We start from the raw sequence: 82952 nt of genomic DNA, 5'->3' as shown, positions 1-82952 counted from the left end.
CCTGGCGCGCACCGCCAACGTACCGCTGCTGCTGGTCAGCTTCGACTATGGCAAGAAAGAACTACGCCTGGTCAATACGCTCATGCCGAGCGGCGACGTCGAGTGCGACATGGAAGCGATCCGCGCGGTCTACAAGGACGTGCAAGCCTTGCATCCCGAAGACGCCGCGCCGATCAAACTGAGCCCGCGCGACAGCGAAGAGCCGCGCCGCGAGCAAGCCTGATGCGGATCATCCGCTAGCTTCCCTAAAACTTCACCCCCAGCGCCAGCGACGCCGTATCCCGGTCGGCAGCCGGATGATACTGCCCGCCCCACGATGGGTTGTACCCGAACTCCGCCAGGTAGCGCTGGCGGTACTCGAACCGCAGGGCCAGCGCCACCGACTTGCGGCCTTCATTGAGCAAGAAGTCGCCCGACCACCCTTTCACGTCGTGCACGAACAGCAGGCTCGCGCTGCTGGTCAACTCCGGCAGCAGCGCCGGCAGCCGCGCATCGAGCCGCACCCGATAGCCCCACGAGCGCGGCGTGTTGTAGCCGCGCAGGCTGCACTGGCGCGCCGCGTTGCCGGTGGTGACGTTGCAGATGCCACCCACCGGCCCCACGCCGAAGATGTCGGCGCGCCCGTAGCGCAACAGCGCCGGATCGGGCAGGTCGCGCACATGCTTGCCCACCGCCTCCACCGTCGCCGCCAGCGGCACGCCGCCCATGGTCCATTCGTGGCGCGCGCCGACCTGCGCCTGCCACATCGCATACACGTCGTAGCCATGGAAGATGCCGCCCGCCGGCACCGCGTCGGCGCGCGCGCGCAGCAGCGCCGGCGCGCTGGCGTTCAGGAACGGCGGCAGCACGTCGCCCGGCGCCAGCATGAACGGCGTCTCGGGCCGGTACGACAGTTCGCCGTACAGCGTGGTCGGTCCGCGCTTGCGCGACAGGCTCAAGGCGCTGATGCGCAAGCCCTCGACGTATTCGGTGAAGTAGGCCATGTTGCGCCCGTCCGGGTCGCCGGGGACCAGCGCCGGCCCGCCGATCCGGGTGCTGCGCCGTAGCGACGGTAGTGCGGAGCGGGCGTTATAGCGCGCGTGGTACAGGCCGAGGTCGAGGTCGAGCGCCTTCATGCGCCAGGTGGCGCCGAAACCGAATTCTTGGGCTTCCGGTTTCGGTGTCGGCAAGCGCTTCTGATAGGCTTGCAACCCGATGCGGGCGCGGTCGCTGACCTGCGGCTGGCCGCTCATCACCCGGTCGCAGCCCTCGGCCAGATAGTCGCTCATCGACCACAGCGTGCCGCACAGGTCGATCGCTGTGGGCCGAAAGGCGCTCTGGTAATAGGCTTCGAACGCCAGCCCCGGCATCGCCTCGAGGCGGCCGAACAGCATCGGCCGCGGCACCACCGTCTCCTGCGGCACCGCGCCCGCGCGCCGCAGGCCCGGCAGGTCGCGCGGATTGAGCGCTTCCAGCCCGCCCTGGTTCAGGGTGCGCCCGCCCCAGTCGAGCGACTGGTGGCCGAGGCGCGCCAGCACCGGCACGTCGCCGACGCGCCAGGTACGGCCGACCCAGGCCTCGGACAGCGCCACGCCGTCGAAGCGCGCGCGGCGCGACGCGCCGGCATCGCTCAGCGGCGCGTCCGGCGCGTAGCCGTTGATCACATTGCCCCAGGGCCGGTCGTCATTCGCCAGGCCGACGTCGCGCCAGGCCTTGACCCGCAGCGCTGCCGACCATGGCCCCTCGCTGGCGCTCAGTTCGAACAATCCCTTCACGGCGCGCGAAGCCGCGTCCCAGCGCGCATAATTGGTGTTGGCGTCGTCGGCATTGCCGCCGCTGCCGAAACCGGACAGACCGATGGCGGACGCGTTGATGCCGGTGAGCAGATCGGGATCGCGGTCCTGGACCCGGATCACTTCGCCGTAGGTGATGCGCCCGCCGAACTTGACGTCGGCGCCCGAGGCGGCGCCCGCCCAGCCGATCAGCAGCACGGCAGTACCAGCGCCGGCGCGGCGCAGCAAGGTGGGACGGGTGCGGAGATGCGACGTCATGGTCTACCTCGTCTCGATCGGCCCCGGTGCGGATGCCGGCATTGTCTTGTAAATGCCGTGCCGAAAGATCGTAGTAGTCCTGTAACCCTTCGTCAATACAAAGGGGGTATTCCAGGCAAGCTTATGCCGCCGGCATAGTCGTCGCCGGTGCAGTCGCGGCCGGCGTGCCCGCCGCTGCCGATCCGGCCAGCTGGTCCCAGGCCATCGCCGCGCTCAGGAACACCTGGCCGCTCAGCGCCGGCAGCAGATCGCTGTCGCGCAGCCGGTCCATCACCGGCCCCTTCACTTCAGCCAAGTGCAGCACGACACCGCGCTGGCGCAGCGACGCGTTCAGTTCGCCCAGCCCGAACAGGGCCGAGGTGTCGATCGCGTTCACGGCCGACAGCACCAGCACCAGGTGGCGCGTGCCGGCATGTTCCAGCAATTCCTCGTCGATGCGCCCGTTTACCGCTTCCACATTGCCGAAGAACAGTCCGGCGTCGACCCGCATCATCAACAGGCCCGGCGTAGTCTCGGCCGAATAGCGGTCGATGTTGCGGAAGTGTTCGGTGCCGTGGATGCGTCCCAGCACCGCGATGTGCGGCCGGCTGGCGCGCCAGATCAGCGCCCCCATCGACAGCGCCACCCCGACCACCACGCCCGCCTCGACGCCCAGCACCAGCACCCCGCCGGCAGTCGCCAAGAGTGCGGCCGCATCGGCGCGGTCGTAGCGCCAGGCGGTGCGCAGGGTGGACAGGTCGAGCATGCCGAGCACGGCGACGATGATGGTCGCGGCCAGCGTCGGCAGCGGCAGCAAGGCCAGCCAGCCGGTCGGCGCCACCAGCGCCAGCGCCAGCAGACCGGCGGTGATGATGCTGGCCAGCTGGGTGTTGGCGCCGGCCGCGAAGTTCACCGCCGAGCGCGAAATGCTGCCGGTGACCGGGAAGCCGCCCGAGAGCGCACTGCCGATATTCGCCGCGCCCAGCCCCACCAGTTCGCTGTTGCTGACCAGCTTCTCGCCGCCGCGCTTGAGCGCCAGCGCCTGCGCGCCCGACATGCTGATCAAAAAGACCATGAAGCCGATCAGCAGCGCCGGCTGCAGCAGCGCCTGCCAGTGCGCATCGGAGGTGGCCAGGTTCAGGCCCGGCAGGCCGGACGGCACCGCGCCGGTGATCGCCACGCCCTGCCCGGCCAGATCGAGCCACGGCACCAGCGCGGTGGCGCCCAGCACCACGAACATCGGTGCCAGCTTGGCGCCGATATCGGCCGCCACCGGTTTCACCCGTAGCGCGCGCAGCAGCGGCGCCAGCCAGTGGCGCGCCGCCACCAGCAGCGCCAGCGAACCGAGTCCCAGCAGCGCGCTGGGCAGGTGCGGCGCATCCACAGGGCCGCCGATCAGGGGGCGCAGCTGGCCCCAGGCGATCACGATCGCCGAGCCGATGGTGAAGCCGCTCATCACCGGGCGCGAAAAGAAGTTGGCAAGGAAGCCGATGCGCAGCAGGCCGCAGGCCAGCAGCACCACGCCCGACAGCAACGCCAGTTGGGCCGCCAGCACGCCGTACAGGGCGTTGCTCGGCGCAGCCAGCGGTGCCAGGCTGGAAGCGGTCATCAGCGAGATGATCGCCATCGGCCCCACCGACTGGGTCGAGCTGGTGCCGAACAGCGCGTACAGCAGCGGCGGGACGATGCTGGCGTAGATGCCGGCCACCGGCGGCAGGCCGGCCACCAGGGCATAGGCCATGCCCTGCGGGATCATCATCATCGCGACCACGATGCCGGCGCTGATGTCGCCCGGCAGCGCGGCACGGCGGTACTGCCGCAACCACTGAAGCATCGGTAAGTCTGGCTCGATTGCCGGATTGGAAAGGCCGCTAGCGTAGCATATTTACCGCGCCGTGCTGCTGTGCCGGTCGGGGCCGGCCAGGATTACTGCATCGCCAGCTCGACGCAATTGCGCCCGGCGCGCTTGGCGCGCGCCAGCGCCGCGTGCACCCGCACCGCCAGCGAATCGCCGCTTTCCGATTCGCCCAGCTGGGCCACGCCGAGGCTGATGGTGACGTGATCGCACCCGGGAATCTCGACCTGCTCGATCGCCGCGCGCAGCTTCTCGGCCATCTTTAGGCCATCGACCGCGCTGGTATGCGGCGCGATCACCTGGAATTCCTCGCCGCCCGAGCGGATCAACACATCGCTCGAACGCAGCAGCGCGCGCGCCGTGTCGGCCACGGTGCGCAGCGCCATGTCGCCCACCGGGTGGCCATAGGTGTCGTTGACCACGCTGAAGCGGTCGATGTCGAACGCGATCAGCGCCAGCGGCAGGCGGTAGCGGCGTGCGCGCTTGATCTCGGCTTCCAGCAGCTGCTCGCCGTGACGGCGGTTGGCGACATCGGTCAGCGCGTCGACCGTTGCCAGGTGCGTCACGCGCGCCAGCAGGGCTTCGTTCTCGCGCGCCGCCTCGGCCATGCGCAGGCCGACGCCGGCCAGCCGGGCCAGCTGCTCCAGCGCGCTCAGTTGCGCATGCGAGAACGGGCGTGCATGGTCGAACAACAGCGACAGCGAACCGCGCGGCCCGCCCGGCCCCTCACCCGGGATCGGCACGCCCAGCACGCTGCGCACGCCGAAGGCGTCGAGGCGCTCGGCCAGCTCCGGCTCGCCCGCCTTGCCGGGAGCGTCGAGCAGCGTGAATTCGTCGGTCGTGGCGGCCAGCAGGCCGGGGAAAGCATGGCGCAGCGGCGACTGTAGCAGGCGCGCACCGGGTTTGAGCAGTGCACCCAGGCGCAGGCCCGGCAGGCCGTGTTCGGCTTCCAGATACAGGTCGCCGTCGCGATGCTGGAACAGCGCCGCATGCACCACGCCGGGCCAGCCGGCCAGCGCCGTGCACAGGCGCTCGGCGAAACGCTCGGCGTCGTCGGCGTCGAGCAGCGCTTCCTGGGCGGCGCCGTGCAGCGCCAGCAGACCGCGCATCTCTTCTTCGCCCGGGGTCGGCGCAGTACGTGGCGCAAAACCGGCGCGCAGGCGGGTGTCGAGCAGGGAGCGCAGCTGCTGCTCGCGCAGCGGGCCAATCGCGTAATCGATGGGACCGAAGCCCATCAATGCCTGCAGCCAGCCGGCATTGGTGAACGGGCACAGCACCAGCACCGGCGCCTGCACCGCGGCGCGCGCCGCCACCAGTGCACCCAGCGGTGCCAGGTCGAGGCCGATCTCGCAGCGCTCCAGGTCCAGGATCAGGAGGTCGGCCGATTCGCGTTCGAGCAGGCCGGCCGCCTGCTCGGCGCCGGCGGCCACGCGCAGCTGGGCGAACAGGCCGCCGCAGGCATGCTGGAAGTCGGCGCGGCGCTGGCCGACCGGATTGACGAACAGACCGGTGGCATGTTCGCGCGAGCCGCCCTCTTGATGCATCCTGGAATCTCCTGTTTTTCCTCCTGCGCAGTGTGCCATAAAACCGTGTTCCGGGTCGGCCAAGGGCGAAGTCCGCCGCTGTGTGTGGAAGCGCACCGTCGTCACGGCGCGTGCGTCCAATACTCTCCAGATCGGATGAACGTTTATGGGAGAAGCAGCATGACTCAGCAGGACGAATCGGCAAACAGCGTGGCAAACAAGCAGAAGGCAATCCAGAGCCAGCAAGACCAGGCGGACGCCTCCAAGCAAGACCAGCAAGGCGGCGAAGACCAGGCCGTGCAAACCGGCGTCAAGCAGCCGGAAACCCCGATGCCCGCCCAGCATCTGGCCAAGCCAGGCATCGAAGCCCAGATGGAACTGAAACCCAAATTCATGGCCGAGAAGTACAAGGGCAGCGGCAAGCTGGAAGGCATGAGTGCCATCGTCACCGGCGCCGACTCCGGCATCGGCCGCGCGGTGGCAGTGCTGTTCGCGCGCGAAGGCGCCGACGTGGCGGTGCTGTACCTGAACGAACACGAGGACGCCGAAGAAACCAAACGCTGCATCGAAGCCGAAGGCCGCCGCTGCATCACCATCTCGGGCGACGTCAAGGATGCCGCCTTCTGCAACGACGCGGTGGCGAAAGTGGTCGCCGAATTCGGCAAGCTGGACGTGCTGGTGAATAACGCCGCCTTCCAGGAACACGCCGACTCGCTGCTCGACATCACCGACGAGCGCCTCGACGAAACCTTCCGCACCAATATCTACGGCTACTTCCACATGGCGCGCGCCGCCCTGCCGCACCTGAAGCAAGGCTCGTCGATCATCAACACCGGCTCGGTCACCGGCCTGAAAGGCTCGAAAAAGCTGCTCGACTATTCGAGCACCAAGGGCGCGATCCACGCCTTCACCATGTCGCTGGCCTCGAGCGTGATCGAGCAAGGCATCCGCGTCAACGCCGTGGCACCGGGCCCGGTCTGGACACCGCTCAACCCGGCCGACCAGACCCCGGAACAGCTCAAGGAATTCGGCGCCAGCACCGACTTCAAGCGCCCGGCGCAGCCGGAAGAGCTGTCGCCGGCCTACGTGTTCCTGGCGTCGCCAGTGTGCTCGGGCTACATCACGGGCATCATCCTGCCGATCACGGGTTCGGTGGGCTGAGGCAAAACCAAAGCATCTGAAAGACGACGAGAGAGAGGAGACGCCATGGCGCGCAGCATGTGGAAAGGGGCGATCAGCTTCGGGCTGGTCCATATTCCGGTCGATATGTATCCCGCAGTCGAGAGCAAGGGGCTCGACCTCACCATGCTCGACCGGCGCGACTTCTCGCCCGTCGGCTTCAAACGCTACAACAAGAGCAACGGCAAGGAAGTGTCATGGGACGACATCGTCAAGGGTTACGAGTACGAGAGCGGCGAGTACGTGGTGCTGTCGGACGAAGATCTGCGCCGCGCCAACCCGGAAGCCACCCAGACCATCGACATCCAGGCTTTCGTGCAGGCCGAGGAAGTGCCGCTGATCTACTACGACCAGCCCTATTACCTCGCCCCCGGCAAGGGCGGTGCCAAGGTGTACGCGCTGCTGCGCGAGACGCTGCGCGAAGCCGGCAAGATCGGCATCGCGCGCGTCGTCATCCGCGTCAAGCAGCACCTGGCGGCGCTGGTGTGCGTGGGCGATACCATCGTCCTGAATACCCTGCGCTTCCCGGACGAGATGCGCGATCCGGATGAACTGAAGATCCCCTCGCCCAATTCCAAGACCGCCGCCGTCACCGTCAAGGAACTCAAGATGGCGATGGCTCTGGTCGAAGGCATGAGCGAGGACTGGGAGCCGGGGCAGTACCACGACACCTATCGCGAGGACGTGCTGGCGATGGTCAAGAAGAAGATCAAGGCGCGCCAGACCAAGACCATCACCGAGCCGGAACCGGAGAAGGAAAAACGCACCACCGGCAAGGTCATCGACCTGGTGGCGCTGCTGCAGGCCAGCCTTGGCAAGAAGCCGGCCAAGGCGGCGCTGGCGGCGATGGCGGAAGACGATGATGATGACGACGATGATCCGCCGCCACGCAAGTCGAAGAAGCCGTCGGAGGACGATGACGACGATGATAATGACGACGTCCAGGTGCCGCGCGGACGCAAGGCACCGGCACGTGCGCCGAGCCGGCTGAATGCCAGCGCCAAGTCGACCCGCGCCACGGCCTCGAAGTCGGCAGCGAAGCCTGCGGCCAAGGTAGCTGCCAAGCCGGCGGCGAAGAAGACCGCCACCAAGGCGGTTGCCGCCAAAAAGGCGCCGGCACAGCGCAAGAAAGCGGCGTGAGGATGGCGGAATTCATCGACTTCCTCCAGTGGCCGGCCATGCTGGTCACCCTGTTCGCGGCGTACCTGATCGGCTCGAAACGCGCCAAGCGGCGCGTGTTCGGGTTCACGATGTTCATACTCAGCAATATCCTGTGGATCATCTGGGGCTGGCACGACGGCGCCTGGGCACTGATCACCTTACAGCTGGCGCTGATGGCGATGAACATCCGTGGCATCTTCAAGAACGAGCACGCGAGCGAGGCCTAGCACGGTTCCGATTTTTCCGATTGTAAAATCGTGCTATTACAGTTTTTACTGATTTAAAATATCTATCAAAATCTATTGAATCCATAAAATCAATTAACTTTTCCTTTACCGAGTTGCTACGTAGAATCTCTTTCATTGAAGTTTCACACGCAATGAAGGAGATTCAGATGACCAACCCTCGCCTGACCACCGCTTCTGGTATCCCGGTCGCCGACAACCAGAATTCGCTCAGCGCCGGCCCGCGCGGCCCGCTGCTGCTGCAAGACTTCCACCTGATCGAGAAGCTGCAGCACTTCAACCGCGAGCGCATCCCTGAGCGCGTGGTCCACGCCAAGGGCTCGGGCGCCTACGGCATCTTCACCGTGACGCATGACCTGCGTGCCTTCACCAAGGCCAAGCTGTTTGACGAAGTCGGCAAGAAGACCCCGGTGTTCCTGCGCTTCTCGACCGTGGGCGGCGAAAAAGGCAGCGCCGACACCGAACGCGATCCGCGCGGTTTCGCCCTGCGCTTCTATACCGAAGAAGGCAACTGGGACCTGGTCGGCAACAACACGCCGGTGTTCTTCATCAAGGACCCGATCAACTTCCCGGACTTCATCCACACCCAGAAGCGCGATCCGCAGACCAACCTGAAGTCGGCCAACATGATGTTCGACTTCTGGAGCAACGCGCCGGAAAGCCTGCACCAGGTGACGATCCTGTTCTCGGACCGCGGCACTCCGGACGGCTACCGCCACATGGACGGCTTCGGCAGCCATACCTATAGCCTGATCAACGAAAAAGGCGAGCGTTACTATGTGAAGTGGCACTTCAAGACGCGCCAGGGCATCAAGAACCTGAGTGCGGCGGAAGCGACCCGCATCGCGGGCACCGACCCGGACCACGCCCAGCGCGACCTGTTCAATGCGATTGCCGCCAACGACTTCCCGCAGTGGGACGTGCAGGTGCAGATCGCCAGCGCCCAGCAACTGGCGGACTGGAGCCAGCGCACCGGCTGGAACCCGTTCGATCTGACCAAGGTCTGGCCGCACGGCGACTTCCCCAAGCTGCCGGTGGGCGTGCTGGAACTGAACCGCAATCCGGACAACTACCACGCCGAAGTCGAGCAGGCCGCCTTCTCGCCGGCCAATGTGGTGCCGGGCATGGGCTACTCGCCGGACAAGATGCTGCAAGGCCGCCTGTTCGCCTACCACGATGCCCAGCTGTACCGCGTCGGTACCAACCACCAGCACCTGCCGGTGAACGCCCCGCGCTGCCCGTTCCACAACCAGCAGCGTGACGGTTCGATGGCGATCGCCAACGGCGGCTCGGCGCGTAACTACTACACGCTGAACTCGGTCGGCGCCGGCGCTACCGGCATGGGCCATGGCGAAGGCGAGCTGGGGCTGGAAGGCAATGCCGGCCGCTTCGACTACCGCGGCGCCGAAGACGACTACACCCAGGCCGGCAATCTGTTCCGCCTGATGGACGAGCAGGCGCGTCAGAATCTGTTCGACAACCTGGCCGGGCCGCTCAGCCAGTGCGACCTGGATATCGTCGAGCGCCAGCTGCGTCACTTCGACAAGGCCGATCCGGCGTATGGCCGCGGCGTGCGCGCTTCGCTCAAGGCGTTGGGTCGCAACATCGATTAAGCATCACCCTCGAAGGTTCTCCACCTTTCCCTTTGCCGTCACCCCGGACCGCCAGTTCCGGTGTGGCGGCTTTTTTGTTTGCAACGCCAGATCGTCATGGCTCGAAGCCGATCGCTTTCATCGCCTTGGTGAGCGTCTTGGCGGCTTTCGCATAGCCCTCCCACGGCGCATTGCCTTCATCCAGCCGCGTGTGCACATTGGTGACGTTCCACTGCGTGCTCGATTTCAGGCCCTGCAGCTCTTCCCAGCGCAACGGCACCGAGATGCCCAGACCCGGCCGCACCCGCGCCGACCAGGCGCAGACGGTGGTCGCGCCCTGGCCGTTGCGCAGGTAGTCGATGAAGATCTTGCCGACCCGGTTCTTGGGGCCGCTCTTGAAGGCGAAGCGCTCGGGCAGCGTGGTGGCCATGTGGCGCACCACCGCTTGCGAGAAGGCTTTGATGGTATCCCAGTCGTAGCCATCCTTGATCGGCACCACCACGTGCAGGCCCTTGCCGCCGCTGGTCTTCAGGAAGGCCGGCAGCCCGAGCTCTGCGAGAAAGGCGCGCATCAAGAGCGCCGCTTCCTGCACCATCGGCCACTCGACGCCTTCGCCCGGGTCGAGGTCGAACACCATGCGGTTCGGCTTCTCGTAGGCGCCACCTAGGGCGTTCTGGGTGTGGAACTCGACCACGTTCCACTGCGACGCCGACAGGATGCCTTCGATACTGGCGATCTCCAGCATCGGCGGGTGATCCGGGTCGAGCGCCTGGTCCATATTGCGCACGCCCGGCATCTTGCCGACGTCGGCGTGCTTCTGGAAGAACAGCTCCTTGCCCACGCCTTCCGGCGCGCGCACCAGCGATACCGGGCGGCCCTTCAGGTGTTCCATCATCAGCTCGCCGACCAGCGCGTAGTAGCGGATCAGTTCAAGCTTGGTAGTGCCGGTTTCCTGATCGATGACGCGGTCGCCGTTGGTGACTTTCATCGTGGCCGGCATGCGGCTCGGCGCGTCTTCGGGTTCCTGTTTGGCTGCCGGTTTCACCTTCACCGCAGACTTCTTCGACGGCTTGGCTTTTTCTTCCACGACTTCATCAACATGGCGCGGACGTTCGCGCGTGATGCCCTTGGCCGGCTTGTCCTCGCGCAGGCCTTGGAACACCGGGTGGCGCACGGCGCCGGCGCTGGTCCATTCCGAGAAGCTGACTTCGGCCACCAGCACCGGTTTCACCCAGTGATGCTGGCGGCCCGGCACGGCGCGCGGCGGGAACGGGCTGTCATCGCTCCTGATCGCTTCCAGCCGCTCCTTGATCGCCGTGAGCGAGGAATGGTTGAAGCCCGAGCCGACGTTGCCGGCGTAACGCAGCACGCCCTCGTCGTCGTAGGTGCCCAGCAGCAGCGAGCCGATGCCGGTGCGCGAACCCTTGGGATCGGTGAAGCCGCCGATCACGAATTCCTGGCGCAGGCCGCATTTGAGCTTGATCCATTCGGGCGAGCGGCGCGACACGTAACGCGAGTCGCGGCGCTTTCCGATCACGCCTTCCAGGCCGATCTTGCAGGCGGCGACGACCAGTTCGTCCGGCTTGGTGCCGAATTCGCTGGAAAAGCGGATGCGGTCGGATTTCGATTTTGACTTGGTCCTGGCTTTCTCCAGCACCTGTTCGAGCAGCGTGCGGCGGTCGACCAGCGGCATCTCGCGCAGGTCGTGACCGTCGAAGTACGGCACGTCGAACAGGAAGAACACGATGTCTTCCGAGCGGGTTTCGTCGAAGGCCAGCTGCAGGCGGCCGAAGTCGGGCTTGCCGGTTTCATCGTGGACCACGATCTCGCCGTCGTACCAGCCGTCCGGCAGCTTGAGGCGCTCGAGTTCGCGCTTGAGCGACAGCAGGCGCTCGGTCCAGTCGTTGGCGTTGCGCGTGATCAGGCGCACCTCGCCGTTCTCGATGCGCGCCAGCATGCGGTAGCCGTCGAACTTGACTTCGAATACCCAGTTCTCGGGGGCGGGCGGCGGCGCGTCCACCAGGGTGGCGAGTTCGGGCGAGAATTTCTGGGGCAGCGCGACCTTTTCCATGACAGCCTCGGCTGCTTTCGCAGCCGGCTTCCTGGCGGCGCTCTTTTTTGCGGCCGGCTTTGCTGCCGCTTTCCTGGCCGGCGCCTTCTTCGCAGCGCCGCGCTTCGGTGCCTCCTCTTCTTCCTCCTCGCGCAACGCCTCGACCTTGCGCTCGGCCGGCGCCGGCATCGGCAGGCTCTTGACGCTGTCCGGCATCTCGTCGATCACCGAGAATTCTTCCGACGAGCGCGCGTATTCGTCCTTCTCCTTGATCAGCAGCCACGCTTCCTGCTTTTCGCCGCGCCCCTTCATGCGCACCAGCGCCCAGCGTCCGCGCATCTTGTGACCGTGGATCTCGAACTTGATGCTGCCCTTGGCAAAACCGGCGTGCGGATCTTCCAGCGGGGTCCAGGTACCCTTGTCCCAGATGATGACCTTGCCCGCGCCGTACTGCTTGGCGGGAATCGTGCCTTCAAAATCCGAGTAGGAAATCGGATGGTCCTCGACGTGCACCGCCATGCGCTTGTCGCGCGGATCGTAGCTCGGGCCTTTCGGCACCGCCCAGCTTTTCATGGTGCCGTCCAGTTCCAGGCGGAAGTCGTAGTGCAGGCGCGTGGCCCAGTGCTTCTGGATGACAAAGGTCAGCGCATCGAGGCCGGGGTCGCCGCCTTCGGCAGGCTCGCTGGTGATGGCGAAATTGCGTTTCGATTTATAGAGTTTGAGCGCGTCTGGCATGGCGGCACCTGTTCGTGACTCGACGGTTCTTGATCCGAGCCTTCAGCGTATTCCTGCAGCGGTCGCCGGACTGTACGGCAGCGAACGCAAAGTGTGGTCGAAAACGCAAATGTAAGCGGATGTAAAGCCCGTCAACTGGGCGCAAAGCGCTCGCGTTATCAGTCCAGTAACCCGGCAATAACCGGCTTACCGAAACACTCTGAGCAACATCCTGTTTAACCAAAGTGAAGGAATGAAACCATGAGCAAAATCGTCGCCACCCTGATCGCCGGCCTGTTCGCTACTTCCGTGTTCGCCCAGACCCCAGCCGCCACCAGCACCACGGCGACCACCACCGAAGCCAAAGCCGATGCCAAGGCAGCCAAGGACGTGGCCAAGGCCGACGCCAAGCACGCCAAGGAAGTCGCGAAAGCCGACGCCAAGGTAGACAAGGCGAATGCCGAAGCCAAGGAAGACGTCGCCGAAGCGAAGGCCGACGCCGCCGAGAAGAAAGCCAAGGCCGACCGCAAGCACGCCGAGAAGAAAGCCGACGCCAAGACCGACAAGGCGGAAGCGAAGGCCGACCACACCGCCAAGACCAACTGATCCCCGACCGCTCAGGGCCACCATCTTTCATAACAGCCGGCTCGAGCCCCATCATAAAATACGGGAGCACTCCGAAGGCGCTTGCGCGCCTGCGGGGTGCTCCCGCACCTTCACACCAGTGTTCTACAATGTCCCTTTGCCAGCCGCAAAAGGACACCATGCACCGAATCGTCTTCCTCGACCGCGACAGCCTGCCGACGCGCGTGCGCGCCCCTGTCTTCGAACACGTCTGGCAAGAGCATGACGCGACCCAGGCGCACGAGGTGGTCGAACGCCTGGCCGGCGCCACGATCGCAATCACCAACAAGGTGCCGTTGCGCGCCGCCGCGCTCGAACAACTGCCCGACCTGAAGCTGGTCGCCGTCGCCGCCACAGGAACCGACAACGTCGACCTGGCCGCCTGCCGCGCGCGCGGCATCGCAGTGGCGAACATCCGCGACTATTCGCTGGTATCGGTGCCCGAGCACAGCCTGGCCCTGATGCTGGCGCTGCGCCGCAACCTGCGCGCCTATGCCGACGACGTCGAGGCCGGGCAATGGGAAACCTCGAGCCGCTTCTGCCTGCTGGGCCACCCGATCGGCGACCTGGCCGGCAGCCGGCTCGGCATCGTCGGCTACGGTGCGCTGGGCCGCAAGGTGGCCGCGCTCGGACGGGCTTTCGGCATGCAGGTCAGCGTTACCGCGCGTTCACGCATCGACGATGGCGATGTCACGCAGCTGCCTCTGGACGAACTGCTGCAGCAGTGCGACGTGGTCAGCCTGCACCTGCCGCTGACCGATGAAACACGCAACATGATCGGCGCGCGCGAGCTGGCGCTGATGAAGCCGGGCGCGCTGTTGATCAACACCGCGCGCGGCGGCCTGGTCGACGAGGCGGCGCTGGCCGACGTGCTGGCCACTGGCCGCATCGGCGCCGGCTTCGACGTCCTGAGCAAGGAGCCGCCCTCGCCCGACAATCCGCTGCTGCGCCTGCGCCTGCCGAACTTCATCCTGACGCCACACGTGGCCTGGGCCAGCGCCGGCGCGATGCAGACCCTGGCCGATATGCTGGTCGATAACATCGAAGCCTGGGCCGCCGGCACGCCGCGCAATCTGGTCTGACTCGCTCAGCTCGATTGCGTATGCGGCGCCACCAGCGGTAACTCCAGCACGAAGGCGGTCCCGCTGCCCGGTGCGCTCTCGACCCGGATCGTCCCGCCCAGCAGCGTGGTGACGATGTTCCAGGCGATGTTCAACCCGAGTCCAGTGCCGCCCTGCCCCATGCGGGTGGTGTAGAACGGATCGAAGATGCGCCCCAGGTGCTCGCCTTCGATGCCGCGTCCGTCGTCGCGGAACGTCAAACGCACCTGGGCATCGACGCGGGTCGCCTGCAGCACCATGGTGCCGCCCGGCGCCTCGAAGGCATGCAGCATGGCGTTGTTGACGAAGTTGATGATAACCTGGCCCAGCGGACCCGGATAGCCATCCATCACGATACCTGCCGGGACCTCCAGCACCAGCTGGTGGCCGCCGCGGCGCACCATGTTCATCATGGTGGCCGCGATTTCGTGGCAGGCCTGGGCCAGGTCGAAGCGTCGCCGCTGGTCGCTGGCCTGGTCGACCGACACCTGGCGGAAGCTGCTCACCAGTTCGGCCGCGTTGTGCAGGCTGCGCACGATCAGTTCGGACGCTTCGAGCGAGGCGCCGATATACGCTTCCAGGTCTGATCGCTTGAGTTGCGCGGCATTGAAGCGCTGGGCCAGCGCGCTGCTGCGCTCTTGCAGCGTGCTGGCCATCAGCAGGCTGTTGCCGATCGGTGTATTCAGTTCGTGCGCTACGCCTGCCACCAATGAGCCGAGCGAGGCCAGTTTTTCGTGCGCCGCCAGCTGGGCCTGGGTTTCCTTGAGCTGGTGGTAGGCGTCGGCATTGTCGATCGCGACTCCTACATAGGCCGCCAGCGTGCCCAGCATGTCCAGGTGCACCTGGTGGTAGGCGTGCCGCGCCATGCTCTGCACCGTCACCGCGCCCAGCACGCGCTCGCCGACCGTCACCGGTACGCACAGCAGCGAGGCTGGACGCAGATGCGGGTCGAGACCCGGCGGCGCTGCCAGCGTCACGAGGTCGGCCCGCGAGCCGGCGCCCGGCAGTTCGGCGGCGAGTTCGGCGCCGACGTCGCCCAGCAATATCTCGCGCCCCTCCAGCGCGCAGCTGACCAACAGATGCGGCGCGCCGTCCAGCGCCAGTTCGCCCGGCGCGGCGCGGCGCCGCTGCGCCATCACGAACGGTACGTCGAGCACGCCGCGGCCCGGCCGCAGCAGCGCCACCGCGAACACCGGCGCGTCCATCAGTTCGCCCACGTGCTGGTATAGCGTGACCATGATCGCCTCGTTGTCCAGGTTGGCGGTCAGCACCCGCCCCATGTCGGACAGCAGCGCGATGTCGCGGTGGGCGCGTTCGACCGATTCCTTCTGGCGCTCGGCGTCCTCTTTCTGCAGGCGCAGCTCGGCGGTGCGGGTGCCGACCTCGCGCTCGAGCATGTCGGTCTGCTGCACCAGTGCGTTCACGCGCAGGCGATACACCAGGTAGGACAGCGCCAGTACGGTGGCCACCAGCAGCGTGCGGAACCACCAGGTCTTCCAGAACGGCGGCGTGATCGTGATCGCCAGCGTGGCCGGCTCCGGATTCCACAGCCCGTCCTTGTTGCTGGCCCGCACCCGGAACACGTAGCGGCCCGGATCGAGGTTGGTGTAGGTGGCGAAGCGGCGCCCCGCGGTGGCGTCGACCCAGCCCTGGTCGAAGCCGTCCAGGCGGTAGGCGTAGCGGTTGCCGCGCGGGTCGGCGAAGTGCAGCGCCGCGAATTCGAGCGTGAACACGGCGTCGCGGTGCGACAGTGTCACCTCTTTGCGCGCCGGCAGGTCGTGCACGCCGAGCGAGCGGTTCAGCACCAGCAGGTCGGTGATCGCCACCGTCGGCGGGAACGGGTTGTCGCGCACCTCGGACGGCTGGAACGAGGTCATGCCGTTCATGCCGCCGAAATGCAGGCGGCCGTCCGGGCCGCGCCAGCCCGAGCCGACGAAATACGAGCCGTCGATCAGGCCGTCCTTGGCGGTGTAGCTCTTGGTCTGGCCGCTGGCCGGATCGATGCGCGTGATGCCGGCCGTGGTGCTGGCCCACAGGTTGCCGTCGCCGTCTTCCAGCACCACCCCGACCGGCGGCGCCGGCTGGTCGCCCGAGAACGGGAAGAACCGGAAACGCGCGCCCGCGTCGTCGCGCTCCATGCGGTGCAGGCCGCCGGCGGTGCCGACCCATAGTGCGCCGTTCGCCGATTCGAGCAGGTTGTACACGCGGCTGTGGCGCAGGCTGCGCGGGTCGGCCGGGTCGTGGCGGTAGTGGGTGAACACGTTGGCGCGGCGGTCGAACCGCTCCAGGCCCGACTGGGTGCCGATCCAGATCGCGCCGTGGCGGTCTTCCAGCAGCGTCAATCCGTAGTTGTCGCCCAGGCTGGTCGGGTCGTCCGGATCGTTGCGCCAGCTGCGCGTGGTGTGCGCGCCCGGCCCCAGCGCCGACAGGCCGCCGCGGGTGACGATCCACAGCGTGCTGTCGCGCCCCATGCGCAGCGCCTGCACGTAGCTGGCCGCGCCGCCGGGACCGAGCGGCACCCGTCCCGAGCGCCCGCGCGCGTCGCGCCACCGCAGGCCGGTGGGCGTGCCGATCCACAGCCGCCCGCCGCCCAGCGCGAGCGCGGTCACCACCTCGCCCGGCAACGCTGGATCGCGGACGCGCTCCAGTTGGCGCGTCACCGGGTCGAGGCGCAACAGGCCGTCGCCGGTGGTGCCGATCCAGATGTGGCCATCCGGGTCGCCCTGCACCGCGCGCACCTTGGCCCGGCCCAGGCCGTCGGCGGTGCCGTAGCGCGCGAAGCCGCCGCTGGCAAGGTCGGTGCGGCTGACACCGCCGAAATAGGTGCCGGCCCACAGCGTGCCGGTGCGGTCGACCAGCACCGACATCACCTGGTTGTCCGACAGGCTGTGCTGGTCGTACTGCGAATGGCGGTAGCTGACGAACTGGCCGCTGGCCGGGTCGCGCCATTTGAGGCCGCCGGTGTCGGTGCCGACCCACAGCTGGGAACCGCTGTCGTGGTACAGACGCTCGATGCGCAGGTCGGCCATGCGCTGCGCCGGCGTCAATGCCACCGGTTGCGGCGCGCCGTCGTCCAGGCGCCAGGCTTCGAGTCCGGCCGCGGTACCGATCCACAGCGTCTCGCGCGGGCCCATCGACAGCGACAGCACGTGATTCCGGGCTGGGTCGCGCCCGCCGCGCGCCGGCGGCGCGATGTCGAAATGGGTGAAGCGCGCGCCGTCGGGCGCCAGGCGGTCCACGCCGGACGGGGTGCCGATCCACAGCGCGCCCTGGCCGTCGAGCGCGATCGCATTGACGTGGTCGTCGCGCAGGCTGGCGGCGTCGCCCGGGTCGTGGCGCAAGGTCCGGTGGCGGCCGCTGGCCGGATCGAAGCGCACCAGGCCGTCGTTGGTGGCGAGCCACAGGTCGCCGTCGGGCGCCGGCAGGATCGCCTCCACCGCACGCAGCGGACTGCGGCCCGGCTGCGCCAGCGGATGGCGCTGGAAGCGGCCGCTGACCGGATCGAAACGCGCCAGCCCGCCCTTGGTACCGAACCACAGCACGCCCTGGGCGTCCTGGTACGAGGCCGAGACGTAATTGTCCGGCAGGCTGCCGGGATCGTTGGGATCGTTGTGGAACACTGTCATGCGGTAACCGTCGAAGCGGTGCAGGCCGGCCTGGGTGCCGAACCAGATGAAGCCCTGGCGGTCCTGCAGGATGCTCAGCACCGACTGCTGCGCCAGGCCGTTCTCGCTGGTGATGCGCTCGAAGCGCAGGCTGCGCTGGGCGGCGGCGGCGTCGGTCATCGAGGTGGCGGCCAGCGCGGCAGCGGCGAGTGCCGCCAGACAGATGGCGCGCATCAAGCGGTGCGGGCCGCCGTGCGCGGCCCAGGTCAAGCCCAGCATATTCTTCCGTTCGACAAGATCCAGCGGCTAATCTACCAGAGGATGTGTTGCCGCGAAATAATTTGAGACTTCCGGAAACAACAAGCCGCTGCTATAATGCGTGCATCGGGCGGCTGTAGCTCAGCTGGATAGAGTACTTGGCTACGAACCAAGGGGTCGTGGGTTCGATTCCTGCCAGCCGCACCAAGAATGCAAGGGACCAGATCGGAAGATCTGGTCCCTTTTTTCGTTGCGCCGACAGGTTTTGCAGAGGTTGTTCCGGGGTGCGTTCGGGGCCGCATGCACGAAATGGCAATGAGGCTTTGCCAAGACGCCAAGCTGCCGCTATAATGCCTGCATTGGGCGGCTGTAGCTCAGCTGGATAGAGTACTTGGCTACGAACCAAGGGGTCGTGGGTTCGATTCCTGCCAGCCGCACCAACCTTCTTCAGATAAGGGCACTTCGCAAGAAGTGCCCTTATTGCTTAGTGCGCCCGGTTTTCAGCGCGCGCCACCTGCCAGCAAACGCCATGACCGACAGCCCAGTCTTTCATCCGCAACCCGACGAGCACGGTCAACCCGTGCACCTCCGGCATCCTTCGACTCCTAGCGACATCGCCGCCTGGCACGATCCGGTACGGCGCGCCACGGTCACCCCGCTCGGCGCCCTGCCCGGCGAACTGAATGGCATCGCGTTCGCGCCCTGGCTCGACACACCATTGACTTCTGCCGGCTGGAACGAGGTCGATGGCCAGGCCGATATTGTCGAGCCGGCGTTCCTGGTGCCGCCCGGCAAGGCGGCCGCGGCCGGCGTGGTGATCGAGGAAGCCGGCGGGCGGATATGGGCGGTGTCGCCGTCGAACCGGTTCGGCGGTTATGACGCCACCTTCCCGAAGGGCCGGGTCGATCCCGGCGTCGCCCTGCAGGCCAATGCCATCCGCGAAGCGTTCGAAGAATCCGGGTTGCGGGTGGAGATCGTGGCCTTCCTGGCCGACAGCGCGCGTACTCAGACCTTCACCCGGTACTACCTGGCGCGCCGCATCGGCGGCAACCCGGCGCTGATGGGTTGGGAGAGCCAGGCCGTGCACCTGGCGCCGCTCGAGGGCTTGGCGGAACTGCTGTGCAATCCCAACGACCAGGCCGTGATCGCGGCGCTGATGAAGGTGCGATCGTTGAAAAAGTAAATGACCGTTTGCCAAGGCGGACGGGCGCCGCTATAATGCGTGCCTCGGGCGGCTGTAGCTCAGCTGGATAGAGTACTTGGCTACGAACCAAGGGGTCGTGGGTTCGATTCCTGCCAGCCGCACCAACTGTTTCAAAGAGAATGGCTCAGAAGAAATTCTGAGCCATTTTTCTTTTGTGGAACCGGGATGCTTCCCGCAACTTAGCAGGTTAGGCGCATGGTACCGTCTCCAGTATGCAGATCAATGCCTATCCAGCATCGGTAGTGCGAGTTAGCAGGATTTTCCAACCGCGCCGTGTACGAACAGTAGACTCCCTTTTTCTGTCGTACGCGGTTGCCTGCCGTGTCATTGCATACTTCCTTGACATCAGGCCCGATCTGGTCGAATACCAGCTTGGCGTCCTCATCCCTGAACACAATTGTCAGTGCGCTGTCGTTCTTGGTAGGAAGCTCCGAATAGGCAGTGCCGCCAGAGTGAATCTTGTAGCTCGCCTGCACCGCATTCCACGCGTTTAACTCAGGACGTTTTTTATCGGCTTCACCAGCGCCAGCCAATTGGGATGCGACGACAAGAATCAACAAAGTAAATTTGCGCATACTTATCCGATCAGAGCTACGTGGAAATGGTTGTCATGCGCGAGCGCTGGCCTGACAAATGGGATGCTGGCATCGTTGAAATAAATTAGCTTCACTGGAGAGAACGTGCGGAACAGCTCGATCAATCTGGCGGTCGCATCTCTGTCATACTGCCTGTCCGTCCATACGACAGGAAGTTCCAGCCCATCTTTACGCATGGGCCGAACATCCACCTGAAGCCCGTCGAGATGCGAGTCGTGGTCGGTGTCGTCAAAGCGATCGGCACGGCTGATATTCCCGATCCCAACACGGCGCCGGTCGATACTTTGCCACTCCAGTGCCACTCGGAGAATGGCCTGCATCATGATCGGATGGGGATATTGGTAACCGCCCCGATCCGGCTTCCTATCCATCATCCCGTAGTTGTAATAGCCCGACTCGTTTGGCGCACGTGGAAGCATGAAAAAGCCGCGCTTGTCCTGGATCGGCCGTAGCGGATCATCCTGTTGATTGGCCATGATGCTGGTCCATCATGCGCACGACTTGTTGCAGCCCAGATCCCAGCCGCCGGCGGTATTCCCACCCATGCCGCCGCCGATCTTCTGCTGTGAGTACTTCCACTTGACCTTGGTGAAATGCAGCGCGACGTGGTCGCGCAGGATGTTGCCCTCGCCCACCATCTGCTCCATGCTGCCGACCAGCACATTCTCCAGCTCGACCTCGTAGTACCGCACCCGCTTGCCGTCACCGTCCGCACGCATGAATTCAAGCTTCGCTTTCGGAATCGTCTTGCCGTTCGAGCAGTGCTGCATCAGCAGCGGCGACGCCAGGTCGGCGAACTTGGCCAGCGACAGCGTACGGTATTCGCTGCGGCCCGTGGTGCGCCCGCCGGTGGCGGAGCCAGGCGTGCCGACCGGTTGCGTCACGCCCCACTGCGCCTGGCTGACTTCGATCCAGCCGGCGTGGGTCGAATCGCTCGACTCGCCCTTGATGCCGTCGATCTGCAGATAGACGTCGATTGCCATGTTCCGTACTCCAAATGGTTGATATGTCGACCATTCTTTGTCCATGCCGGCTCAGCAGTTTGGGAATGCACAATGGCTCAAGCTGACAATGCGCAAGCATCTGGCACCATTGAATTGTGGAACTGGATTGACAGCAATAAACGTGGCCTGTGGCCGGTGATTCAGACGCTATTTGCCATTTCGGCACATGCTGCTATAATGCGTGCCTCGGGCGGCTGTAGCTCAGCTGGATAGAGTACTTGGCTACGAACCAAGGGGTCGTGGGTTCGATTCCTGCCAGCCGCACCAAAGTTTCAAAGAGAATGGCTCAGAAGAAATTCTGAGCCATTTTTCTTTTCCGGGTTCTATTGCCATCGATAGGCAACGACGCTTGGACGGATCGCGTACTATCACGCTGACCAAACCCGCCCCTTTATCCCGTTCAATTAAATGCGCTTGACCCGGTAGCGGGCACGTCGAAATCCCGCGCCATCAATTTATGTAGGATCAGACCTACACCACATTCGCAACTCAGCGGACTTTTTCTGCACTTCACTTTATCGCCCCGCTCTCTCCTATGAAGCGCGTGATTCCGATTGCATCGCACTGCAATTCGTTGTCACCCATCATGCGTTGGCTTTTTTGCACATCAAACGCCGTGCCGCTTTCATATGCTTGGCCGTTTGCTAGCATGAAGTTCCCGATCTCGAAACCCAGGCTGCAGGACGCGGCTGATTTCTTTGCGAGGAACAACATGAAAAAATCTTTGATCGCAGCAATCGTGTTGGCATCGGCTTCATTCGGCTCTACCGGCGTCATGGCGCAGGACATCAGCAGCGCGCCGCAGGCGATCGACTGGACCGACTTCACCGCCTATTTCGGTGACGCCTTCGCCGAAGGCAATTCCGGCGCAACCTTTGCCGACCGCTTCACCTTCACCGTCGACAGCACCATCGGCCTGAACCTCGACGCCATCATCGGCTCGGCCAGCCGCAGCGCCGACGTCGGGCTCGACATCACCGGCCTGTCGCTGTACGACGCCGACGAAACCCTGATCACCGCCGGCACCTTGCTGGAAGACGGCGCGCGCGATGTCTGGTCGCTGGCCAGCGACAATCTGGACGCGGGCGACTACTACCTGCAGGTCAGCGGTTCGGTGGTGTCGGATACCGCCGGCAGCTTCGGCGGCGCGGTAATGCTGGCGCCGGTGCCGGAGCCGGAAACCTACGGCATGCTGCTCGGCGGCCTGGGTGTGCTGGGGTGGCTGGCGCGGCGCCGCAAGTCCGGCGTGCAATGAGTCGCTGCGTGTGAGCGGCCGGGACGCAAGCCGACGGCTTGCGTCCATCCCATCTTGATCAGGTACGCAGCTTCTTGATGATGCTGCGGTTGCCCAGGATTTCCTCGATCTGCTCGAAGCGTACCGGTTTGACCATGTGATGGTCGAAGCCGGCCTCGAACGCCAGCTGGCGGTCTTTCTCCTGTCCCCATCCGGTCACCGCGATCAGCACCGTCATGGCGCCGGTCGGCAGCTTGCGGATGCCGCGCGCCAGGTCGTAGCCCGACATGTGCGGCAGCCCGATGTCGAGGAAGGCGTAGTCCGGGCAGAAACGCGTGGCCGCCGCCAGTGCGTCCGGCCCGTTGTGCGTGATCACCACGCTGTGGCCCATGGCCGTGAGCAGCGCGCCGATGCTGTTGACGAAGTCGACGTTGTCGTCGGCCAGCAGGATGCGGTAGCTTTCGGTGCTGATGAAGGCGGCCGGGGTCGGCTTGGTGGGCGGTTCCGGCTCGACCACGATCGGCAGGCGCACCACGAAGCGGCTGCCGTGTCCCAGGCCTTCGCTGTGGGCGGCGATGGTGCCGCCATGCAGCTCGACCAGTTTGCGCGCCAGCGACAGGCCGACGCCCAGGCCGGCATTGCTGCGCTCGAGCGTGGAATCGACCTGCACGAACATCTCGAACACCGAGTCGAGCATGTCGGGCGCGATGCCGATGCCGGTATCGGCCACTTCCAGGATCAGGGTCTTGTCCTCGACCGCCCCCTTGAGCAGAACACGGCCGCCGCGGTTGGTGTACTTGGCCGCGTTGTTGAGCAGGTTCGACAGGATCTGCGCCAGGCGCGTGGCGTCGCCGTGCAGGAACACCGGGCGGTCGGGCAGCTCCAGCACCAGCTCGTGGCCGTGCAGCTCGATGTACGAACGCACCACTTCCAGCGCGTCGTTGACCACCGCCTTCAGTTCCACGCGCCCCATCTTGATCGTGAACTTGCCGGTATTGATGCGCGAGACGTCCAGCAGGTCGTCCACCAGGCGCACCATCTGGCGCAGCTGGCGCTCCATGATGTCGGTGGCGCGCTGGGTGGCCTGGGCGTCGCCGCTACGGATGCGCAGGATGTCCAGGCCGGTGCGGATCGGCGCCAGCGGGTTGCGCAGCTCGTGCGCCAGCGTGGCCAGGAATTCGTCCTTGCGGCGGTCGCCAGTGATCAGGGCCTGCTCGGCGCGCTGGCGCACGCCCATTTCATGTTCCAGCGTGCGGTTGGCGGTCTGCAGCGCCTCCGAACGGCGGCCGATCTCGGCCAGCATGTCGTTGAACGCTTCGATCAGCACCCCGATCTCGGCCTTTTCCTTGCCCGGCACGCGCAGGCTGAAGTCGCGCCGCAGCACCACCTGGCGCGCCACCGCGGTGATCGCTTCCAGCGGCCGCGTGATCGAGGCCTGCAGGCGCGAGGCCACCAGCGCCGCGATCACCAGCGCGCCGAGCAGCACCCCGCCCAGGATCGCGCCATAGCTCAGCGCGCGATCGAACAGGTCGTAGCGCGAACGCAGGTAGATGGTGCCGACCCGCTCGCCGCTCTCCACGATGTCGCGGTACAGCGAGACCTGACCGCGCTCGATGCGGTAGCCGGGCGCTTGCGGCCGCAGCGGCAGATCGGGCGTGGCGCCCGGGCGCACGTAGCTGGCGAAGCGCTCGCCGCCGGCGCCGTAGATAGCCGCGGCGACGATCTGCGGCCGCACCCGCAGCAGTGCCAGGCTGCGCGTGGCGCTGGCGGTGTCGTTGAACGAGACCGCCGGCGCGGTCACGCCGGCCACGATGTCGGCCTGGGTGGTGAGGTCGTCGATCCAGTAGCGCTGGAAAGTGCGCAAGTCGAGCAGCAGCATGGCTATGCCGGCGGACAGCAGCGCCACCACGGTGGTCGCCACCGCCATGAGGATCAGCTTGCTGCGCACCGAGCCGGTATCGTGCATTGGCATCAGGTGGCTCCTTTCTGCACCCGGTTCGCGACCACCAGCAGGCGCGAACTGAGTTTCACATTCTTCTTTTCCGCCGCATCGAGCGAGACGTCGAAACGTACCCGCTCGTCGACGATGGTGAAATTGATGACGCCGCCCGCCACGAGGCCGTCGTCGCATTCGGTGACCGTCAGCAGCGCCGGCGTGGCGCGCAGCAGGCGCGCGCTGCGTGCCTCGTCGACGCCCGCCACGAACAGCAGGTGGGCCGGCTGCGCCAGGTCCTGTTCGCGCAGTGCGCGCACCGTGATCGGCCGGCCGTTGACGTTGCGCCCAGCGACGATGCGGGTGAGTTCGGCCGCGATGTCGTCGGCGCCGACCACGCCAATCACTAGCGGCGCAGCGGGGCTATCGAAGGACGCCGCCGGAAATTCGGCGTAGCCCAGGAATTTGTACAGGAACGCCGCCTTGACGCGGCGTTCCAGCGCGGCACCCGCGGCATTAGCAGCCTCGGTGGCCTGGGCACCGGCGCCCGGAGCCGCAGCTTCGACACCGGACGCAGCCGCCTCGGCGCCGACCGGGACGGTGGCGAGCGGCGCCGCGAACGCGGGCCAGGCCGCGGCCAGCAGCGGCAGTGCGCTCAGGCGCCGCGTCGCCCGGCGCACGGCCTGCTGCACGGAATGCAGTACGCAGCGCTGCTCTGGACGGTCGAATCGAATCGGTGTCATGGCAATCATCAAACGGCTGTCACCGTCCTCGACACCGGGCGCGACCCGTAACCTGGACCGGGCTCGCCCGCGCGCGCAAATGCGGTGTGCCGGGAGGGGCCAGCCGCGCGAATTGTGCAAATTGATGAAACAAAATATGACATAGTTGCCATCCTAGAACATTTTCTCTCACGCACCAAGTGCGCGCACGCCACAACCGCCACTTGACAAACCGCTGGGATATTTATTATCGCAATGACCGTCATTTGAAATATAAATTGGACTGATTTGACGCAATGCAGCATCATTCACCTGTCTCCTCTATTCTCCTCCTAGGAAATAGATTCAGCCCGCTTCCGACGAAGCGGGCTTTTTTTTTGCCCTCATTTTCTCCTTGCGGCAAAGTACGTGCGCGCGCTACGCTTTCTCCGACATTACACTGCCCGCCGCCGCTCCGGCGCAGCGAACGGCTGGGCTGTCGCGCACGGTTGACAAAGCAGCCACGCCCGGTTTGGTGTAGGATGCCGCCCATATTTTCGTTTATACAACAAACTGTCCTCATGCCCGACATCGACACATCGCCCCGGAGTACCGCGTCCTACGACTGGTCCGCGACCACCCTGGGCGATGCCGCCCGCTGGCCCCTGCCCCTGCGCCTGACGAGCGACCTGCTGCTCAATTCGCCGCTGCCGACGCTGCTGGTCTGGGGCCAGGAAACCGTGCTGGTGTTCAATGAGGCCTACGCCGCGCTGGCCGGACCGGGCTACGGCCGGGTTCCCGGCGGCTCGGTGCCACCGGTGCTGCCGCCACCGCTGGCCGCTGCCGGCGAAGCGCTGGCGCGTGCCTGGCGCGGCGAGGCGCAGGTGGTGACCGATGCCTCGCTGGCGTTCCGCCATCCGGGCGAAACCCGCGAACACCGCTTCGACCTGCGCCTGTCGCCGGTGCGCGACGAAACCGGTACGGTGCGCGGCGTGCTGCTGGCACTGGCGCCGGCCACCGCGGCGCCGGCCCAGGAAGACGTCGGCGACGCCAGCCTGCAGATCCTGGTGGTGGAAGACAATATCGATTCGCAGTACCTGGTGTGCGAGATGCTCAAGGCCTTCGGCCACGAAGCCGACGGCGTGGCCCATCCGGACGACGCGCTGGCCCTGCTCGCCAGCCGCCGCTACGACGTGCTGTTCTCGGACGTCAGCCTGCCCGGCATGTCCGGCGTCGAGCTGGCCCAACGCGCGGTGAACGACAACCCGGCGCTGCGCGTGATCTTCGCGTCCGGCTATGGCGACACCCTGTTGCGCCACCTGACCTTCCCTTATCTGTCGCTGCAGAAGCCGTACGAGCTCGACCAGCTGCAGGATGCGCTCGCCAAGGTGGCGCGCCAGCCGGCGGCCTGAGGCGGCCAGCGGGCGCCGGTGGTGAAATGCAAGTGTGCGGGTCGGCCCTGCTCGGCTGGTCTACAATGCAAGACATCCTGCCCGCAAGGCAGCCTGCCCAGTTTGGGCGTACCCCGGGCGCCCCTGAACCGCGCCGAATGCATCGATGAAGACTCCTATTGACCCGATCCACAGCGTCCGCGCCCCGGTCCGCCAGTCCGGCGTGCACGGCGTGGCGTGCGCCGGCGCAGGGAGTCGCGCATGAGCGCCATCGGCGATAGCGGCAACAGCAGCAACGACAGCAACGGCGGCTGCAGCCAGGACCTGGTCGCGGCCCAGGAAGCGCTGCGCCAGGCCAACGAGCGCATGGAAAACATGCTCGAAAGCCTCACCGACGGCTTTTGCGCGGTGGACCGCGACTGGCGCATCACCTACATCAACGGACGCGCCCTGCAGATGGTCAAGCCGCTCAACAAGAGCCGCGGCGGCCTGGTCGGACGCAAGCTGTGGGATGAATTCGAAGACCTGCACGGCACCTCGGTGGCCGAGGATTGCCGCCGCGCGATGCACGAGCGCGTCACCGTCAACCGCGAATTCTTCTACAAGCGCCTGCAATGCTGGCTCGAGATGCGGGTCTACCCGTCCCCCGACGGCCTGACCCTGTACTTCCAGGACATCACTCCGCGCAAGCACGACCAGCAGGCCCTGATCGACAACAACACCCGCCTGCAGCTGGCGCTGGCCGCCGGCCGCCTGGGCGACTGGCGCTGGGATGCGCACAGCGACCGCGTGGTATTCGGCCCGCGCGCCGCCGAGATCGTCGGCCTGCCGGCAGAAACCCCGCTCGCCTGGCCGCAGCTGCGCGCGCGCCTGACCCGGGCCGACCGGGTGCGGGTGCGGCGCGAAGTGCTGGCCGCGTACGCACGCGGCAGCGACGTCGACCTCGAATGCAGATTGCTGCCCACGCTGGACAGCCCGGCGCGCTGTGTGGCACTGGTCGGGCGCCTGGAGCACGCGCCCGCCGGCGGCGGAGGCGGCGTATTAGGCATGACCGGCATGGCGCAGGACATCACCACCCGGCGCGAAGCCGACGACCACCTGCGCCAGAGCGAGGAAGAACTGCGCGCGCTGGCCAATACCATTTCGCAGCTGGCCTGGATGGCCGATCCCGACGGCGCCATCACCTGGTTCAACGAGCGCTGGTACGAATACACCGGCAGCACGCCGGCGCAGACCACCGGCTGGGGCTGGAAAAAGATGTACGACCCCGAGGTGCTGCCGGCGGTGCTCGAGCACTGGGACGAATCGATCCGCACCGGCACCCCGTTCGAGATGGAATTCCCGATCCGCGGCGCCGACGGCAACTACCGCTGGTTCCTCACGCGTGTGGAGGCTGTCCATGACCGCGACGGCAACGTGGTGCGCTGGTTCGGCACCAACACCGACGTCGACCAGGTCAAGCGCGCTGAGCAGGCATTGCGCGAAGAATCGCACGTGCTCGAACTACTGAACAGCACCGGCACCATCCTGGCCTCGACGCGCGACCTGCACTCGCTGATGCAGGCCGCCACCGATGCCGCCGCCGGCGTCTCGGGCGCGCGTTACGCCGCCTTCTATCACGTCGGCCAGGCCGGCGATGGCGTGCTGTTCTCGCTGACCACCCATACCGGCGCCACCTCGAGCGAATTCCGCAGCATCGGCGAGCCCGACGCCGGCACCATGTTCGGTCCGGGCCTGGCGGCCGGCGGCCTGGTGCGCCTTGGCGACCTGCGGCGCGATCCGCGCTACGCCGACGGCGGCCCGCGCTTCGATGCGCCGGGCGGCCATCCGCCGCTGCGCAGCTACATGGCGGTGCCGGTGGTGGCGCGCTCGGGCGAACTGCTCGGCACCATGTTCTTCGGCCATCCGGAAGCCGATGTATTCACCCTGCGCAGCGAGCGCATCGTTAGCGGCATCGCGGCCCAGGCCGCGATCGCCCTCGACAATATCCGCCTGGTGGAAGCGGCCAGCCGCGCCGCCGAAGAACGCAAGGTGCTGCTCGAAAACGAGCGCGAAGCGCGCGCCGAAGCCGAGCGCACCAGCCAGATGAAGGACGAATTCCTGGCCACCCTGTCGCACGAGCTGCGCACGCCGCTCTCCGCCATCCTGGGCTGGTCGCAGGTGCTGCGGCGCGGCAGCCGCGACGGCGCCGACCTGCAGCGGGGCCTCACCACCATCGAGCGCAACGCGCGCGCCCAGGCGCAGCTGATCGAAGACTTGCTCGACATGAGCCGCATCACTTCGGGCAAGGTGCTGCTCGACATGCAGACCGTCGATCCGGCCTCGTTCATCGACGCTGCGATCGAGACCGTGCGCCCGGCGGCCGACGCCAAGGGCATCCACATCGAACGCCATTACGGCGCCACCGGCGGGCCGCTGGTGGCGGGCGATCCGGGCCGACTGCAGCAGGTGGTCTGGAACCTGCTGACCAATGCCATCAAGTTCAGCCCGCGCGAAGGCCGGGTCGACATCGAGGTGGCGCAGCGCGGCGAGCAGGTCGCGATCACGGTGCGCGACAACGGCACTGGCATAGGCCCTGAATTCATCACCCATGTGTTCGAGCGCTTCCGCCAGGCCGACGCTTCGATGACGCGCCGCCACGGCGGCCTCGGCCTTGGCCTGTCGATCGTCAAGCACCTGGTCGAGCAGCACGGCGGCACGGTGCGCGCCGAGAGCGCTGGCGAAGGCCTCGGCGCCAGCTTCACGGTCGAGCTGCCGCTGGCCAAGGCCGCGCCGCGCGCATCCAGCCCGGGCATGAGCGCGGCGCGCGCCGCGATGATCCGCAGCGATGCGCCGGCCGCGGGCCCTGATCCGCTGACCGGCGAACTGCCGTTCACGCCGCCGGGCGCCGAGCCGGCGCCGGAAGTCGTGGTGCGCGACCTGACCGGGATGTCGGTACTGGTGGTGGACGACGACCGCGACGCCCGCGAACTGATCGCACGCATCCTGGCCGACTGCCACGCCAGCGTGCGCCTGGCGGCCGATGCGCGCGACGCCTACGCCCAGCTGCGCGCAGTACCGCCCGACCTGTTGATCAGCGACCTCGGCATGCCCGAAGTCGACGGACTGGAACTGCTGTCCTGGGTACGCGCCCTGCCGCGCGACGCCGGCGCCCTGGTGCCGGCGATCGCACTGACCGCGTTTGCCCGTCCCGAGGACCGGCTCAAGGCGCTGGAAGCCGGTTTTACCACGCACGTATCGAAGCCGGTCGAGCAGAGTGAACTGATGGCGGCGATCGGGATGGTGGTGGGACCGTCGGCGCCGATGCTGGCCGGGCGCCGGGCATAGGGGGTGTTCCGAAATCGTCGCTGTTCCTACCCATGCACGCGGCGCTGTCCTACAAGAAATTTTGTGGTGTTTGCTAGACTGATTAGAGTAGTGGAGTAGGTAGTCAAGCCAGATTCTGTGCAGAAAGGAATCCGCTCCAATAGCGTAGAAGAGACAAGCATGCCGAGCAGACAAGACATTTTGAACGCGAAGATCCTGGTGGTCGACGACTCGCCCGACAATATCGAACTCATGGAGGAGATATTGCGCGAGGAAGGCTACACCTGCGTCAGCTCCACGATGCTGCCGGAACAGGTTTGTCCGCTGCATCGCGAGCACAACTACGACATCATCCTGCTCGACCTGCAGATGCCTGGGCTGAACGGCTTCCAGGTGATGAAGGGCTTGAAGGAGATCGAGCAAGGCGGCTACCTGCCGGTGCTGGCCCTGACCGCCCAGCCGAGCTTCAAGATCGCCGCCCTCGAAGCCGGTGCGCGCGACTTCATCAGCAAGCCGTTCGACCTGCTCGAAGTGCACAAGCGCATCCACAACATGCTGGAAGTGCGCCTGCTGTACAAGGAACTGGCGCAGTACTCGAAGGCGCAGCAGGAGTTGGCATTGCACGACGCCCTCACCGGCCTGCCCAACCGGCGCCTGCTGGAAGACCGCATCGAGACCGCGCTGCAGCACGCCAACCGCACCCATGCCAAGGCCGCGATCATGTATCTCGACCTGGACGGCTTCAAGGCGATCAACGACACCTACGGCCACGCCTACGGCGACGAGATCCTGAAGATGGTGTCGCAGCGCCTCTTGGCCAGCTCGCGCAAGGAAGATACCGTGGCGCGACTGGGCGGCGACGAATTCATGGTGGTGCTGGGCGACATCCACAGCCTGGCCGATGCCCAGGGACCGGCCTCGAAACTGGTCGAAGCGCTGTCGGAACCGTTCTTCATCAACGACCTGACGCTGCGCCTGTCGACCTCGATCGGCATCAGCATCTATCCGGACGATGCGGAATCGGTCGACTCGCTGATCAACATCGCGGACTACGCGCTGTACGAAGCCAAGCGCGCCGGCAAGAACCGCTTCTGCTCGCCGGCAGCGAACCGCCAGGCGGCGGCCAAGACCTCGGCCGCGCCAGCGCAGAATCCGACGCCGGTGGCGGCGGGTTCGGGCGAACTGGTGCCGCACCGCTGATCGTACTCGCTGACCGGTCGTTTCGGCCGGCAGGCCACAAAACGTCATTCCCGCCGAGTGTCCCACTCGGCGGGAATGACGTTTTGGTGCTGACAAAAGAATACGGTTCAGATGCTGCTTCGCATCACACCAGCTTCGAAGATGCTGAACGGTGTCAGCCAACGCAAACGGGCCACGAGGCTTGCACCCCGTGACCCGTTCTCGTTGCAGCGCCGCTTTCGCGGCGCCAGAACTTCAGCGCTTCTCGCCGGTCGGGAACTGCCCTGCAACACCGGTGCTCACCCCAGCGCCAGCGCCGGCACCGCCTGCCTGCTCGCTATTGGCTTCCATCGCCGACGCATGCTGGTGATCGCGTCCGGCATCGACCATGTCCGGCGCCACTTCGATGCGCGTGATGCCGGCGTCGACCGAGATCGGATCGCTGGCCGGGAAGGTCATCTCGACGGCGTCGTCGAGCAGAGTTTCTTCCGCCTTTTCCTTGCTGGTGATGCCTTCGCAACCGGCCAGGGCCTTGATCGCGATCGCGTAGTTGACGACCTGCAGGCTGGCCAGTTCGCCGATGGTGTTCACGCCCAGCGTGTCGGCCAGCGCCGTGGCCTGCTGCTCGCCGATGCCGCGCAGCGCGGACAGCGGTGCATTGACCAGCTCGCCAAAAGTCTTGCCGTGGAATTGCTCATTTACGATGGTATCGATATTCATATTATGTCCTTTCTCGTGGCGCCCCCGTCCTCCATCGAACCGGTTCGATTCCACTATCCCACAAGGGCGTAAGGACGTATGTGCGGCAGCGAACATCTTCCCCACGCGCACGATTGATTTATTTGCCTAATTGCATCATTCAAGCATGCTATGATCGCGGACTCAGCAGGTATTTACTCGGGCATAACTGGAAGTAGTCTGGTATTCTTCTCTAAGAGCAATAAACGCAATGTTGACGGAAACATCAGGAACCATCGTGGCCAACGATAAACCCAAGATTTTGGTCGTCAACGACGACCCCGCCAGCCTGCTAGCCCTGACCAGCCTGCTCGATGGGCGCGCCGCCGAGGGCAACTACACGGTGCTGTCGGCCCGCTCCGGTCAGGAAGCGCTGCGCCAGGTGCTGCTGCACGACTTCGCCGTGATCCTGCTCGACGTGAACATGCCCGGCATGGACGGTTTCGAGACCGCCGAGGCGATCCACCAGCGCGCACGCTCGGCCGACATCCCGATCATCTTCGTCACCGCCTTCCTGGCCGACGAGATCGACCGCCTGAAGGCCTACCAGCGCGGCGCCGCCGACTTCCTGTTCACGCCGGTCATTCCGCAGATCCTGCATGCCAAGGTATCGGTCTTCGTCACGCTGGCGATGAAGAACGAAGAGCTCAAGCGCCAGGCCGAAGCCCTGTCGCAGCACGCGCTGGAACTGACCGCCACCAACCGGCGCCTGGTGCGCGAGATGGAAGAACGCCAGGCCGCCGAGCGCAAGAGCCACGCCAAGGACGAGTTCCTGGCCATGCTGGGCCACGAACTGCGTAATCCCTTGTCCGCGATCTCGAGCGCATCGAGCCTGATCGGCCTGCCCGGCGCCAATCAGGAATCGGTAGCGCGCGCGCGTACCATCATCCAGCGCCAGAGCCAGCACCTGTCGCGCATCGTGGACGACCTGCTCGACCTGTCGCGTGCGATGTCGGGCAAGATTCTGCTGGCGCGCCAGCCGCTCGACCTGTCGAACCTCGTATCGAGCTGTCTCGAGACCTTCCGCGCCACCGGCCGCGCTGCCGGCTACGGCATCAGCGTCGACCTGCAACCGGGCTGGGTCGACGGCGATCCGACCCGGCTCGAGCAGATCGTGTCCAACCTGCTCGACAACGCGCTCAAGTACACGCCGAGCGGCGGCGAGATCGGCATCTCGCTGGCGCGCGTGGATGGCGACGTGGTATTCACGGTGCGCGACACCGGAGTGGGCATCCCGGCGGAGCTGCTGCCGCACGTGTTCGACGTGTTCGTGCAAGGCGCGATCTCGATCGACCGCTCGCAGGGCGGGCTCGGCATCGGGCTGTCGCTGGTGCGGCGCCTGGTCGAGCTGCACGGCGGCAGCGTGGCCTGCACCAGCGCCGGCGCCGGTCTCGGCTCGTGTTTCGAGATCCGCCTGCCGCTGGCCGAACCGGCCGCCGCCGCGCCGCAGCCCGAAGTCGTGCGCAGCCTGGACGGCAAGCCGACCGTGCTGCTGATCGAAGACAATGAAGACGGGCGCGAGATGATGGCAACCATGCTGGCCGCGCACGGCTTCCCGGTGGTGCAGGCAGCCGACGGCCTGCAGGGCGTGGCCCAGGCGCTGCAGCAGGCGCCGGATGCGGCGCTGGTCGATATCGGGCTGCCCGGCATCGACGGCTACGAAGTGGCGCGCCGCCTGCGCGCCGATCCGGCCACGCGCGCGATCCGCCTGATCGCCCTCACCGGCTACGGCCTGGAAGAAGACCAGCGCCGCGTGCTGGCGGCCGGCTTCGACCAGCACCTGGTCAAGCCGGTGGCAATCGACCGCCTGCTGGATGTACTGTCACAGGCGCAGCAGCAACCAGCGGACAGCGCGGCGCATTCCGCCGACGCCTGATGAGGTCAGGGTGAGCGGCGCACCGGGAGTGCGCCGCCTGCCTGCCGCGGCAGGCCAGCTGCCTCAGGCCGATGCCAGCAGCTCGTCGCGGCGCGCCGCCATTTCCTGGCCCAGGGCGTCCAGGTCGAGCTTGAGCTTGCGCACCTTCTTGAACATCTCTTCCTCTTCTTCCTCGACATGGTGGTCGATCTGCTCGCCCAGCACCTTGACCTTGGCGTCGTACAGGTCGTCGCCCGGATCGGCCTCCTGCAGCTGGGCGATCAGGTCCTTGGCCGATGCATGCTCGACGACGGCCTCGTCGACCATGTCTTCGGTTTCCTTCGAGGCTTCACGCACGGCCGGATAGAAGATTTCTTCCTCAATCGCGGTGTGCATGATCAGGTTTTCGCAGATCTTTTCGACCAGCTTTTTCTTGCTGGTAGTGGCGCGGTCGCTCATGTTCTCGAACTCTTCGAACATGTCCTTCACTTCCTTGTGCTGGGCGGTGAGCAGTTCGATCGCGTCCTGTTGCACGGCCTGGCCTTTGGTGTTTGCGTTTGGCATGGTAAAACCCCCGTATTTGTCTGTGAATGATGGCTCGCTGGCCACGAATCCAGCTTGCTCCCGAACTGCTGGGCAGACTGTACGCGAGCGCACGCAGCTCTCATGCAGCCCCCACGAAGCGCCCACACATGCAACGCGGATGGCGCGAGCACGCGGCGCGCGCCGTCTCCAAGTCAATTGTTGTATGATTTGGGAAACATTTAACAGAGCCTACGATGACCGATACGGCCCATCCGCACCCAGACCCGGAGCTCGAGCGCCTGGTCGCGGAGCGAACGAGAGAACTGACCGAAATGCTGGCGTGGCAGGCCAATTGCTGGGACGACGAACGGCGCCAGCTGGCGCGCCAGCTGCACGACAGCCTGGGCTCGTCGATGACGGCGCTGACCATGCACCTGGCCCTGCTGAGCCAGCACATCCCGGCCGAGAACAAGTCGATGCGCGACCGCAGCGCGCAGATGAAGACGCTGCTTAACGGCATCATCGAAACCAACCGCAAGATGCAGCTGGAGCTGTGGAACGACAAGCTCGAATTCCTCGGCCTGAAAGCCGCGCTGGCCGAACTGGTGCCGGCCTTCGGCACCGAGCACGGCTTGACGGCAAACGCCAGCCTGCCCGAAGACGACAGCCCCTACACGCGCGAAGTCGGCGCCCTGCTGCTGCGCTGCGCCGAGGAAGGCCTGCGCAACGCCGCCGCGCATGCACAGGCCAGCCGGGTCGACGTGATCCTGGATGACGACGGCGAGATGACCATGCTGACGGTGCGCGACGATGGCGTCGGCCCAGGCGCGGACGCGCTGACCGGCGGGCCGAACACCTGCCGCGGACTGCGCCTGCTGCGCGAACGGGCGCGGTTCCTGGGTGGGGACCTGGTGCTGAAGACGGCCGACGGTGGCGGCGCGATGCTGCAGATGACGGTGCCGCGCGAGCAGGTTGCCTGACGCGCCAGTGGGCGGACGGTAGCAAACAGTCGCCGGTCGATCCACAAACGTAAACAACATTGTTAACCTAAAAACCGTCATCCCTGCCACTGGCAGGGATGACGGTTTTGAGGGCGACAATGGAACATCTGCGGCGACAGAGCAACCTCCTGCGGTTGTCCCCGTGGCCTCAGCGCCCCAATCAGTGCAACTTGACCAACGGCGTACTGCGCCGAATCAGGAAGCGCGCCACCGCCAGCAAGGCCGTGCGCATCGTTCCCATCACTGCGCGGTGGTGGTTCAGGTGCAGGCTGGTGTACATCAGCCGCGCCACCGAACCCTGCACGAACCAGCTGGCGCCGCGCAGCGAACCCATCAGGCTGCCGACGCTGGTGCTCTGCCCAACCGACACCAGTGAACCGTAGTCGCGGTACTCGTATGGCGTGGTCTGCTGCGGCTGGCCCTTGTCCATGCGCAGGAAGGCGGTGACCAGATAATCGGCCTGCTGGTGCGCGGCCTGGGCGCGCGGTGGCACCGGGGCGCCGTTGCCGTCGATGCAGGCCGCGCAGTCGCCCAGCGCGAACACGTTCGCCACACCCTTGACCCGCAGATGGGCGTCGACTTCAACCTGGCCGCCGCGCGCGGTCGGCAGGCCGAGCGTACCCAGCAGTTCAGGAGCGCGGATGCCGGCTGCCCACACGCACAGGTCGGCCGGATAGACATTGCCCTTGCCGTCGATCACGCGGTCGGGTTCGATCGCGGTGACGCGGCAATCGGCCACCACGCGGATGCCGCGCTTGTCGAGCAGTGCCTGGGCCGCGGCCGAGACGCGCTCCGGCAGCGGCGCCAGGATGCGCGGCGCGCCTTCCAGGATCGCGATGCGCACGTCGCGCTTGACGTCCATGCGCGCGAAACCGTAGCGCGCGTAGGCGCCGGACGCTTCGCGCAGCTCGGCCGCCAGCTCGACGCCGGTGGCGCCGCCGCCGATGATGACGACGTCCAGGCCGGTTTCCTTGCCCTCTTCGCGCTGCTGTTCGACCGCCAGCATCAGGCGCAGCATGCGCAGGCGGAAGCGCTCGGCGTCCTCAGTCGCATTCAGCGAGATCGAGTGTTCCTGCGCGCCCGGCACGCCAAAATAGTTCGAGGTGCTGCCGACCGCCAGCACCAGCTTGCCGTAGCCGAGGCGGCGCTCGGGCAGCACCTCGTCGTTATCGGTGGCCGAACGTACGGCGCCGATGTCGATGGTCTGGTTGGCCGCGTCCAGCGCGGTCATCGGCCCCAGCACGAAATTGAATCCATTGTCGTGCGCCAGCATGGCGTACGACAGGCCTTCCTGGTGGATGTCCAGGGTGCCGGCCGCCACTTCATGCAGCGACGGCTTCCAGATATGGTAAAGGCGGCTGTCGACCAGCGTCACCTTGGATGGCCCCAGTTTGCGGCCCAGTTTGCAGGCCAGCTCCAAACCGCCAGCACCGCCACCCACGATCACGATATCGCTACGCAAGCTTGCCTCCTTCAACGTGCCCCGCCCGGCAACGGCGCCGGAACCTCGAGCAAGGACGGATTTTACTACGGCAAGCCCATTCGCGTTGCATGGTCATTACATATTGCGGAACAGCCCCATGAACGGCTGGCTGACGGCCAGCGTCTCGGAGCGGTTGCGCAGCCGGATCACGCCCTTGCCGCTGTCGTCGCGCGTCACCGCCGCCACCGCGCGCAGATTGACCACGGTCGAGCGGTGCACCTGCTTGAACATGGCCGGATCGAGCGCCGCCAGCAGCTCGCGCAGCGGTTTTCTCAGCAGCGCCTCGCCATCCTTGGTCATCACCGCCGTGTACTTGCTGTCGGACTGGAAGTAGGCGACATCGTCGACCAGGATCAGGCGCGTTTCATTGCCGCGGCTGGCCGTGAGCCAGACCAGCGGCGCCGCCGGATGCGGGCCGGGCGCGGCCGGCGGCATCGCCGGGACTAGGCGCGCCAGCAATGCCGCCAGCTGGGCGGCGTCGGGGGCGCCGCGTTGCAGCCGTTCGCGCACCCTGCCGACGGTGGCGGCCAGCCGCTCGCGCGTCACGGGTTTCAGCAGGTAGTCGACCGCGCCGCGCTCGAAAGCCTCGATCGCGTACTGGTCATAGGCGGTGACGAACACGATCTCGGTGCGCAGCCCTGCTTCCACCACCCCGGCGGCGACTTCCAGCCCGCTCAGGCCGGGCATGCGGATGTCGAGCAGGGCCAGCTGCGGGCGGTGGGCGGCGATCGCTTCCAGCGCGCTGCCGCCGTCCTCGCACACGGCCACGATCTGCAGCTGCGGCCAGACCTCGGCCAGCAGCGCAACCAGGGCGTCGCGCAGCAGCGTTTCGTCTTCGGCCACCACGCAGGTGACGGTCGGCTCAAGCATGGCGGTCTCCCGTTTCCAGGGCCGGCGCCGGAGCGGGTGCAGTGCCCAATGCAGCTCCCAGCGCCAGCGGCACCGTGATGGTCGCCGCCACCCCGCTCGGGAAGTTGGCCACGATCGAGAAGCCGGCGCTGGCGCCATAGGCCAGGCGCAGGCGTTCGCGCACGTTGCGCAGGCCGATGCCGGTGCCGCCGCCTTCGGCCGTGAAGCCGCGGCCGTCGTCGGCCACCGTCACCGCCACCGCGTTGTCGAGGGCGCGCGCCAGTATCCATATCGTGCCGCCTCCGGGCTTCGGTTCCAGCCCGTGCTTGATCGCGTTCTCGACCAGGGTCTGCAGCATCATCGGCGGGAACACCAGGCGCTTGAGCTCCTCGGGTACGTCGATCTGCAGCGCCAGGCGCGGCCCCATGCGGATCGCCAGGATGTCGAGATAGGCACGGGCCCGTTCCAGTTCCTCGCCCAGGGTCGAGGGCGCGTCCTCGGTGCGCGGCAGCGAGTGGCGCAGGTACTGGATCAGGTTGCCGAGCATGGCGTCGGCGCGCGCCGGGTCGCTGCGCGTGAGCAGCTGGGCGCTGGCCAGGGTGTTATATAAAAAATGCGGCTCGACCTGGGCGTGCAGCAGGTTCAGGCGCGCCACCGTCAGCTCCTTCTCGGTGGCGCTTTCGCGCACCGCGGCCGCTTCCTGGCGCCGCCGCTCGGCGATGCGGCGCGTGATGGCGCGCACCACGGCTTCGGCGTTTTCCAGGTTGGTGCCATGGTCGACCAGGAACCAGTCGATCCAGGCCGGGCCTTCCGGCTCGCAGATCAAGGTCACGCTGCCGGCGGCGTCGCCGTTCGGAGTCACGGTGGCCAGGATCTGGTTGCGCCGGGTCGACAGGTGTTCCAGCGCCCAGGCGAATTGCGCGCCGCCGCCGTAGGGATCGATGCTGTCCACCCGCGCGCGCACCTGCAGGCTGTCGCGGGCGCTGTCGATCAACTGCGCGCCCGGCAGTTCGCGGATGGCGGCGTCGATCATGTCGAACGCCTCGCCGGCCTCGAACGGAATTTCGATGCGGCGCCGCTGGCGGTTCGACAGCGCCGCCGCGCTCACGCCACCCGCCACCAGGCGCACCCGGCGGATGTGCGAGAACGCGACCGACAGCACCCAGGCACCGAGTGCGAAGCCGCCCAGGGCGGCAAAGCCGCCGATCGGGGCATCGACGTGGCGCAGGCCGGCCTCGCTCGCGGCGATGCACAGGGCCAGGTAGACCAGCATCCAGGCCAGCAGCAGGCGGCCGAGGTGAAAGAGGCTCGAAATCATGGAATATCCCTTGTGGTGTGAAGGATGGAACCAGCGTAGCCGCGCCCTTCTTCGCACACCCGCATTATGCGACGAAGCCGGCGCTGGGCCGACGAAAGCCGACGATGCCGGCACGGGTCTGGTCAGCCCACGCCTTGCAACAGGCCGGCGCACACATTCCGGCATCCGCGCGCCGCCATCGGTGCAGGCGACGTAAGATCGGCTCAATCACCGGAGGGTCGTGCCATGAACACCAAACAACACCTGTCTCGCCTGGCAAGCGCCGTGCTGGCCGTGGGCTGCCTGCTGCTGGGCGGCTGCCGCGAGTACAACGAGCCGGTCAAGCCGATCGCCGATCTGTCGGTCGCATCGGTCGCAGTCGCCGCACCGTCCGCAGCCCGCAACGTTTGAAGCGGGCCGGCGGCCGATTCGCCATGCCGGCCGCGGCAGGATAAACTACGGCCTGTTCAATGTTTTGCCGCAAGGTTTCCCTGTCCATGTCGCTGTCTTCGCCGCCTTCCGCTCCCTCCACCGCCCCCGCCACTTTTGCTTCGCTCGGCCTGATCGAGCAGATCGTCGCCACCCTCGACACGCTCGGCTACCAGACGCCGACCGCGGTCCAGCAGCAGGCGATTCCCGCCGTGCTGGCCGGGCACGACGTGATGGCGGCGGCCCAGACCGGCACCGGCAAGACCGCCGGCTTCACCCTGCCGATCCTGCAACGCCTGGCCAAGAGCGGTACGGTCGGCGCCAACGCCGCGCGCGCCCTGATTCTGGTGCCGACGCGCGAACTGGCCGAGCAGGTGCACGACAGCGTACGCACCTATGCCGCCGGGCTGCCGCTGCGTACCCTGGCCGCGTACGGCGGGGTCAGCATCAATCCGCAGATGATGGCACTGCGCAAGGGCGTCGACGTGCTGGTCGCCACGCCCGGCCGCCTGCTCGACCTGCAGCGCCAGAACGCGGTGCGCTTCAACGAAGTCAAGACGCTGGTGCTGGACGAGGCCGACCGCATGCTGGACCTGGGCTTCGCGCGCGAACTCGACGGCCTGATCAAGGTACTGCCCAAGAAGCGCCAGACGCTGCTGTTTTCTGCCACCTTCTCGGACCAGATCCGCGCCCTGGCCAACCAGATGCTGCGCGACCCGGTACGCATCGAAGCCACGCCGCGCAACACCACCGTCGCCGCCATCAAACAGTGGCTGGTGCCGGTCGACAAGAAGCGCAAGCCGGAACTGTTCGTCCACCTGCTCACGAAGCACGACTGGACCCAGGTGCTGGCCTTCGCCCGTACCCGCAAAGGCGTCGATGAATTGGTCGGCCTGCTGGAAGCCAAGCACTTCAAGGTAGATTCGATCCACGGCGACAAGCCGCAGCCGGCGCGCCTGCGCGCGCTGGAGCGCTTTCGCGCCGGCGAAGTACGGGTGCTGGTGGCGACCGACGTCGCCGCGCGCGGCATCGACATCGACGACCTGCCGGCGGTGATCAACGTCGACCTGCCGATCGTGGCCGAGGATTACGTGCACCGCACCGGCCGCACCGGGCGCAAGGGCGCATCGGGCGAAGCGGTGTCGCTGGTATGCGCGGACGAAGTCGAGCAGCTGGCGGCGATCGAGGTGTTGACGCGCCAGGGCCTGGAGCGGATCGAGGAACCGGGCTTCGCGCCGGACCACCGGGTGCCGCTGACCGACGCCAAGGGCCAGATCGTCAAGAAACCGAAGAAGCCCAAGAAGCCGAAGGGCGATGCGCCGGTGGTCAGCGAGGATGTACGTTTCAGGCGCTGAGCGCAGCCTGTCTTGCGGGCGGGTGCCGTCGCCCTGACCCATGCCCTGCTGTTCCAGCCCGTCCGCGCCGCCGTCGGCGGCAAGGACGGGCTGCCTTCGGGAGTCTCGTATCGCACTGTTGGTTAGTTACTTTTTAACCGACCGCAGCGGTCGCCATCACCGCTAACACGTCGCTTATTCGGCCTCCGGCGGCAGCGCGCGGCGCCGCTCGAAGCTGCGCTCGATCAGCGACCCGGTCGCGTACAGCAGCAGGAAGGCCGGCGTCATGAACAGCCCCCACGCATCCGGCCATGAGATATCGCTCAGCAACCGGTCCATGCCCAGCACATGCAGCAGTTCCATCTGCGCCGCCACCGGCAGCTGCAGGAATGCGAACTGACTGTCGTAATCGACCTCCCCCATCGTCACGTAAGCGATGCAGGCTGCGATGAACAGGGCATAGGGAGCGCAGAAGAACAGACCGAGACGGGACATCGAAGACGGGAACGAGTGGTGACGCAAGCGCCGGAAACGCGATTCAGCGAAAGCAGTAACGATACCATTCTTACATCGCCAGAAATCCACCGAATGTCACAGCCGCGTCATTCAGCCGCAACATCCTTGAACCGCTCAGCCGACAATCCTAGTGCAGCGGCAGCCGCATCTCGCGCACGCCCTCCTCGCCGATCTTGACCTCGAAGCCCAGCTTCTTCACCATGCCGACGATGCGCGAATTCTGCGGCAGCGCCTCGCCCACGATCTCGCGCGTGCCGCGCGCGCGGCAATAGTCGATCAGGCGCTGCATCATGATCTTGCCCAGTCCCATCCCCTTGAGGTCGGAGCGCACCGTGACCGCGAATTCGGCGCTGGTGTTGTCGGGGTCAGCCACCACCCGCCCCACCGCCAGCGTCTCGGCCACGCCGTCGGCATTCTTACGCGTGGCGATGAAGGCCATCTCGCGGTCGTAGTCGATCTGGGTGAAGCGCGCCAGCTGCGACGGCTGCAGTTCGCGGATGCGCACGAACATGCGGTAGCGGATGTCGTCCGGCGTCAGCGCGGCGAAGAAGGCCATGTGCGCCGGGCCGTCCTCGGGCCGGATCGGGCGCAGCAGCAGCGGCGCGCCCTGCCACTCGATGGTCTGCTCCAGCTCGCGCGGATAGGGGCGGATCGCCAGCCGGTCGAGCGTGCTGCCGGAGCGGTCGGCCATGGCCAGGCGCATGCGCGCATCGAGCACGGTGGCGCCGCTGCTGTCGGCCAGCAGCGGATTGATGTCGAGTTCCACGATCTCGGGAATGTCCGAGATCAGACGCGACACCTGCACCAGCACCGCGTTTACCGCATCCAGATTCGCGGCCGGACGGTTGCGGTAGCCGGCCAGCAGGCGCGCCACCCGGGTACGCTCGACCAGGTCGCGCGCCAGCACCAGATTCAACGGCGGCAGGCCGACCGAATGGTCGTCGGTGACTTCCACCGCCACCCCGCCCTGGCCGAACACCAGCACCGGCCCGAATACCGGATCGGTGGCCGCGCCCACGATCAGCTCGTGCGCATGGGCGCGCCGGCACATGGACTGCACCGAGAAGCCGTCGAAACGCGCCTGCGGGAACAGTTCCTGAAGCCGGCGCCGCATGCGCCCGGCGGCGGCGCGCACCGCCTCCTCGCTATCGAGGTCGAGGGTGACGCCACCGAAGTCGGACTTGTGCATCACGTCCGGCGTCAGGATCTTGACCGCGACCGGAAAGCCGATCGCGCGCGCTGCCGCCACCGCCGTGTCGACGTCCGGCGCCGACCTGGTTTCCACCAAATCCAGCCCATACGCGCGCAGGATCGCCTTGGTCTCGGGATCGGACAGCAGCAGGCGCCCGGCGCGGATCGCTTCCTGCACCAGCGCACGGGCGCCGGCGCGGTCCGGCGCCATGGCGCCGCTCATCGAGGGCGGCACTTCCATCAGCAGGTTCTGGTTGTGGCGGTAGTTCACCATCTGCAGGAAGCCGGCCACGCCGTCTTCCGGGGTGCGGTAGGTGGGCAGACGCGCGTTCGAGACGATCGCGCGCGCCTCCTGCACCGAGGCGCCGCCCAGCCAGCACGACAGCAGCGGACGCGAGGCGCTGCCGGCCAGCGAGGCCACCGCCTTGGCTACTTCGGCGCTGTCGACGTTGGCGGTGGGCGAATGCACCACCAGCACCGCGTCCACCTGCGCGTCCTTCAGCACCACTTCCAGCGCGGCGCGATAACGCTCCGGCGGCGAGCCGCCGTACAGGTTGACGGTACCGACCGCGTTCCAGCCCGGCGCCAGCAGCGCGTCGAGCAGCACGTGCGATTCGGGCGACAACTGCGCCGCCTTGCCGCCGGCCAGGAACAGCGCGTCGCGCGCCAGCACGCCGGGGCCGGCGCCATTGCTGACGATGGCCAGGCGCTCGCCGTGCAGCGGGCGCGCATAGGCCAGCGTCTCGACCGCCGCGAACAGCTGCTCGGTGGTGTCCACGCGCAGCATGCCGGCGCGCCGGATCGCGGCGTCGAACACGTCGTCTTCGCTGGCCAGCGCCCCGCTCTCGCTGGCCACCGGCCGCACTGCATCGATCTGGCGCTGCGCCTTGAGTACCAGCACCGGCTTGCTGCGCGCCGCCGCGCGCGCCGCCGACATGAACTTGCGTGCGTAGCGCAGCTGCTCGACGTAGAGCAGGATGGCGCCGGTGTGGCCGTCGCTGGCCAGGTAATCGAGCACGTCGCCCAGGTCGACGTCGCTCGAGTCGCCCAGCGAAATGAAGTGCGAGAAGCCGATGCCACGCGTGCGCGCCCAGTCCAGCACCCCGGTCATCAGGGAGCCCGATTGCGACACGAAGGCGATGCGTCCGGGCAGCGCGCCGGCATGGGCCACGCTGGCGTTCAGGCCGAGGCCGGGCGCCAGCAGGCCGGCACTGTTCGGGCCGAGCAGGCGCAGCAGATAAGGATGGGCCGCGTCCAGCGCCGCCTGACGCAGGCTGCGCCCGCGCGCGTCGCGGGCGCGCGCCATGCCGGAACTCAAAACGATCGCGGCGCGCGTGCCGCGCTCGCCCAACTGGCGCACGATCTGCGGCACGGTCGCGGGCGGAGTGCAGATCACGGCCAGGTCGGGCGCTTCCGGCAGGTCGGGCACGCCGGCGTAGCAATCGAGTTCGCCCAGGCGTTCGTACTTGGGATTGACCGCGTACAGCTTGCCCTTGAAGCCGCCCTGCAGCAGGTTGTCCAGCAGCGTGGTGCCGAGGCTGTCCGGCTGGTTCGAGGCGCCGATCAGGGCCACCGAGCGTGGCGCGAACAGGCGCTGCAGGTTACGGACGCTCATGGCGCCGGCGCCATGGCAAGCGGGGCTGGCTCGGTGCGGACGGCGTGGGACATGCGGCGGCCTTTCGACGGTAGGTGGACGGCAGGTGGACGGATGCCTCAAGCATAACGCCGCCGGCGGCGCCGGTGCGCACAGGAGTGCCGTCGGTCGCACCCGTCCAGCGCCGGTCAGCGCCGGTCAGGCCGGTTCGAGCTCGGCCACGCGGCGCGCCGGCAAGGCGCGCAGCTCGGGCGAGCAGGCCAGCATCTGGCGCATCAGGCCATCGCTGACCAGGCGCGCATGACGTACAGCGGTGGCAGCGTCCAGGGCGGCGTCATGCACGTAGGCGCGCAGCGCGTGTGCTTCGTCCAGGTCGCGCACGGCGACGGTGGCGACGAAGTCGTGGGTTACCGTGGGAAGGACGGCGAAGAAGCGCGGCCTGAACTGGCGGTCGAGCAGCAGGCTGCCGTTCAGGAAGCGGTCGATGCCGATATCGGTCAGCACTTTTGCGATGACTTCGGTGGCCCTGCCGGCGACGTCTTCCTGATTCTTCCTGCGGCGCGGTGCGAACAGACGCGAGAGCGATAGCATGGGTTTCCACTTGTCATTGAACCAACACGGCATGCTAACAGCGTCAGGGCGGTGCGGCAATGGCAGGCGCTGCCTCGATGCCGCGAGTGTTGTGCCGGCGCCATGCTAGAATCGGCATGTGAAGACCGTCGTCCGTTACCTGATCGTGTGGCTGATGCTGCTGGCGCTCCCGTTCCAGGGAATCGCGTCGGCGGCCATGCTGACCTGCGCGCACGGATCGATGCGACAGGCGGCGCCGCAGCACGACGCCACGATGCACGAAGGCCACTGCCACGAACAGGCGGTATCGGTTTCCGCACCTGCCGGTCATCACGGCGACGCCCACGACCACGACGGCCGCTGCAGCGCCTGCGCCGACTGCTGCATCGGCGCCGCGCTGGCGCCGGCACCGGCACTCGGTGTCGCCGCGCCGGACGCTCCCGCCATCTTCCACCACGCCGCCGCCGGCCACCTGGCAGCGGTCGACCTGGCCCTGCCCGAACGACCTCCCCGCTCCCCGCTCGCCTGATTGACCTGGCCGCCGCATGGCTTTGCGATGCGGCTCACCTTCAAATCATCCGAACGAGGAATCATGTTCACGCACACTTATGCGCGCCGGATCGCGGCCGCGCTTGGCGCCTGCGCACTGGCACTGCCGCTGCACGCGCAGCAGCGCACGGCCGACGATCCGCAGGCCGCTGTCCCGGCGACCCGCTATCAGCCGGCCTGGGAGGCGCCGGCAGCGCCGCTTGACTCCACCACGCCCGACCGCAACTGGCGGGCGCTGAACCGCACCGTGGCCGAAAATGCCGAACCGCACGCCGGTCATGGACAACACGGCGATCATGCGGCGCCCGCCGACAAGAAAGCGCCGCAGCCCGATCCGCACGCCGGGCATCACGGCCACGCCGGCCAGCCCGCCGCCAAGGAGCAGCACCAGCACCATGGGGAGCATCACTGATGAATGCCCTCTTCCTGCGCCGCCCGCTGGCGGCCGGCGCCGCACTGCTGCTGGCCGGCTGCGCCAGCCTAGGTTCTCAAGACAGCTTGCGCGCCAGCGCCGACCTGGCCCGCGCCAGTGCCGGTGCCGATGCGCGCCTGGCCACCACCGACGACGAGCGCCGCGCGCTGGCCAGTGAGGTCGACGCCCTGTTGCAGGCACCGCTCGACATCGACGCCGCCGTGCGCCTGGCCCTGATCAACCATCCCGGCCTGCAGGCCACCTACCAGGACGCCGGCATCGCCCAGGCCGACCTGGTGCAGGCCACGCGCCTGCGCAATCCGTCGTTCGGCTTCTCGCGCATGGCGGGCGGCGGCGAGCGCGAGATCGAGCGCGGCGTGGCGTTCGACCTGGCCGGCCTGTTGACCATGCCGCTGCGCCAGCGCATGGCCGCGCGCCGCCACGAAGAGACCACGCTGCGCATCGCCGCCGCCATCGAACGCCACGCGCACGACACGCGCCGTGCCTGGATCGAGGCGGTGGCGGCGCGCCAGGCGCTCGACTATGCGAAGCAGGTCGCGGCCGCCTTCGACGCCTCGAGCGCGCTGACGGCGCGCATGCGCCAGGCCGGCAACGCCAGCGCGCTCGACCTGGCGCGCGAACAGGCCTTCCACGCCGAAGCCGGCGCCGCCGTCATGCGCGCCGCGCGCCAGCTCGACAACGCACGCGAAGCGCTTACGCGCCAGCTCGGCCTGTGGGGACAGCAGACCGGCTACATGCTCCCGGAGCGCTTGCCCGACCTGCCTGAAGCGCCGACCGACACGCCCGACATCGAGCGCCTGGCACTCGAACGGCGCCTCGACCTGCGCGCCGCCCGTGCCGCCGCCGCCGGCACCGCGTCCGACCTCGGCCTGACGCGCGTGACGCGCATGGTCAATGTGCTCGACCTGGGTTACGCCAGCAAGAGCGAAACCGGCAAGGAGCGTAGCGACGGCTACGAGGTGGCGCTCGAACTGCCGCTGTTCGACTGGGGCGGCGCCCGCGTGGCGCGCGCCGAAAGCCTGTACATGCAGGCGCTCGGCCACGTGGCGCAGACCGCGGTCGACGCGCGCAGTCAGGCGCGCACCGCTTATCTTGCCTACCGCACCGGCTACGACGTGGCGCGCCACTACCGCGAGCAGGTGCTGCCGCTGCGCAAGCGCATCGCCGACGAAACCCTGCTGCGCTACAACGGCATGCTGGCCAGCCCGTTCGAGCTGCTGGCCGACGCGCGCGAACAGGCCGCGGCCGTCCACGCCGCGATCGACGCCCTGCGCGAATTCTGGCTGGCCGACACCGACCTGCGCGCCGCCCTCGGCGGCCCATTACCGCCGCCAACCCATCACCATCACCACCCAGCACAGGACCCGAAGGAGCCGACCCCATGACCAACCGCAGATCGTTCCTGACCGGGGCCGGCGCCACCATGCTCGGCGCTTCCATGGTCAGCAAGGCCGGCGCCGCAACGCTGCCGGAAGCGCACGTGCATACCGCCAGCGCCACCGCCGCGCCCTTGCTGCCTGCCAGCGGCCGGCCCTACAACCCGGTGGTCACCCTCAACGGCTGGACCCTGCCGTGGCGCATGAAGGACGGGGTCAAGGAATTCCACCTGGTGGCCGAACCCGTGGTGCGCGAACTGGCGCCCGGCATGCAGGCCAACCTGTGGGGCTACAACGGCCAGAGTCCCGGCCCCACCATCGAAGTGGTCGAGGGCGACCGGGTGCGCATTTTCGTCACCAACAAGCTGCCGGAGCACACCAGCGTGCACTGGCACGGCCAGCTGCTGCCGTGCGGGATGGATGGCGTCACCGGCCTGACCCAGCCCGGCATCGCGCCCGGCAAGACCTTCGTCTACGAATTCGTGGCGCGCCACGCCGGCACCTTCATGTACCACCCGCATGCCGACGAGATGCAGCAGATGGCGATGGGGATGATGGGCTTCTGGGTGACCCATCCGAAAAATCCGAGGCAGCACGCGGTCGACCGCGACTACGTGATGCTGCTGCAGTCGTACGACATCGATCCGGGCAGCTACACGCCGCGCACCAACACCATGCTCGACTTCAACCTGTGGGCCATCAACAGCCGCGTGTTCCCGGGACTGGATCCAATGGTGGCCGGCCTGGGCGACAAGGTGCGGATCCGGGTCGGCAACCTGACCATGACCAACCACCCGATCCACCTGCACGGCCACCGCTTCGAAGTGGCCGGAACCGACGGCGGCTGGGTGCCGAAGTCGGCGCGCTGGCCCGAAGTCACCACCGACGTCGCGGTCGGCCAGATGCGCGCGATCGAGTTCGTGGCCGACGCGCCGGGCGACTGGGCCTTCCACTGCCACAAGTCGCACCACACCATGAACGCGATGGGGCATGAAGTGCCGACCCTGATCGGGGTCGACCACCGCGGAGTGGCGGAAAAGATCAACCGCCTGGTGCCGGGCTATATGGTGATGGGTGACCGGGGCGGTTCGATGGGCGACATGAAGATGGCGCTGCCGGAGAACACGCTGCCGATGATGAGCGGCGACGGGCCGTTCGGCAATCTGGAGATGGGCGGGATGTTCACGGTGCTGAAGGTGCGCGATGGCTTGAAGCGCGGGGATTACCGCGATCCGGGCTGGTACAAGCATCCGGCCGGCACGGTGGCGCGCGAATGGACCGGCGACGTGCCGGCGGCGCACGCCGCGCCTGATGCGCCGTCGGAGCACACGGACGGAGCGCTGGACGTGCGCAAGCCTGGAGCGGATGGCGCCGGCCACCACGGCCACTAAAACAACTAAGCGCCGTCGCGCTCCTCCACCGCCGCACGCAGCAAGGCAATCAGCTGCTGCGGCGCCACCGGCTTGGTCAGGTGCTCGTCGAATCCGGCCGCCAGCGAGGCGGCGCGGTCTTCCTGGCGCCCGCGGCCCGTCACCGCCACCAGGTAGGGACGCGGCTCCTTGCGCGCCAGGATCGCCGCCAGTTCCAGTCCGTCCATCTCGGGCATGCCCAGGTCGAGCAGCGCGATCGCGGCCGGCCTGGCATGGTACAGGCGCAGCGCCTCGGCGCCGTCGTGCGCCACCGTCACCGAGGCGCCTTCGGCGCGCAGCAGCCAGGCCAGCGATTCGGCGGCGTCGACATTGTCGTCGGCGACCAGGATATGCCGTCCCAGTGCGGCCCCGGCCGCCGGCGCTGTTTCGCCACCCTCGGATGCTTCTTCGGCCTGCCCCAGCGGCAGGCGCACGGTGAACAGCGCGCCCTGCCCCGGCCCGCCGCTTTCGGCCGTGATCACGCCGCCGTGCAGTTCCACCAGGCCCTTGGCCAGCGACAGCCCGATCCCGAGCCCGCCCTGCGCCATGTGGCTCGCGCTGCTGACCTGCACGAAAGGATCGAACACGCGCTCGATCATCTCCGGCTCCAGCCCGACGCCGTTGTCGCGCACCGTCACGCAGGCCCGTCCCGCCTCGGCTTCCTCGCGCAGGACGATCTCGATCCTGCCGCCCGCGGGCGTGTACTTGGCGGCGTTGTTGATCAGGTTCGCCAGCACCTGGGTCAGGCGCAGCGGATCGGCATCGACCCACAGCGGCTCTTCCAGCAGGTCGAGCACGACCTGATGGCGGCCGGCTTCGATCAGCGGCATGCTGGTCTGCAGCGTGTCGCGGATCAGGCGCCCCAGTTCCACCCGCGTGCGGCGCAGCGCGATCTTGCCGCGCCCGATGCGCGAGACGTCCAGCAGGTCGTCCAGCAGGCGCGCCATCTGCGCGGTCTGGCGCGCGACCATCGACGCGATCCATTCGATGCGCTCGGGCGCCAGGCCCTTGCTGCGCAGGAGCGAGGCGGCGTTGGCGATCGGCGCCAGCGGGTTCCTCAGCTCGTGCGCCAGGGTGGCGATGTAGACGTCCTTGCGGCGGTCGGCGTCGCGCAAGCCTTCCATCGCCTGCACCCGTTCGGTCACGTCGAGCACCAGCGAGAACACGGTCAGGATCTCGCCGCGCTCGTCGTACAGCATCGAGTTGTACCACTCGCAGCACAGCGAGCGGCCGTCGCGCGTGCGGTTGCGGTTGCTCGACTTGGCGTAGCGCGTGCCCGACTCCACCAGGCGCGCGATCATCTGCGCGATCTGGGTAGTGTCCTCGTCGTCGATGATCGGCACGCGGTCGACGCGCCGGCCCAGCATCTCTTCGGCGCGCCAGCCGAACAGTTCCTCGGCGCGCCGGTTCCACAGGGTGACGTGGACATCGCGGTCCCATTCGATCACCGCCAGCGGCGTGTTCTCGATCAGGTAGCGGGTCTGGTCGAGCGCGCGCGCCAGCGCCGCCGCGGCCTCGGTGCGTTCGGTGATGTCGTCCAGCACCACCACCGCCGCCGCCAGATCGGCCGATCCTGCGCGCAGCGGCTCGCCGCTGACCGAATACACCCGGCGCGTGCCGTCGGACGCGCTCTCCAGCAGCGCGTCGCGAAAGCCTTCGCCGCGCACCACGCGCGCCACCGGCTCGCCGATCAGTTCCAGCATCGCGGCCACGCCGCCGGCGCCGGCGGTCTCGGCGCCCTTGCCGGCATGGCTGAAGCGCTCGGCCATGCGCGCCGCCTGGTCGTTGGCCATCACGCAGCGTCCGGCGTGGTCGACGATCAGCACCCCGCCCGGCAGCTGGCGCAGCACGGTGCCGAGCAGGCTTTGCCAGTGCGCCCGGGCACGGGTCTCGACCATCTCCTGGAAAGTAGCGTGCAGCCGCACGTGCAGACCGATATTGTCGACCGCCAGCACGCCCAGCACGCACAGCGCCGCCGCCAGGCCGTACAGGGCGCCGCCATAGAATCCCAGGTCGTCGCGCGCGGCGTTGAGTACGCACGACAGCGCCACCTCGGCGCTCCAGGCCGCGAGCGCCACCGCCAGCCACAGATCGAGCACGTTGCGCGGACGCTTGCGCGCCACGACCAGCAGCGCCCCCAGCGACAGCGCCAGCACCGCGCCGCCCAGCCAGCCGTAGAGCGGCAGCGTACGCTTGCCGTGCAGCAGCGGCGGCAGCACATCGGCGTTCGATACCAGGACCAGCACGAGCAGCGCCACGCCCAGCAGCGCCAGCAGCGCGCCGCCGCGCATGAAGAAGTCCGGCGGCGCGGCGTCACGGCGCGTATAGCCGAGCGCGAACAGGGGAAACAGCGCGTGCCAGGCCAGGTACAGCCACGGCATCACCTGCAGGTCGCCGCCGGCCGGGCCGTAGTCGATGAACAGGCCGGCCAGCATGTGGGCGCTGGCGACCAGGGCAGTGGTCAGGTAGCCCAGCGCCAGGATGCCGAGCGCGCGCGATTCACCCGCATGCACGTGGCCCAGCAACAGGATCGCATTGAGCAGATTGGACGCGATCAGCGACGATTGCACCACCAGCAGGAACGGCGGCGCACCGGCCAGGTCGGGCAGCGGCACGCCGGCCAGCGGCGCGACCAGGGCGAACGGCAGCGCCAGCGCCACCAGCACCCCGGCCACGCCGCGCGACTGGGCGCCGGTCGGCGCATGGCGCACCAGGCCGGTCGCATCAGCCGGAGCGTCCGCCGGCACGCCAGTATCTAGAACACCCTTCTGCATGCGGTTCCCCGTGAGGTCCGGCGCGGTGGTCGGGAGCCGCTGGTGGAACTGCGCAGGATTGAAGCCTGCAGGGGCGACTGGCCGTTACGTTGTCTGTTCTACAAAATATAGCTTAGATGTACATACTTAGGGGAATTTTTTGTTGCATCTGCCGGGATAGGCTCTCAGACCGTTGCCTGCGACGTGACCGGGTAGCCGGCGGCGTCGATGGCGGCAACGATGCGCTCCAGGCCGGCCTGGCTGTCGATGCGCACCTTGGCGGTCGGCAGGTCGATCGCGACCTTCGCGTCGGCGTCGAGCGCCTGGACGGATTTGGTGACGCGGCCTACGCAGTGGTTGCAGCTCATGCCGTCGACGGTCAGTTCATACATGGTGGGTTCTCCTGTTGCTGTGGACGCGGGCGTCCCGGTGGTTGAAATCGGATTGGCGGCGGGTGCGAGCGTCTTCACGCGCAGCGGTTCAGGGTCGGTGGCCTGCCCGGCCTGAGATAACGCCGAAGCTGCGGGTTGCCAGCGCCGCAGCAGCAGTGCGTTGGCGATCACGCTGACCGAACTGAGCGCCATGGCGGCGCCGGCCAGCACCGGGTTGAGCAGGCCGAACGCGGCCAGCGGCACCCCGACCAGGTTGTAGATGAAGGCCCAGCCCAGGTTCTGGCGGATCTTGCGGTAGGTGCGGCGCGAGATGTCGAGCGCGTCCGCCACCAGCGCCGGATCGCCGCGCATCAGGGTGATCCCGGCGCTGTGCATGGCAAGGTCGGCGCCGGTGGCCATCGCCATGCCGACGTCGGCCGCGGCCAGCGCCGGCGCGTCGTTGATGCCGTCGCCGATCATCGCCACGCGCCGCCCTTCGGCGCGCAGCGCGGCGACCAACGCCGCCTTGTCAGCCGGCAGCACCTCGGCATGCACGCGTTCGATACCGAGGGCCTGCGCTACCGCCTGCGCCGCCGCGCGGTTGTCGCCGCTGAGCAGCACCGGCGTCACGCCCTGGGCCAGCAGGCGCGCCACTGCCGGCGCCGCGCCCGGCTTGAGGCGGTCGCCAAAGGCCAGCAGGCCGAGGATGCGGGCCGCGCCGCCGCGCCGTTCGGCCAGCCACGATATGGTAGACCCGGCCGCCTCGTGCTCCGTGGCCGCATCGGGCGCCAGCCCGAGTTCTTCCATCAGGCGCCGGTTGCCGAGCACGATCGTGGCGCCATCGACCTCGGCCTGCACGCCGCGTCCCGGCAAGGCGCGCGCATTCTGCGCTGCGGGTGGTGTCAGATGGCGCGCCGCGGCCGCGTCGAGCACGGCGCGCGCCAGCGGATGGGCGCTGTACTGCTGGAGCGCCGCCGCCAGTTGCAGCACCTGTTCCGGTTGCGGGCCTTCAAGGGCCGTCAACTGCGGCCGGCCTTCGGTCAGGGTGCCGGTCTTGTCGAACACGGCGACGTCGACCGCGTGCGCCGTCTCCAGCGCCTCGGCGTCCTTGATCAGGATGCCGTGGCGGGCCGCGGCTCCGGTGCCGACCATGATCGCGGCCGGCGTCGCCAACCCGAGCGCGCACGGACATGCGATCACCAGCACCGCCACCGCGTTGAGCAGCGCCGCCTGCCAGTCGCCACTGGTCAATCCCCAGCCCAGCAGCGTGACCAGCGCGATGACCAGCACCACCGGCACGAACAGCGCGCTGACGCGGTCGACCAGGCGCTGGATCGGCGCCTTGACCGCCTGCGCGTCCTCGACCATGCGGATGATGCGCGCCAGCGTCGTCGCCGCGCCCACCGCGCCCGCCTCGGCCAGCAGCACACCCTCGAGGTTGAGCGCGCCGCCGGTGAGGCGCGCGCCCGCCTCCTTGGCCACCGGCAGGCTTTCGCCGGTAAGCAGCGATTCGTCCAGGTGGCTGGCACCTTCACGCACCACGCCGTCGGCCGGCACCCGGGCACCGGGCAGGATCACCATCAGGTCGCCCACGCGCAGCTGCTCGAGGGGGATGCGCTCATCCACGCCGGCACACCGTACCAGTGCCTCGTTCGGACGCAAACCCTCCAGCGCCGCCAATGCCTGCACCGTCTGGCGCTTGGCGCGCCCTTCCAGCCATTTGCCCAAGAGGACCAGCGTGATCACCATCGCCGAGGATTCGAAATACAGGTGCGTGGCGGCATGGCTAGCGTCCGCGGCCAGCAACAGGTACAGCGACAGGCAGTAGGCCGCACTGGTGCCGAGCGCCACCAGCAGATCCATATTGCCGCTGCCGGCGCGCAGCGCCTTCCAGCCGGCGCGGTAGAAGCGCGCGCCAAGCCAGAACTGTACCGGCGTGGCCAGCAGCAGTTGCACCCAGCCGGGCAGCATCGGATGGATTCCAAACGGCTGGGCCAGCATCGGCAGCACCAGCGGCAGGCTCAGCAGCATGGCGGCCGCCACCGGCCACCAGGCGGGCCAGCCGCTTGCGGACGAAGCCGGCGAGGCGGTTGCTGCTTCCGGGATGCGCGCTGCGTAGCCGGCAGCGCGGATCGCCGCCACCAGCGCCTCGCGGGTTGCGACGCCGGACACGCTCGCCTTTTCGGTGGCCAGGTTGACGCCGGCCTCCCGCACGCCCGGCACCGAGCGCAGTGCACGTTCGACCCGCGCCACGCACGAGGCGCAGGTCATGCCTTCGATCGCCAGCACGATGTTATCGGTTTGCTCGTTCTTTTGATTCATATCGTCAGATTAGCCCTTCCCACGATGGCAAGGTCAAGCGATTTTGCCACAGCGGTGCGCCTGCCTTGCGCATCCATTGCGCCGGTCGCAGGCGCGGCGACCGGCAGCGCGCTACAAACGGGATTGCCCAGCCATTCCCATCCACCCGAAAGCAGGAGGATCGATGAAAGCCAACCTCAAGCTGTTTCTGTGCGCGCTCGTCTTCAGCCTGGTCTGCGCCTGCGGCGGCAAGGACGATGACGACGACAAGCACAAGACTCAGGCCGAACGCGCCGGCATCGGCGCCGTGACGCAGAGTCCGGGCGCCACCCCGTTCGTGGCCCAACTCAGCTACGCGCTGCGCAACTTCGACCAGGTCGCCAGCATCGACTACCGCATCGCCCCGCGTCCCGGCGCCCGGTCGCAGGCGGCCGCCGTCACCTACGAGCACGACTGGCTGGCGCGGCGCGTGGCCTGGAGCGCGGCCGGCGGCGCGATCGCCTTCCCCGTGTTCGGCCTGTACGCCAACCACCGCAACGAACTGACCGTTACCACCACCTTCCGCGACGGCTCGAAGCACGTCGCCCAGGTCGCGGTGCCGACCGGTGGCTACAGCGGCCCGGCTTCGGTCTACGCCGCGCCCGACATCCGGCGCGCACGCGGTGCAAGCTCGCCCGGTTTCGATTACATGCTGGTACGCAATGGCCTGACTTCGCCGGTGGTGATCGATACCGACGGCCAGCTGCGCTGGGTCGGGGTCGGCCTGGCCGATTCGGTGTCCTCGCTGTTCGGCGGCGACGCCTTCTATATCGGCGACACCAGCAACCCGCTGCTGCACCGGATGGACGTCGACGGCAGCCTGCGCAGCAGCGTCCTGAGCGACAACCGCCTGAGCAACTTCCACCACGAGCTGGCGCCCGGCAAGACCGGTTTCCTCGGCCAGTTCGACGTGCGCGACAACGGCGTGCTGCGCCTCGAATCGACGCTGGCCGAAGTCGACAGTAGCGGCCGCGTGATCAAGGAATGGGACCTGAGCCGCATCTTCCGCGACACCATGCGCGCCGGCGGCGACGATTCGAGCAACTTCGTGCGCGACGGCGTCGACTGGTTCCACTCGAATTCGGCGATCTACGACCGCCAGGACAACGCCCTGCTGGTGTCGAGCCGCGAGAACTTCGTGGTCAAGCTCGACTACGACAGCGGCGCCATCCGCTGGATCCTGGGCGACCAGTCCAAGCACTGGTACGTGAACTACCCGTCGCTGCGCGCACTGGCCCTGCGCGTCACCGACGGCAAGGTGCCGGTCGGCCAGCATTCCTTGTCGCTGCTGGCCAACCGCGAACTGCTGCTGTTCAACAACGGCCAGGCCAGCTTCAACCAGCCGGCCGGCACCCCGCGCGGCCTGACCCGCACCTACAGCACGCCGTCGCGCTACGCGATCGACGAGACGGCGCGCACCGCGCGCGAAGTCTGGACCTGGGAAGCCGACCGCCAGCTGTTGTCCGACATCTGCTCATCGACCTACGAGGCGGCGCCGGATCAGTACCTGGTGGCGTATTCGGCGCTCAACGGACGCACCCAGGCGCGCCTGATCGCGGTCGACGGCGCGGGGGCGGTGGCGTTCGATTTCGCCTATCCGACCACGGTGTGCGACACGGTGTTCCTGGCCCAGCCGTTCGGGCTGAACGGGCTGAAGCTGCGCTAGGAGGCTACTTGTCGTATCGCGCCGGATTGCCCGGCGCGGCGCTCAGCTGCCGAGTCCGAAAAATACGCCGGCCGCCAGTTCGACCCAGACCGCCGCGAAGCCGAGCGCCAGCAGTGTGACGGCCGCAAGGCGCGCGCGTGCCGAGCGCAGCCTGCGCGCCGCGCGCACGCAGGCCAGGCCGGCCAGCAGCAGCAGGACGGCGGCGGCGCCGAAGTCCAGCGCCGTCCAGTGCACTGCAGGCGTGAACTGCATCGCGGCCAAGGGCGCCAGCAGCACCAGGGTGGTCACTGCGGCGACCCGTGCCACGTCGCTGCCGAGCCCCGCGCCGTGCGACGGCATGCCCATGTCAGCGTTTCTCATCGCCTTCTCCCGTGCCATTCCGATGACGCGATTCTACTCCTGTCCCTGCCCGCGGTGCGGATTTGCCGCGCCTACTCCCTGTGCGCCGCTTCCGGCAGCGCGCTCGTGGCCGGCGTGCCGGGTGCCGGCAATATCCGTCCACGCCCGGCCTTCTTGGCCTCGTACATCCAGTGGTCCGCTTCCTTGATCAGCGCGTCCGGCGTGCAGCGCCGCCCTTGCCCCTGGATCGCGATCCCGATGCTCGCCCCGACCCGCACCTGCACGTGGGCGCGCGCGCCCTGCAGCGGCACCGGCTCGGACACGGCCTCGACCAGCTTGCGCCCGACCGTATGGGCATCGCCCTGCGCATCCTTGAGGTCTTCCAGCAGCACCGTGAATTCGTCGCCGGCCAGCCGGAACACGCTGTCGGTGCGGCGCACGGCCTGGCGCAGGCGCTCGCCCACGACCCGCAGCAGTTCGTCGCCGGCTTCGTGGCCATAGGCATCGTTGACCGCCTTGAATCCGTCCAGGTCGATGAACAGCAGCCCCAGGCTACCCTGGCGCCGCTCGGCGCGCGCCTGTGCCAGCGGCAGCGCTTCCATCAGTGCGCGCCGGTTGGCCAGGCCGGTCAGCACGTCGTGCCGGCTTTCGTACTCGCGCCGCGCCTCCTGCTGCTTGCGCAGCGTGACGTCGTGCAGGAAGGCGCTGAAGGTGGTGCCGCCGCGCCCGTCCATGCGGCGGATGCGCACCTCGACCGTCAGCCGGCTGCCGTCGCGCCGCAGCGCCGGCAGTTCGACCCGGCGATTGATCAGGCGCCCGCCGCCGCCGCGCAGCGCGTGGCGCATGCCCTCGCGGTGGGCGCCGGCCAGTTCGGCCGGGATGATCAGTTCTTCCAGCGGCCGCCCGAGCGCCTCGCGCTCGCTCCAGCCGAAGGTCTGCTTGGCCTCGCGGTTCCAGGCCTGCACCCGGCCGTCGGCGCCGAGCCGGATATAGGCGTCGTTGGCATTCTCGATCACGCTGCGCAGCTCGGCCTCGCGCTCGGCCAGCTCGCCGGTGCGCTGCTCGACCCGCCGCTCGAGGTCGGCATTCAGCGCGGCCAGCGCTTCCTCGGCCAGCTTCTGGGCGTGGATGTCCTTGACCACGGTAACGTTGTATTCGTACTGCCCGGCGGCGCTGAACTTGCGCTTCATGTCGTACTCGACCCAGATCAACGAGCCGTCCTTGCGCACGTAGCGCTTCTGGCGCCGCAGGAAGTCGATCTCGCCGGCCATCAGGCGCCGGAAACATGCCAGGTCTTCGGCGCGGTCCGGCTCGTAGGTGACTTCGGCGAAGGTGCGCCCGCGCAGCTCGTCTTCGCTGTAGCCCAGGATCTGGCACATGGCCGGGTTGACGCTGATGAAACGCGCCTCCTGGGTGGTGAGCGAAATGCCGACGCTGGCAATGTCGTAGACGGCGCGAAAGCGCGCCTCGCTCGCGCCCAGCGCCACGTCGCTGTCCTGCAGCCGGTCGCGCGCCATCGCCAGGCGTTCGCGGTACTGCACCTCGCGCATGATCACCGCCGCCAGGTCGACCAGCACCGCTTTTTCTTCGTCGTTCAGCACGCGCGGCTTGTTGTCGATCGCGCACAGGGTGCCCAGCGCCAGGCCGTTGCTGGAGCGTACCGGCACACCGGCATAGAAACGGATGTCGGGCGCGCCCTCGACCAGCGGATTGTCGCTGAAACGCGCGTCGAGGGTGGCGTCCGGCACCACCAGCGGCTCGTCCTGGCCGATGGCGTGCGCGCAAAAGGCCTGCTCGCGCGGCGTTTCGTTGACCGGCAACCCGACCTGCGACTTGAACCACTGGCGGTCGGTGTCGACCAGCGAGAACGCCGCCATCGGCACGCCCAGCAGGCGGCTGGCCAGCCGCACCACCCGGTCGAAGACCGGCTCGGCGGGCGTATCGAGCAGGTCGAGCGTGTGCAGCATGGCCAGGCGTTCCTGTTCGTTGGATGGCAAGGGGGCGGCGGGCATACGGCGGACTCGGTCTCCATCGAGGTGGGGAATACGGGAACGGCAATACGGGAACGGCGGCGCCGCGCCCTTGGCAAGAATGTACCAGAGCGGCGCGATGTTGCGTCACGCACACGATTAGTCGGATCGCAGCCACAATGTGTCGCGTTCGACAAACTTCGTTACAAACTTGCGGTCAAGACTCCCTATACTGGCGGATGAGTATTCACCCGACACGATCATGCGACCATTGCCCGCCCTGATATTCTGCCTGGCCGGCGCCCTGCCGGCAGCCGCCGCACATGCGGCCGCGCCCGCGGCCGGCGACCTGGCCAGCGTACGCGCCGCCGAAGCGCGCCGCGCCCAGGCGGTGGCCAAGCGCGACGTCAACGCCCTGCGCGACCTGATCGGTGGCGCCTATTACCACGTCGAGACCAACGGCCGGGTGCGCTCGAAGACCGAGTTCCTGCAACTGCTGACGCGCGACGACTACGAATTCCTGTCCTACGACGTCGACGGCACCGAAGTCACGCTGCTCGACAAGGGCCGCACTGCCCTGGTCACCGGACGCCTGGTCGCCCAGACCCGCAGCGGCAACCGGCCGGGCGTCTGGCGCGGCCGCTACGTACGGGTCTGGACCCTGCAGCCGGAAGGCTGGCGCAACACCTTGCACCAGAGCACCGAAATCCGGACGATGTCGCTATCGCGCGACAATCACGCCTCGCTGCCGCCGTCGCCCTGAACGCCTGCCGGTGCGTCTTTCAGCGCACCGTTCCCGGGCCGCCGGATAACCGCTTGTCAAGGGGCGTAGACCGCTCTATCATGAGAATGATTATCATTCTCCGATTTTCCAGCGGCCGGCCACCCTACTCATGAACTCCATTACCTTGACCCGCAGCCACATCGCCTGGCGCACCGCGGTCGCCGTCCTCGGCGGCTACGTCTTCACCTGGGGCATCGTCGCCGCCGGCGTGACCATGCTGTTCGGTGCGGGCATGGAGTTCCACGATGCCGAACACCTGTCCTACATCGTCGGCATCCTGGTGTTCCTGGGCGCCTTCCTGGCCGCGTTCGCCGCGCGCGACCTGCGCCGCACCGCGCTCACGCTGGTGGGCGGCGGCGCTGCGCTGACCGCCGGCGCCTGGCTGCTGCAGCAGCAACTGGTCTGAGGAGAGCGCCATATTCCCGCAATTGCGCCACACGATGGCCTGGCTGCACACCTGGTTCGGCCTGGCCCTGGGTCTGGTGTTGATGGTGGTGTTCTTCTTCGGCTCGCTCTCGGTGTTCGACCGCGAGATCGACCGCTGGGCGATTCCCGATACCCGCTACGAGCCGCAGCCGATGCCCTCGTTCGACAAGATGCTCAAGCCGATTTTCGAGAGCGTGCAGCCGAACGAAGTCGAGCGCGCCGCCGTGGCCGGCCTGGTGGACGGCCCGCTGCCGGCGCGCTTCGACACCCCGCGCAGCTGGGGCGCCTACACCACCCACCGCGATCCGGTGCTGACCCTGTTCATCGGCTACGAAGTGCCGAACGCCAAGGACCATGAAACCGCGGTCTGGGCCAACCGCACCATCGACCCGCGCACCGGCGTCGCCCTGCCCGACGACCGCCTCAAGATCGGCAGCGGCTTCTTCTACCCGCTGCACTACAGCCTGACGCTTGACTGGAAGAACATCGGCTACTGGATCGTCGGTTTCGCCGCCCTGATGATGCTGATGGCCCTGGTTACCGGCGTCATCATGCACCGCAAGATCTTCCGCGAACTGTTCACCTTCCGGCCCAAGAAGAGCACCCAGCGCAGCATACTCGACATGCACAACCTGACCGGCGTCGCCGCGCTGCCGTTCCACTTCTTCTTCGCTTTCACCGGCCTGGTGATCTTCGCCTATATCTATTTCCCGGTGACGCACACCCAGCTGGCGCCGCTGCACGACAAGCACGAGCAGGTCGAAGCCAAAGAGACCGGCCTGCCGCACGACCGCGCCGGCGTCCCGGCGCGCATGGCCTCGGTCGACGCGATGGTGCTGGAAGCGCAGCGCCGCTGGGCCGCGAAAGGCATGGCGGGCGACGTCGGCTACCTGAACGTGCAACACGTGGGCGACGCCAACGGCTACGTCAGCATCTACCGCGCCGGTACCGACCGCATCCAGCTCGCCGGCGAAGGCATCCATTTCAAGGCGTCGACCGGCGAAGTGCTGCGCGAGGATCCGCCGCCAACCCTGGTGGCGCGCATCAATGAATTCCTGACCGGCCTGCACCTGCAGCACTTCCGCCACTGGCTGCTGCGCTGGCTGTACGTGCTGGGCGGCCTGGCCGGCTGCGCCTGCATCGCCACCGGCCTGTTCTTCTTCGTCGAGAAGCGCAAGCGCCAGCACGCCAAGCAGGGCGTGAGCGGGGCCCGCATCGTCGACGCGCTGGCCGTCACCGTGGTCACCGGCATGCTGCTCGCCACCTTGTCGATGCTGATCGCCAACCGCCTGCTGCCCGACACCCTGCCGGCCGGCTGGCCATGGCGCGGCAGCATGGAGAAATACTGCTTCTGGGGCGCCTGGCTGCTGGCCGCGCTCCATGCCTACTGGCGCACCGCCGCGGTCGCCGCAGGCCGCCTGGCCCCGGCCTGGCGCGAGCAATGCCTGGCGATCGCGGCGCTGGCCGTGGCCGCTCCGCTGCTGAACTGGATCACCACCGGCGACCATCTGCTGCGCACGGTCAGTGCCGGTTACTGGCCGGTGGCCGGCGCCGACCTGTTCATGCTGGCCAGCGCCGTGCTGGCCCTGCTGGCGGCGCGCAAGCTGCAACGGCGCGAAGCGATCCGCGCCGCGGCCCCGTCCATGAAGCTGGAGGCCGGCCATGCATGATTCCCTGCTGCTACTGGCCGCCCTGCTCGCCTGCGTGGCCGGCATGGGCTGGCTGGCGCTGTCGATGGACGTGCACTGGGCCCAGGTACGCGGCGCCGTGCCGCAGCCGCCGGCCCTGATCAAGACCCTGCGCACCATGGGCGCTGCCGCGCTCGCCGTGTCGCTCGCGCTGTGCCTGGCGGTCGATTCGCCGTCGATCGCGGTGCTGGTCTGGTTCATGGCGCTGGCCGGCAGCGTCCTGACGGTCGCGCTCACACTCACCTGGCGCGCCAGCGTTCTCGGGATGCTGGTATTCTGGACAGGTCAGGGCGCCCGGTAAGCGTCCCGGTCCGGCGAGCGGACCCGGGGGCGATCGCCGCCGCCCTGTTATGCAACTGTAAAACATCATCGGACGGCGCCGCTGCGCCCGCTTCGGGACTGGCATGCCGGTTCCGGACAGTCCTTCATTCAGGAACAGTGTTCCCAACCAACTGAACGGAGAACGATCATGCCTTATGCACTGCCGCCTTTACCCTACGCCTACAACGCCCTGGAACCGCATTTCGATGCGCAGACCATGGAAATTCACCACACCAGGCACCACCAGACCTACATCACCAACGTCAACAACGCGCTGGCGGAAAACAATGTCGACGAAGTCCCGGTCGAACAGCTGATCAGCGACATCGGTTCGCTGCCGCAGAACATCCAGACCGTGGTGCGCAACAACGGTGGCGGCCACGCCAACCACGCCCTGTTCTGGACCGTGTTGAGCCCGGACGGCGGCAAGCCGTCGGAGCAACTGGCGCAAGCCATCGAGAGCGACCTGGGCGGCTACGACGCCTTCAAGGACGCCTTCACCAAGGCCGCCCAGACCCGCTTCGGTAGCGGCTGGGCCTGGCTGACCGTCGGCAAGGACGGCAAGCTGCTGGTGGAAAGCAGCGCCAACCAGGACAACCCGCTGATGGGCCAGTTCGCCGGCATGTCGGGCGGCACTCCGATCCTGGGCCTGGACGTATGGGAACACGCGTACTACCTGAAGTACCAGAACAAGCGTCCTGATTACATCGCCGCGTTCTTCAACATCATCAACTGGGGCGAGGTCGAACGTCGCTACCAGGAAGCGCTGAGCAGCCAGGCTGGCTGATCGACGGTTGGCAGGCGCCGCTTGGGCGCCTGCCTGTCGGACTCGTTGTCTAATCGTCGTGTTGCGGAATGTCGAGCCACATCACGTAATTCCCGTCATTCGGCGATTCACTGATCCTGCCACCCCGGATCTTGGCAGAGCATTCGAAATGCGTGAATTCGGCAAGGTCACCTTCAATAATGGCGCGACGAAAATCCAGAGCGACGCGCGGCGCCAGGTTTCCGACGATTTCTTCCTGGACCAATACCCGCACAGCGTTCGATTTTGCCTCGACACGTAACTGCACCTGGACGTCCAAGGCCGCGCCTTTGGCGGTCCTCGGACCGCAAACATCATGAAACACGTCCTGGTAGCGGCCGGTGCCGAGCACTTCGATCCTGAACTGTCGCGGCCCCGTTATCACGGGTATGACCGATGGCGCACCCGTCGCCACCGCCTTGCTCTGCGCCGGCTTGTGCGCGACCTTTGATGGTGTCTCCCGGCTGTCGACGTGGAGCGACCGGAAATATACTTCCAGCGCGAGCAGGGTGTCATTCAACGCGCGGTGCGCAGTTCCCATTTCCAGCTCGAGATGCCGCGCCACTGTGACTAATTTGTGGTTTGGAAGCTCGGGCCAGGCAGCCCTTGCCCGCGCAAGAGCGCAATGCCCTGCGTTCCGAATCGGACGTCGTCCGTGTCGTTCGACCGTGGCGTTCAAGAAGCGCGCATCGAAATTGATATTGAAGGCGACTACGTCGTGGTCTCCGATGAATTCGATGAACTCATCCAACACCTCGCTCATGGGCCGCCCTTGGTGACGGAGCATGGTATCGGTGATTCCGGTCAGTTTCGTGATGAATGGCGGTAGTGGACGATCGATCGCAATGAGCTGCGCCATATGAGGATGCGACTCGGCACCAGGAATGTATTTCACCGCCGCGATCTCGATAATCGACTCTTTTTTCGGGCACAGCCCAGTAGTCTCAAAATCGAAAAAAACAATCGGCGCGCCGGAGGTTGGGTAATGTAAGTCGAGCATCGCTTCCGTGATCAGGTCCGGCCCGCTCCAATATGGTCGCACAGTCTGCCGTCGCTCGCGCGAGTATAGCTGCGCCATAAACGACAGAAACTAGCCAATACTCACTGGAGTCGCCACCCGCTTCAAACTTATGAACATCGGGGGCGATCCTTGTTCACTGCAACGCACGTTCAAAGCTCCCCTGTTCCCTCCTCCCTGCGCCCTGCCCTCGTCGACTCAAGATACATCCGCTGGCAAGCGGTCCAGCAGCTTGTCCAGCGTAATCGGATACTCGCGCACCCGGATCCCGGTCGCGTTGTATACCGCGTTGGCGATCGCCGCCGGCACCCCGCTGATGCCCAGTTCGCCGACGCCCTTGGCCTTCAGCGGTCCGGCCGTCGGATCGACTTCATCCAGGAAAATCACGTCCTGATGCGGGATATCCGCATGCACCGGCACTTCATAACCTGCCAGGTCGTGATTGACGAAAAATCCCAGGCGCTTGTCCACCGCCAGCTCTTCCATCAGCGCGGCGCCGGCACCCATGGTCATGCCGCCGATGATCTGGCTGCGCGCGGCCAGCGGATTGATGATGCGTCCGGCGGCGCACACGGCCAGCATGCGCCGGATGCGGATCTCGCCGGTGGCGGCATCGACCCCCACCTCGACGTAGTGGGCGGCAAAGGTCTGCTGCGCATAGCGCTTGTCGAGGTCGCCGTACTCCATCGTGTCTTCGCCGCTTAGTTCGCCATTGGCGGCCGCATCGCGCAGCGGCCGGCTGGCGCCGTCGGCGCGCACCCGTCCACCCACGAACTCCACGTTGGCGCCATTGAAGCCGAGTTGCTGCGCGATCTTTTCGCGCAGCTTGACGCAGGCCGCGTAGACGCCGGCCGTGGACGAGGCCGCGCCGAACTGGCCGCCCGATCCGGCGCCATCCGGGTGGTCCGAGTCGCCCAGGCGCACGGTCACCCGGTCGATCCCGACGCCCAGCATTTCGGCCGCGGTCTGGGCCAGGATGGTGTAGCTGCCGGTGCCGATGTCGGTCATGTCGGTCTCGACCGTGACGTCCCCACTGCGGCCCAGCCGCACGCGCGCCGCCGACTTGACGGTCGGCGCGCCGCGGATACCGGCCGCCATGCCGATGCCGACCAGCCAGCGCCCGTCGCGCCGGCTCGCCGGTTTGGCGCTGCGCGCGTTCCAGCCGAAACGCTCGGCGCCCAGGCGCAGGCATTCGATCAGGCGCCGGGTCGAGAACGGCACCTCGGGCGACTCCGGGTCGACTTGCGTGTCGTTCAGGATGCGAAACTCGACCGGATCGAGGCCGAGCTTTTCCGCCATCTCGTCCATCGCGATCTCGAGCGCCATCATGCCCGGCGTCTCGCCCGGCGCGCGCATGGCGTTCGCTTCCGGCAGATCCAGGTGCGCGACGCTGAGTTTGGTCATGCGGTTGGCGCCGGCATACAAGAGGCGCGTCGGCGCGGTCGCCGTTTCCGGACCGTCGCCCAGATTGCCCGACCAGCTGTCATGGCCGATCGCCGTGATCCTGCCGTCGCGCCCGGCGCCGATGCGGATGCGCTGGATGGTGGCGGCGCGGTGCGTGGTGTTGTTGGCCATCAGCGCGCGCTGCAGCGTCACCTTGACCGGGCGCCCCACCTGTTTCGCGGCCAGCGCGGCCATGACGGCATCGCTCATGATCGAGCCCTTGCCGCCGAAGCCGCCGCCGATGTACGGCGCCACCACCCGGATGTTTTCCGGCGCGATGCCGAGCGTCTTGGCCATGTCGCGCACGCCCCAGGTCACCAGCTGGATCGCGGTCCATAGCGTCAGCCGTTCGCCGTCCCAGGACGCAATGGTCGCGTGCGGCTCCATCATGGCGTGTGACTGGTCTGGCGTGGTGTAGGTCGCGTCCAGCTTCACCGGCGCCGCGGCGAAGGCGGCCGCGAAGTCGCCGGTACTTGACGCCAGTTCCGGATTCGGTTTGGCCGGCCGCTTGGCCGCACCGCGCGCACGTGCGGCCGCCAGATCGAAGCTGCCCTTGCCGCGCGCGTAGCGCACCTTGACCAGCTGGGCCGCGGCGCGCGCCTGCTCGAAGGTCTCGGCGACCACGATCGCCACAGCCTGGTGGTAGTGGTCGACCTCGGGGCCGGCCAGCGGTCGGGCGACATAAAAGGCGCCCTTGTCGATCTTGCCAGCATTCTCGGCCGTGACGATACCGAGCACGCCAGGCGCGGCGCGCGCCTTGCTCAGGTCGATCGAAGCGATGCGGCCCTTGGCGATACCGGCGCCGACGATGTAGCCGTAGGCGGCGTTCGGTACTTCCTGGTGATGCTCATAGGCATAGGACGCGCGGCCGGTGGTCTTCAGTGGGCCGTCGATGCGCTCGGTTGGCTTGCCGACCACCTTCAGGCGGTCGATCGGATTCTGTCTGGCCGGTGTGTCGAACTTCATGCGGACACTCCTTCGCCAACAGCAGGAGCATGGCCACGCTGCTGCGGCAGAGACGTGCGGTCCGGGGAGTTGACCTCTGAGTCAAGCTTGAGGGGCAAAGCTGCGCGCGTGCGTTTCATCCGTATTCCTCGTAACGACTTAGTTACTGGACAATATAGACGGCGAACGTGCCGGCGAGTAGCCCCGCACGCTCATGAGACTTATGAAGACCGCTCATCATTGCATACGGGTCGCGGTGCATTCCTGTACACCGGCTTGATGGCCAAGCGGGACATCTCCTGACACTGGAACGAAAAAAACCGCTGCCCAAAAGGACAGCGGTTTTTTTGATCTCCCTGGATCACCGTGGAGCTTATTCTGGCGGAGACGGTGGGATTCGCCTGCATCCTGCAGGCCGCGGTTGCGCGAGTACGCGCAACCCTTCGAATCCCACACGAAGCGCGCGCAGGCGCACTTCTCGTCTGCGCTGTCCCGGAATGAGAAAAGCCACCTTGCGGTGGCTTCTCTCATGATACTTGGCGGAGACGGTGGGATTCGAACCCACGATACGGGTATAAGCCGTATGCATCCTTAGCAGGGATGTGCCTTCGGCCACTCGGCCACGTCTCCAATCAGTGCTGCCAAACTTGCTTGTCAGTCAGCGCTGAGTGCACGCATCTTAAGGGCTGGTGCTCCTGGCGTCAAGGACGCACGCCCAAAAATTTTGAAAATTGTTAACCTTGCTCCAGGTTAAACGCTTTATGCAGGGCGCGCACCGCGAGCTCCATGTACTTCTCGTCGATCAGCACCGAGATCTTGATTTCCGAAGTCGAGATCATCTGGATGTTGATGCCCTCTTCCGACAGCGTGCGGAACATCTGCGATGCCACGCCGACGTGGCTGCGCATGCCCACGCCCACCGCCGACACCTTCGACACCTTGGCGTCGCCCAGCACCTTGGTGGCGCCCAGCTGTTCCTTGTTGCTCTCCAGGACGGTCATGGCGCGCACGTAGTCGCCGCGCGGCACGGTGAAGGTGAAATCGGTCTTGCCGTCCACCGACTGGTTCTGGATGATCATATCGACTTCGATGTTGGCGTCGGCGATCGGGCCCAGGATGTGGAAGGCGACGCCCGGCTTGTCCGGCACGCCCAGGACGGTGATCTTTGCTTCGTCGCGATTGAACGCGATGCCGGAGATGACGGCTTGTTCCATATTGCTTTCTTCCTCAAACGAGATCAGGGTGCCGGACTTGGCTTCTTCGGCCAGCGGCATCAAAGGGTCGGTCAGCGACGACAGCACGCGCGTCGGCACCTGGTAGTTGCCTGCGAACTCGACCGACCGCGTCTGCAGTACTTTCGAGCCCAGCGAGGCCAGTTCGAGCATTTCCTCGAAGGTGATCTTGGACAGGCGGCGCGCCTCGTCCACCACGCGCGGATCGGTCGTGTAGACGCCGTCGACATCGGTGTAGATCAGGCATTCGTCGGCCTTCAGCGCGGCCGCGATCGCCACCGCCGAGGTGTCCGAGCCGCCGCGGCCCAGGGTCGAGATATTGCCATCGTCGTCCATGCCCTGGAAGCCGGTGATGATCACGATCTTGCCGTTGGCCAGGTCGCCCCGCACGCGGGTGTCGTCGATCGACTGGATGCGCGCCTTGGTGAACGACGAGTCGGTGCGGATGCCCGCCTGCCAGCCGGTGTAGGACACCGCATCCTTGCCGATCGCCAGCAGCGCCATCGCCAGCAGGCCGACCGATACCTGCTCGCCGGTGGAGGCGATCATGTCCAGTTCACGCGGGTCAGGCTGGGCCATGATTTCCTTGGCCAGACCAATCAGGCGGTTGGTCTCGCCCGACATCGCGGACGGGACGACAACGATTTGGTGACCTGCGTCATGCCACTTGGCCACGCGGGCAGCGACATTCTTGATGCGTTCCGTCGATCCCATCGACGTTCCGCCATATTTGTGGACAATTAAAGCCATATCGGGAAGGGTTCCTACTGGTGAGAAGGATGACAAATGTGTTCTAGGGGACCCTTACTCTAGCATGTTGCAATGCGCCATCACAAGCAGCGATGGTCGGAAAAGCTATATGAAAAGAAAATAAAGTAATACCCGAAAGGTATGACGCGGCCGCGCGAATCAGGCCGCGTTCGCCACCCAGCGCAGCGCGACCAGCTCGGCGCCCGGCGCGCCGAAATGACGGCAGTCCATGCCGATTCCGGCCGCGAACAGCAGGTCCAGCGCGGCGGTGACGACCGGCAGCCGTTCACGCTCCCATGCCGGCACGCCCAGTGCCTGGTAATGCGCCTTCAGGCCGCGCGTGGGCCGGTTGGCCGCCGGCTTGAGCCGCTCGCCGCCTTTGCGGAAGTCGATGGTCAAGCGCTGGCCGCGCAGCCAGGCGGCATCGAAGCCCTGCCCGGCCGCCTCGAAATGCAGCGCGCCGCCGTAATCAGGGAATGCCAGCATCGGCTCGCCCTGCCAGCGGAAATCCTGGCCGAATTTTTCCAGTACGCCGGCGTCGTCCGGATCGCGCATGCCGGCCAGCTCGGCCAGCGGTGGCGTCAGATACAGCTTGCCGCGATGGCGGCGGATGACGCAGCCCGGGTGCGTGACTTTCAGCTGCGCGTCTTCGCGCGCCGTGAACAGCTGCACAACCATCTCGCCGAGCCAGGCGGTGGACGGCATCGCCAGGCCGCGCACCACGAACAGGTGGCGCAGGGTATTGTCGATGCGGTCATGGCTCAGCTGCGACAGGCGACCCAGGTCCACCGCGTCGCCATCGAGACAGGCGGCCAGGTCCTGCGCCGCCAGTTCGTCCAGCATGCGCTGGGCCGCCGCGACGTGGGCGGCGCCGCGCGCGATGCGCGCCTGGAAGCCGGGAAAATTGTTGGCCAGCGCAGGCATCACCTGGTGGCGCAGCACGTTGCGGGTATAGCGCGGGTCCTGGTTCGATTCGTCCTCGACCCAGGTTATCGCCTGCGCTTGCGCGTACGCTTCCAGCGCCGCACGCGGCTGGGTCAGTAGCGGACGCGCCATGACGAGCGCAGCGTCGCCCAGCAGGTCGGGCGCGCGATTCGACGCATCCATGCCGGACAGGCCGGCCGGGCCGGAGCCGCGCAGCAATTGCAGCAGCACGGTCTCGGCCTGGTCGTCGAGGTGATGGGCGGTCAACAGCAGGCTTGCATCGTGCGCGCGGCACATCTCGCCCAGCGCCGCATAGCGCAGCTTGCGCGCGGCAGCCTCGACACCGGAACCGTCGTTCGGCACGGTGACGCGGCGGTGGTCGCAGGCGATGCCGAGTTCGCTCGATGCATGCTCGACGTGGGCCAGCCAGTCATCCGCATGCGGGCTCAGTCCATGGTGCACGTGCAGGGCAAGCAGCGCGATGCCCTCTTCCTTGCACCAGACGTGCGCCAGCCGCAGCAGGACCATCGAATCGAGGCCGCCGCTGCAGGCGATGGCCATGCGGGAAGGAGAATATTGCGCGCGCAAGCCGCTCAGGGCTTGCGCGAATGCTGAAGAAAGTGCTGCCGGCAGGTCGCCGGCCTTGGAACGGCTCACTCTTCGCGCGGCAGGGTTTCCTTGAACTTACCGTAGGTCATCAGCTTCTGATGACGCGCTTCCAGCAAGTCCTTCGGTCTAATGCCCTGGAACTGGCGCAGGGTGTCGGCCAGCGCGCGCTTGAGCAGCTGCGCCATCTGGGCCGGATCGCGGTGGGCGCCGCCCAGCGGTTCGTTGACGATCTTGTCGACCAGGCCCATCGCCTTCAGGCGGTGCGCGGTCAGGCCCAGGGCGTCGGCGGCGTCGGCCGCACGTTCCGAGGTCTTCCACAGGATCGAGGCGCAGCCTTCCGGCGAGATCACCGAATAGGTCGCGTATTGCAGGATCAGCACCGCGTCGCCGACGGCGATCGCCAGCGCGCCGCCCGAACCGCCTTCGCCGATGATCGTGGCGATCAGCGGCACTTTCAGTTCGGCCATGACGTACAGATTATGGCCGATCGCTTCCGACTGGCCGCGCTCTTCGGCGTCGATGCCCGGGAACGCGCCCGGGGTGTCGACAAAAGTGAAGATCGGCAGGCCGAATTTTTCGGCCAGCTTCATCAGGCGCATCGCCTTGCGGTAGCCCTCGGGCTTCGGCATGCCGAAGTTGCGCATCGCGCGCTCTTTGGTATCGCGGCCCTTCTGGTGGCCGATCACCATGCATGGCTGGCCGTTGAAACGGGCCAGGCCGCCGATGATCGACTGGTCGTCGGCGAAGGTGCGGTCGCCGTGCAATTCATGGAAATCGGTGAAGATCGCGTTCACGTAGTCCATCGTGTACGGACGCTGCGGGTGGCGCGCGATCTGGGACACTTGCCACGGAGTCAGCTTGGCGTAGATGTCCTTGGTCAGTTGCTGGCTCTTCTTGGCCAGGCGGTCGATCTCTTCGGAGATGTCGACGGCGGAATCGTCCTGCACGAACCGCAGCTCTTCAATCTTGGATTCCAGCTCGGCGACCGGCTGCTCAAAATTGAGGAAAGTTGTTTTAGTCATTGTACCTCCGGGGTAATGTCGTGGCCGCACATGTCTTACTCAGTTTATTGTGAGAGTGCTCATGCGCGGCGGATCAGGGCGCTATTCTACCGTAGCCAGGGGGTCGGTGGCTGCCTCAAAAATGCTCAGCCGGGGGCCGATACCGGGTCCAGGCTGCGCCACAAGTACCATGTCGCCACCGTGCGCCAGGGCTCCCAGTTGGCCGAGACTTCGCGCGCATCGCTGCGCGAGACCGGTTCGCCCGAGAAATAATTCTGGCTGATGCCCTGGATCAGGCCGGGGTCGTCCAGTGGCAGGACGTTCGGCCGCAGCAGATTAAATATCAAAAACATCTCGGCTGTCCAGCGGCTGATGCCGCGGATTTGCACCAGCTCGGCGATGACGGCTTCGTCATCCATTTCCGACCACAGGTCGGCATGCACGCGCTTGGCCTTGAAATGGTCCGCCAGGTCGAGGATGTATTCGGTCTTGCGCTTGGACAGGCCGCAGCCCGAGAGCTGCGCCGCGCCGGCTTTCACCACGCAGCCGGGCGACAGCTTGGGGCATACCGCCAGCAGCTTGCCCCAGGCCAGGTCCGCCGCTTTCGGCGTGACCTGCTGGCCGACGATCGAACGCGCCAGCGTGGTGAACGGGTCGGGCTGGCCGCGCAGGTGCAGGTCGCCGAACTGCGGAATCAGCTTGTTCATGATGCGGTCGCGCTGCATCAGCTCGAGCTTGGCTTCGGCCCAGTAGGCCGGCACGGCCAGTGCCTCGGCGACTGCTCCGCCCGCGGCGTTCATGCCGCCGGACTTGTCCTTGTTCGCTGCCATCATGCGCGGCGCCAGGTCGTTCCGTCCGGCTTGTCTTCCAGGATGATCCCGGCGGCGGTGAGTTCTTTGCGGATGGCGTCGGCTTGCGCGAAATCGCGCGCGCCCTTGGCGGCGGCGCGGCGCGCGATGGCGTCCAGGATCTCGGCTTCACCCAGCGCGCCTTCCTGCGCCACGCCGGCCTGCAGGAATTGCTGCGGCGAGCGCTCGAGCAGGCCGAGCACGCCGGCCAGCGCCTTCAACTGGCGCGCGCTCGCGACCGACTTGGTGCGGTTGACTTCGCTGGCCAGGTCGAACAGCGCGGCCACCGCCAGCGGCGTATTGAAATCGTCGTCCATCGCTTCGCGCAGGCGCGCGGCGTGGGCTTCGTCCCAGTCGACGCTCACCGCCTCAGCACCCAGTTCGATGCCATTCAGTGCCGTGTACAGGCGCGTCAGCGCACCCTTGGCGTCGTCGATGTGCGCATCCGAATAATTCAGCGGGCTGCGGTAGTGGGCGCGCAGGATGAAGAAACGCACCACTTCGGCGTCGTACTTTTTCAGCACTTCGCGGATGGTGAAGAAGTTGCCCAGCGACTTGGACATCTTTTCGTTATCGACGCGCACGAAACCGTTGTGGATCCAGTAGTTGACCATCGGCGCGCCGAACGCGCCTTCGGATTGGGCGATCTCGTTCTCGTGGTGCGGAAACTGCAGGTCGGCGCCGCCGCCGTGGATATCGAAGTGCTCGCCCAGCGTCGCGCACGACATCGCCGAGCACTCGATGTGCCAGCCCGGACGGCCCTGGCCCCATTGCGAATCCCACTTGGCCTCAAGCGGTTCGGATTCCTTGGCCGCTTTCCACAGCACGAAGTCGAGCGGATCGCGCTTGCCGGTATTGACGTCGACGCGCTCGCCGGCGCGCAGGTCGTCGAGCGACTTGCCGGACAGCTTGCCATAGCCCTCGAAGCCGCGCACGGCGTAGTTGACGTCGCCGTCCTCGCTCTTGTAGGCCAGGCCCTTCTGCTCGAGCTTGTCGATGATGGCCAACATCTGCGGCACGTATTCGGTGGCGCGCGGCACCACGGTCGGCGCCAGGATGCCGAGCGCGGCCGTGTCTTCGTCCATGTATTTCTCGAAGCGCGAGGTCAGCGAGCCGATGGTCTCGCCGTTTTCCACCGCGCGGCGGATGATCTTGTCGTCGATGTCGGTGATGTTGCGGACGTACTCGACTTCATAGCCCGAGGTCATCAGCCAGCGGTACACGACGTCGAAAGCCATCATCATTCGCGCATGGCCGATATGGCAGTAATCGTAGATGGTCATGCCGCATACGTACATGCCGACCTTGCCGGCGACCTTCGGGACGAATACTTGCTTGTCACGCGCGAGCGTGTTGTAAATCTTTAGTTGGCTCTTCAGTTCGTTCATTGATTACCGCTTTGAATTCCGAGTTGATCCTTCGGGAGGAAGGGCGAACCGCAATAGCCATCCGGGCACTGCCATCGATGGCTCGATGAAGCGCCGGACGACCCGATCGGCTCGGGGTTCGCCGCGGTCCTCGTTGTTGTTCTTATTTGATAGAATGGGGCGCGTTTCCGCTAGCGCCGGTCTACGCAGTATAGCATTGATAAAAACCCGGCTGGCCGCCTACGGTCCAGCTTTATTTTTGTGGACAACCCTTGACAGCGCTCCACCGGAGGATAGCCTTCATGCCATCGTTACAGCCAGTTCGCCGTTCCCTGCTCGCCCGTCTCGCCGTCGCCGGCAGCGTCATGATGCTCTCCGGCGCCGCCTTCGCCTTCCAGGATGCACCGGCCGCACCGGCCAAGCCGATGCCCCAGGTCTCGATCAAGACCACGATGGGCGAGATCGTCGTCGAGCTCGACCAGGAAGCGGCGCCCAAGAACGTGGCCAACTTCCTGGCCTACGTGAAATCCGGCTTTTATAAAGGCACCATCTTCCACCGCGTGATCGACGGCTTCATGATCCAGGCCGGCGGTATGAACGAAAAGTTCGAAGGCCGCAAGACCCGTCCGGCGGTCAAGAACGAATCCAACAACGGCCTGTCGAACCTGCCGTACACGGTGGCGATGGCGCGCGAGGACAACCCGGACAGCGCGACTTCGCAGTTCTTCATCAACGTGGCCGACAATTCGGGCATCGACTACCCGCACGTGGGCGGCTCGGGCTACACCGTGTTCGGACGCGTCGTGAAGGGCCAGGAAGTGGTGGACAAGATCAAGGGCGTGGTGGTGGACGACGTGCGCAATATGCAGAACGTGCCGGTGGTGCCGATCACGATTAAATCGACCACCCTCCTCAAAGGCGACAAGCTTGTAAAATAGCGACCTTGCAACTCGCGTCCGTTTCAACGGGCGCGGGCCGATCCGAACAACAATCAAGGAACAGGACAACCCATGACGAACGTACTCATCACCACCAACCAGGGCAACATCACCGTCGAACTGGACGATGCCAAGGCGCCGAAGACCGTCGCCAACTTCCTGGAATACGTCAACAAGGGCCACTTCAGCAACACCATCTTCCACCGCGTGATCAAGGACTTCATGATCCAGGGCGGCGGTTTCGAGCCGGGCATGAAGCAAAAGCCAACCGACGCGACCGTCGAGAACGAAGCCAAGAACGGCCTGAAGAACGACAAGTACACCATCGCCATGGCCCGCACTTCGGCGCCGCACTCGGCATCGGCCCAGTTCTTCATCAACACCAAGAACAACGCCTTCCTCGACTATCCGGGCCAGGACGGCTGGGGCTACGCCGTGTTCGGCAAAGTCACCGCCGGCCAGGACGTGGTCGATGCACTGAACGGCGTCAAGACCAGCCGCAGCGGCATGCACTCGGACGTGCCGGTCGAAGACGTGATCATCGAAAAGATCGAAGTCATCTGATGGACGGCGCGCACCAGCACCAGTCAATCCGATGACGCTGACTGCGCGCCCGTTCGCGCTGTTCATATCCGACCTGCACCTGCAGGCTTCGCACCCGCAGACGCAGGAAGCCTTTCTGCGCTTTTTGCGGGAACACGCGGCGCACGCCGAGCGGCTTTACCTGCTCGGCGACATCTTCGAATACTGGGCCGGCGATGACGATATCGCCGACCCGTTCAATGCCGGCATCGTCGCCGCGCTGCGCGCGCTGAGCGACGCCGGCACGCTTGTGTACTGGCTGGCCGGTAACCGCGATTTCCTGGTCGGCCCGGCGTTTGCCGAGGCCGCCGGTCTGAGCCTGCTGCAAGAACCCCACCTGATCGACACCGGCCCACGCCGCATCGCGCTGGTGCACGGCGACGCCGAATGCACCCAGGACACCAAGTACATGGCCTTCCGCGCCCAGGTGCGCGATCCGGCCTGGCAGGCGCAGTTCCTCGGCATGCCGCTGGCGCAGCGCAAGGCGATCATCGCCGGCCTGCGCGAAGGCAGCCGCGAGGCGCAATCTGGCCAGGACTACCAGATCATGGACGTCACGCCCGAAGCCGTGGACGGGGTATTCGCTGCGCTCGACGCGTCGGTGATCATCCATGGCCATACCCACCGCCCTGCCGTGCACGCGCATGGCGACCGGCTGCGCTATGTGCTCCCCGACTGGGAGCTCGACGCCGAGCCGCAACGCGGCGGCTGGATCGCGCTCCAGCGCGACGGCAGCATCGCGCGCTACGACCTCGACGGCACCATCTTGTAGGGTTGGCGGCTCCGCCGCCGACGCGTTCAGGCGGCTTTCGATATACCGCGCGGACTGCTTACGTGATTTGAACGCGTCGGCGGCACAGCCACCAACCCTACCCGCATAATCTCGCGTATGCATGTTTACATCCGCGCGCATGGTGTTATAGTCCACTACAACACCACATCAACACACCACCATAAGGAGGCAGGCATGCACGCCACGCCGCACCGCACCCGCACGGAGGCCGCTCATGGATGTCGGCTGGAACGATAACACCCCGATCTACCGCCAGCTCAAGGAGCGGGTGGTAGGCATGATGCTCGACGGCGCCCTCAGGCCCGGCGACGCCCTGCCCTCGGTACGCCAGATCGCGGCCGAGTATCAACTCAATCCGATCACCGTATCGAAGGCTTACCAGGAACTGGTCGACGAGAACTTAGTGGAAAAGCGAAGGGGAATTGGCATGTATGTCACCGAGGGAGCAAACGAAAAACTGCTGGCCAGCGAGCGCGAGCGCTTCGTGCGCGAAGAGTGGCCGGCGATGGTCGAGCGCATCCGCCGTCTGGGCCTGGACGTCGAGCAGCTGCTGCGCAAATCGGAACGGGGGCCGGCATGAGCGCCGTCCTCTCGGCACGCGGCCTGACCAAGCGCTACGGCAAGCAGGTGGCGGTCGACGGCATCGACTTCGAGATCCCGGCCGGCCGCATCGTCGGCCTGATCGGCCCCAACGGTTCGGGCAAGACCACCACCCTGAAGGCGGCGCTGGGCCTGATCCCATTTGAAGGCGAGCTGTCGGTGCTGGGTTACGATCCGCGCACCCAGCGCGATGCGCTGATGCAGGAAGTCTGCTTCATCGCCGACGTCGCCATCCTGCCGCGCTGGCTGCGGGTGAAGGATGCGATCGACTTCGTGGCCGGCGTGCATCCGCGCTTCAACCGTGCCAAGGCCGAGCGCTACATCGCCAACACCAAGCTGCAGCCGGAAATGAAGGTCAAGCAAATGTCCAAGGGCATGATCGTGCAGCTGCACCTGGCGCTGGTGATGGCGATCGACGCCAGGCTGCTGGTGCTGGACGAGCCGACCCTGGGCCTGGACATTATCTACCGCAAGGGTTTCTACCAGAACCTGCTGGAGGACTATTTTGACGAAGAGAAGACCATCGTCATTACCACGCACCAGGTCGAGGAAGTCGAGCACATCCTGACCGACCTGCTGTTCATCCGCGACGGCAAGATCGCGCTGTCAGCCTCGATGGAAGAGATCGGCGAACGCTATGTCGAAGTGATGGTGAGCGGCGACAAGATCGCGGCGGCCAATGCGCTGCAGCCGATCGACCAGCGCACCGTGTTCGGCAAGTCGGTGATGCTGTTCGACGCCAAGCGTGTCGGCGGCGTCTCGCGCGAGCAGCTGGCCGCCCTGGGCGAAGTCCGCAATCCGAGCGTGGCCGACCTGTTCGTCGCCACCATGAAAGGAACCTACGCATGAGCACCTCAGTCGGCAAACCAATGAATACCATGAAATGGCTGATCCGGCGCGAACTGTGGGAACACAAGGGCGCCTTCATCTGGGCGCCGCTGCTGGTGGCGGCGATCCTGGTGCTGCTGATCGGTGGCGGCGGCCTGTACGCCGCAGCGTCGACCGGTTCGTTCCACTTCCAGGTCGGCGAACACGATGTCATCGCGGTCAACGGCATTCCGCCCAACTTGCGCGCGCAACTGGCGGGCGTCGCCGCATCGAGCTACCTGGCGCTGTCGGCACCGCTGTTCCTGGTGCTGCCGGTAGTGGCGTTCTTCTACTGCCTGGCGGCGCTGCACGACGACCGGCGCGACCGCAGCATCCTGTTCTGGAAGTCGCTGCCGCTGTCGGATGTCGATACCGTGTTGTCGAAGGTCATCGTCGCGCTGCTGGTGGCGCCCCTGGTGGTGATCGGCATCGGCATCGCCGCCTCGCTGCTGCTGCTGGCGATCGGGCTGGTCGCGGCCGCCGCCAACAACATCAACCTGTTCAATCCGGTGCTGGCCGACTACCGGCTTTACCTGTCGCCGCTGTACCTGCTCGCCTTCCTGCCGCTGTACATCATCTGGGCGCTGCCGAGCGTCGGCTGGCTGCTGCTGGTGTCGAGCTGGGCGCGCTCCAAGGTGTTCCTGTGGGCGGTCGGCCTGCCGCTGGCGGCGCTGGCGATCCTGTCCTGGTTCGATTTCCTGGTCGGGCGCTTTTCGGGCATGTCGCTACATGCCAAGTGGATCGGCGAAGAGGTGCTGGCGCGTTTCCTGGGCGGCCTGATGCCGGGCATCTGGTTCGGCGAACTCGATACCGCGACCATGCGCCAGATGGAAGGCGGGCTGGACACCGTCATGCTGCTGCGCCTGTCCTACTCGACGCTGTCCTCGCCCGCGGTCTGGATCGCCGCCGTGGCCGGCTGCGCGATGATCTACGGTGCGATCCGCCTGCGCCGCTGGCGCGACGAGGGCTGATTGCCATGGGCCGCCTTCACCTGATAGCGGTTGGCGCCCTGCTCAGCTGCTGTCTGCCCGCCCTGGCTGCCCTGGCCGCGGACAGCAAGCCGGACAGCCCGGAAGAGATCAAGGTCAACGCCCTGCGCGACCCGGAAGTGCGCAAGTACGCGGCGATCGTCGCCGGCCTGGATGCCTTCGACCAGCACCATGGCATGGCGCCGAAGACCGAGACGCTGCGCTTCAAGGTGAGCCGCGGGGCGGCGCCGCCCAGGCGACGTTGCCGACGGCGCGCCTCGACGGCAACGATGGGTTCAGCCTGGCCTTGCCGGTCGACGCTGCGGGCTTCTTCACGGTGCCGCGCAGCCAGGCCGCGCTCGACACCAAAAGCGAACTGGTCCTGAACCAGAAACGCCGCAACTACCGGGTAACGCCGGTGGTGCGCTCACCTGGCCTGCCGGACAATGTCCAGCACCTGGGCGACCCGCGCCTGGAGTGCCGGGTGCAGGTCGCGATCATCAAGGAAGAGATTCCGCTGTGGGTGGTACTGGCGGCGAACACGCTGTTACGCACCCGCGACTGGTGCGGCTACCACGAGCGCGGCCAGGCCGGGTTCACCTTCAAGCACGGCAAGACGCTGGCGGCCGCCGTGCTGGTCGACGGCAACCGCAGCGCCGAGCTCGAAACCGAGGGCAAGGGCTTCCGCGTGCCGCTCGGGGACACCAGCTGGAGCGACGATGCCTTGATCGAGCTCGAGCCGGAAGCCCCGCCCGCGGTTACTGGAACTGCTGGCGAAACGCCTCGAACTGCACCTTGAGTTCTTCCAGCTCGCCGCGCAGGGATGCGACTTCCTGCTCCAGCTGCTGGACGCGTGCGCCCTGGGTCAGGCCGCCGCCGCCAGCGCTGGAGGCGCTTTGTTCGCTGCCGCCGACGATGGTGATCTCGCCGCCCAGCAGCTGGCCGTAGCGCGATTCCTTGGCTCCCGGCGCGCGGTCCAGCTTGGCGACCAGCGGCGGGTATTTGTCGATCAGGAATTGCAGCGCGTTCTCGACGTCCTGCACGGTCTTGAATTCGTGCAGGCGGCCGGTGCGGGTGCGGATCTCGCCGGCGGTCTGCAGGCCGCGCAGCATCAGGATGGTGAGCACGGCCAGCTTGTCCTGTTCCAGCGTCCACTTGATGCGCATCCGGTGCTCGTACTTCACCACACGGGCACCGGCCTGCGAGATGGCGTTCACGAGTTTGCGTTCCGTCAGGCGCTGCAGGGTGTCGAGCACGGTGTCTTCGCCCAGCTGCATCACCGGATCGCGGCTCGACAACTGGTTGCAGCCGTTCACGATCGCGTTCAGCGACATCGGATAATTGTCGGGCGTCAGCGCTTCCTTTTCGGCCAGCACAGCCAGTACGCGCAGCTCGACCGGGTCCAGTACGGCTGCGGTGTCGCTGGCGTCGCCAGTCGTTTCATTCGTCATGCGTTGTTCTACTCCACTAAGCGGTTCAATTGTTCCGAGTCGAGTTTATCACCCTCCTGCATGCTCGGACAGCACAGGCCGGCGGCCTTGACCACCGCGGTGAGGCGCTCGATCTGCTCGTCCTGGCGCGCGGCGTGGTCGATCAGGCCGCGCAGGGCTTTCGACAGCGGGTCGTCGCCATTCGGCGTGACGCCATAGGCGGCGAACAGGCGCGCGCTGCGCGACTGCTCTTCCTTGCGCACCATGTGGGCCGGATTGCCGATCGCGGTGGCGCCGGCCGGCACCGGTTTGACGACCACGGCATTGGAACCGATCTTGGCGTATTCGCCGACCGTGAACGCGCCCAGCACCTGGGCGCCGGCGCCGACGATCACGCCACGCTCGAGCGTCGGATGGCGTTTGGTGCCGGCCACCAGCGTGGTGCCGCCGAGCGTGACACCCTGGTAGATGGTGCAGTCGTCGCCGATGACGGCGGTTTCGCCGATGACCACGCCGAAGCCGTGGTCGATGAAGACGCGGCGGCCGATGGTGGCGCCGGGGTGGATTTCGATGCCGGTGAAGGCGCGCGCGAGCATCGAGATGAAGCGGCCGAGCCACTTCAGGTTGATGTGCCAGCAGGCGTGCGCCCAGCGGTGCATGATGACCGCGTGCAGTCCGGGGTAGCAGGTCAGCACTTCCCAGCCGTTGCGGGCGGCGGGGTCGCGCTCGATGATGCTGCGGATGTCGTCGCGGAGTCGGGAGAAAAACATGGTGGTACTCGGAGTGGAACGGCGTTCATGGTAGCCGATCCGGGGCGGGATTGCTTGAGAAGCTAATAATGCCGGGGAGGTGCGCAACGCGAGTTGGCTGCGGGCGGGCCGTGCGGCCCTGGTTTGCATGCGGGCTGCAGCGTACGCCGCAGCCCGCCCTACGTCAGGCTAAATCAGCCTTCGCGCGCGATGCGCTGGCGGCGTGCTTCGTACAGGCAGACGCCCGACGCCACCGACACGTTCAGGCTCTCGACCGAGCCGAACATCGGAATGTTGACCAGCACGTCGCAGGTCTCGCGCGTCAGGCGGCGCATGCCCTCGCCTTCCGAGCCCATCACCAGCGCTGCCGGGCCGGTGAAGTCGGCTTCGTACAGGCCTTTGTCGGCGTCGTCCGAGGTGCCGATCAGGAGAATGTCGCGTTCCTTCAGTTCGCGCATGGTGCGCGCCAGGTTGGTGACGGTGATGTAAGGCACGGTCTCGGCCGCGCCGCTGGCGACCTTGGCCGCGGTGGCGTTCAGGCCCACCGCGCGGTCCTTCGGCACGATCACCGCATGCGCGCCGACGCCGTCGGCCACGCGCAGGCAGGCGCCCAGGTTGTGCGGATCGGTGATGCCGTCCAGGATCAGCAGCAGCGGCGGACCCTCGATCGCATCGAGCAGCTCATCCAGGTTGCGCGCCAGCGCCAGCTGGCTGGCGAAGGCGATCACGCCCTGGTGGCGGCGGGTGCCGGTGATCTTGTCCAGACGCGCGGCGTCGACCGGCATCACGCGCACGCCGGCGGCCTTGGCGTTGGCGATCAGGTCCTTCATGCGACCGTCATTGCGTTCGGCGTCGACGAAGATTTCTTCCACCGACTGGGCTTCGTGGCGCAGCCGCGAGGTGACTGCGTGGAAGCCGAAAATCATTTTATTCTTCATGCTGTACTTCTTCTCTTCGTTTTTCAGGTACTGCGCTTCTTACTGGTTTTGGACGCGGTTTTGGCCGCGATGGGTGCGTCTTCTTTGGCGACGTCTTTCTTGGCCGCTGCCTTGCGTGGCGCGGCTGCCTTCTTGGCGGCTGGCTTCTTGGCGGCTGCCTTGGCCGGATTGTCTACAGCGAACACGACTGGTTCAGGTACGACGGGCTTGGCGGCTGCCTTCGCAGGCGCCTTTTTGGCAGCGGTCTTGGCTGGCGCTTTGACCGGGGCCTTGGCGGCAACCTTGGCTGCTGCTTTCGCCGGAGCTTTAGCGGGAGCCTTCGCAGGTGCCTCTGCAGGCGCCTCAACCGGCGCGGGTGCTGCCGGCTTGGCAGCGCGCTTGGCGGCTGGCTTGACTGCTTTCGCTGCCGGCTTGACTGCTGGCTCTGCGGCCGGCGCGGCTGCGGCTTTGGCTGCGCGCTTGGCGGCCGGCTTTGCCGCCGCCTTGACGGCGACCGGCTCAGCTACTGGCGCTGCGACCGGTGCTGCAACCGGCGCCTCTACCACGCTGGCGATCGGCGTTTTGGCAGCACGCGGCTTGCGCGCCGGCTTGGCCGGCGCCTCGCTCGCCACTGCTTCGACAACCAGCGGCGCTGGAGCTGGAGCTGGAGCAGGCTTCGGCGCTACTGGTGCAGGCGCCGGTGCAACTGCCGGTGCTGCTGGAGCCTGCACCTGCGCCGCATTCGCACGCTCTTCAGCCCGTGCCTTGGCACGCGCCTTGCGCGACTTCGGCTTGGCAGTCTGCGTCGGCTCCAGGGTATCCTGCACCGCCTGGCGCGCGCGCTCGATCGGCGATGGCACGGCGGCCAGCGTCGTTGGCGCCGCAACCGGCACTGCCGACGGTGCGCCGAAGCGCGTTCCATTGTCCTGGCCGCCCTTGTTGCGCTTGCCGCGACGGTTGCGTTTCGAGTCGCGCTTTTCCGAACGCGATTCTTCGCGTTGTTCGAAACGCGGCTCGTCGCGCTTCTGACCGTTCTTCTGGCCGTTGTTGCGCGATCCGTTACGACCGCCGCCAACGCGCTCTTCGCCCGCAACCGCACTGTCGCTGGACGCCAGCACCAGATCGATCTTGCGCGCCTCCAGGTCGACCTTGGCGACCTTGACGGTAACGCGGTCGGTCAGGCCGTAGCGCTGGCCGGTACGCTCACCGCGCAGCTCGTGGCGCGCTTCATCGTACTGGAAGTAATCCTGGCCCAGTTCGGTGATGTGCACCAGGCCTTCGACGAACAATTCGTCCAGCTGGACGAAGATGCCGAAGGTGGTCACGCCGGCCACGGTGCCGGTGAATTCTTCACCCAGCTTGTCCTGCATGAAGAAGCACTTGAGCCAGTTCTCGACATCGCGCGACGCTTCGTCGGCACGGCGTTCGTTGGCCGAGCAGTGCACGCCGAGCGCGTCCCAGATGGTCAGGTCCTTCTCGCTCTTCTGCGGCTTGCCCTCAAGGCGGTCTTTCGCGGCCTGCTTGCGCGCCGAGTTCGATTGCGTCGTGTTCAGCTTGCCCAGCTCGATGCCCTTCGGCTCGTAGCGCTTGCCCAGCAGGATCGCCTTGATCGCACGGTGGGTCAGCAGGTCCGGATAGCGGCGGATCGGGCTGGTGAAGTGGGCATACGCCTCGTACGCCAGGCCGAAGTGGCCGACGTTGTCCGGGCTGTACACCGCCTGCTGCATCGAGCGCAGCAGCATGGTCTGCAGCAGGGTCGCGTCCGGACGCTCGCGGATTTCCTTCATCACGGCGGCGTAGTCGCGCGCGGTCGGCTTGGTGCCGCCGCCCAGGTTCAGGCCGACGAGCTTGAGGAAGGTACGCAGCTGGTTCAGCTTTTCTTCGGTTGGCGTGGCGTGCACGCGGAAGGTGCCCGGGTGCTTGTGGCGCAGCAGGAAGTCGGCGGCGCACACGTTGGCGGCCAGCATGCACTCTTCGATCAGGCGGTGCGCGTCGTTGCGGGTGCGTGGGATGATCTTTTCGATCTTGCCCAGCGGGTTGCAAACGATATAGGTTTCAGTGGTTTCGAAGTCGATCGCACCGCGCTCCTGGCGCGCTTTCAGCAGCGCGCGGAAGGCGTCGTTCAGGTTCAGCAGGTGCGGCACGATGCCGGGACGATTCTGTGCTTCTTCGCCGTCGGTATCGCCCAGGATCTCGGCCACCTGGTTATAGGTCAGGCGCGCGGCCGAGTGCATCACGGCCGGATAGAACTGGTAAGCGCTGACTTCGCCATCCGCGGTGACGACCATGTCGCACACCAGGGTGCAGCGGTCGACCGCCGGGTTCAGCGAGCACAGGCCGTTGGACAGCTTCTCAGGCAGCATCGGGATTACGCGGCGCGGGAAGTACACCGAGGTGCTGCGCTCGATCGCGTCGGCGTCGAGCGCGTCGTTTGGCTTGACGTAGTGGCTGACGTCGGCGATCGCGACCAGCAGGCGGTAGCCCTGGACGCCATCGATCGTGACCGGTTCGCAGTACACGGCATCGTCGAAGTCGCGGGCGTCTTCGCCGTCGATCGTTACCAGCGGCACGTCGCGCAGGTCCACGCGATCGGCCAGGTCGGCATCGATGACTTCGTTCGGCAGGCGCGCGGCTTGTTTCAGGGCCGGCGGCGAGAACACGTGCGGCACGCCGAACTTGCGCACCGCGATCTCGATTTCCATGCCCGGATCGTCCAGTTCGCCGAGCACTTCGGCGATGCGGCCGGTCGGCTGCTGGAAACGGCCCGGCTGCTCGATCAGCTCGACGCTGACCACCTGCCCCGCGCGCGCCTTGCCCGGCGAACCGATCACCAGCACGTCCTGGTTGATGCGCTGGTCTTCCGGCGACACGATCCAGACCCCGCCTTCATTGAGCAGGCGGCCGATGATGTGGGTATTGGCGCGCTCGACCACTTCGACGATCGAGCCTTCCAGGCGGCCGCGGCGGTCGGTGCCGGTGACGCGCGCCATCACGCGGTCGCCATTGAGCACTTTCTGCATCTCGCGGTCGGACAGGAACAGGTCCGGGCTGGCGTCGTCCGGGATCACGAAACCAAAACCGTCGCGATGCGCGCTGACGCGGCCGGCGATGAAGCCGGAATGGTCGGCCAGCTGGTAGGTGCCGCTGCGGTCCGAACGGATCTGGCCGTCACGCTCCATGGCGTTGAGACGGCGTCCGAGTACTTCCTGCGCGGCAGGCTTGACCTTCAGGGCACGGGCCAGGGCGGCCGCATCGAGCGGCTCGGTGGCATCGCGGAACACGGCGAGGATTTCCTCGCGGCTTGGAATGGTATGAGTAGGTTGCTTCAAATCGATTCTTTTTTCTTTTGGCCGGCACGAGGGCCAGGGCTGATTAATGGCGGTAGGCAAGCTCGCCATAATAAGGGGAGCGCCTGGGCCAGGCTTGATTGACACCTTGACAGGCGTAGTGTAACGGAGGTCTCTCCGATTCGCCTAACGTGGCGTGCTCGCGGTTGTGTCGCTGAGCTTCGACCCACGCCTGTCACGAACTTCACGTTGGGTCTTTGACTATTGAAAATGATCCGCTATAATCTCGGTCTCTTCAGCAACGGTGGCAACATCGAAGCGAGGAGAACAGCAGTAGCAGGAAGAGCGTTCGACGCGGTGACCGACAAAATGTTGATCTAGCGGAAAATGACAAAGCCTGATATTGTAGCAGAGTTGATGTTGCAGTGCCCACGTGGCGGAATTGGTAGACGCGCATGGTTCAGGTCCATGTGCCGCGAGGTGTGGGGGTTCGAGTCCCTCCGTGGGCACCAAATGCTACCTGTAATAAAGCAGTACCGTTGTGAATGCAGTTTCAGTGCCCACGTGGCGGAATTGGTAGACGCGCATGGTTCAGGTCCATGTGCCGCG

Annotated in this window: 66 protein-coding genes, 6 tRNA genes and 2 pseudogenes; 38 read left to right on the top strand and 36 right to left on the bottom strand. The window is 66.7% G+C overall.

All coding sequences use genetic code 11. The annotated features are described in order from the left end of the window. Window positions 1-223, top strand: a pseudogene (locus RTQ83_RS10900) (glycerol acyltransferase); the annotation flags it as partial. Window positions 224-245: 22 nt separating this feature from the next. Here the strand turns inward: RTQ83_RS10900 and RTQ83_RS10895 are convergent. The 3 genes from RTQ83_RS10895 to RTQ83_RS10885 all read right to left on the bottom strand — a co-directional run bounded on the left by RTQ83_RS10895 (window position 246) and on the right by RTQ83_RS10885 (window position 5408). Beyond that, on the bottom strand, window positions 246-2030 hold the full coding sequence (locus RTQ83_RS10895; RefSeq protein WP_312514258.1) for a DUF1302 family protein: 1785 nt from the start codon (window positions 2028-2030) through the stop codon (window positions 246-248). 121 nt (window positions 2031-2151) lie between these two features. After that, the gene (locus RTQ83_RS10890) at window positions 2152-3843 is read right to left on the bottom strand and encodes a sulfate permease (protein WP_312514256.1); all 1692 of its coding nucleotides are present in this window, start codon (window positions 3841-3843) and stop codon (window positions 2152-2154) included. A gap of 92 nt (window positions 3844-3935) precedes the next feature. Beyond that, window positions 3936-5408 (bottom strand): GGDEF domain-containing protein, encoded by a 1473-nt coding sequence (locus RTQ83_RS10885; RefSeq protein ID WP_312514254.1) that lies wholly within the window; start codon window positions 5406-5408, stop codon window positions 3936-3938. A gap of 159 nt (window positions 5409-5567) precedes the next feature. Here RTQ83_RS10885 and RTQ83_RS10880 point away from each other — a divergent pair, with 159 nt between their 5' ends. From RTQ83_RS10880 to RTQ83_RS10865, 4 genes are all read left to right on the top strand, one after another. Further along, window positions 5568-6548: an SDR family oxidoreductase gene (locus RTQ83_RS10880; protein WP_312514252.1), complete on the top strand. Its 981-nt coding sequence runs from the start codon at window positions 5568-5570 to the stop codon at window positions 6546-6548. Between the two features lie 45 nt (window positions 6549-6593). Beyond that, window positions 6594-7706 carry a Ku protein gene (locus tag RTQ83_RS10875; RefSeq protein ID WP_312514251.1) on the top strand — a complete coding sequence of 371 codons (1113 nt, stop codon included), beginning with the start codon at window positions 6594-6596 and terminating at the stop codon, window positions 7704-7706. Between the two features lie 2 nt (window positions 7707-7708). Then, window positions 7709-7954: a hypothetical protein gene (locus RTQ83_RS10870; RefSeq protein ID WP_312514249.1), complete on the top strand. Its 246-nt coding sequence runs from the start codon at window positions 7709-7711 to the stop codon at window positions 7952-7954. Window positions 7955-8121: 167 nt separating this feature from the next. Then, complete coding sequence (locus RTQ83_RS10865; RefSeq protein WP_312514247.1) at window positions 8122-9585, top strand: catalase; 1464 nt, start codon at window positions 8122-8124, stop codon at window positions 9583-9585. A gap of 94 nt (window positions 9586-9679) precedes the next feature. On the opposite strand, the gene ligD is transcribed toward RTQ83_RS10865, so the two are convergent. Beyond that, window positions 9680-12349 carry a DNA ligase D gene (gene ligD, locus RTQ83_RS10860; protein WP_312514245.1) on the bottom strand — a complete coding sequence of 890 codons (2670 nt, stop codon included), beginning with the start codon at window positions 12347-12349 and terminating at the stop codon, window positions 9680-9682. Window positions 12350-12589: 240 nt separating this feature from the next. On the opposite strand from ligD, the gene RTQ83_RS10855 reads away from it, so the two are divergent. Then, window positions 12590-12934, top strand: a complete 345-nt coding sequence (locus tag RTQ83_RS10855; protein WP_312514243.1) for a hypothetical protein — start codon at window positions 12590-12592, stop codon at window positions 12932-12934. A gap of 158 nt (window positions 12935-13092) precedes the next feature. Continuing rightward, window positions 13093-14034 carry a D-2-hydroxyacid dehydrogenase gene (locus RTQ83_RS10850; RefSeq protein WP_312514241.1) on the top strand — a complete coding sequence of 314 codons (942 nt, stop codon included), beginning with the start codon at window positions 13093-13095 and terminating at the stop codon, window positions 14032-14034. Window positions 14035-14039: 5 nt separating this feature from the next. Here the strand turns inward: RTQ83_RS10850 and RTQ83_RS10845 are convergent, their stop codons facing one another. After that, a complete protein-coding gene (locus RTQ83_RS10845; protein WP_312514239.1) occupies window positions 14040-17936 on the bottom strand; it encodes a two-component regulator propeller domain-containing protein in 3897 nt (1298 codons plus the stop codon). 109 nt (window positions 17937-18045) lie between these two features. Here RTQ83_RS10845 and RTQ83_RS10840 point away from each other — a divergent pair. The 4 genes from RTQ83_RS10840 to RTQ83_RS10825 all read left to right on the top strand — a co-directional run bounded on the left by RTQ83_RS10840 (window position 18046) and on the right by RTQ83_RS10825 (window position 19223). After that, a tRNA-Arg gene (locus RTQ83_RS10840) sits at window positions 18046-18122 on the top strand. 156 nt (window positions 18123-18278) lie between these two features. Continuing rightward, a tRNA-Arg gene (locus RTQ83_RS10835) sits at window positions 18279-18355 on the top strand. 89 nt (window positions 18356-18444) lie between these two features. Beyond that, the gene (locus RTQ83_RS10830; RefSeq protein WP_312514237.1) at window positions 18445-19098 is read left to right on the top strand and encodes an NUDIX hydrolase; all 654 of its coding nucleotides are present in this window, start codon (window positions 18445-18447) and stop codon (window positions 19096-19098) included. A gap of 48 nt (window positions 19099-19146) precedes the next feature. Next, window positions 19147-19223 (top strand) — tRNA-Arg (locus RTQ83_RS10825). A 75-nt stretch (window positions 19224-19298) separates the two neighbouring features. Here RTQ83_RS10825 and RTQ83_RS10820 read toward each other — a convergent pair. From RTQ83_RS10820 to RTQ83_RS10810, 3 genes are read right to left on the bottom strand one after another with little or no spacing between them, the layout of a single operon-like run. After that, entirely contained in the window at window positions 19299-19694 is a 396-nt protein-coding gene (locus RTQ83_RS10820) for a hypothetical protein (protein WP_312514235.1), read from the bottom strand. A gap of 2 nt (window positions 19695-19696) precedes the next feature. After that, window positions 19697-20191, bottom strand: coding sequence for a hypothetical protein (locus tag RTQ83_RS10815; protein ID WP_312514233.1), 495 nt, complete (start codon window positions 20189-20191; stop codon window positions 19697-19699). A gap of 12 nt (window positions 20192-20203) precedes the next feature. Next, window positions 20204-20698: a type VI secretion system tube protein Hcp gene (locus tag RTQ83_RS10810; RefSeq protein WP_312514231.1), complete on the bottom strand. Its 495-nt coding sequence runs from the start codon at window positions 20696-20698 to the stop codon at window positions 20204-20206. A 211-nt stretch (window positions 20699-20909) separates the two neighbouring features. On the opposite strand from RTQ83_RS10810, the gene RTQ83_RS10805 reads away from it, so the two are divergent. Then, window positions 20910-20986, top strand: a tRNA-Arg gene (locus RTQ83_RS10805). A 243-nt stretch (window positions 20987-21229) separates the two neighbouring features. Here the strand turns inward: RTQ83_RS10805 and RTQ83_RS10800 are convergent. Beyond that, complete coding sequence (locus RTQ83_RS10800) at window positions 21230-21496, bottom strand: hypothetical protein (RefSeq protein ID WP_312514229.1); 267 nt, start codon at window positions 21494-21496, stop codon at window positions 21230-21232. Here RTQ83_RS10800 and RTQ83_RS10795 point away from each other — a divergent pair. Beyond that, window positions 21495-21974: an FxDxF family PEP-CTERM protein gene (locus tag RTQ83_RS10795; RefSeq protein WP_312514227.1), complete on the top strand. Its 480-nt coding sequence runs from the start codon at window positions 21495-21497 to the stop codon at window positions 21972-21974. The two genes, RTQ83_RS10800 and RTQ83_RS10795, sit on opposite strands and share 2 nt — an antisense overlap. A 58-nt stretch (window positions 21975-22032) precedes the next feature. Here the strand turns inward: RTQ83_RS10795 and RTQ83_RS10790 are convergent, their stop codons facing one another. Next, window positions 22033-23925: an ATP-binding protein gene (locus tag RTQ83_RS10790; RefSeq protein WP_312514226.1), complete on the bottom strand. Its 1893-nt coding sequence runs from the start codon at window positions 23923-23925 to the stop codon at window positions 22033-22035. Further along, on the bottom strand, window positions 23925-24629 hold the full coding sequence (locus RTQ83_RS10785) for a YfiR family protein (RefSeq protein WP_312514224.1): 705 nt from the start codon (window positions 24627-24629) through the stop codon (window positions 23925-23927). Before RTQ83_RS10785 ends, RTQ83_RS10790 begins: the two co-directional genes overlap by 1 nt. A gap of 539 nt (window positions 24630-25168) precedes the next feature. On the opposite strand from RTQ83_RS10785, the gene RTQ83_RS10780 reads away from it, so the two are divergent. The 3 genes from RTQ83_RS10780 to RTQ83_RS10770 all read left to right on the top strand — a co-directional run bounded on the left by RTQ83_RS10780 (window position 25169) and on the right by RTQ83_RS10770 (window position 30484). Further along, window positions 25169-25999: a response regulator gene (locus RTQ83_RS10780; RefSeq protein WP_312514222.1), complete on the top strand. Its 831-nt coding sequence runs from the start codon at window positions 25169-25171 to the stop codon at window positions 25997-25999. A gap of 240 nt (window positions 26000-26239) precedes the next feature. After that, window positions 26240-29305, top strand: coding sequence for an ATP-binding protein (locus tag RTQ83_RS10775; protein WP_312514220.1), 3066 nt, complete (start codon window positions 26240-26242; stop codon window positions 29303-29305). A 159-nt stretch (window positions 29306-29464) separates the two neighbouring features. Then, window positions 29465-30484 carry a diguanylate cyclase domain-containing protein gene (locus RTQ83_RS10770; protein WP_312514218.1) on the top strand — a complete coding sequence of 340 codons (1020 nt, stop codon included), beginning with the start codon at window positions 29465-29467 and terminating at the stop codon, window positions 30482-30484. Window positions 30485-30718: 234 nt separating this feature from the next. On the opposite strand, the gene RTQ83_RS10765 is transcribed toward RTQ83_RS10770, so the two are convergent. Then, window positions 30719-31183 carry a hypothetical protein gene (locus RTQ83_RS10765; protein WP_312514216.1) on the bottom strand — a complete coding sequence of 155 codons (465 nt, stop codon included), beginning with the start codon at window positions 31181-31183 and terminating at the stop codon, window positions 30719-30721. Between the two features lie 256 nt (window positions 31184-31439). Between RTQ83_RS10765 and RTQ83_RS10760 the strand changes: the two genes are divergently transcribed. Beyond that, the gene (locus RTQ83_RS10760; RefSeq protein WP_312514214.1) at window positions 31440-33077 is read left to right on the top strand and encodes a response regulator; all 1638 of its coding nucleotides are present in this window, start codon (window positions 31440-31442) and stop codon (window positions 33075-33077) included. Between the two features lie 63 nt (window positions 33078-33140). Here RTQ83_RS10760 and RTQ83_RS10755 read toward each other — a convergent pair whose 3' ends face one another. After that, window positions 33141-33620 carry a hemerythrin domain-containing protein gene (locus tag RTQ83_RS10755; RefSeq protein WP_312514212.1) on the bottom strand — a complete coding sequence of 160 codons (480 nt, stop codon included), beginning with the start codon at window positions 33618-33620 and terminating at the stop codon, window positions 33141-33143. A 215-nt stretch (window positions 33621-33835) separates the two neighbouring features. Here RTQ83_RS10755 and RTQ83_RS10750 point away from each other — a divergent pair, with 215 nt between their 5' ends. Next, window positions 33836-34561 (top strand): sensor histidine kinase, encoded by a 726-nt coding sequence (locus RTQ83_RS10750; protein ID WP_312514210.1) that lies wholly within the window; start codon window positions 33836-33838, stop codon window positions 34559-34561. 181 nt (window positions 34562-34742) lie between these two features. On the opposite strand, the gene RTQ83_RS10745 is transcribed toward RTQ83_RS10750, so the two are convergent. The 3 genes from RTQ83_RS10745 to RTQ83_RS10735 all read right to left on the bottom strand — a co-directional run bounded on the left by RTQ83_RS10745 (window position 34743) and on the right by RTQ83_RS10735 (window position 38232). Beyond that, a complete protein-coding gene (locus RTQ83_RS10745; RefSeq protein WP_312514208.1) occupies window positions 34743-36044 on the bottom strand; it encodes an NAD(P)/FAD-dependent oxidoreductase in 1302 nt (433 codons plus the stop codon). A gap of 96 nt (window positions 36045-36140) precedes the next feature. Further along, window positions 36141-36935: a LytTR family DNA-binding domain-containing protein gene (locus RTQ83_RS10740; protein ID WP_312514206.1), complete on the bottom strand. Its 795-nt coding sequence runs from the start codon at window positions 36933-36935 to the stop codon at window positions 36141-36143. Then, window positions 36928-38232, bottom strand: coding sequence for a histidine kinase (locus RTQ83_RS10735; protein ID WP_312514204.1), 1305 nt, complete (start codon window positions 38230-38232; stop codon window positions 36928-36930). The genes RTQ83_RS10740 and RTQ83_RS10735 overlap by 8 nt, the downstream gene beginning before the upstream one ends. Window positions 38233-38457: 225 nt before the next feature. Between RTQ83_RS10735 and RTQ83_RS10730 the strand changes: the two genes are divergently transcribed. Then, window positions 38458-38622: a hypothetical protein gene (locus RTQ83_RS10730; RefSeq protein ID WP_312514202.1), complete on the top strand. Its 165-nt coding sequence runs from the start codon at window positions 38458-38460 to the stop codon at window positions 38620-38622. Window positions 38623-38708: 86 nt separating this feature from the next. After that, window positions 38709-39995 (top strand): DEAD/DEAH box helicase, encoded by a 1287-nt coding sequence (locus RTQ83_RS10725; RefSeq protein WP_312514200.1) that lies wholly within the window; start codon window positions 38709-38711, stop codon window positions 39993-39995. A gap of 174 nt (window positions 39996-40169) precedes the next feature. Here the strand turns inward: RTQ83_RS10725 and RTQ83_RS10720 are convergent, their stop codons facing one another. The 3 genes from RTQ83_RS10720 to RTQ83_RS10710 form a co-directional block, all read right to left on the bottom strand. Then, on the bottom strand, window positions 40170-40469 hold the full coding sequence (locus tag RTQ83_RS10720) for a hypothetical protein (RefSeq protein WP_312514198.1): 300 nt from the start codon (window positions 40467-40469) through the stop codon (window positions 40170-40172). Window positions 40470-40617: 148 nt separating this feature from the next. Further along, on the bottom strand, window positions 40618-43296 hold the full coding sequence (locus tag RTQ83_RS10715) for a bifunctional acetate--CoA ligase family protein/GNAT family N-acetyltransferase (protein ID WP_312514196.1): 2679 nt from the start codon (window positions 43294-43296) through the stop codon (window positions 40618-40620). 177 nt (window positions 43297-43473) lie between these two features. Further along, the gene (locus tag RTQ83_RS10710; RefSeq protein ID WP_312514194.1) at window positions 43474-43866 is read right to left on the bottom strand and encodes a hypothetical protein; all 393 of its coding nucleotides are present in this window, start codon (window positions 43864-43866) and stop codon (window positions 43474-43476) included. Between the two features lie 118 nt (window positions 43867-43984). Between RTQ83_RS10710 and RTQ83_RS10705 the strand changes: the two genes are divergently transcribed. The 4 genes from RTQ83_RS10705 (at window position 43985) to RTQ83_RS10690 (ending at window position 47594) form a co-directional block, all read left to right on the top strand. Then, entirely contained in the window at window positions 43985-44374 is a 390-nt protein-coding gene (locus RTQ83_RS10705) for a hypothetical protein (protein ID WP_312514192.1), read from the top strand. A gap of 63 nt (window positions 44375-44437) precedes the next feature. Beyond that, window positions 44438-44806: a hypothetical protein gene (locus RTQ83_RS10700; RefSeq protein WP_312514190.1), complete on the top strand. Its 369-nt coding sequence runs from the start codon at window positions 44438-44440 to the stop codon at window positions 44804-44806. After that, complete coding sequence (locus RTQ83_RS10695; protein ID WP_312514188.1) at window positions 44806-46212, top strand: TolC family protein; 1407 nt, start codon at window positions 44806-44808, stop codon at window positions 46210-46212. Before RTQ83_RS10700 ends, RTQ83_RS10695 begins: the two co-directional genes overlap by 1 nt. Continuing rightward, window positions 46209-47594, top strand: coding sequence for a copper oxidase (locus tag RTQ83_RS10690; RefSeq protein ID WP_312514186.1), 1386 nt, complete (start codon window positions 46209-46211; stop codon window positions 47592-47594). The genes RTQ83_RS10695 and RTQ83_RS10690 overlap by 4 nt, the downstream gene beginning before the upstream one ends. 5 nt (window positions 47595-47599) lie before the next feature. Here RTQ83_RS10690 and RTQ83_RS10685 read toward each other — a convergent pair whose 3' ends face one another. Both RTQ83_RS10685 and RTQ83_RS10680 read right to left on the bottom strand, forming a co-directional pair. Continuing rightward, window positions 47600-50386, bottom strand: a complete 2787-nt coding sequence (locus RTQ83_RS10685; RefSeq protein ID WP_312514184.1) for an ATP-binding protein — start codon at window positions 50384-50386, stop codon at window positions 47600-47602. Window positions 50387-50550: 164 nt separating this feature from the next. Continuing rightward, the gene (locus tag RTQ83_RS10680) at window positions 50551-53058 is read right to left on the bottom strand and encodes a heavy metal translocating P-type ATPase (protein ID WP_312514182.1); all 2508 of its coding nucleotides are present in this window, start codon (window positions 53056-53058) and stop codon (window positions 50551-50553) included. A 163-nt stretch (window positions 53059-53221) separates the two neighbouring features. Here RTQ83_RS10680 and RTQ83_RS10675 point away from each other — a divergent pair, with 163 nt between their 5' ends. Then, a complete protein-coding gene (locus tag RTQ83_RS10675) occupies window positions 53222-54742 on the top strand; it encodes an aryl-sulfate sulfotransferase (protein WP_312514180.1) in 1521 nt (506 codons plus the stop codon). 42 nt (window positions 54743-54784) lie between these two features. Here RTQ83_RS10675 and RTQ83_RS10670 read toward each other — a convergent pair whose 3' ends face one another. Further along, window positions 54785-55102, bottom strand: a complete 318-nt coding sequence (locus tag RTQ83_RS10670; protein ID WP_312514178.1) for a hypothetical protein — start codon at window positions 55100-55102, stop codon at window positions 54785-54787. 71 nt (window positions 55103-55173) lie between these two features. Next, window positions 55174-57093 (bottom strand): PAS domain S-box protein, encoded by a 1920-nt coding sequence (locus RTQ83_RS10665; RefSeq protein ID WP_312514176.1) that lies wholly within the window; start codon window positions 57091-57093, stop codon window positions 55174-55176. Between the two features lie 220 nt (window positions 57094-57313). On the opposite strand from RTQ83_RS10665, the gene RTQ83_RS10660 reads away from it, so the two are divergent. From RTQ83_RS10660 to RTQ83_RS10640, 5 genes are all read left to right on the top strand, one after another. Further along, a complete protein-coding gene (locus RTQ83_RS10660; protein WP_312514174.1) occupies window positions 57314-57814 on the top strand; it encodes a nuclear transport factor 2 family protein in 501 nt (166 codons plus the stop codon). A gap of 130 nt (window positions 57815-57944) precedes the next feature. Next, a complete protein-coding gene (locus RTQ83_RS10655; protein ID WP_312514172.1) occupies window positions 57945-58241 on the top strand; it encodes an iron uptake protein in 297 nt (98 codons plus the stop codon). Window positions 58242-58275: 34 nt separating this feature from the next. Next, window positions 58276-59931: a PepSY-associated TM helix domain-containing protein gene (locus RTQ83_RS10650; protein ID WP_312514170.1), complete on the top strand. Its 1656-nt coding sequence runs from the start codon at window positions 58276-58278 to the stop codon at window positions 59929-59931. Continuing rightward, entirely contained in the window at window positions 59924-60250 is a 327-nt protein-coding gene (locus RTQ83_RS10645) for a DUF3325 domain-containing protein (RefSeq protein ID WP_312514168.1), read from the top strand. Before RTQ83_RS10650 ends, RTQ83_RS10645 begins: the two co-directional genes overlap by 8 nt. 168 nt (window positions 60251-60418) lie before the next feature. Continuing rightward, window positions 60419-61057 (top strand): superoxide dismutase, encoded by a 639-nt coding sequence (locus tag RTQ83_RS10640; RefSeq protein WP_312514167.1) that lies wholly within the window; start codon window positions 60419-60421, stop codon window positions 61055-61057. 49 nt (window positions 61058-61106) lie between these two features. On the opposite strand, the gene RTQ83_RS10635 is transcribed toward RTQ83_RS10640, so the two are convergent. From RTQ83_RS10635 to cysS, 8 genes are all read right to left on the bottom strand, one after another. Next, window positions 61107-62075, bottom strand: coding sequence for a 3'-5' exonuclease (locus RTQ83_RS10635; RefSeq protein WP_312514165.1), 969 nt, complete (start codon window positions 62073-62075; stop codon window positions 61107-61109). 216 nt (window positions 62076-62291) lie between these two features. After that, window positions 62292-64502 (bottom strand): aldehyde oxidoreductase molybdenum-binding subunit PaoC, encoded by a 2211-nt coding sequence (gene paoC, locus RTQ83_RS10630; protein WP_312514163.1) that lies wholly within the window; start codon window positions 64500-64502, stop codon window positions 62292-62294. 516 nt (window positions 64503-65018) lie between these two features. Further along, a tRNA-Ser gene (locus RTQ83_RS10625) sits at window positions 65019-65111 on the bottom strand. Between the two features lie 104 nt (window positions 65112-65215). Beyond that, complete coding sequence (locus RTQ83_RS10620) at window positions 65216-66463, bottom strand: aspartate kinase (RefSeq protein WP_312514161.1); 1248 nt, start codon at window positions 66461-66463, stop codon at window positions 65216-65218. 159 nt (window positions 66464-66622) lie between these two features. Then, window positions 66623-68044 (bottom strand): tRNA lysidine(34) synthetase TilS, encoded by a 1422-nt coding sequence (gene tilS, locus RTQ83_RS10615; RefSeq protein WP_312514159.1) that lies wholly within the window; start codon window positions 68042-68044, stop codon window positions 66623-66625. Further along, window positions 68041-69018, bottom strand: a complete 978-nt coding sequence (locus tag RTQ83_RS10610; protein ID WP_312514157.1) for an acetyl-CoA carboxylase carboxyltransferase subunit alpha — start codon at window positions 69016-69018, stop codon at window positions 68041-68043. Before RTQ83_RS10610 ends, tilS begins: the two co-directional genes overlap by 4 nt. Before the next feature lie 125 nt (window positions 69019-69143). Further along, window positions 69144-69797, bottom strand: coding sequence for a DNA-3-methyladenine glycosylase 2 family protein (locus RTQ83_RS10605; RefSeq protein WP_312514266.1), 654 nt, complete (start codon window positions 69795-69797; stop codon window positions 69144-69146). A 29-nt stretch (window positions 69798-69826) separates the two neighbouring features. Next, window positions 69827-71233, bottom strand: coding sequence for a cysteine--tRNA ligase (gene cysS / locus RTQ83_RS10600; protein ID WP_312514155.1), 1407 nt, complete (start codon window positions 71231-71233; stop codon window positions 69827-69829). A gap of 281 nt (window positions 71234-71514) precedes the next feature. Here cysS and RTQ83_RS10595 point away from each other — a divergent pair, with 281 nt between their 5' ends. The 6 genes from RTQ83_RS10595 to RTQ83_RS10570 all read left to right on the top strand — a co-directional run bounded on the left by RTQ83_RS10595 (window position 71515) and on the right by RTQ83_RS10570 (window position 75963). Then, window positions 71515-72150 carry a peptidylprolyl isomerase gene (locus tag RTQ83_RS10595; RefSeq protein ID WP_312514153.1) on the top strand — a complete coding sequence of 212 codons (636 nt, stop codon included), beginning with the start codon at window positions 71515-71517 and terminating at the stop codon, window positions 72148-72150. Window positions 72151-72222: 72 nt separating this feature from the next. Then, complete coding sequence (locus RTQ83_RS10590) at window positions 72223-72714, top strand: peptidylprolyl isomerase (RefSeq protein WP_290420293.1); 492 nt, start codon at window positions 72223-72225, stop codon at window positions 72712-72714. A 31-nt stretch (window positions 72715-72745) separates the two neighbouring features. Then, on the top strand, window positions 72746-73504 hold the full coding sequence (locus tag RTQ83_RS10585) for a UDP-2,3-diacylglucosamine diphosphatase (RefSeq protein ID WP_312514150.1): 759 nt from the start codon (window positions 72746-72748) through the stop codon (window positions 73502-73504). Window positions 73505-73739: 235 nt separating this feature from the next. Next, on the top strand, window positions 73740-74105 hold the full coding sequence (locus tag RTQ83_RS10580; RefSeq protein ID WP_312514148.1) for a GntR family transcriptional regulator: 366 nt from the start codon (window positions 73740-73742) through the stop codon (window positions 74103-74105). Continuing rightward, window positions 74102-74974, top strand: a complete 873-nt coding sequence (locus RTQ83_RS10575) for an ABC transporter ATP-binding protein (RefSeq protein WP_312514146.1) — start codon at window positions 74102-74104, stop codon at window positions 74972-74974. Before RTQ83_RS10580 ends, RTQ83_RS10575 begins: the two co-directional genes overlap by 4 nt. Beyond that, complete coding sequence (locus RTQ83_RS10570; protein ID WP_312514144.1) at window positions 74971-75963, top strand: hypothetical protein; 993 nt, start codon at window positions 74971-74973, stop codon at window positions 75961-75963. Before RTQ83_RS10575 ends, RTQ83_RS10570 begins: the two co-directional genes overlap by 4 nt. Here the strand turns inward: RTQ83_RS10570 and RTQ83_RS10565 are convergent. After that, window positions 75921-76154 (bottom strand): hypothetical protein, encoded by a 234-nt coding sequence (locus tag RTQ83_RS10565; protein WP_312514142.1) that lies wholly within the window; start codon window positions 76152-76154, stop codon window positions 75921-75923. The genes RTQ83_RS10570 and RTQ83_RS10565 overlap by 43 nt on opposite strands. 68 nt (window positions 76155-76222) lie before the next feature. Between RTQ83_RS10565 and RTQ83_RS10560 the strand changes: the two genes are divergently transcribed. Beyond that, window positions 76223-76759 (top strand): hypothetical protein, encoded by a 537-nt coding sequence (locus RTQ83_RS10560; RefSeq protein ID WP_312514140.1) that lies wholly within the window; start codon window positions 76223-76225, stop codon window positions 76757-76759. On the opposite strand, the gene RTQ83_RS10555 is transcribed toward RTQ83_RS10560, so the two are convergent. From RTQ83_RS10555 to rnr, 4 genes and pseudogenes are all read right to left on the bottom strand, one after another. Continuing rightward, entirely contained in the window at window positions 76719-77411 is a 693-nt protein-coding gene (locus tag RTQ83_RS10555; protein ID WP_312514139.1) for a YceH family protein, read from the bottom strand. The two genes, RTQ83_RS10560 and RTQ83_RS10555, sit on opposite strands and share 41 nt — an antisense overlap. Before the next feature lie 8 nt (window positions 77412-77419). Then, entirely contained in the window at window positions 77420-78160 is a 741-nt protein-coding gene (gene cysE / locus RTQ83_RS10550; protein WP_312514137.1) for a serine O-acetyltransferase, read from the bottom strand. A gap of 173 nt (window positions 78161-78333) precedes the next feature. After that, window positions 78334-79077, bottom strand: a complete 744-nt coding sequence (gene rlmB / locus RTQ83_RS10545; RefSeq protein WP_312514135.1) for a 23S rRNA (guanosine(2251)-2'-O)-methyltransferase RlmB — start codon at window positions 79075-79077, stop codon at window positions 78334-78336. A gap of 1040 nt (window positions 79078-80117) precedes the next feature. Next, window positions 80118-82454: pseudogene (gene rnr, locus RTQ83_RS10540) on the bottom strand (ribonuclease R); the annotation flags it as partial. 316 nt (window positions 82455-82770) lie between these two features. Between rnr and RTQ83_RS10535 the strand changes: the two are divergent. After that, a tRNA-Leu gene (locus tag RTQ83_RS10535) sits at window positions 82771-82855 on the top strand. Window positions 82856-82952: the final 97 nt, after the last annotated feature.

The sequence above is a fragment of the Massilia sp. genome, from assembly GCF_031995545.1.
Classification (GTDB): domain Bacteria; phylum Pseudomonadota; class Gammaproteobacteria; order Burkholderiales; family Burkholderiaceae_D; genus Telluria.
The sequence above is the reverse complement of the archived record's forward strand: the minus strand, read 5'-3'. Positions and strand labels throughout refer to the sequence as shown.

What these genes read in the sequence shown, in the direction of transcription:
- RTQ83_RS10895 (WP_312514258.1), bottom strand. Translation starts at nt 2,030, where the DNA reads ATGACGTCGCATCTCCGCACCCGTCCCACCTTGCTGCGCCGCGCCGGC.
- RTQ83_RS10890 (WP_312514256.1), bottom strand. Translation starts at nt 3,843, where the DNA reads ATGCTTCAGTGGTTGCGGCAGTACCGCCGTGCCGCGCTGCCGGGCGAC.
- RTQ83_RS10885 (WP_312514254.1), bottom strand. Translation starts at nt 5,408, where the DNA reads ATGCATCAAGAGGGCGGCTCGCGCGAACATGCCACCGGTCTGTTCGTC.
- RTQ83_RS10880 (WP_312514252.1), top strand. Translation starts at nt 5,568, where the DNA reads ATGACTCAGCAGGACGAATCGGCAAACAGCGTGGCAAACAAGCAGAAG.
- RTQ83_RS10875 (WP_312514251.1), top strand. Translation starts at nt 6,594, where the DNA reads ATGGCGCGCAGCATGTGGAAAGGGGCGATCAGCTTCGGGCTGGTCCAT.
- RTQ83_RS10870 (WP_312514249.1), top strand. Translation starts at nt 7,709, where the DNA reads ATGGCGGAATTCATCGACTTCCTCCAGTGGCCGGCCATGCTGGTCACC.
- RTQ83_RS10865 (WP_312514247.1), top strand. Translation starts at nt 8,122, where the DNA reads ATGACCAACCCTCGCCTGACCACCGCTTCTGGTATCCCGGTCGCCGAC.
- ligD (WP_312514245.1), bottom strand. Translation starts at nt 12,349, where the DNA reads ATGCCAGACGCGCTCAAACTCTATAAATCGAAACGCAATTTCGCCATC.
- RTQ83_RS10855 (WP_312514243.1), top strand. Translation starts at nt 12,590, where the DNA reads ATGAGCAAAATCGTCGCCACCCTGATCGCCGGCCTGTTCGCTACTTCC.
- RTQ83_RS10850 (WP_312514241.1), top strand. Translation starts at nt 13,093, where the DNA reads ATGCACCGAATCGTCTTCCTCGACCGCGACAGCCTGCCGACGCGCGTG.
- RTQ83_RS10845 (WP_312514239.1), bottom strand. Translation starts at nt 17,936, where the DNA reads ATGCTGGGCTTGACCTGGGCCGCGCACGGCGGCCCGCACCGCTTGATG.
- RTQ83_RS10830 (WP_312514237.1), top strand. Translation starts at nt 18,445, where the DNA reads ATGACCGACAGCCCAGTCTTTCATCCGCAACCCGACGAGCACGGTCAA.
- RTQ83_RS10820 (WP_312514235.1), bottom strand. Translation starts at nt 19,694, where the DNA reads ATGCGCAAATTTACTTTGTTGATTCTTGTCGTCGCATCCCAATTGGCT.
- RTQ83_RS10815 (WP_312514233.1), bottom strand. Translation starts at nt 20,191, where the DNA reads ATGGCCAATCAACAGGATGATCCGCTACGGCCGATCCAGGACAAGCGC.
- RTQ83_RS10810 (WP_312514231.1), bottom strand. Translation starts at nt 20,698, where the DNA reads ATGGCAATCGACGTCTATCTGCAGATCGACGGCATCAAGGGCGAGTCG.
- RTQ83_RS10795 (WP_312514227.1), top strand. Translation starts at nt 21,495, where the DNA reads ATGGCGCAGGACATCAGCAGCGCGCCGCAGGCGATCGACTGGACCGAC.
- RTQ83_RS10800 (WP_312514229.1), bottom strand. Translation starts at nt 21,496, where the DNA reads ATGACGCCGGTAGAGCCGAATGAAGCCGATGCCAACACGATTGCTGCG.
- RTQ83_RS10790 (WP_312514226.1), bottom strand. Translation starts at nt 23,925, where the DNA reads ATGCCAATGCACGATACCGGCTCGGTGCGCAGCAAGCTGATCCTCATG.
- RTQ83_RS10785 (WP_312514224.1), bottom strand. Translation starts at nt 24,629, where the DNA reads ATGACACCGATTCGATTCGACCGTCCAGAGCAGCGCTGCGTACTGCAT.
- RTQ83_RS10780 (WP_312514222.1), top strand. Translation starts at nt 25,169, where the DNA reads ATGCCCGACATCGACACATCGCCCCGGAGTACCGCGTCCTACGACTGG.
- RTQ83_RS10775 (WP_312514220.1), top strand. Translation starts at nt 26,240, where the DNA reads ATGAGCGCCATCGGCGATAGCGGCAACAGCAGCAACGACAGCAACGGC.
- RTQ83_RS10770 (WP_312514218.1), top strand. Translation starts at nt 29,465, where the DNA reads ATGCCGAGCAGACAAGACATTTTGAACGCGAAGATCCTGGTGGTCGAC.
- RTQ83_RS10765 (WP_312514216.1), bottom strand. Translation starts at nt 31,183, where the DNA reads ATGAATATCGATACCATCGTAAATGAGCAATTCCACGGCAAGACTTTT.
- RTQ83_RS10755 (WP_312514212.1), bottom strand. Translation starts at nt 33,620, where the DNA reads ATGCCAAACGCAAACACCAAAGGCCAGGCCGTGCAACAGGACGCGATC.
- RTQ83_RS10750 (WP_312514210.1), top strand. Translation starts at nt 33,836, where the DNA reads ATGACCGATACGGCCCATCCGCACCCAGACCCGGAGCTCGAGCGCCTG.
- RTQ83_RS10740 (WP_312514206.1), bottom strand. Translation starts at nt 36,935, where the DNA reads ATGCTTGAGCCGACCGTCACCTGCGTGGTGGCCGAAGACGAAACGCTG.
- RTQ83_RS10735 (WP_312514204.1), bottom strand. Translation starts at nt 38,232, where the DNA reads ATGATTTCGAGCCTCTTTCACCTCGGCCGCCTGCTGCTGGCCTGGATG.
- RTQ83_RS10730 (WP_312514202.1), top strand. Translation starts at nt 38,458, where the DNA reads ATGAACACCAAACAACACCTGTCTCGCCTGGCAAGCGCCGTGCTGGCC.
- RTQ83_RS10725 (WP_312514200.1), top strand. Translation starts at nt 38,709, where the DNA reads ATGTCGCTGTCTTCGCCGCCTTCCGCTCCCTCCACCGCCCCCGCCACT.
- RTQ83_RS10720 (WP_312514198.1), bottom strand. Translation starts at nt 40,469, where the DNA reads ATGTCCCGTCTCGGTCTGTTCTTCTGCGCTCCCTATGCCCTGTTCATC.
- RTQ83_RS10715 (WP_312514196.1), bottom strand. Translation starts at nt 43,296, where the DNA reads ATGAGCGTCCGTAACCTGCAGCGCCTGTTCGCGCCACGCTCGGTGGCC.
- RTQ83_RS10710 (WP_312514194.1), bottom strand. Translation starts at nt 43,866, where the DNA reads ATGCTATCGCTCTCGCGTCTGTTCGCACCGCGCCGCAGGAAGAATCAG.
- RTQ83_RS10700 (WP_312514190.1), top strand. Translation starts at nt 44,438, where the DNA reads ATGTTCACGCACACTTATGCGCGCCGGATCGCGGCCGCGCTTGGCGCC.
- RTQ83_RS10695 (WP_312514188.1), top strand. Translation starts at nt 44,806, where the DNA reads ATGAATGCCCTCTTCCTGCGCCGCCCGCTGGCGGCCGGCGCCGCACTG.
- RTQ83_RS10690 (WP_312514186.1), top strand. Translation starts at nt 46,209, where the DNA reads ATGACCAACCGCAGATCGTTCCTGACCGGGGCCGGCGCCACCATGCTC.
- RTQ83_RS10685 (WP_312514184.1), bottom strand. Translation starts at nt 50,386, where the DNA reads ATGCAGAAGGGTGTTCTAGATACTGGCGTGCCGGCGGACGCTCCGGCT.
- RTQ83_RS10680 (WP_312514182.1), bottom strand. Translation starts at nt 53,058, where the DNA reads ATGAATCAAAAGAACGAGCAAACCGATAACATCGTGCTGGCGATCGAA.
- RTQ83_RS10675 (WP_312514180.1), top strand. Translation starts at nt 53,222, where the DNA reads ATGAAAGCCAACCTCAAGCTGTTTCTGTGCGCGCTCGTCTTCAGCCTG.
- RTQ83_RS10670 (WP_312514178.1), bottom strand. Translation starts at nt 55,102, where the DNA reads ATGAGAAACGCTGACATGGGCATGCCGTCGCACGGCGCGGGGCTCGGC.
- RTQ83_RS10665 (WP_312514176.1), bottom strand. Translation starts at nt 57,093, where the DNA reads ATGCCCGCCGCCCCCTTGCCATCCAACGAACAGGAACGCCTGGCCATG.
- RTQ83_RS10660 (WP_312514174.1), top strand. Translation starts at nt 57,314, where the DNA reads ATGCGACCATTGCCCGCCCTGATATTCTGCCTGGCCGGCGCCCTGCCG.
- RTQ83_RS10655 (WP_312514172.1), top strand. Translation starts at nt 57,945, where the DNA reads ATGAACTCCATTACCTTGACCCGCAGCCACATCGCCTGGCGCACCGCG.
- RTQ83_RS10650 (WP_312514170.1), top strand. Translation starts at nt 58,276, where the DNA reads ATGGCCTGGCTGCACACCTGGTTCGGCCTGGCCCTGGGTCTGGTGTTG.
- RTQ83_RS10645 (WP_312514168.1), top strand. Translation starts at nt 59,924, where the DNA reads ATGCATGATTCCCTGCTGCTACTGGCCGCCCTGCTCGCCTGCGTGGCC.
- RTQ83_RS10640 (WP_312514167.1), top strand. Translation starts at nt 60,419, where the DNA reads ATGCCTTATGCACTGCCGCCTTTACCCTACGCCTACAACGCCCTGGAA.
- RTQ83_RS10635 (WP_312514165.1), bottom strand. Translation starts at nt 62,075, where the DNA reads ATGCTCGACTTACATTACCCAACCTCCGGCGCGCCGATTGTTTTTTTC.
- paoC (WP_312514163.1), bottom strand. Translation starts at nt 64,502, where the DNA reads ATGAAGTTCGACACACCGGCCAGACAGAATCCGATCGACCGCCTGAAG.
- RTQ83_RS10620 (WP_312514161.1), bottom strand. Translation starts at nt 66,463, where the DNA reads ATGGCTTTAATTGTCCACAAATATGGCGGAACGTCGATGGGATCGACG.
- RTQ83_RS10610 (WP_312514157.1), bottom strand. Translation starts at nt 69,018, where the DNA reads ATGACTAAAACAACTTTCCTCAATTTTGAGCAGCCGGTCGCCGAGCTG.
- RTQ83_RS10605 (WP_312514266.1), bottom strand. Translation starts at nt 69,797, where the DNA reads ATGAACGCCGCGGGCGGAGCAGTCGCCGAGGCACTGGCCGTGCCGGCC.
- cysS (WP_312514155.1), bottom strand. Translation starts at nt 71,233, where the DNA reads ATGAACGAACTGAAGAGCCAACTAAAGATTTACAACACGCTCGCGCGT.
- RTQ83_RS10595 (WP_312514153.1), top strand. Translation starts at nt 71,515, where the DNA reads ATGCCATCGTTACAGCCAGTTCGCCGTTCCCTGCTCGCCCGTCTCGCC.
- RTQ83_RS10590 (WP_290420293.1), top strand. Translation starts at nt 72,223, where the DNA reads ATGACGAACGTACTCATCACCACCAACCAGGGCAACATCACCGTCGAA.
- RTQ83_RS10585 (WP_312514150.1), top strand. Translation starts at nt 72,746, where the DNA reads ATGACGCTGACTGCGCGCCCGTTCGCGCTGTTCATATCCGACCTGCAC.
- RTQ83_RS10580 (WP_312514148.1), top strand. Translation starts at nt 73,740, where the DNA reads ATGGATGTCGGCTGGAACGATAACACCCCGATCTACCGCCAGCTCAAG.
- RTQ83_RS10575 (WP_312514146.1), top strand. Translation starts at nt 74,102, where the DNA reads ATGAGCGCCGTCCTCTCGGCACGCGGCCTGACCAAGCGCTACGGCAAG.
- RTQ83_RS10570 (WP_312514144.1), top strand. Translation starts at nt 74,971, where the DNA reads ATGAGCACCTCAGTCGGCAAACCAATGAATACCATGAAATGGCTGATC.
- RTQ83_RS10565 (WP_312514142.1), bottom strand. Translation starts at nt 76,154, where the DNA reads ATGGTGCTGGTCGAAGGCATCCAGGCCGGCGACGATCGCCGCGTACTT.
- RTQ83_RS10555 (WP_312514139.1), bottom strand. Translation starts at nt 77,411, where the DNA reads ATGACGAATGAAACGACTGGCGACGCCAGCGACACCGCAGCCGTACTG.
- cysE (WP_312514137.1), bottom strand. Translation starts at nt 78,160, where the DNA reads ATGTTTTTCTCCCGACTCCGCGACGACATCCGCAGCATCATCGAGCGC.
- rlmB (WP_312514135.1), bottom strand. Translation starts at nt 79,077, where the DNA reads ATGAAGAATAAAATGATTTTCGGCTTCCACGCAGTCACCTCGCGGCTG.